This is a genomic window from Streptomyces sp. NPDC001880 (assembly GCF_053594575.1).
Genome location: NZ_JBSFET010000002.1, coordinates 1 through 112,393, shown reverse-complemented (window position 1 = coordinate 112,393; position 112,393 = coordinate 1). Strand labels below are relative to the sequence as shown.

Below are 112,393 nucleotides of genomic sequence, written 5' to 3'. Positions count from 1 at the left end.
ACCACGCCCGACGGCGGCGCGCTGCTCCGCGTCATCGCCGGTGAGCTCGACGGGCACGAGGGCCCCGGCATCACCCACACCCCGATCACGATGATCCACGCCACCGTGCGCCCCGGCGCCGAGGTGACCCTGCCGTGGCGCGAGGACTTCAACGGACTCGCGTACGTGCTGGCCGGCCGCGGTACCGCCGGTGCGGAGCGCCGCCCCGTCCACATGGGGCAGACCGCGGTCTTCGGCGCCGGTTCCGCGCTGACCGTCCGGGCGGACGAGAAGCAGGACGGCAACGCCCCGGACCTGGAGGTCGTGCTGCTCGGCGGCCGCCCGATCCGCGAGCCGATGGCGCACTACGGACCGTTCGTGATGAACAGCCAGGCCGAGCTGAAGCAGGCCTTCGAGGACTTCCAGGCCGGCCGCCTCGGCACCGTGCCCGCCGTCCACGGAATGTGACACCTCCGGCCAGAGTGTGACAGTCCGCCATTCATAAGGCCCCACAAGCGGGACATCGCACCCGCGCCGTGATTGGGTGGGAGGGTGCAGAACCAGAAGCCCCTCCTGCCCGACGGCGCACGCCGTGTCGCTGCCTGGTGCTGCGTGGTCCTCCTCGTCACCGGGGTCGCCGCAGTCGCCATCTGGCTGTGCATCATCTTCAAGACCGCGGTCACTCCCGTGCTGCTCGCGCTGCTCGGTACGGCGCTGCTCGGTCCGGTGCACCGCTGGCTGGTCGACCGCGGGCTGAAGCGCTCGCTCGCCGCGGGGCTCACCTGTGTGCTGCTCGTCGCGGTGGTCGGCGGCGCCGGGTACATCGTCGTCACCGCGCTCGTCGACACCGGTGACCAGATCATCCGGTCGCTGAAGGACACCACGCAGTGGGTCGTCGACCATTTCGGGATCGGCAAGAACACCAGTGTCGACGACCTGGTGACCAACGCCCGGGACCTCGTCGAGAAGTTCGGCGCGAGCGCCGCGGGCGGGCTGCTCTCCGGGCTCAGCCTGATCGGCTCGCTCATCGCCACCAGCGTCCTCGCCCTGCTGCTGACCTTCTTCTTCCTGCGCGACTCCGACCGGGCCGCACGGCTCGCCCATTCGATCGCCCCGCGCGGGACCGGGGAACTGGTCGAGGCGATGGGGCGGCGGGCCTTCGACGCCGTCGAGGGCTTCATGCGGGGCACCACGTTCATCGCGCTGATCGACGCCTTCTGCATCACCATCGGGCTGCTGATCCTGCGCGTCCCCGGTGCGGTCGGGCTCGGTGCGCTGGTCTTCGTCGGTGCCTACATCCCGTACCTCGGGGCCTTCCTCTCGGGCGCCGTCGCGGTCCTGGTCGCGTTCGCCGACCGGGGGTTCGTGATCGCGCTCTGGGCGCTGGGGGTCGTGCTCGCCGTTCAGGTGCTGGAGGGCCATGTCCTGCAGCCGATGATCCAGAGCCGTACGGTGCAGATGCACCCCGCCATGATCATGATCGCGCTCACCGCGGGCGCCAGTGTGGCCGGGCTGCTGGGCATGCTGCTCGCGGTCCCGGTCTGCGCGGCGGCCTTCGGTGTGCTCGGCGAACTGCGCGGTGACCGCCCGGGGCCGTCGTCCGGGGACGAACCGCCGGGTGCCGCGTCCGGGGCCTGAGGGCCCGGTTCAGCCCTCCGCCCCGGCTTCCGTCCCGGCCTCTGCTCCGGCTTCCACCCCCTGCGGCCGCTCCGGCCCCGACTCGTTCAGCTCGAACCAGATCGACTTCCCCGCTCCCCGCGGATCCACCCCCCACGCGTCGGCGAGCATCTCCATCAGCACCAGGCCCCGGCCGCTGGAGGCCATCTCCCCGGGGCTCCGCTTGTGCGGCAGCTCGTCGCTGCCGTCCGACACCTCCACGCGCAGCTGCCGCTCGCCCTGCTCCCCCGTCGCCTGCGCGAGCATCAACGCGTCCCCGTCCGTGTGGACGAGGACATTGGTGGCCATCTCGGAGAGCATCAGCACCGCCGCGTCGACCTGCTCCGGATCGGCCCAGTCGTGCAGCAGGTCCCGCAGCTGCTGCCGGGCCGCCGCGATCCGCTCCGGCTGGGCCTGCGCGATGGACAGCGCGATGCGCCGCGGCGCCGGCCGGAGCCCGGTCCTTCCGTCGCACCGGAGCAGGAGCAGCGCGATGTCGTCCTCCCGGCGGTCCGCCAGCGGCCCCGTCGTGTAGTGCGACGTGGGCCCGTGCACGGCCTGGACCAGGGCGTCGGCGAGCTTCTCCAGGTCGGTGGTGTGCTGCTCCAGGACGGGCCGCAGCCGGTACCAGCCGGAGAACAGGTCGTGGCCCCCGGTCTCGATCAGCCCGTCCGTGCAGAGCATGATCGTTTCTCCGGGTTCCAGGGTGAGCCGGCTCGTCGGATAGTCGGCGTCCTCCTCGACGCCGAGCGGCAGTCCGCCCTCGGTCTGGCGGATCATCGCGGTCCCGTCGGCGGTGGTCACCACGGGGTCGGGGTGGCCGGCCCGCGCGATGTCCAGCGTGCCGCTCTCCGGGTCGACCTCCGCGTACAGACAGGTGGCGAAGCGCGGCTCGGTCGCCTTCCCGCTCCCGTACGTGTCCGTCAGCCCGGAGAGGAAGCGCGAGGCGCGCGAGAGCACCGCGTCCGGGCGGTGCCCCTCGGAGGCGTACGCGCGCAGGGCGATCCGCAACTGCCCCATCAGCCCGGCCGCCCGCACGTCGTGGCCCTGGACGTCACCGATGACGAGGGCGATGCGGCCGTTGGGGAGCGGGATCATGTCGTACCAGTCGCCGCCGACCTGGAGGCCGCCGCCGGTCGGGATGTAGCGTGCGGCGACCGTCATCCCCGGGATGTCCGGGCCGAGCGTCGGCATCATCGAGCGCTGGAGTCCCAGTGACAGCTCCCGCTCGGTCTCGGCTACCCCGGCCCGGGTCAGCGCCTGCGCGAGCATCCGCGCCACGGTCGTCAGCACGGACCGCTCGTCCGGCGAGAACGACACCGGGTGCTTGAAGCCGGCCATCCAGGCGCCCATGGTGTGTCCCGCGACGATCAGCGGCAGGAAGGCCCAGGACCGGCGCCCGAAACGGCTGGCGAGCGGCCAGGTGACCGGGTAGCGGCGGCTGTAGTCGTCGGGCGACGGGAGATAGATCGCCCGCCCCGTCCGTACCACCTCGGCGGCCGGGTAGTCGGTCTCCAGCGGCATGTCGGCGAACGGGTCCTCGTCGCCCGCGCTGTGCCCGTGGTGCCCGATGACCGTCAGCCGCTCTCCCGCGACGCCGAAGACCGCCAGGCCGTCCGGCGAGAAACCCGGCATGGACAGCGAGGCAGCGACCCGCAGCACCTCCGCGGTCGACCTGGCCTCGGCCAGCGCCCGGCCCGCGTCCAGCAGGAAGGCCTCGCGGGAGCGGCGCCAGTCCCCGGTGATGGGGGTGTGCGCCCCGGTGGTGCCGGGCTGCGGCTCGGCGACCTCCTGAAGGGTGCCGACCAGTACGTAGTTCGTGCCGTCCGGCGTCTCGACCAGGAGTGGCCTGGCGCGGCTGCGCACGATGCGCAGCACCCGGCCGCTTCCGTCCACGACCCGCAGCCGGGCCTCGGCGAGGGTGCCCTCGGCACGTGCGACATTCACCACCCCGTAGATCTCGTTCCAGTCGACGGGGTGGAACCGGGAACGCACCGCGGACTCGCGGAAGACACCGGGCTCGGCGGGCAGCTCCAGCAGCCGGGCCGCCTCTGCATCGAGCGTGACGGTCCCGGCTGCGTTGTCCCAGCGCCACAGACCGGTCGCGGTCGCGGCCAGGACGTCCTCGGTGCGCATTGCCCCACTTTAAGAAGATCTGCTCCGTAAACGCCACCGAGGGCGGCCGCCCAGGAGCTTCGGGGGAGGGATCGGGGAGGGTCGGGGCGGGCCCGGCGGCCGTCCGCCGGGCCCGGATGATCTTGAAATGTCAATGTCAAATGATTCGGTGCGGGTGCGGGCGGTAGCCTGGGGAGGCTGAATCCACCCCGAATCGCGAAGACTGGATGAACGACGATGCATCGGTACAGGTCCCACACCTGCGGCGAGCTCCGCGCCTCTGACGTCGGCACCGACGTCCGACTGAGCGGCTGGCTGCACAATCGCCGAGACCTGGGTGGCATCCTCTTCATCGATCTGCGCGACCACTACGGTCTGGTGCAGCTCGTCGCCCGCCCCGGCACCCCCGGCAACGAGGCGCTGGCGAAGCTCACCAAGGAGACCGTCGTACGGATCGACGGCAAGGTCTCCGCGCGCGGCGCCGACAACGTCAACCCGGAGCTCCCGACCGGCGAGATCGAGATCGAGGTCACCGAGGTCGAGGTGCTGGGCGAGGCCGGCCCGCTGCCCTTCACGATCAACACCGAGGACGGGGTCAACGAGGAGCGGCGCCTGGAGTACCGCTTCCTCGACCTGCGCCGCGAGCGCATGCACCGCAACATCATGCTGCGCTCCGCGGTCATCGCCGCCATCCGCGCCAAGATGGTGGCCCTCGGCTTCAACGAGATGGCGACCCCGATCCTCACCGCGACCTCCCCCGAGGGCGCCCGTGACTTCGTCGTCCCGTCCCGTCTGAACCCGGGCAAGTTCTACGCCCTGCCGCAGGCCCCGCAGCAGTTCAAGCAGCTGCTGATGATCTCCGGCTTCGACCGCTACTTCCAGATCGCGCCGTGCTTCCGCGACGAGGACGCCCGCGCGGACCGTTCGCCCGGCGAGTTCTACCAGCTCGATGTCGAGATGTCGTTCGTGGAGCAGGAGGACGTCTTCCGGCCGATCGAGAAGCTGATGACCGAGCTCTTCGAGGAGTTCGGCAACGGCCGCCACGTCACCTCGCCGTTCCCGCGCATCCCGTTCCGCGAGTCGATGCTGAAGTACGGCAACGACAAGCCCGACCTGCGCGCCAAGCTGGAACTGGTCGACATCTCCGACATCTTCGCCGACTCGGAGTTCAAGGCGTTCGCCGGCAAGCACGTCCGCGCCCTCCCGGTCCCGGACACCGCCGGTCAGTCCCGGAAGTTCTTCGACGGCCTCGGCGACTACGCCGTCCAGCACGGCGCCAAGGGCCTGGCCTGGGTCCGGGTCGGCGAGGACGGCGCCCTGGCGGGACCGATCGCCAAGTTCCTCACCGAGACCGACGTCAAGACCCTCACCGAGCGTCTCTCCCTCGTCCCCGGCCACGCCGTCTTCTTCGGCGCGGGCGAGTTCGACGAGGTCTCCAAGATCATGTCCGCCGTCCGCGTCGAGGCCGCCAAGCGCGCCGGCCACTTCGAGGAGGGCGTCTTCCGGTTCTGCTGGGTCGTCGACTTCCCGATGTACGAGAAGGACGAGGAAACCGGCAAGATCGACTTCTCCCACAACCCCTTCTCGATGCCCCAGGGCGGCATGAAGGACCTGGAGGAGAAGGACCCGCTGGACATCCTCGCCTGGCAGTACGACATCGTCTGCAACGGCATCGAGCTGTCCTCCGGCGCCATCCGCAACCACGAGCCCGACGTGATGCTCAAGGCCTTCGAGATCGCCGGTTACGACCGCGAGACCGTCGAGCACGAGTTCGCGGGCATGCTCCGCGCCTTCCGCCTCGGTGCCCCGCCGCACGGCGGCATCGCCCCGGGCGTCGACCGCATCGTGATGCTGCTGGCCGACGAGCCCAACATCCGCGAGACGATCGCCTTCCCGCTCAACGGCAACGCCCAGGACCTGATGATGGGCGCCCCGACGGAGCTGGACGAGACCCGTCTGCGCGAGCTGAACATCCAGCTCCGCAAGCCGGTGGCGACGGCGAAGGAAAAGGCGGGCGCCAAGGATTCCGTGGCGAGGGACACCGGCGCGAAGTAGGACCGACCGGCAAGTGGGGGCGGCGTCACCGCTTCCGCTCCGGTTCCACGTGAAACATCCCCCGGCCGACCCCGGCCGGGGGATGTTTCACGTCCGGGGCCGTCTCATGCCGCGTTCAGGGCCACCGTCGGATGGAGGCGGGAGGCACGGATCGCCGGGTAGAGGCCCGCGACCACACCGATCAGGAGCGTGGCGGCCAGCCCGCCCGCCAGTGACCAGGGCGGGACCACCGCCGTCCACCCCTGGAACCGCGCGAATCCGTATGTCGTCGCCGCGCCCAGCAGTGCGCCCGTCACCCCGCCCAGCGCCGACAGCAGCAGCGACTCGGTCAGGAACTGGAGCCGGATCGCACCCCGGGTCGCGCCCAGCGAGCGGCGCAGGCCGATCTCCTGGCGGCGTTCCAGGACGGAGATGACCATGGTGTTGGCGACGCCCACACCGCCGACCAGGAGAGCCACCGCGCCCAGGCCGAGCATCAGGGTCGTCAGGCCCTTGTCGGTGGCGGCCTTGGCGGCCAGCGCGTCCGAGGGCCGGGAGACCTTGATGCCCGTCTCGTCGCCGGGGCTGATGGTGCGGGCCAGGATCGCCCGTACGTCCGTCACCGAGACGTCCGTGGAGCGCTCGAAGACGGTGGTGGGATGGCCGTCGAAGCCGAAGTAGCGCTCGGCGGCGGGGAATCCGACCATGGCCACCCGGTCCAGGTTGGGGACCAGTTCGAGCGGTTCGAGGATGCCGACGACGGCCACGCGGGTGTCGTTCATCATGATCGTCTCGCCGGTGCGGGTGACGCCGAGGCGCTGCGCGGCCACCGCGCCGAGCACCGTCGTCGGGAGGCGTTCGCCGGCCGGGGTCAGCCAGGTGCCCTTGCCCACCTCGCCGCCGAGCGCGGAGAGCAGGTCGGCGCGGACCGCTTGGGCGGTGACGCCCGCGGTGCGCTCCTCGGGGACCACGTCGCTGCGGCGGATGCGGGCGTCGATGTCGGCGCTGGCCGTGGCGTGCCGCACCGGGCCGATGCGCTCGACCATCGCGACCGCGTTCCTGGGGAGCTTGATCTCCTGCCCCATGGCGTCCTTGCCCGCCTCGGCGGTGAGCAGATTGGTCCCGAGGCGGTCGAGACGGGCCATCAGGTCCGCGCGGCTCGACTCGGACAGCCCGACGACCGCGACCACGGTCGCGATGCCGATGGCGATGCCGAGCGCCGAGAGCACCACACGCGCACGCCGCGCGCGCAGGCCGACCGCGCCGACGCGCAGGACGTCGCGGGGGGAGAGGCGGGCGGGCCTGAGATCGCTCTTCATGAACCGGCCTTCTGCATCCGTGGGTCGAGGAGAGCGCCGGAGCGCAGGTCCGAGACGATCTCGCCGTCCCTGAAGCGGACCCGGCGCGGCAGCGAGTCCGCGATCTCGTTGTCGTGGGTGATCACGCAGACGGTGGTGCCGGACGCGTTCAGCTCGTGCAGCAGCTCCATGACGATCCCGCCGGATGCGGTGTCCAGCGCCCCGGTCGGCTCGTCGGCCAGCAGCAGCCGGGGCTCCCCCACCAGGGCGCGGGCGATGGCCACGCGCTGCTTCTCGCCGCCGGACAGCTCGTTCGGTGTGTGCGAGCCGCGGTGGTCCAGCCGCACCCTGGCGAGCGCCTCCCGCGCACGGGCACGCCGTTCCTTCAACGGGACGCCCGCGTACAGCAGCCCGTCGGCGACGTTGTCCACCGCGTCGCGCCCCGCCGCCAGGTGGAAGTGCTGGAAGACGAAGCCGATGTGGCGGGCGCGCAGCGCGGAGAGCCGGGCGTCGGAGAGCTCGGACACGTCGTAGCCGGCGATCCGGACGGTGCCGGTGGTGGGCTTGTCGAGGGTGCCCATGATGTTGAGCATCGTGGACTTGCCGGAGCCGGACGGGCCGACGACGGCGACGAGTTCGCCCTCCTCGACGGTGAGGCTCACTGAGCGCAGGGCGTGGACGCCGCCGGGGTACGACTTTCCGGCGTCCCGCAGTTCGATCACCGGGGCCGTGGTCATGACGTCGGCACTCCGACCTTCAGGCCCTCGCGCACATCCGGTCCGGAGACCTCGATCTGGCCGTCGGCGGTCATGCCCGTCTCCACCCGCACCATCCTCGACGTGGCGCCCTCGACGACCTGGAGGCCGTAGCCGCCGTTCTCGCCGCGCAGCGCGACGACCGCCTCGACGGGGACCACGAGGACCCCCTTGTGCGCCTCGCTGACGAACTTCACGCTCGCCGGTGCCTTGGTGTCCTCGCCGGACGCGGCGCCCACCCCGCCGTCCAGCACGACCTCGACCGTGATGCCGTCCTCGGCGACCGTCTCGCCTGCGGGCGCCTCGGGACGCACCGTCCCGGCGACGTGACCGGCCACGGTCTTCCCGCTCGGCAGGGTGACCTCGACCTCGGTGCCCCGTGAGGTGAGCGCGCCGTCGGTCTGGTCGAGCTGAGCCCGTACGACGGGCTTGGTGGAGGCGACCGTCAGGACCGGCCCGTCCGGGCCGACCTGGTCGGCGAGCGCCGCGTCGGCGGAGACCACCCTGACCGGGCCGGGCTGGAAGACGACGTCGCCCCTGCCGACCCTGCCGGTGGGCTCGCGGTTGAGGGACTTCTGCCACCGCGCGACGGCGGCCGCGGTGTCCTCGTCGTACCGGACGTCGACGTAGAGCCCCGCCCCGTACCCCAGGTCACGCAGATTGCGCTCCAGCTGGAGCACGTCGCTGCCCCGGTCGCCGGTCTTCATCTCGCGGAACATCGGGACCGGCCCGTAGAGGAGCGTGACGGGCTTGTCGTTCAGCTCGTACAGCGCCTGCCCCATGGTCAGCGTCTTTCCTTCGGGGGCGGCGACCGTGACGGTGCCCTCGACGGCGGACTTGACGGCGCGGCGCTGCGCGAAGTCGAGCCGGCCGTCGACCGTCTTCGACCGCACGAGGTCGGTGCGTACGACGGTCGCGGTGGCGGGCGGCAGCTCGCCACCCTTCCCGGAGGCGCCCGCGTCGCCGTCGTCGCCGAGGAACAGGATGCCCCCGGCGACGACGGCGACGACGGTCACCGCACCCAGGGCGAGGAGTGCGGAGCGGCGTTTCACTGCATGCCTTCCACACTGTCGATCAGCTTCGGCCGGCAGGCCTCGCGGGCCTTCTTGTACGCCGGCGAATCGACGTCGAGGACCGGGGACGCCGGGTTCGGGTCGCCGCCCGGCTGGGCGTTGCCGCCGCTCATCGTCGGGTTGGTGAACCGGGAGACGCCGTTGTCCCGCATGCACTTGGCGTGCGCGAGCATCGACTCGTACGCCTTCTGCTCGTCGCGTTCGGGCTCGGCGTTCATGGCGGCCTGCAACTCGGGGACGCAGACCCGGTTCTTCCCGCCCTTGTACGCCTCGTTCTGACCGGGCCGGGAGGCGATCTTCCCGATCTTCGTCCAGTCGAGATATCCGCTGAGCTTGGGGTCGGGGAAGTCCTTGTAGCCGCCCTTGACGCGCATGCACTGGACGTACTTCATCTGGGCGTCGTAGAAGGCGCTCTTGCCCGCGGGCGGGGCGCTCGGCCCGCCCGCGTCCTTCGTGGTGCCGGCCGTCGGTGTCCTCGGTACGTCGGCGATCGCCTCGTCCTTCTTCGTACCGCCCGCTCCGTCCTCCCCGCCGCCGCAGCCGACGGCGAGGGCGAGTACGGGCAGGGCCACGAGGGCGGCCAGGCGCAGCCGGGCGGAGGCGCGGGGGGCCGGGCGGCCCTCGGCGCGGTGTTTCGTTCTCGGGGAGGTCATGTGCGGCACGCTCGCCGCCACAGATGATGGCCCGTCCATGGCCACATGATGGGAACGTAACAATGCCCCCGGCCTGCACATCCGCCCCCGTGCACAGCGGACGGCAACGGTCCGGGCGTGCCCATAATCGGCCCATGCCGCATGTGTTGCTCATCGAGGACGACGCGTCCGTACGGGACGGGATGGAGCTCGTGCTGCGCCGGCACGGGTACGGCGTGGACATCGCCGCCACCGGCGAGCAGGCCCTCGCCCTGCTGGACGGGGAGCGGGGCGCCCGGGTCGAACTGGCCGTGCTGGACCTGATGCTGCCCGGCATGGACGGCTTCGAGGTGTGCCGCCGCATCCGCGCCCGCTCAACGACCCTGCCGGTCATCATGCTGACCGCACGCGGCGACGACCAGGACATCGTCACGGGCCTGGAGGCGGGTGCCGACGACTACGTCGTCAAGCCGGTCACCGCCCCCGTTCTGGAGGCCCGCATCCGGGCCGCGCTGCGGCGCACGGAACCGTCCCTGCCGGCGCAGGGGGCCGGTGCCGACCTCGCCGGGCTGGTGATCGACCGCGCCGGACTGACCGTCACCAAGCACGGCACTCCCATTCCGCTGCCGCCCACCGAGCTGCGGCTGCTGCTGGAGCTCTCGGCCTCTCCCTGCCGGGTCTTCAGCCGTGAACAGCTCCTGGAATCCGTCTGGGACCACACCTTTCTGGGCGACTCCCGGCTGGTGGACGCGGCGGTCGGCCGGCTGCGCGCCAAGCTGGAGGACGTACCGTCCAAGCCCCGCTACGTCCAGACGGTGCGGGGCTTCGGCTACCGCTTCGGGCCGCTGTGAGCCGTACGGATCACGCCGGGCGCCCCGCCGCCCCGAAGAGGCGCTCGTGGCATCTCGTCGGCGGGCTGCGCACCCGGCTCGTCGTCACCTTCGTCGTGGTCGCCCTCGTCAGCGCGGTGACCGCGACCGCCCTCGCCTACCGCGACGCCCGCACCGCCGTCCTCCAGCGCACCCAGAACGCGGCCGTGAACGACCTCCGGGAGCGGGTCGGTGCGGTGGCCGCCGACTTCGACGTACCGCCCGACCAGCGGTCGCTGTCCCGGTTCGCGGCGAAGGTGTCCGAGGGCATCGGCGGGAACATCGTGGTCGCCCGCTACCAGGGCCTTTCCGCCGTCTCCGACTCGCTCGCCGACACCACGTCCCGGATCACCGTCGAGCTGCGTACCGCCGTCATGACCGGCGACGACACCAAGTTCCAGCGGGTGCGGTGGCGGGGCGAGCCCTATCTGGTCGTCGGCATGCCCGTGACGTACGCCGACGGGGACCGCAGCACCTCCGGGCTGGAGGTCTACGCGATCACCGATCTGCGGGCCGAGAGCGACGACACGGCCGCCCTGCTGGACTCCGTACGGGCGGGCATCGTGCCGGTGGTGCTGCTGGCCGCCGTCCTGGCGCTGCTGGCCGCGGGGACGGTGCTGCGCCCGGTACGGAAACTGGGCCGGGCCACCCGCGAACTGGCGGCCGGGGACCTCGGCAGCCGGGTCGCCGTCACCGGGCGCGACGAACTCGCCGACCTGGCACGGACGTTCAACGAGACCGCCGACGCGCTCCAGGCCTCCGACGCGGATCTGCGCGAGCAGGAGGCGAAGGCGCGCCGCTTCGTGGCGGACGTGTCGCACGAACTGCGCACGCCCCTCGCGGCGATGACGATGGTGGCGACGGTGCTGGAGGAGGACGCCGACCAGCTGCCGCCGGACGCGGCGCGGGCGGCCCGTACCGTCGGCGCGGAGACGGCCCGGCTGTCCCGGCTGGTCGAGGAGCTGATGGAGATCTCCCGCTTCGACGCCGGGGCGGCCCGGCTGAACGCGGCGGAGACCGACCTCGCCGACACCGTACGGGCGTCGCTGGCGCTGCGCGGCTGGACGGACCGGGTACGGACGGAGCTCGACGCGGGCGTACGGGCGGTGGTCGACCGGCGCCGGATCGACGTGATCGTCGCGAACCTGGTGGGCAACGCGCTGCGGCACGGCGCCCCGCCGGTCACCGTGACCCTCACGACGGCCCTCGCGGCGGACGGCGAGCGGGTGGTGCTGTCCGTCGCCGACCACGGTCCGGGGCTGCCGCCGGAGGCGGGGGAGCGGGTCTTCGACCGGTTCTACAAGGCGGACAGGGCCCGCACACGCGGCGCGGCCGACGACAGCGGACAGGGCAGCGGCCTGGGCATGGCGATCGCGCTGGAGAACGCCCGCCTGCACGGCGGCACGATCGACGCGGCGGACGGGCCGGGGCGAGGCGCGGTGTTCACCCTGCGGCTGCCCCTGCGACGTACGGGAGGGGACACGGAGTGAAGCTCCGACAGGGCATCGCGGTCGCCGTACTGGGGGCCGCACTCCTGGGCTGCGGCGTTCAGCCGACCGGGGTGATAGGCGCGGGCGAGCCCGCGTCCGGGCTGACGCGCGGCATGCGGCTGTACTACGCGTCGGCCGGCGGGCTGCGCGCGGTCCCGCTGATCGACCAGGAGTTCGACGACCTCAACAGCGTGCTGAAGCTGCTCGCCATGAGGACGCCGCCCGCCGAGCAGGGCGGGCTCACCTCCCTCGTCCATATCGGCGGCTACTCGGCGACCGGCTCGGGCAGCCGGGTCACGTTGTGGCTGGACGGCGTCTACGAGGAGTCGGGGCGCGACCTGGGCACGGGTCAGCTGGTGTGCACGCTGGCGCGTGCCCAGTCCGTACTGGAACCGAAGGTCAGGACCGACGACGTCGAGGTCACCCTGCGCCCGTCCGAGGGCCCCGCGCTGGGCCCCTACCGGTGCGCGGAGTTCCTCGACGGGTGAGCGGTCACCGGCACCGGCACCGGCACCGATTCCTGACCGGTACTCAGACCTTCGTGCCCCGCTGAGGTGAAGGGCCGGAACCTACACGCACGAGACGGTTCCGGGCCGCTTCGGCGCGCGTGTCCGGCGGTCGATACAGCCGTATGGCCCCGTGCGGGTTCGCGCTCGCGCGGCTCGGCGTTAACTGGGATCGGCGGCAGGAGGCGTGACGGGGAGCTCGCCTGTGCGGCCGTCACCCCACCACTGCTGAGGAGTTCCTGTGTCCGTATTCCGTCCGTCGGCCCTCCGGCGTCCCCCGTACGCCGTCCACGCCGGTGCCTGTGCCGCCGCGCTGCTGCTGCTCACCGCGTGCGGCGACGCCTCCGAGACCGTCGCCGCCAAGGACGCCGCCGTCCGGGCGGGCGCCACGGCCACCGCCGGTGTCGCGGGCCCGCAGGCCGAGCGGATGCGGAGACGGGCCGCCCCCGGGCCGTACGCGCCGGTCGTCCGGCCGCGCGAGATCCCCGCGCTCGGGCCGAAGACCCGGGCCGCGATCCCGGCGTCCGCCGAACAGGTCTTCGTCGTCACCGGCGACGGCTACGACTCCAGCCGGTCCACCGCGGTCCTCTACGCCCGCGACAACCCGGCCCTGGGCTGGCTGCCCGTCACGACCCGCTGGCCGGCCCACAACGGGCTGAACGGCTGGGCCGACGAGCACTGGGAGAACGATCTCCGCACCCCGGTGGGGGTCTACGGGCTGACGCACGCGGGCGGCCTGTTCGACCCTCCCGAAACGGCGTTCCCCTACGACCGGAACCCGGCGTTCGTGGTGAGCGGCAAGGGCTTCGACGGGGAGCCGCTCGAAGGGTCCTTCGACTACGTCGTCGCCATCGACTACAACCGGACCCCCGGCGTGACCCCCCTTGACCCCGAACGCCCGCTCGGCCAGGACCGCGGCGGCGGCATCTGGATCCACGTCGACCACGGCGGCCCGACCCAGGGCTGCATCTCGCTCCCCCTGGACCGGATGCGGGAACTCCTGAGCACCCTCGACCCGGCGAAGAACCCGGTCGTCGTGATGGGTGACGCGGAGGCACTGGAGCAGTGAACGGGATACGTCGTCGAACTGCCCGACCCGGTGGGCTTCGAACTGGACACCGAGCCGCTGAAGAACTGGGTCCGCTGACCCGGGGCGGAGCACACGCAGCAGTACGGCGAAGGGCGGGACCCGATACGCGGTCCCGCCCTTCGCCTGACGTACTGCCGCGGCAGTACGTCAAAGCCGCTTACGCGGGCTTCTCCTCCAGACGCGGGAACAGCACCGCGCCCTTCGTCACCGTCGCGCCCGCCGGGAGCCGGCCCCAGCTGCCCGCTTCCTGGACGCGCTGGTCGGCCAGGGCGCCCAGGGACTCCTCGGCGCCCAGGGACTCCCACAGCTTCTGCGAGGTCTCCGGCATCACGGCGTTCAGCAGGACCGCGACACCGCGCAGCGACTCGGCGGCCGTGTAGAGGATCGTCGCGAGGCGGGCCTGGCCCTCGGGGGTGGTGTCCTTGGCGACCTTCCAGGGCTCCTGCTCCGTGATGTAGCCGTTGACCTGCTTCACGAAGTCGAAGATCGCCAGGATGCCGGCCTGGAAGTCCAGCTCCTCGCCGATCTTCTGGTCGGCCGCGGCGACGGCCTTCGCCAGACCCTCCTGGACCGCCTGCTCGGCCTCACCCGATGCGGTGGCCTCCGGGAGCGCCCCGCCGAAGTACTTGCCGACCATGGCCGCGACGCGCGAGGCGAGGTTGCCGTAGTCGTTGGCGAGCTCGGAGGTGTAGCGGGCCGAGAAGTCCTCCCAGGAGAACGAGCCGTCGCTGCCGAACGCGATGGCGCGCAGGAAGTACCAGCGGTACGCGTCCACGCCGAAGTGCGAGGTCAGGTCCTGCGGCTTGATGCCCGTCAGGTTCGACTTCGACATCTTCTCGCCGCCGACCATCAGCCAGCCGTTGGCCGCGATCCGGCCCGGCAGCGGCAGACCCTGCGCCATCAGCATCGCGGGCCAGATCACCGCGTGGAAGCGGAGGATGTCCTTGCCCACCAGGTGCACATCGGCGGGGAACGTCCCGTCGAACTTCTCCTGGTCGGCGCCGTAGCCGACCGCCGTGGCGTAGTTCAGCAGGGCGTCGACCCACACGTAGATGACGTGCTTCTCGTCCCACGGCACCGGGACGCCCCAGTCGAAGGTCGAGCGGGAGATGGAGAGGTCCTGAAGGCCCTGCTTGACGAAGTTCACGACCTCGTTGCGGGCGGACTCGGGCTGGATGAAGCCCGGGTTGTTCGCGTAGAACTCCATCAGCTTCGGGCCGTAGGCGCTCAGCTTGAAGAAGTAGTTCTCCTCCTTGAGGATCTCCACCGGCTTCTTGTGGATCGGGCACAGCTTGACGCCGTTCTCGCCCTCCACGAGGTCGCCGGGGAGCTTGTACTCCTCGCAGCCCACGCAGTACGGGCCCTCGTAGCCGCCCTTGTAGATCTCACCCTTGTCGTACAGGTCCTGCACGAACTCCTGCACCCGGTCGGTGTGCCGCTTCTCCGTCGTACGGATGAAGTCGTCGTGTCCGATGTTCAGGTGCTCCCAGAGGGGCTTCCATGCCTCCTCGACGAGCTTGTCGCACCATTCCTGGGGCGTGACGCCGTTCGCCTCGGCAGTGCGCATGATCTTCTGACCGTGCTCGTCCGTGCCGGTGAGGTACCACACCTTCTCGCCGCGCTGGCGGTGCCAGCGCGTGAGCACGTCGCCTGCGACGGTCGTGTAGGCGTGGCCCAGGTGAGGAGCGTCGTTGACGTAGTAAATGGGGGTCGACACGTAGAAATTCTTCACGCCGTCGCCCCCTTGCTTCTCGGATCCAGTGGCCGCCATGGTCGAAATCCTAACGGCCTGCGGAAGATCGACTCACCCCGATTACGGTCGGCCTCCCCCGGACCGGGGGAGGAAGGGGTCCTCCGCGTGGACCGGGAAGACGGGACTGTCCACGTCCCCGGCCGGGCCAGGGACGAGCGGGAGCACGGTGCCGCCGACAGGGCCGGAACGGCAGTTCCGGAAGGGGCCCTCACCGGGCGAAGCAGCACGGCCACCGAAACGGATCCCGGAACGCCGGGCCCCGCGCTGCGACTCGGCCATCCGGGAGCGCGACAGCCACCCGGGAGCTCAACGGAGCGAGGGCGTCCGCCAGGCCGAGCCGGCCGGCGCCGTCTGTGGAACCGGTCACCTTGTGCCCCCGCTCACCCTGGTCGCAACACCCTGCGTACGTAACGCGGTTGAGGCCGCAGACGGTGCCGGAAGCCCGGTGACCGGGGGCCGCGGAGACCTTTGCGAAACATCCCTTCCCGTAGCAAAGACGCATCCTGGGAGGGAGTGGACACGCGTGTACGAGGCAGGGGACATCACGATGCGGGTACTGGTCGCCGAGGACGAGGAGATCCTGGCGGAGCTGGTCGCCACCGGGCTGCGGCGGGCCGGGTTCGCCGTCGACACGGTGTACAGCGGTGACGCCGCCCTCGCCTACCTGGGGTTGCACGACTACGACGTCGTCGTCCTCGACCGCGACCTGCCGCGGGTGCACGGCGACGACGTGGCGCGCGGCCTCGTCGCCTCCGGCTCCCGGACCAGGATCCTGATGCTCACCGCCGCCGGCTCCATGGAGGACCGGGTCGCCGGACTCGACCTCGGCGCCGACGACTACCTGGGCAAACCCTTCGAGTTCCCCGAGCTGGTGTCGCGAGTACGGGCGTTGCGGCGGCGCAGCGCCCGCCCCGTGCCGCCGCAGCTGGAACGGCACGGCATCCGGCTCGACACCGTACGGCGCACCGCCTCGCGGGACGGGCGGGAGCTGGATCTCTCGCCGAAGGAGTTCACCGTGCTCCAGCTGCTGCTGGAGGCCGACGGCGGGACCGTCAGCGCCGAGGAGCTGCTGGAGCGGGCCTGGGACGCCAACGCCGATCCCTTCACCGGCGCGGTCCGCGTCTGCATGAGCAAGCTCCGCGGGAAACTCGGCGAACCGGCGCTGATCCGTACGATGCAAGGCGTGGGGTACGCCCTGTGAGGCGCCTCACGCAGGTGCCGCACTCCAGGATCCGCACCCGGATCGCGCTCGTGTACGGCGGCGTGTTCCTGGTTCTCGGCACGGCGCTGCTCGTCACCGTCAATCTCGCCTCCCGCGCCGGTACGGACTCCCAGGCGCGCGACATCGCCCGCACGGCCGCGGTCGTCCAGCCCGGCTACGCGGTGAACGGTCCGCTGGTCACCCGGCACAGTCTGGGGCCGCCCACCGTCTACGACCTCACCGATAACGTCAGCGACGCGGCCGGGCACCAGCTGCTCGTGTGGTCCGCGGCCTCGCTGCTCGTCATGACCGCCTGCGCGGTCGGGGTGGGCTGGTGGACCGCGGGGCGGGTGCTGCGCCCCGTCCATGCCATGACCGCGAAGGCGCGCCGGCTCTCCGAGCACAATCTGCACGAGCGGATCGCGTCCAGCGGGCCGGACGACGAGCTGAAGGAGCTCGGTGACACGCTCGACGAGCTGCTGGCCCGGCTGGAGAAGGCCTTCGACAGCCAGCGGCGGTTCATCGCCAACGCCTCCCACGAGCTGCGGACCCCGCTCGCCACCCAGCGGGCCGCGATCCAGATCGGTCTGGACGACCCGTCCCCGAAGGATCTCGTACGGACCCGGCAGACGCTCCTGGACAACAACCGGCGCAGCGAGCGGCTCATCGAGGGTCTGCTGGTCCTGGCCCGCAGCGAGCGCGGGCTCGCCGAGGGCGAACGGGAGACGGTGGACCTCGCGCAGGTGGTGGCGGAGGAGACGGCCCGGCACCCGGGCGTGCGGGCCGACACCCACTTCTGCACGGTGCGGGGGAACCGGATGCTGCTCGCGCAACTGGTGGCGAATCTGCTGGCCAACGCCGTCACGTACAACGTGCCGGACGGGACGGTGGACGTGGCACTGGTGACGGCCGGCAGCGGGGCGCTGCTGGAGGTGCGCAACACCGGGCCCGTGGTGGACGCGGAGGACATCCCCGGGCTGTTCGAGCCGTTCCGGCGGGGTGAGGGCAAGGACCGGATGGGGCGGGGATCGGGGCTCGGCCTCTCGATCGTGCGCTCCATCGCCGTCGCGCACGGCGGTACGGTCACGGCGGTGCCGGGCCCCGGGGGCGGGCTCGCCGTGACCGTACGGCTGCCGGTGGATCAGGCGCCGGCCGCGGTGTCGCGGGCCTCGACCCACGCGGGGAGCGCGGCGAGGACCTCGCGGTAGAACGTGGTGTCCGCGACCTCCCGGGGCGCGGGGCCCGCGTGGAAGAACCCGGCGTTCGGGGCGTCCAGCTTGCGCAGGAAGTCGAAGCCCTTGGCGTCCTCGTCGCCGAACGCGACGAACTGGAAGAACAGCGGCAGCCGCGCCGCGTCGGCCAGCGCCTGCCTGGCGGCCTGCTTGGCGTCCGGCGGGCCGTCCGTCTGGAAGATCACCAGGGCGGGGCCGGTCGCCGCGGACTTCTCGTAGTGCGCGACGACCTCTTCGACGGCGCGCTGGTAGTTCGTACGGCCGAGGCGGCCGAGGCCCGCGTTCAGCTCGTCGATCCGGCCCTCGTGGTCGGCTAGGCCGACCGTGCCGGTGCCGTCGATGTCCGTCGAGAAGAAGACGACGGGGACGGTCGCGTCCTCGTCCAGGTGCGCGGCGAGTGCGACGGTGCGGTCGCCCAGGTGCTGGGCGCTGCCGTCCTTGTAGAACGGCCGCATGGAGCCGGAGCGGTCGAGGACCAGGTAGACGGTGGCCCGCAGCCCGGTCAGCCCGTGGGCCTTCAGCCCGGCCTGGGCGGCCTTGTACGCGTCGACGAGCCCGGGAGCACGCGACTTGACCCGGGCGAGGGTGACGGCGGGCTTGGGGGTGGGGGTGGATACGGGGGTGGATGCGGACGCGGGGGCCGGGGCCGGGGTCGCTTCGGGGGCGGGCTCGGGCTCCGCCTGTGCCTCGGGCTCTGCGGGGGAGGGCTGTGCCTCCGGCGCGGCGGGGGCCTCGGGCTCCGTTTCGGCCTCGGCCTTGGCGTAGGCCGGCTCGGGCTCGGGCTCGGGCGTGGGTTCTGCTTCGGCCTCGGGTTCTGCTTCGACCTTGGCCTCGGCCTCGGGCTCCGGTGCGGGCTCCGCCTCGGCCTTGGCCTCGGCCGGCTCGGGCTCGGGCGTGGGTTCTGCTTCGGCCTCGGCTTCGGCCTCGGCGTTGGCCGGTTCCGGTTCGGGCTCCGGTGTGGGCTCGACCTCGACCTCGACCTCGGCCTCGACCTCGGCCTTGGCCGACTCGGGCTCCGGCTCCGCCTCAGCGACGGACGGCTCCGCCTCGGCGGGCGCCTCCGCAGCCTCCGCGGCCTCCGCCTCCGCAGCCTCCACGACCTCTGCCTTCGGCTCCTCTGCCTTCGGCTCCTCCGGCTCCGCTGTCGCCTCCGGCTCCGTCGACTCCGGCTTCGGGGCCGAACCCTGCGCCGGGACCGTGGGGATGGACGGCTTGTCGAAGGCGGCCGCCACCAGGTCCGAGGCCAGACCGCTGCTTTCGACGGACCGGGGAGAGGCAGGGGCCGGGACCGAGGCCTTGGGGGCCGGGGCCGGCTCCGCGGCCGGCTCCGCGGCCGGCTCGTCCGCCGTCGCCGTCCTCGTCGCCTTGACCGGCTCCGACTCCGCGGGCGCGGTGCGTTCGGTCTGGGGCGGGACCGTGGCCGTCGGCGCGTCCTGCTCCGCGCGGTCACGGCCGAACACCTTGCGCAGCAAGCTCCGAATGCCCATGGGCGAGGCCTTTCGCGTGAGTTGGGTGCGAGAAATGTCCGACCTGCGGGAATTGATCCCTGGCCAGGGCGGATACGTAAGGTTAGCGGCCGGATCCGGCCCTTCGGTGGTGCGGCCCGCCCGTGTGAGAACTGAGCCGGAACCGATCCCCGAACGAGTCCTGTGCGCATGCCGTGCGGGCCTGATGTACGTCGTTCAAATGTGCGCACTCGGTCCTGAGTTGCCTTCTAGCGTGAACGAACGGTGTGCCTGACGCAAAGTCAGGCACACCGTTGTCCGTTTTCCGCGCGCGTTGTCAAGAAGGGCTCCCCATGGGAAAACCATCCCGCAGAACATGCTTTGCCGCCTGTGCCGTCGCGGCAGGGGCGATGCTTTCCGGCCTCGTTCCGGCAGCCGGCGCCGCCGCCGCTCCGGCCTCCGCCCCGCCGTCCGCGACGCGGGCCGCCGACGAACCCGTGCCGGGCAACGAGGGTATGCCGGACGACGGCTTCGACAATGAATCCGAAGGCGAGCAGGACGACTTCGCCGGTACCGGAACCGCAACGGGTGATCCGTCCCCCTCCGCCGCCCCGGGCGTCTCCGAGCTCGCCGCCCCCGTTCCCGGCCGGGCCGCCGACTTCAAGCTGGCGAAGGGCACCGACATCTCCGGGCTCGTCACCAAGCTGGACGACGCGCTGCCCAAGCAGGGCCTCACCGAGCTGATGGAACAGGCCAATCGGCCCGCCGACTGGGAGGGAGCCTGCGGAGCCGCCGGGATCTACGGCCCCGATCTGGCGGTCAACCACCGGGTCTGCTGGAAGAGCGACGACGCCACCTCCTCGGAGTGGGTACCGCAGGCCATCACCGGCGTCTCGGACGCGCAGGAGGACGAGGACTGGGGCACGTCCAACGCCGAGCCGATCGCCGTGGCCGGTTACGACGCGGAGAACCCGGGCCGCAGCGACTACGCCTCCGGCAGCGGAAACTGCCTCCTGAGCCCGGCGGCGGACGCCTGCAACGAAAAGGGCATCCGGGTCAGCTTCTTCAACCAGGCCACCAAGATGTACCGCCATGTGCTGCTGGTCTGGCCGTACATCAACTCCAAGGACCACATCTCCTTCGACGCGCTGCACGCGCGCGAGGGCAAGTGCCTCACCGAGGTGACGTCCGCCTGTGCCGCGCAGAACGGCATCCACGCCGGTGGGATGGTCTGGTACGGCAACTACCTGTACGTCGCCGACACCGCCAACGGCATGCGGGTCTTCGACCTGCGCAAGATCATGGACCTCAACCCGGACAACAACGCCGATGTCGACGACCCGACGCCGGACGGCCTGGTCAGCAACGTCGTGGACAAGAAGCGGATCGGCCGGCAGAACAACGTCTGGTACGGCTACGGCTACCGCTACGTCATGCCGCAGGTCGCCACGCTGAAGTTCACCACGGCGAAGAACGGCGGGACCACCAGCGGGAACCAGTGCTACGCCACCGGTCGCCCGAAGGCCTCGTACATCTCGCTGGACCGCACCGACACCGACCACATGGTGCTCGGTGAGTACTGCAACACCAACAACGGCGGCACGAGCCCCGGTCGCGTCGGCACCTACCCGATGACCGCGCTGACCGCCGCGGTCGAGGGTGCGACCGGCACCGCCGCCGATGCCGACCTGGCCTACGGTCTGCCGACCGGTGCCACGTTCGGCAACGAGGCCCTGTGGCACAAGATCCAGGGCGTCATGCGCTACGAGGGCAAGTGGTACTTCCACCGCAGCAACGGCTACGACAACGGCCGGCTGCTCCAGGCCACGCCCGGCATCGTCGACGGAACGTCCCAGCTCGTCGGCAACACGAAGACGCTGGAGTCGTCGTTCGGGCCCGAGGACCTGTACCTCGCGCACGGGCGCGGTGACGGCTTCGCGCCGCAGCTGTGGTCGCTCAGCGAGCACGCGCCGAGCAGGTGCGGGGCGTGCAAGCGCGAGGTGTACAGCTACAACATGTCGGAAGTGATCAGCGACTTCGGCTGATCCGCCGGACAGGCCCTACAGTCGGATGCATGGTTTCCGGTGAGGCGCCGCAGGCGGAGGGCAGCGTTCGGGTCGACGTCTGGATCTGGTCGGTCCGGCTGACGAAGACCCGTTCGCAGGCCGCTGCCGCCTGCCGCGCGGGTCATGTGAAGGTCGCCGGTGAGCGCGCCAAGCCCGCCCAGGCGTTGCGCGTCGGCGACGAGGTACGGCTCCGGCACGCCAGCCGCGACCGGATCGTGGTCGTGTCGAAGATCGTCAAGAAGAGGGTCGGCCCTCCGGTCGCGGCGGAGTGCTTCATCGACAACAGCCCGCCCCCGCCGCCGCGCGAGGCGGCGATCCAGGTTCCGGTCCGGGACCGGGGCGCGGGGCGGCCGACGAAGCGGGACCGGCGCGAGATGGACCGGCTGCGCGGGGCCGGTCCCACGGGCTGAGGCGCCGCGGGGCCGCCCCCAACGCACCGCCGCCCCCAACGCACCGCCGGCCCCAACGGACCGCCCGACGGTCCGGCGGCCCCGCTACGGCTGGGGCGAGGCGATCGCCCGTGCCGCCGCCACTTCCTGGCGCAGCGGAGCCAGTACGCCCTCCTCGTCGCCCGGAAGTTCGGCGCGCACCCCCACCAGGACCTCGCTCGCCCTGATCCCGTCGGCCAGCTCCCGCAGCTGCCGCCGTATCGCCGCGACCTCCGCCGGCGGCGGCTCGGGTGCTCCGTGGTTGACACGGACCCGGGCCGCCGTCGTCGCGTCCACGATGCGTTCGGCCGCGACGACCAGCGGCCACCAGGCGGCGGCCCGGGTGCCGACCGGGGGCGGCTCCGTCAGTGCGCGCTGGAATTCGGAACGCACGACCGACAGATCGCGGTAGAGCCGGCGCCGGGCCCGCACCCGTTCCGCCCGGTCGCCGGAGCGGCCCGGCTCGAAGGCGTACGCCACGTAGTCGGCGGTGTCCGCCACCGCGTCCGCGAGCCGGTGGCCGATCCGTACGTGCCAGCTCTCCGGCCACAGCAGATAGCCCGCCACCAGCACGATCGCGCAGCCGATCAGGCTGTCCAGGAACCGCGGCCAGATCAGCTGGAAGCCCTGATGGTTCAGCAGGTCGGACAGGAGCAGGATGACCGGGGTGATGGCCGCGGTCTGGAAGGCGTAGCCCTTCGCCGTCAGCGCCGGGATCAGCGCGGCGAGCACCACCATCACCGGCACGTCCCACCAGCCGACCGGCACCGCGGCGAGCACCGGTGCGGCGATCACGAGACCGGCCGCGGTGCCCACCGCACGCAGCACGGCCCGCGAGAACACCGAACCGAAGTCCGGCTTGAGGACGAACGTGACGGTCAGCGCGACCCAGTAGGAGCGCGGCACCGGGATCAGCGAGGTGAGCGCCTGGGCCAGGCCGATGCACAGGGCCAGGCGCAGCCCGTAGCGCCAGGAGGCCCCGGAGAACAGCACGTCGCGGGTGGCCCGCCGGATCCGTACCCCGAGCACGGCGGGGCGGCCGAGCCGGTCGTCGACGTTGTACGGGTCGGGGTCGGCCTTGTGCACGACGACCGCCGCGTGCCGCAGGGCGCTGTCCACGGCCCGGGTGGCGGGTGAGTCCGGTGCGGGCAGGGTGAGTTCGGGGCGGCCGGTGCGGCTCTCCTCCACGGCGGCGGCCAGTTCGCGCACCGCCGCGGGGATCTCGTCGGGGAGCGGGCACCGGCGCACATGGACGGCGGGGGCCGCCTCGACGAGCGGGATGACGACATTGAGCTGGGCGAGCAGCCGCACCATGGCGTTGCTGCGGCCGTGGTAGCGGGCCCGGCGGGCCAGGATCAGGTCGTAGGACGTGTTGAGTGACTGGGTGACGGCGTGCCGCTGTTTGTCGTACGCGTCGGTGCCCGCGGCGGCGAGCAGGTCGGCGACCGCGAGATAGGTGTTCGCGACCGCGACCCGCTCCGGGAGCTTCCGGCGCAGCGGCCAGGCCAGCAGGGTCAGGGTGAGGACGAACAATCCGCCGACCGTGAGCAGCAGCGGCGCCACCCACCAGGGTTCCGGCATCGGGAGTCCGGCGCCGACCACCGCGTTGAGCAGGAGCAGCAGCCCGGAGACGGAGGCGACAGCGCCGATCGTCGACATCATTCCGGAGACCAGGCCGACCAGGGTCAGTGCGGCGACGGCGACCCAGCCGGTTCCGTACACCAGCGTGCCGAGCATGATGCCGAGCGCGCCGAAGAACTGCGGTACGGCGATGTTGATGATGCGCATCCGGTACGCGTCGGCGGTGTCGCCGATGACGCCGGAGAGTGCCCCCATGGAGACGAGCGCGCCGTACGCGGGCCGATCCAGTGCGAAGCCGACGGCGAGCGGGGTGGCCAGGGAGACGGAGGCGCGCACGACCGCCGCCCAGGCGATGGGCGTGGACGACTGCGGGCGCAGCCCGCTCAGCAGCCAAGGGGGTGGCGTCACGCGTCGTCGTCCGGTTGCGGCCTCCGTATCGGTCAACGCGTCCCCTTGAATCGTGCGGGTCCCGGCACTGGTCGAGCCGTACTTCAACGGTACGCAGCCGTGTCGGCCAGTGCTGCGACGGGGCGAACGCTCCCTGCCGCAGCACTGGTCCTGGCCCGGGCCTGCCCCAGGCTCAGAGCACGATGACGGTCTTGCCGCGTGCGCCGCCCGTCCGGTTCCGGTCGAGGGCCTGCGGGGCCCTCTCCAGGGGGAGTTCGATGTCGACGGGCACCCGCAGCACACCTTCGGCGGCGCCCGCGGCCAGCACGTCCAGCAGGACCGGGGTGGGTTCGAGCCGGAAGTCGATGCCGGTCACGTTCGCGGGCAGGGCGGCACCGGCGGCGACGCCCCGGGTGGTGAGCGCGATGCCGCCGGGGCGGACCAGGGCGGCATGGGCGGCGAAGGATTCCGGGGTGGTGGAGGCCAGGTCGACCAGTGCGTCGACGCCGTCCGGACAGCTCTCCCGTACCGCCGCTTCGAGGGGGCGGCCGGTGACGTCGATCGTGACGGCGGCGCCCAGTTCCGTCATCCGCTTGTGCTCGTCGCCGCGCACGGCGGTGATCACGCGTACGTCGCGGGCCGAGGCAAGCTGGGTCAGATAGCTGCCGACGCCGCCCGCCGCACCGATGACCAGCAGGTTCTCGTGGCCGCGGAAGGCCGCGGTCTCCAGGATCTGGGCGGCAGCCATCCCGGCGGAGGGCAGCGCGGCCGCGGCCCGGAGGGGGAGGCCGGGCGGGACGACGCTGATGGCGGAGTCCTGCGGCACGGACACGTAGTCGCAGTACGTGCCGCCCCCGGCCGCGTTCGGCCGGGCGACCCGGCCGAAGACGTGGTCGCCGACCCGGAATCGGTTCTCGCCGCTGCCGATCATGTCCACCCGGCCCGCGAAGTCCACGCCGATGACCATCGGGAACACGCGCGGTGCCGGTCCGTCGTCCGGGGAGCCCTGTGCGGCCTGCCAGTCGGACGGGTTGAGTGCGGCGTACTCGACCCTGACCCGTACCTCTCCGGCCTCCGGCTCGGGCTTGGGTATCTCCACCAGTGCGGGGTCGGCCCGGAACGCGCCGACGGCTATGGCTCGCATGCGGAAGACCTCTCAGTCGCCCCCGATCCGGCAGTCACGAAATCCACTCTTCCCCGGCCCGCCCGCTGCCGCACGTCGAGCCCGGAGATCCCTTGTCCTGCGGCGCCGTACCGGGTCATCCGGTGCCCGGCGCGGACCGTCCCCGGGCCGCCCGCAGCCGTACCAGCCCCGCGCACACCGCCACCGCCAGCCCCGCCGCGAACACGATCCACACCGTCGTGCGCAGCGAGGCCGTCAGCGCGTCGTACACCGCCGCCACCCCCGCCGTCTCACTGTCCGGCACCTCGGACAGCGCCCGGCCGCGGGCGTACGCGACCACCGCGCGCAGCACGAGCGCTCCGAGTGCGAAGCCGAGCCCGGCCACGGCGGTGGCCCGGAGCGCGGCGAGCCCGGAACGCCTGTGCCCCGGACCGCCGCCCAGCGCCCAGGCCACGACCACGGCCCCGGCGGCGACCACGAGCGTGCCCACCGCCGGCCAGAGGCTGCCGGTCCGCAGCAGTCGGAAGGTCTGGCGCAGCTGGTCGGCGCGGTCGGCGGAGATGAGCGTGATGTCGGTGTGCTGGACCGGGATCCGGTCGGCGAACGGCACCCCGTTCTCCTCCAGATTCTGTTTGACCCGCTCGGTCATGGGCGCCAGGTCGATGGTCACGGCCTCGCCGGTGTTGCCGTTCAGGGCGGCGGTGACGGCCTTGTGGGCGGTGCGGTTGGCGGCGTTCCATGCTTCCTGGAAGGCGTCGGTGGTGGTGAAGGACAGCACCGCCTGGTGCAGGAAGTCCCGGACGGTGTCCTGGAGCGGCCCGGCGTCGATCTGCTTCATCGCCCCGTCGGTGATGAGGTCGGCGACGGTGCTCTGCACATCGGGGTCGGAGGCCAGCGGGGCCACCGCTTCGACGTAACGGTCCGTGTTGTCGATCTCCAGATCCACCCAGGCGGACAGGGCACCGACGGGGACGAGGACGGCGAGCAGCACCAGCAGTACCGCCGTCAGACCCGCCGAGAGATACGTCCGCACCCTCCCAGGGAATCCCGTGGACGGGCGCCGCGCCCCGGGCCGTACGCCATCCGAGTTGCCGGGTGGTGCGGCCGGGTGTGCCCTGGAAGGAAAGGAGACACGGAAGGAGAACTCCGCCATGTCCACACACGCAGCAACGCCGGCTCGCGGACGGTCCGGGCCGAGGGCACAGGCACGCGGGCACAGCGCGCTCTCCTGGGCGATACCCGTCACGCTGGGTGCGGCGTACGGCCTCTACGCCTCGTTCATCCTCCGGAACAACGGCGCGACCGGCTACCGGCAGTTCTGGTACGGCCTGATCACGGCGGTGGTGCTCGCCGCCCTGTGCTACGGACTGGGCCGGATCCAGCACACCATGCTGCCTCTGGTGCGGGCGGTGGCCTACGGCGCGCTGACATCGGCGGCGTTCGGCCTGCTGGTCGGGCTGACCGATTCGAGCGTGCTGCGGTCCTCGGCGCTCGGACTGTCGGTCGGCCTCGGCATGTTCATCACCACCTTCTACATCTTCTACACGCACGAAAAGACGTGAGCCGCGCGCCGGTGCGACGCGAGAGGGCGGGCCCGCACACGATCGGTGCGGGCCCGCCCTCATGTCCGCGGCCGGCCCGTCGGCCGGTCCGTCGTCAGCCGCGTACGACCGTCACCGGGCACGGTGCGTGCTGGGTGACATGGAGGCTGACCGAGCCGAGCAGGGTTGCCTTGAAGCCGCTGTAGCCCCGTGCTCCCACGACGAGCAGGCTGGCTCCCTCGGCGCGGTCCAGCAGGGACTGGGCAGGGTTGCCGATCACCACGACCTTGCTGACCGCCGCCGCGCCCTCGGCGCCCAGGGCCTCCTCCAGCGTCTCGTTGAGGGCCACGGTCGCCAGGGCCTGCGGGTCGAAGTCCTCCGGCATGCCGGGCATCATCGACGCCCAGCTCGTCGCGGGGTACTCCCAGCTGTTGACGGCCTCCACCGTGTCACCGGTCAGCTCCGCCTGGCGTACGGCCCAGTGCAGCGCCTTGACCGACGACTCGGAGCCGTCAACGCCCACCACGATCCTGCCCATCACTGCCTCCAGCTCGGTTCGGCTCAGTGCGCGGATGCGTCGCGCGAGACGGACTCGCACGACGCATCATTCGGTCCAACTCTAATCAAACCGGGACAAGGTTTCCGTCGGGGGGTCCTCAGTCCAGGCGGAGGTCGGCGAGCTGCTGCTCGAACGGCACGACCTCGTCGTCGAGCCCGAGCGTCCTCGGCGCCCCGGACGCGGCCCGGCCGCCCGTGATCATGGCCGCGAGCTCGCCGCCCGCCCGCCGGATGCGGGACGGCAGACCGTCGGTGTACTCGTCACCGGACGACCCCCAGTCCTCCGATGCCGCGTACACGGACGTCGGTACGACGGTGGCCCGGAGGTAGGCGAAGAGCGGACGCATCGCGTGCTCCAGGACCAGCGAGTGGCGGGCGGTGCCGCCGGTCGCCGCGATGACGACCGGCTTGCCGGTCAGCGCCGTGTTGTCGACCAGGTCGAAGAACGACTTGAACAGCCCGCTGTACGAGGCGGTGAACACGGGCGAGACGGCGATCAGTCCGTCCGCCTCCGCCACCTCCTTGATCGCCGCGTCCAGGGCGGCCGGCGGGAATCCGGTGACCAGGTGGTTGGCGATGTCGACGGCCAGGTCACGCAGTTCGATCACCTGGACCTCGACCGTGCGGTCCTGCTCGGCCAGCAGCCGCTCACGGGCGGCACCGGCCAGCCGCTCGGCCAGCAGCCGGGTCGAGGACGGGCTGCTCAGCCCCGCCGACACGGCGACGATGCGCAGGGGTTCGGTGGCGAATACGCCGGACGTGCTGGACACGATGGTCAGACCTCCTTCGTGGCGGCAGGGGCGGTGCGGGCGGCGACGGCCGGGTGGACGGGCGCGGAGGCCGGGACCCCGGCCGGGCGCAGCGCGGCGAACTCCTTGCGCAGCACCGGGACGACCTCCTCGCCGAGGATGTCGAGCTGCTCCAGGACCGTCTTCAGCGGGAGCCCCGCGTGGTCCATCAGGAACAGCTGGCGCTGGTAGTCGCCGACGGCGTCCCGGAACGACAGGGTCCGCTCGATGACCTCCTGAGGCGAGCCGACGGTCAGCGGGGTCTGCCGGGTGAAGTCCTCCATCGAGGGCCCGTGTCCGTAGACCGGCGCGTTGTCGAAGTACGGGCGGAACTCCCGTACCGCGTCCTGCGAGTTCTTCCGCATGAACACCTGGCCGCCGAGGCCGACGATGGCCTGCTCGGCGGTGCCGTGCCCGTAGTGCGCGTACCGCTGCCGGTACAGGTTCACCATCTTCCTGGTGTGCTCGATGGGCCAGAAGATGTTGTTGTGGAAGAAGCCGTCGCCGTAGTACGCGGCCTGCTCGGCGATCTCCGGAGAGCGGATCGAGCCGTGCCAGACGAACGGCGGGACGCCGTCCAGCGGGCGCGGGGTCGCGGTGAAAGACTGCAGCGGCGTACGGAACTTGCCCTCCCAGTCCACGACGTCCTCGCGCCACAGCTTGTGCAGCAGGGCGTAGTTCTCGATGGCGAGCGGGATGCCCTGACGGATGTCCTTGCCGAACCAGGGGTAGACCGGACCGGTGTTGCCGCGGCCCATCATCAGGTCGACGCGGCCGTCCGCGAGGTGCTGGAGCGTCGCGTAGTCCTCGGCGATCTTCACCGGGTCGTTGGTGGTGATCAGCGTCGTGGACGTGGAGAGGATCAGGTTCTCGGTGCGGGCGGCGATGTAGCCGAGCGTGGTTGTCGGGGAGGACGGGACGAACGGCGGGTTGTGGTGCTCGCCGGTGGCGAAGACGTCCAGGCCGACCTCCTCCGCCTTCTGCGCGATGGCGAGGGTGGCCTTGATCCGCTCGTTCTCGCTCGGCGTCCTGCCGGTCGTGGGGTCGGTGGTGACGTCCCCGACGGTGAAGATCCCGAACTCCATGGCGCCCGCCTCCGTGTGGTTGAACATTGAACTATATGAGCACACCTTACAACGGAGCACCCTCCTGACCTATTCCACGGGGGCCCCGGGCCGGCGCGTACCCGCGATGCCGCGCCTTCTGCGGGAGCTGGGGGCGAACCGGTCGGTTGTGGAGAGGGGTGCCGGTCCCGCGGTCGCAGGCACCGGGCTCCGGGGTCGGGGTCGGGGTGCATCGGCGGGAATGATAGGCGCTGGGTATCATTGCATCATGTTGTACGAGATGTCACGCCTGGATTCGGCGGACCTTCAGGTTCTGGAGCAGATCGACGGCCTGCGCGAACAGCTGCGGCATGCGGTGCAGCAGGCCCCGATGAAGTGGACCCTCGATTTGCGCAAGGCGCTGACGGCCAGCGCCATCGCGGCGTCGAACACGATCGAGGGCTACCGGGTCGATGCCGTGGACGTCGCCGACCTGATGGACGGCGAGCGCGAGGTCGAGGCCAGTGACGAGAACAAGGCGGAAACCCTCGCTTACCAGCAGACCATGACGTACATCCAGTCACTGCACGATGTGACCGATTTCTGCTACAGCAAGGAACTCCTCAACAGCCTGCACTGGATGCTCCAGGGGCATCACCACCCTCGCAGGCTCGCCGGCCAGTGGCGCAGGACCTCGATCCGCATCACCGCGCCGGGCGACGAACTCGCCACCGATTACGAAGGCCCTGACCAGCAACGGGTTCCCGGGCTCATGAGCGAGCTGGTGGACTGGCTCAACGAAGGCGACCTGGACAGCCATGTCCTGCTCCGTGCCGCCATGGCCCACCTGAACCTGGTGAAGATCCATCCCTGGTCCGACGGCAACGGTCGCATGTCCCGTTCGCTGCAGACCCTTCTCATCGCACGCGGCGGCGTTCTTGCCCCCGAGTTCTCCTCGATCGAGGAATGGCTGGGCATGCCGGGCAACACCTGGGAGTCCTACAAGGTGCTGCGAGAAGTCGGAGGACCGGTCTGGTCGCCGGAGCGCGACACCTTGCCCTGGATCAAGTTCAACCTGCTCGCCTACCACCAGCAGACGCAGCGGGTGCAACGCCGTGTCGACCGTTCCAACGACTGCTGGATGCAACTGATGGAGGAGACGGGTACACACGGCGTCACGGAGCGGCAGGTCACCGCACTGCACGAGGTGGCAATGGTCGGCCGGGTGCGACGCAGCCGCTACGAGAAGGCCGAAGCGATCAACACGCAGCAGGCCACGCGGGATCTGCAGGCGCTCACCAAGGCGCAGTTGCTGACGGCCGTGGGCCGGACGAAGGGCCGCCACTACGTCGCCGGGCCGCGGTTTCCGGAGCGGGTGCTGGCCACCGCGCGTCGGCAACACACCATCAGCAACCCGTATGCCACATGATCGCGCGGGGCTGCAGATCCTAGGGCGTGTCCGGCGGATCATGGCCGGGGTCGCGGCGTCTGGTGCGGCGCCTCGCGGCGTTGCCGAAACGTCCGAATAGCTCCGCTTTCAAGACGCTCCGGTGCCTTGCGATGCACCGCACCGGACGCCGCGCCCTGTCCGACCCTGATCCGCCGGACACGCCCTAGTCCCAGGTCTCGCCCGTGGACGGGTCCAAGCCCGCGTCCCAACGTCTTTTCTGCTCACGCCAGTTGATGAATGAATGCTCTCCCGGGAGGACGATGCTGATCGTCTCCTCCTGGAACTCTTCGTCGGTGAGCAGCCTGCGGAGGAACTCCGCCATCCCGAAGGAGTGGACCTGGAAGGCGGGATTCGTGTGCCGCCCGTACACCAGCACGGGCCAGCGGTCGGGGTCGTCGCCCGTGGTCAGCCAGCAGTAGATGTCCGCACCGGAGGTGACGCCCCAGGCCAGGATGGAGCCGGGGTCCACGTCGAGGGCGGCTCTGCCGCCGAGCATCTCCCAGGTGCCCCGGGCGTTCTCGGTCTCGTTCCGCAGACCGGACCCGTCCGAAAAGGCATCGGTCCGTGGGACCGGAAGCAGAATTCCGACTTCCTCGCTGAGCTGCCCCGCCCCGTACGTCTCCATGAAGGCGACGTAGTCGGCCGGGAACCGGGTTCCCCAGATCTGCTCGACCGCGCTCCAATCGATCCGCTCGTCCACGCCGTGCCGCGTCGGCACGATCTGTGCGAGCGCCGCTGTATGGGGGTTTGTGCCCGTTGTCATTCTTCCGCCTCGGTGCATCGGACCGCTACGTGTCGTGCCTCGGGCGCACCATCTCATTGATCCGCACCGGCGCGTACGGAGACGTGCGCCCCGGCCGGTTCGGCCATCACCTCGCCCACCGGCCGGGAAAACGCTGTCCGGCCGTCGGATCGCCGTACAGCCGGCCTTCATGTCCGTCATGCGGGCCGGGTCGGGTCGTGGATCGGACGCGCCGCCCAAGGTGCGCGAGCCGGAGCCCGGAGCGTGTGGCGGGCGGGGGCTGGTACTGGTGGATGCGCTGGCGGACCGGTGGGGGTATGGGGCACGGCGCGGGCCCGGAAAGGTCGTGTGGGCGGAGTTCGGTTCCGTTAAGCTCGCTCCATGACCTCCGTACCGTGCCGAAACTGGTGGCGCTCCTTCTAGGAGCGGCCGCTTCCCCTCTGCACGGAATCAGGGCCGTTCGATATGGACGGTCCTTTTCGTTGCCCTCGTACGGGTACGGATGCCGGTGATCACGGCGGGCCGTCCTCCACGCAACCAGCACTCGCGAGGAGAGAAACCCCATGAGCAGCACCGTCACCACCGCATCGACCGAGCAGCGCGCCGCCGAGCTGGAGGCGCGGATCCGGCAGGCCCCGGAGAAGTTCCGGGTGATGACCGGGGACCGGCCCACCGGGCCCCTGCACCTCGGGCACTACTTCGGCACCCTCCACAACCGCGTCCGGCTCCAGGAGCTCGGGGTGGACGTATTCGTGATCATCGCCGACTACCAGGTGCTCACCGACCGGGACGTCGCCGACCGGCTCGGCGAGTACATGGAGGGGATGCTGCTGGACTATCTGGCCGCCGGGATCGACCCGGAACGCTCGACGGTCTTCAACCACAGCGCCGTACCCGCGCTCAATCAGCTGATGCTGCCGTTCCTGAGCCTGGTCTCCGTCGCCGAGCTGAACCGCAACCCCACCGTCAAGGACGAGATCGCACACTCCCGGCAGTCGGCCGTCAGCGGGCTGATGTTCACGTACCCCGTGCACCAGGCCGCCGACATCCTGTTCTGCAAGGGGAACCTGGTGCCGGTCGGGCAGGACCAGCTGCCGCACCTCGAAGTGACGCGGACCGTCGCCCGGCGTTTCAACGAGCGGTACGGGGCGGTCTTCCCGGAACCGGACGCACTGCTCTCCGACGCGCCGCTCCTCCTCGGCACCGACGGCACCAAGATGAGCAAGAGCCGGGGCAACTCCATCGCGTTGGGAGCCGACGCGGACGAGACCGCCCGGCTGGTCAAGGGCGCGAAGACGGATGCCGAGCGGTACATCACGTACGACCCCGAGAACCGGCCCGGGGTGTCCTCGCTGGTGCTGCTGGCGGCGCTCTGTCTGGACCGGGAGCCGCACGCCGTGGCGGAAGAGATCGGCGGGGGTGGCGCGGCCGCCCTCAAACGGACCGTGACCGAGGCCGTCAACAGCCGGATGGCGCCGATCCGGGCCCGGCGGGCGGAGTACGCGCGTGACATGGGGTACGTACGCTCGGTGCTCCGGGCCGGCAACGCGCGCGCCAACGAGATCGCGGCGGCGACGCTGGAGCAGGTGCAGGGGGCGATGGGCGGCGTGCTTTAGCGACGGGCGGTCAGGCGCCGGTCTCCGGCCAGGCGCCCCGGGCCGCCACATCCAGGATCAGCGCCGCGATGTTCCAGGCGTCGTCCGCGCCGCTGTGGTGGCGGCCCTCCAGGGGCAGGCCCGCGATCTTCAGGGCCTGGGCCATGCCGGGCCGCTTGCGCAGGCCGTAGCTTTCGGTGAAGGGGAGCTTGGCGTTGGTGTGGCGGTGGCCGAACGGGTATCGGGTACCGGTGGCCCGGCACTGGCGGGTGAACTGGTTGCGGTCGTAGTCGCCCCAGCTGGCCCACGGGCGTGCCCCGGCCCGGTGCTCGGCAGCCAGTAGTCGGCAGGCGTCGGCGAAGGGGAGGCCCGTGCCCACCTCCGCCTGGGTCAGGCCGGTCAGCTCCGTGCAGAACGCGCTGACGGTGGACCGGGCCGGGCGGACCAGGATCCGGTGGCGCGCCATCCTCTCCGCCGACCGCAGGTCGACGACCGTCAGTCCGATCTCGATGATCTCGCTGACCGCCCCCGGCGGCGGCTGTCCGTCCCAGCAGGTCGCCTCGATGTCGATGACGTTCAGGAGTTCCGGTTCCGTTCCTCTTTCCATGGGGTGAGGGTAAGGACCGGGGATGCGGGCCGGCACCGGGATTTCGCGGGCCACACGGCCACCCGTGGTTCGGCGACAAGGCAACGAGCCTCTTCTGCCGGGCAGTTCGGCCAGGTCCGGGCGGGTTGTGACGATCACCACGCGGTCCTCGGGGCGCGGCACGGAATCGCCAGCGAGCTTGTGTGTCCGGTGGGCTTCGGCGGGCGGATATCACGCAGGCACCAGGCAACCTTCCGAGCATGCGCTCCCTCTCCCGTTCCGACGAGATCACCGGGTGAACGGCTGTACCGGTTCGGGTGGTTGTGGCCTCACCCAGCTGAAAATGAGGAAAAGCATGAGAGTGAGAACTGGCGTGACCGGGCTGGTGGCCGCTGCCTGCGCGGGCGTCCTCCTGGCACCGTCCCCGGCCGGCGCGGCCCAGGCCCCCGGAGCCTCTGGGGCCAAGGCCGGTTCCTACTGCGTCGTCAAGGTCAGTGCAGGGAAGACCACCTGCTATGACACCTTCCGCGAATACATAGACGCGATGACCGGCGGCCGGATCACCGACGCCCCGGCCCCGGAGAAGGCTGCCACGGACAAGAAGTTCCAGGCCCGGCTGAACACGCTTGCCACCGGCCCCGGCACGATGGGCGAAGTGACTGGCGCCCAGCTTTACGAGAACGGCCACTTCGGCGGCCGTGCCATCGGATTCGCGCTCGGCGAGCCGTGCAAGAACGACGGCAAGTGGGATGCCGAGATCAGCGACCTCGACGACCTGAACTTCGACGACATCACCAGTTCCGTGCAGACGTGGAACAACTGTTATATCGAGCTGTATGCGAGCGCCAATTTCAAGGGGATACACAACACCTATGACCAAGCGGACTATGTCGGCGAAGCGATGAACGACCAGGCCACCTCCTACAGGCTGAAGGCCCGGGGGGAAGCCATCAACTGAAGTTGTTCCGCGAGGTCCGAGAGCCGCGCAGCGCACTGCGGCACCGGATCCGGCGGATGGCCCGCTTCGTGTACGAGGGCGGAGCGGGCCGCTGCCGCATTGGCCGACTGGTCTTCGCGCTCGTTGACGGGGTAGTGCCGGGCGTGCCGGGCCCCTGGGTCAGGCAGTGTGGACCGGGCGGGCCGGCCGGAGGTGCGGACCCGGTCGGGAGACGTGGGCGGGCACCCGGGTTCCACGGGCCTGCCCGGCCGGGGTCCGCCCGATCGAGCCGTGGCTGTCGGCGGTGGGCGCAACCGGGCCTCCGGCCGCGCCCACCTGCGTTCGGGCGGGATGTCCGCGCGGTGAGGTCAGCGGCGGGGGTGGAAGACGAACTGCCGCCCCTGCCCCTTGCCTTCCGCGAGCTTCAGCGAGAACCCTCCGGTGTCCGGCAGCAACAGGGACGGGATCTCGGTGCCCTGGGGCAGCGGATTGACCTGCCCGGTGTCGAGTGCGACGGTGACCGGCCTTTCGGATTCCCCGTCCGGCCGGGAGTAACCGTATGCGGTGCCGTCGGCTATGGACGTCAGACGGACGTAATCCGCGTCGCCGCCCTCGTAGAAGCAGTACGCCTTGCCCTGTTCGAGGTCGAAAGCAACGCTGTCCGAAACGGCGTAGCGACCGTCGGGCGACAGGGTGGGCTTGCGGGATTCGCCGTCCGAATCCGATGCGCACAGCGTGGATGCCACCAGTTTCCCGGACTTCAGGTCGTGCATGGCCGTCACCGATTGGTTTCCGTACCCGTTCTCGGGGAACCAGGTGGACAGGACGTGCTCGCCGAGGACTTCCATCATTCGGCCGCTTTCGTACTTACTGTTATGTATTTTGCTGCCCGGGGGAACGGCGTCGCCGGAGTGCCAGGCGCCGGGGACACCGAAGCCACCGTAGACCGGGAGTTGCACGACCGGACCGTCCGGGGAGAGTGCTTCCACCGGGCCCGTGCAGGGCTGGAGGCTGTCCTCACCGCAAGGAAGTTCCAACTCTTCGTACTTCGTGACGCGGCCCTTCGACAAGTCGATCGCCGTAGTGCGGTCGTCGTTTGGTCTGCTGTCCTCCCAGAGGACCAGGAGCCCATTCCCGCCGTCGACGACCCTCGGCTTGCCATGGGAAGGCATCGGTATCGAGAAGGTGCGGGCCGGAGAGATCTCCTTCCCGGAGGAGTCCGCCGGGTAGAGGAGGAGGGAGAACGTGTCATCTTCCGTGAAGGAGGGCGCCCACGCCCAGACGGCGATGTACTCGCGGTCGTCCTGGTTCACGACGAGGAGCTGCGGGAGGTGCGACGAGTCCGGGGCCACGTTCTTGCCCGGGGCCGGAGGCTGCCACGGCTGACTGCTCCAGCGCAGCGCGCCGGTGGCGGCCTCACGGGCCTCGACGACGTATTTCTCGCCCTTCTTCTGGAGGAAGGCGACGACGCCCGCCTCGGGTGCGGCCCCCACCGGCAGTTCCGTTTCGTTGCCGTCCGGCCAACTGACGTTCTGCTGCCAGCCCTTGGACGTGTCGAACCCCTTCGGTGCCTTTACCGCCGGTTTCGGGGACTTCTTGGCGCTCGGCGCGGAGCCGTTGCCCGCGCTTTCACCGCCGCCTCCACCGCAGGCTGCCAGCATCCCGGCCGCCATCACCGCGACGACGGCCTTCTTCACAGATTTCATCTGCGCCCCTCTGGTAGGGAGGTGCCCATGATCTGGCCCCCCACAAGATCACCAAAGGTCCTTATAGCACGCCCCTGCGCAGCGCCATGTCGAGGGACTGGGGGTGGTGGCGCTGCCGCATCGCCGGCGCTCCGCGCACCACCGCGGCCGTGTGTCACCTCGGTGCCATGATCCGTCGCCTGCGCAGCAGTTCGGCCAGGCCCCGGCGGGTCGCGGCGATCACCACACGGTCCTCCGGGCGCAGCACGTATCCCGGGTCCAAGTCCCAGACCAGACCCGACGGGCGGTCCGGGGTGGCCGAGTCGGGGAAGGCCAGATCCGGGCGGCGGTCGCCGGGCGGGGTGGCGTCCAGGGCGAGGACCCGCCAGGCGCCCGCCCGGAACGCCTGCTCCACCGTGCGGCCTTCCAACTGCGGATGGCCCGCCACCTCGACCGCCGCGAAGAGCATCACCTTCCGTTCGACCGGGATCGCGCCCAGGATCTGCCGGCCCATCATGGCGACCGCGAAGGCGGGGGCGGCCAGATGGGAGACGGAACGGGAGCGGGTCACGGCGTTCGGGTGGGCGGAGCGCAGGGTGCGGTAGACGGCGGTGGCGAACTCGTCGTCGAACAGGCGCAGCGCCACCCGCAGGTCCGGCTTGACCGAGCGGGCGTAGAGGGCCGCCTCCAAGTTGGTGGTGTCGATGCTGGTCAGGGCGAGGAGGGCACGGGAGCGCTGGATCTTCGCCGCCTCCAGGACGCCCTCCTGCGTGACATCGCCGAGGACCACCGGTACGTGCAGTCGGCGGGCCACCGGGATGCCGCGCGCGTCCGGGTCGTTCTCCACGCACACCACCGGTATGCCGAGTTCGCGCAGCCGGACCAGGACCCGCGTACCGATCTTGCCGAGGCCGAGCAGCACCACATGACCGGACAGGCCGCGGGGCGGGCGGCGCAGCGAGGACGCGGTGCGCAGCGAGCCGAAGGCCTCCAGGACGCCTGCGACGAGGAGCGGAAGGAGCAGCAACCCGGCTACACCGGAGAGGAGTTGGATGATCTGGCGGGCCGTCGGTTCGCCGGTCGCCGGGTCACCCATCGCGAGCAGGTCGAGCAGGGTGAGATACGCGGCGCGCAGCGGATCGACGCCGGTGGTGAGCGTGGAGGCGACGGCGAGGGCCACGACGGCCAGGCCGACGCCCAGCGCCGACCAGCGCAGCCGCCGCGAGAAGACCTGGCCGAGCGGTGCGCCCCGGCCGCCCATCCGGGGCGGCGGGCCGGACGGGCCGGCCTGGCTGACCGCTTCCAGGACGATCGTGCCGCGCCCCGTCGCCGCCGCCACCTGCCGCTCGTCGGGCAGCAGCCGGGGGCCCTCGTCGCCGCTGCTGTCGGAGCCCTCGGTGCCCGCCGGGTCATGGGTGGTGGAGGAGAGCAGCGCGAGGGTGCACAGGCCGGGGTCGGCGATCTGACCGCCCCCGGGCGGGGTGCGTTCGGCGGCGCGCAGCAGCAGGCCCTCCGCCTGGATGACCTTGCTGGAGCCGGTGAGGGCGGTCGCCGCGAGGGCGGGAGCCGCGGTGTCGGCGTCGGAGAGCACGGTGGTGGAGGCGTCCAGCGCGGCCCGGTCCAGGCCGGGGGTGGCGACCGCGGCGGCCTGGTCGAGCAAGGTTTCCAGGTGCTGGCCCAGCTTGCGGTTGTAGAGCCGGATGACCAGCCGGAGGCGGGGGTTGATGCGGCGGGCGGTCAGTGCGGCGCGGATGTTGCTCTCGTCGTCCTCGTAGACCAGCGCCAGCGCCGCGGCCGACTCGACGCCCGCCTCCTCGAAGGCGTCGTCGGACGGCTCCGACGCCTCCATGATGCGGACCGCCTCGACGCCGGCGTTGGTGTCGTCGCCGAGCGCGTCGGCGCCGCCCCCGCCGCCTCCGCCGTTGCGGTTCATCGCCGAGGACATGCGTCCGAACAGTGCCGCCGCCAGACCGCGCCCGGTCAGCGGGAGTTCGGGGCGGCGGGCGTCACGGCCGGGCGGCAGTACGAGAGTTACCCGCTCCCCGTACACATAGCGCAGTTCGACGGCGAGCCGCCGGGCCAGTGCGTCGTCGCCGCAGACGACCATGTGGCCGCTGAACGGGGAACGTTGGGGCTGCTGGGGAAGTGAGGGCACGTGACCCAGCATGCCTTGTTCCTCTTCTCCGTGAGCGTGCGGTTCTTCTGCGAGTGTGCGGTCAGCGATCTTCTGCCGGTTCGGCGGCCGGCAGCTCGGGGAGCGGGGGTGCCGCGTGCCGGGCCTTCGGGTTGGTGAGCGGATGGCGCGGGTCCGCGACCTGTACGATCGCCGACTCCACCGCCGCGATCCGGTCCGCGAGCAGCCCCAGCGCGGCGACGGCCCGGGTCATGGGGTCGCCGTCCGGGCCGCCGAGAGCCTGCGTGCGGACGTAGGAGGCGGTGATCGCGGACCAGCGCGCGGACTGCTCGGGGGTGAGCCGGCCGCGCAGCGCGGCGAGCTTCAGCAGGTTCGACTCCGCGCCGGACGTCAGCGTCTGGGCCTCGCCCGCGTAGTGGTCGTCGACGACGGCGGACAGCTCCGTGTCGTTCATCACCGGCACGATCCGTTCGGCGATCTTGTTCATGTTGCGGTACGAGCCCTGGAGCCGGAACGGCGGCTCGGTGCGCGTCGCGTCCGTCTGCGCCGCCGAGGCGATGTACGCGGCGTTCACGGCGAGCACCGTGTCCCGGGCGGTCAGCAGATGGCGCAGGACCGCGACGATCCGGTCCACCTCGGCGGGTGTGTACGGGTGCTCCAGCCGGTCCGCGCCGGACGCCGGGGCATCGGCGGAGGCGAGCCGTACGAAGCGGACGAGGTCCTCGCGGGAGCGGCCGGCGAGCGGGGCCAGCACCGGGTTGGCGGTCAGCGCGTTCTCGACGAAGCTCAGCGCGAAGACGTCCTCGCGGCCGCTCAGCACCTCGCCGAGGTTCCAGACGTCGGCCCGGTTGGCGAGCATGTCGGGGATCCGGAACCGCTCGCCCGACTCCGTGTACGGATTGCCCGCCATGCACACCGCGAACCGCTTGCCCCGCAGGTCGTGGCTGAGCGGCTCGCCGTTGCGCACGCCCTCGATGCGGCGGGTGGCGTCGCAGAGCGGGATGAACTTCTGGAGCAGTTCGGGCGATGTGTGCTGGATGTCGTCGAGGTAGAGGAGGGTGTTGTTGCCGGACTCCAGGGCGAAGTTGATCTTCTCGATCTCCTGGCGGGCGGTCGCGGTGCGGGCCTGGGCCGGGTCGAGCGAGGTCACGTCGTGGCCGAGGTTCGGTCCGCTGACCTTGACCAGGACCATGCCGAGCCGGTCGGCGACGTATTCCATCAGTGTCGTCTTGCCGTAGCCGGGCGGCGACACGAGCAGCAGCAGGCCCTGCGAGTCGGTGCGCCGGCCGGCGTCGGCGGTGCCGATCTGCTTGGCGAGGCTGTCGCCGATCAGCGGCAGGTACACCTCGTCCAGCAGCCGGTTGCGGACGAACGCCGACATGACGCGCGGCCGGTGGTCGTCCAGCCGCAGCCGGGCCCGCTCGGCGTTCACCAGGGCCGTCCGCCGACGCTGGTAGGCGCGGAAGCCGGGGACGGCCACGACGTGGAACTCGGCGGTACGGGCGAGGAGTTCGTCGAGCCGGACGGTCAGCACGCCCCGGTCGATGCGTGGATGCGTGCCGAGCAGTCCGTCCACCCGCGCGGTCAGCGGGGCCTCGCAGTCGTACCGGTCGAGCACGGGCTCCGGGCACAGCTCCACGGCGACCGCCTCCGCGAGATCCCCCGCGTCGATCGCGGTGCCGCTCGCGGCGGCGTACGAGGCGAGCCAGCCCTCGACGAGCTGGCGGCGGGCCGGCAGGCCGTCGCCGAGTGCGGCGAGATCCTCGTCGTACGCCGAAGTGCCCGTCGCGCGGCGGAACTTGTCCAGGAAGGTGCGGGCGGCGGCGCTGGTGACGAAGCCGGCCGGGCCGCTCGTCAGCTCCTCGAAGAGATACTCGGCGACGGCGGACGGCGCCTCGCCCGGGATGACGGCCGCCCACTCCTCCTGGAGGGCCTCGACGGCCGGGGCGAGGCCGAAGGTCTCCCGGGCGCGGGCCAGCGAGAGAGCCCGCCGGGTCCATGAGGTGCGGCGGGCCTCGTCCGTGCCGTATGCCCAGAAGAGCTGGGCCGCCGCCCGCACCGCGGGCGGAAAGCGCAGCAGCCCGGCCCCGGAGTGCAGCCGCAGCAGGGCGGCGAGGATCGCGGCGGCGTCCTCGTCGTGGACGCCGCGCTGATAGCCCTCGTCGTACGCGGCGGCGGCCGACTCCCGGACCAGAGCGTCGAGTTCGGCCGGATCCAGGGCGGCGAGGGTGTCCGCGCCCCGCTCGTCGAGGAGCCGGGCGGCCAGGTGCTCGCCGCGGTAGACCCGCGGGGACTCGGAGGGGAGGGTCTGCTCCCAGTACGGGCGGGTCGCCTCGAACTCCGGGTCGGTGACCGGGGCGCGGTAGTCCGTGCCGGTGAGGGCGAACGCCAACCGGTCCCCGTGCGGGACGAGCGTCAGATCGAAGGGCTGGGTGTTCACCGCGAACCGGTGCCGGCCCAGCCGGATCGTGGCACCGCCGTCCGCGTACAGCTCACTGCGGTCGCGCAGCGCCCGCCCGGCCTCCTGGCGGGCGGCGAGCAACTGCCCGTCGAGCTCCTCGGCACGCACCGGATCGCCGAGTCCGCGCAGCTCCTCGGCGGTGTGGCGGATCTTGGCGACCATCGGGTCGGAGGAGAAGTAGGTGTGGACGGCGTCCAGGTCGGGCAGGGCGGACAGCCGCCGGGAGACGGTCTCCAGGACCCGGGCCGCCGAATCCGCCAGCCGCTCGGCGCGCCGGGCACGGGCGTCCTGCAGGGTCTGCTTGCGGGCCGAGAACGCCTCGTACACCTCCGTACGGCGCTCGGCCAGCTCGGCCAGGAAGTCGTCGAACTCCGCGAACCGCGACTCAAGGTTCTCCAACTGGAGCAGCAGGCGGGCCAGTTGCTCGTCACAGGCGTCCGGCGTGTCCGAGGCGGCGATCGCCCCCGTGACGGCCTGCCCGAGCAGGGCGAACTCGGCGGCGAACTCCGCTCGGCCCTCGTGGTCGAGGAGTTCGCGGCGGCGGGCTTCGAGCGTGGCGCGGGCTCGGTTGACTCCGCCGAGGACCTCGGCGATCCGCTCCAGGATCGACGTGCGGACCGTGGTGTCCCCGATGTCGAGGCCGGTGACGACGTCCGTGACGGTGCTCAGGCCCTCCGTCATCCCGTTCAGCCGCTCGCCGAGCGCCGCCGCGTCCGCGACGGTGGCGATGGATGACGCCTCGGCGGTGAGCCGTGCGATGTCCTCGTGGTAGCCGGTGAAGGCGTCGTCCCGGCCGAGGAAGGCGACGGCGCGCTGCGCGGCCGATTCGAGGTCGGCGGCCGTGGCGGCGGAGAGTTCGGCGATCCGCTCGGTGTCCGCGTACCGCATCTCCGCGAGCGTCGCCAAGTGGCCGTGAGCGCGGCGGAGTTCGGTGAGCCGTTCCACCCAGGCGGCGGCCGAGCGCGGGGCCTCGCCGCGGATGCGGCGGACCGTCGTGGTGATCCGTTCGGCCGCTCGGTCGAGCGCTTCGGCGGCCTGCCGGGTCAGCTCCCGTACCGTCTCGAATTCGGTCAGCACCTGCTGGGCGGTGGCCTTCAGCTCCGCCAACGGGTCTGCGAGCGCGCCGAGATCGGCGTCGGTGAGCCAGTGGTAGCGGTCAAAGGCGCGGGTGCAGTCCGTGACCAGCTGCGCGTACACGGCGGCGGTCGGGGTGGTCTCGGCGGCACTGTGCGCCAGCGCCAGGCAGTCGGAGATCCCGCGCACCAGATCGGCGTTGCCGACCCGGGCCAGCGGACCCGTCCCGGCGGGGCGTGAGGCCGCGTAGGTGTCGGAGACGTACGGGGTGTGCCAGCGCTGCACGGGGTGGACGCGGGCCGGTTCGTCGCCGGTGGCGGTGGTGCGCAGCAGGACGAGCGTGCCGTCGTCGAGCAGGGCGTGGCCGCGGCCCTGGAGCGGGGTGGCTACCTCCTGCCGGATCAGGTTGTAGGGCAGCAGCAGTTCACGGCCGTCGTCGGGGGAGCGGAAGACGTACAGGACGTCCTCGCCGTTCGGGGAGCGGACGGCGCCCTCGAAGACCGGGTCGGTGAGCGGTTCCGCGATGTCGAAGGTCTTGGCGGTGCCGGTGGTGAGGTAGTAGCCGCCGGGGAAGATGATCCCCTGGTCCTCCGGGAGCCGGTGGCAGGCCGGCCCGATGCCGTCCAGGCGCAGTACGGTGCCGAGCAGCGTGTTGAAGACCAGGTACCGCCAGGACTCCTCGTTGTACGGGCGCACGCGCAGCAGGACCAGCGGCCCGGTCGTGGCGTGCTCGACCTCTGCGTCGGCGAGCGACTGCAGGGGTTCGGCGACCGGCTCCTCGTAGATCCCGTCGGGGGTGTCGGTGTCGTTGACCGTCTTGACGGTGAGGGTGCCGCCGAGCGTGTCGACGAAGAGCGCGGCGGCATCCGGGCTCTCCCCGCCCACCGCGATGTGCGGGTGGCGGCCGAGCACGTGCGACTCGCGTCCGGCGGCGGTCCAGGAGAAGTCGTGCGAGGGCGGGAAGACATGGTCGCGGTCGCCGCGCGCGTCGAGGAACGCGCCCGGCGCACCGTCCGCGGCCGACGCCCAGCGCAGCGCCCGGATGCCGTCCGCGCTCTCGCCGGTACGGAAGACGGCGAGCAGCTTTCCGTCCACCCGGCGCAGCCGCAGCAGCCGGGCGTCGCGGTAGTAGCGGTGCAGGGCCGTGAACTCGCGCACGAAGTCCTCGTCGGCCAGCAGCCCGTCCGCTGCGGGTGAGCCCAACTCCGGCCCGTACAGCGCGAGTACGTCGGAGACCTCGGCCGGGTCCGCCGCCCCCGGACCCCGCTCGAAGCCGAACAGCAGCCGCCCGCCGACGGCCGCCAGATCGCGGGGCACGGCCGCGTGCCCGGTGCGGATCTGCTCGGTGCCGGTGAGCCGGAGCCCGGTCGAGCCGAACTCCTCGGTGCGCCGCGCGTTGAGCTCCTCGGCGCGGCGTGCGAGCTCGGCGGCGCGGTCGCCGAGCCGGCGGCGCAGCACGTCGTACGTACCCGCGTCCACGGGGCCGCCGGTGGGCGCTGCGGTCGTGGTGTCGGTGTCCATACCTACGGCTCTCCCTGCTGGTGCCGCGGCAGGCAACGTTTGCCCGCCAAGGAGCGGCGTTCCGGTGCGTGCTCCCGGCGTGCCGGCCGGAAGCCCTCGTACTGGACGTACTCGGGCTCTCGTCCGGTGCGGCGAGAGTGCGTGCCGGGCGTCGCGACGGGGTGAACGTCGTCTGCCGCGGCACTGGGTGTTACGGGCAGGTGTTGCGGGCGGGGCGGCCGGCTCGGAGCCTGTCGGGTGACCTTCGACCGGAGAACGGACGCGGTCCGGTGCGTGCGTGCCAGGGCGCGTCCGCCCGGTCAGAAGTCACCCGACGGGCTCTCAGTCCTGGGCGAGGGGCGCCGACCCGTTCCGCGATACGGGTACGGCGCAGGCGTCCGCCGTCTCCGGCACCGCGGAGGCGTCCCGCCCGGTCAGTACGGAGACCGGCTGGTCCGCGAGCCCCAGCTCCTTCGCGGCGGCCAGCAGCTGCTGGATCTGTCCCGAGGAGATCCCGGCTCCCGGCGCCTTCATCATCCGCATCAGCAGCGCGGACACCGTCAGGTTCTGCACATCGCCGGTGGACACCGAGCCGAGCACCCGGGTCAGGTCGTCGGTGAACGACGAGGTGCCGTTCAGCCACGGACCCGCGAGGGCCTTCGCCGTCCGCGAGTTCTCCACGAAGCCGTCGAAGCTCTTGCCCATCGAGATGGACGAGACCAGCCGGTCGAAGAAGACCGACTCCCCGCCGACGATGTCGATGTCGGCGTTCTCCAGGCCCGTGGCCAGCACCGTCGCCTGTGCCTCGGCCACCTGGCGCTGCACATCGAGGCCGGCCAGCCGGATTTCCTTCTCCGCGGCGAGCCGCAGCCGGTACTCCTCGTGCCCGCGTGAGGCGTCGTCCAGCGCCGCCATCGCGGCCGCCTTCTCGGTCAGGCCCGCCGCCTCGGCCTTCAGCTTCTCGCCGATCATCGCCGCGTCGGCCGTCGCCTGGGCCTGCGTGCCCTCGGCCGTGGCCAGCGCCTTGAGCCTGGCCCCCTCCGCCTCGGCCCTGAGCCGGGCGGACGCGGCCTCGGCCTCGGCGAGACCCTTCTTCTCGATGACGTCGGCCTCCGCGTCCTGCACCTGGACCTGAGCAAGACCGGGCGCCGCGGACTCCGCCTGGACGCCCTCGGCCAGCCGCAGCTTCGCCTGGGCGTCCAGGTCCGCGGTCTTGAGCCGGGCCTCGGCGAGCGTCAGCTGCTCGGCGGCCAGGTGGGTGGCGGCGGCCTCCGCGGCCTCGGCGGCCTTGATGTCCTTGACCAGCTTCTCCTGGGCCTCCGCCTCGGCGGCGATGATGACCGACCTGCGGGTGCGCTCCGACTCCTCGACGGCCCGCAGCGTCTTGATGGACTCCTCCTGCTCGGCGACCGTACGGTCCACCGCGATCCGCTCCCGGATCACATCGGCGACCTCGCGGCGCTCGGCCTCGACCTCCTTCGTGGCGGCGATGCGGTCGAGCTCGGTCTGCCGCTCGCGCCCGATGACCTCGATCAGCCGGTCCTTCTCGATGCGCTCGTTCTCCACGGCGATGACACGCTCGCGGTTCTTCTGCGCGACGGCGATCTCCCGGGCCTGGTTCTCGCGCTGGATGCCGAGCTGCTCCTCGGTGCGGATGAACGCGGCCTGGGCGCCCAGTCGTTCCTCCTCCTGGACCTTGGCGGTGGCGGCCTCCTCGCGGGCGCGCAGCGTCTCGACCTCGCGGCGCTGCTTGATCTCGGCCTCGGCCTGCCGGCGCTCCAGCTCCAGGATGGTCTCGCGGGCGTCGACGTCCTGCCGGGTGATTTCCTTCTGCTCGCTGCGCTGGAACTCGTTGGTGCGTACGTGCTCGATCGCCGTCAGCTCGGTGATCTTGCGGATGCCCTGTGCGTCGAGGATGTTGGCGCCGTCGAGCTGCGTCATCGGCGTCTGCTCGAGGAAGTCGATCGCGGCGTCGTCGAGGTGGTAGCCGTTCAGGTCCGTGCCGATGACCCGGATGATCCGGTCCCGGAACTCCTCGCGCTTGGTGTAGAGATCGACGAAGTCCAGCTGCTTGCCGACCGTCTTGAGCGCCTCGGCGAACTTCGCGCCGAAGAACTCCTGGATCGCCACCTTGTCGCTGGCCCGCTCCGTACCGATGGACTGGGCGACCTTGATGACGTCCTCGACGGTCTTGTTGACCCGCACGAAGAAGTTGATGTGGATGTCGGCGCGGATGTTGTCCTGGCAGATCAGACCCTCGCGCCCGGTGCGGCGGATCTCGATGGTCTTCACCGAGATGTCCATGGTCTCGGCCTTGTGCAGCACCGGCAGGACGACGGCACCGGTGAAGGTGACGTCGACCTTCTTGGTCTTGGAGATGATCAGCGCCTTGCCCTGCTCGACCTTGCGGAAGAGCCGGCTGATCACGAGGAGCAGGGCGACGGCGATGAGCAGGACAACGGCTACGAGCACACCGAAGCCCAGGGTGATGGCATCCATGACAGTCCTTGACGGCTGGTGAGGAAGATGGTGAAAGGGAATGTGGGGGCGCGCGGCGGTCCCGGCAGCGGGTCGGCCGGTTGTAGTCGTCCGGGCGCCGGAGCGGCGTGGGTGGTCAGCCGGTGCGGCGCGGGGCGCGGCGCGCGGCAGTGCGCGGCGCCGTGCGTGGTCGGGGCGTGGGCGGACCCGGGTCCAGCGCCTTGTCGTACGGCGAGACCCAGAAGAACTCGCCCTCGTCGTCGTATGCGTAGAGGAGTCCCGCACTGCCCGCGGCGAGGGCCGTACCGTCCGCCGGGGCGAGCAGCCTGACCTGGACGATCGCGGTGGAGCCGTCGTCCGCCGTGACCTCGGCCTGGCCGAAGTCGGAGCTGACGGAGCCGGTACGGATCGTGCAGACGCGGCCCAGGAAGTCCTGCCGCGATGGCGGAGGTCCGTCCGGGAAGCTCCGGCGGAAGCAACGCACCAGCATCCGCAGCACGGCCAGGCCGAGCAGCAGCGCCCCGGCGAGCACGGCGCAGGCGAGCGCGGCCCGGGTGAGGCCGGTGACGTGGCTGCGGTGCAGCAGGACCGTACCGGTGAGGCTCGCGAACCAGCCGACGACGACCATCACGGACACCGAGACGGTGACCGGCACCCCGCCGATCCCGGCAAGGTCGGTGTCGATGTCGCCGTCGAAGGAGTGGTGGTCGGCCGCACCGGCCAGCACGAGGAGCCAGAAGAAGACGACGACGGACAGTGCGGCGCCGAACAGAACGGCGGGAAAGGCGGTCGCCGCGCTCAGGAACTCCTGCATCCGTCCACCCCCTTGTCATGCCGGGCGGCCGACGGTGGCCCAGGTGCTGCGGCGCCGCATGGAGCGGCGCCGCAGCAGCCGGGTCGTCCCCCGTGTCCCCCGTGTTTCCCCCGGTTGGTGCTGACCGGATCGTGTCATTCGGGGGCACCGCATCGCACTGCCGGAATCCGGCAATCTTTGCCCTTCCTTGATGCCGGGCACCGGCACCAACCGGTATGCGTTGTGTGAGTGTCAAGGTCCCGTCAGGACTGGAGGAGAAAGCGTGCCGGAGCCGGAGATACCCGATGAACTTCTGGGTGACTATGCCCGCATCCTCACGGATGTGGCCGCCACCGGCCGTCGGCTCACCCGGGACGAGCTGGAGGAGCGCCGTCGGCTCGGCCGCGAGGCCGCCGAGGCCGGGTTCCAGCTGCGCGCCCTGGTCGTCCGTCATCTCGCGGCGACCCGCGCCGACTGGCCGCTCGGCACCCTTGCCGACGGCGCGGCCACGGAATCGGTGCTGGCCGCGGTCGAGCAGGCCGTCGACGCCTTCGCGGAGGGCTTCGAGCGGGCCCAGCGGATGACCGTGCGCCGCGAGGAGGCGGCGCGCCGGGAGTTCATCGACGACCTGCTGTACGGGCGCAGCGATCTGGGCCGGCTCGCCGAGCGGGCCACCCGCTTCGGGCTGCGGCTCTCCCGCGCCCACGCGGTCGCGGTGGCGACGGGCCCGGAGGCGTACACGGAGACCGACGCCGTGCCGCGCACGGTCGAGGCGGCGCTGCTCGCCCGTTTCAGCGGCCGGAAGATCCTGCTGACGACGAAGGACGGGCGGCTGGTCTGCATCGCCCCGGGCAGCCAGCCCGACGTGCTGCGGTACTTCGCCAAGCAGTCGCACGCGGCGACGGACGGCGGCCGCGTCGCGGTGGGCCGCCCGCACCAAGGGCCCGGCGGCGTGGTCCACTCCTACGACGAGGCGCTGGACGCGCTGGACCTGGCGGAGCGGATGGATCTGGACGATCCGGTGCTGTACGCCGCCGATCTGCTGGTCTATCCGGTGCTGACCCGCGACCGGCAGGCGATGGCCGATCTGGTGCGCAGCCAGCTGGGTCCGCTCCAGCAGGCCCGCGGAGGTGCCGAGCCGCTGCTGCAGACGCTCACCGTCTACTTCGACGCGGGTTGTGTGGCCGCCGAGACGGCCCGGCGGCTGTCGCTGAGCGTGCGGGCGCTGACCTACCGGCTGGAGCGGATCCACCAGCTGACCGGCGCCGATCCGTCGGATCCGATGCACCGTTACACCCTGCAGACGGCGGTCATCGGCGCCCGGCTGCTGGACTGGCCGGCCAAGGAGCTGTGACGGGGCGGGCACCACAGGACCCCGCGTCCGCCGACGGGTGCCGTGGACGCGGGGTCCGTGAAGGAGTGGCCGGGGACGCGCAGGGGGGAGTCGCGCATCCCCGGCCCGCCGGGCGCCGACCGGTGGTCAGTCGGTCCGCGCTTCTTCCGGCGGTTCGGGGCCGGACCGGGGGCGGTCCGGGGGCAGGGCGAAAGGCCCCGCGGTCTTTCGGGCTCTACAGGTCGAACTCGTGCGGCGGGAGATCGAGGGCGAAGCACGCCTCGCGCACGACGGCCTGCTCCGTCTTGTCGAAGTCGCCGTCGGCGCCGCCGATGACGATGCCGATCTGGATGACGGCACGCGCCTCCGTCGGCTTCTTCTTCGCCTTGCCAATCTCCTGGAGCACGCTGACCTTGCCGAAGGCGAAGTCGGCCGTGAGCTTGTTCACGTAGTCGTTGAAGCGGCGCTGCAGATCGTCCGCCGGGAAGTTCTGCAGGACATCGTTGGTGGCGATCAGTGAGGCGACGCGCTGGCGCTCGGACGGGTCGATGGAACCGTCGGCCGCGGCGACGAGGGCGCACATGGCCATGCTCGCGTCGCGGAACGCCCCGCTCTTCAGGTCGTTCTTCTTCGCTTCCAGCTGCGACTGCATCGACGAGGCGGATTCCTTGATCCGATCCCACAGTGCCATGACGTCTCCATACGTTGCGTTGCGGTGCGTTGCCGGATTGAGGTCCAACTCTACAGACGTGTAGAAGTTAGCAGCAGGAGCGCCCGCTGTGTCCCGGAAACGGCGGTCAGTAGGATGCTGCGACGCCGCGGCCGACGCGGCATCGCAGAAGGGCGGACCCCCGATGGACTCGGCCAGGCCCGGCCACCACCCGGACAACCACCACCTGGACAACGAACCACCGCGCGACGGAGTGCCCGCCGCCGCGGAACAGCTCTCCGGCCTCGACGCGGTCGCAGCCGGAGGCCCCGGCGCCGCACGTCCCCAAGGTGGGCGGCTGCGCAGGCGCGGGCAGGGCGAACTGGAGGCCCAGGTGCTCGCCGTGCTGCGCTCGGCGAACGGCCCCGTGACGGCCGGCTGGGTCCAGGAGCACCTCGAAGGCGACCTCGCGTACACCACCGTCATCACGATCCTCTCCCGCCTCTACGCGAAGAAGGCCGTGACCCGCTCCCGCGAGGGCCGCTCCTACACCTGGACCTCCGCCGACGAGGCCGGTCTCGCGGCCCTGCGGATGCGCCGCGTGCTGGACGGCGAACGGGACCGGGACGCCGTGCTCGCCCGCTTCATCTCGGCCCTCTCACCCGGTGACGAGGAGCGGCTGCGCGCCCTGCTGGCGCGGGCGGACGCCCCGGAGAATCCGGACGACCCCCGTGACACGGAAAGCCTGTAGCCCGCCCATGGGTGTCTTCGTCTGCCTGCCGCTCGTGCTGCCGCTGACCGCGCTGCCGATCGCGCGCCTGGCCGAACAGCATCTGCACCCCCGCAGCGCGACCCGGCTGCTCGCCGTCGTCGGCGTGCTGCTCGCCCTGTGCAGCACGCTCTGCCTGGGGCTGCTGATGGTGGTGGGCACCGCCCAGCTGCCGGGCAACCCGCTGCCGGACAGCTGGTCGGACCCTCAGGTGCGGGCGGCGGTGCCGTACGAGGTGAAGGCGGGCATCGTCGCGATCGGGGCACTGGCGGCGGTCATCGGGGCGTGCGGGTGGACGGTGTACCGCCATGTGCGGCTGCGTATCGGTGCGGGCCGTGCGCTGGCCGCCGCGCCCTCCGCCGTCTCGGGCGACGTCGCGGTGCTCCCGGACCCGGAGCCGTACGCCTACGCGCTGCCCGGGAGGCCGGGTCGGGTCGTCGTCTCGACCGCGATGACCCAGTGCCTGGACGCCCGTGAGCGGCGGGCCCTGATCGCCCATGAGCGGGCCCATCTGGCCGCCCGGCACCACCGCTATCTGCTGGCCGCCCAGCTCGCGGCACGCGCCAACCCGTTCCTGCTGCCGCTGCGTACCGCGGTGTCGTTCAGCACCGAGCGGTGGGCGGACGAGGAGGCCGCGTGCGCGGTCGGCGACCGGCGGGTGGTGGCGGTCGCGGTCGGCAAGGCGGCGTTGTACGCGCACCGCGCCCCGGACGTCTCGGCCGGCTTCGCCGCCTTCGCCGCCCCGGCGGGCCCCGTGCCGCGCCGGGTCGCCGCGCTGCTCGCCCCGGTTCCGCCGGTGCGGCTGTGGCCGCCGTCCTCCGCCCATGTCGCCCTCGCGGCGCTGATCGCGGCGGTGGGCACGGCGGCCTCGGCGCTGTCGTCGCTCAACGCGACCGTGACACTGGTGGGGATCCTGCAAGCGGCTACCCCGCTGTGAGCCGTGCGGGCTTCGGCGGACGACCGTCCGCCGGGCCCGCACGGTCGGCTTCGGCCCGGCTTCGGCCCGGTTCCGCCGGTGCGGCTGCTGCCCCCGGCCTCGGCCCGGCCTCAGTCGGTGGAGGAGGCGAACTCCTCCTGGACGGCGGATGCGGCGGGCGCCGGACGCGCCGCGGCGATCTCGCCGCCGCCCTTGCCGCTGCCGTCGCGGCCGCGCCATGCCTGGATTTTGGCCACGACCGGCTCGGTCCAGCGGGCGGTGAGCGGTCCGACGATGACGAGGATGAGGACGTAGGCGGTGGCGATGGGCCCGATCCGGGGCTCGGTCGCCACGGCCAGACCGGCGATGACGATGGAGAACTCGCCACGGGCGACGAGCGTTCCGCCGGCTCGCCACCGCCCGCGCGAACCGATTCCGGCCCGCCGGGCCGCGTACCAGCCGGTGGCGATCTTGGTGAAGACGGTGACGATCGCCAGCAGCGCCGCGGGGAGCAGCACCGGCGGGATCTCGGCCGGGTTGGTGGAGAGCCCGAAGAACACGAAGAAGACGGCGGCGAACAGGTCCCGCAGCGGTGTCAGCAGCTTGCGAGCCCCCTCGGCGACCTCGCCCGAGAGCGCGATCCCGACCAGGAACGCGCCGACGGCGGCGGAGACCTGCAGCTGCTGGGCCACACCGGCCACCAGGACGGTCAGCCCGAGGACGACCAGCAGCAGCATCTCCGGATTGTCGGAGGACACCGCCCGGCTGATCAGCCGGCCGTGCCGCAGCGCCAGATAGAGCACGAACCCGACGGTGCCGAGCGCGATGAGCAGGGCCATGCTGGCCCCGGCGAGGCCCACTCCCGCGAGCATCGCGGTGAGCAGCGGCAGATAGATGGCCATCGACAGGTCCTCGATGACGAGCACGCCGAGGATGACGGGCGTCTCCCGGTTGCCGAGCCGCCCGAGGTCGGTGAGCACCTTGGCGATGACCCCGGACGACGAGATCCAGGTGACCCCGGCCAGCGCGACCGCCCCCGTGGGCCCCCAGCCGAGCAGCAGCCCGGCCACCGCACCCGGGGTCGCGTTGAGCACGAAGTCCACGGCTCCGGACGGGTACTGCGTCTTGAGGCTGGTCACCAGCTCCGAGGCGCTGTACTCCAGGCCGAGCAGGAGCAGCAGCAGGATGACGCCGATCTCGGCGCCGACGGCGGTGAATTCCTCACTGGCGCCCAGCGGCAGCAGCCCGCCCTCGCCGAAGGCGAGTCCGGCCAGCAGGTAGAGCGGGATCGGCGAGAGCCCGATGCGGCCGGCGAACCGTCCGATGAGTCCGAGCCCCAGAATGACGGAGCCGAGCTCCACCAGCAGTGCGGTCGTGTCGTGCACGGTCAGCCCTCCGCGATGATCTCGGAGAGCGCGTCGACGCCCTCCCGTGTTCCGACGACTACGAGCGTGTCCCCGATGGCGAGCCGGAAGTCCGGCTCCGGTGACGGATGCGCACTGTGCGTCCGCAGCACCGCCACGATCGAGGCCCCCGTCCGGGTCCGGGCCTTGGTGTCCCCGAGCAGCCGTCCGCCGTACGGGGAGCGGGTCCCGAGCGGGATGTGCTCGGTGACCAGGTCGATGCCCTCGGTGCGTACGGCGTCGATGGGTGCCGCGTCGATGAGGTGCGCGAGACCGGTGGCCTCCTGCGGTGTCAGGGGTACCGAGAGTCGGCACGAATCAGGGTCGTCCTGGTCGTAGAAGCCGATGAACCGGCGTCCGTCGTGGTGGACGACGACGGAGATGTGCTGGCCCGACTCGGTCGTGTAGTCGTACTGCACACCGACTCCGGGCAGCGTGGTGCGGTGGGTTCCCATGGCTTCCTCCCGAGAGGTTCGGTGGCTCTTGACGCTCTTGGTGATCTCTTTATCCGCTTATTACCCTATCCGGAGGGTCCCGCCGCCTGCGGGGTGCGGGGCTGCCGGGCGCGGAGCGCGAATCCGATTCTCGTCACCCGGTCCATGACAAAGGCCCTGGTCGCCGACCAGGGCCTTGCTCGTTCTCCGGACCATCACCGGGCGCAAGCATGTCCGGGCCGGCCGGCCCGAAGCAGGTCACCCGAGCACGGATCAACGACTCGGCATATGGGGAATTTTCCAGCCGGAGATGTCCGTAATGAACTCTTGGTAGGAACGATTCGACCCTTTGGGCTCCGCAAGCAGTCCCTGTGTCAAAGCTGCGGATACGACCTCGGGCCCATCGCTCTCCCTGAAGCGTGGGCTGGTCAGAAGGCCTTCGAGATCCTCTTTCGGAGTCTGCCGACGCCCGCTGTCCTTCCCCTGCCATGTCGCCGGGATTTTCCACGAGGATCGGTAGAGCGTAAACGCATCCGGAAAGAGGAGGAGCCATGCTTCGGACTCTGCTGCAGCAAGCGCGTAGACGGAGGAGGAGTCACCCGTCGCTTTGGCCAGCGCAGCCGATACAGCCTTCCGTGCAGTGTCGTAGGCGGGCCCAGGGCAAGCATCCATGTCTTCGTGGACAGCGATCCCCACGAACTCGCCGGCCTTCAGCCGGGCTTTGCCACGCGCCTTGCTCACCAAGGTGCCCGCTGCCGTCGCCAGGTCGGCACCGGACTTCTTTCGCAGCCGCACCGGGTCGGTGATCTCGGTGAGAGTGACGGTAGCCGCAAGGTCGGGATGGGCGGCCCTGATGAACGCGGCCAGTATGCGGCGATCGTTCGCACTCTCGCCCGCAAGCACAACCACACCCCGCCTCAGGGGCTTGGCTATGCGCCTGCGGCTCACAGTTCGTCCTCCGTCAGATCGCCGCCCAGTACCCCGGAGAACCACAGCTCACCGAGGGGCTGATCGCCTGTCTCGGCAACGATCGTCTCGATCTCGTCCGTTGTCAGAGCGGGGATGATGGACGCACCGTCTTCGTCGCGGTCGCACACGATGAACTCGTGAGGCTCCAATCGATCGACGAGCGCCGGCGAGTGGGTCGCCACGATGAACTGCGTTCGCGCCGACGCTTCTCTCATCCGCTCCACAATGAGTTCAAGGGCTTGAGGGTGCAGACCGTGGTCGATCTCCTCGACGCACGTCAGGGCCGGAGGCTGGGGATCGTAGAGCATGGCCAGCAGACCTAGAAGACGCACCGTTCCGAACGAGGCGTCAGCGAGCGGAGTGGGACGGCGCAGGCCGTGTTCATGAAGCACCACCGCAAGTCGATCCGCATAGCCACCGACCTGCTCGAATTCGATGGCATCCAATTGGGGAAGGATACGGCGGGCATCACGTGTCAGATGCTCCCAGCGCGCCTCGTCCGTACTGAGGTGGATCAGAAACGCCGCCAGATTCTCCGCATGGGACTCCAAGCGGCCGGCCCTGATCGATTGAGTGCGTGTCGGCTGCCGAGCAGCGGCAACGTCCACGTCGAAAACCCTGAAGGATGACAAGCGGTCTGCAACTCTCGTAACCTCCTCCCCGCCGTCCGAACGCCCCAACCGGGGCAGGGTGGACAGACCACTGCTCAACCGCTGGATACCGAAACTGCCTCCGTCGGACTCGCGGCCGGCCCTCTTGTCCACGACGCGGGCTTCATCCCCGGAAATCGTGATACGGCGGCCTCTCCCCTGTGTCCGCTTGAACTGAAAACTCTCCTGGCGTGACAGGGTGTAGGAGTAGCGGCTACCCGGCATGGAACGCCTGCGAATGGTCAGCGAGTACTCGTCCGGAGCTTTGGCGCTCGCATGCGTCGTCCAATCCGCCTTGAGCCGGATCGCCATCGATGTCGGTGGTTTGTCTCCACCCCAGAAGGCCACCTCGTCGAATCCACCACGTTCGTCGAGCGCGGGCTGGAGGTCGGTCCGGATGATTGCGGCAAGAAAGTCGAACACTTTGAGTACGTTCGACTTGCCCACTCCATTGGGGCCCACCAGGACAGTGAGTGGTCCGAGTGGGATGGTCACGTCGCGAAGGCTGCGGAAGTTCTCGACGCGTAGTTCCAGAAGGCGGCCGGGCATGGGATGAACCTATCGGGTAGCAGATCGCCGGGTGACGTAAATGCCCTGAGCTGACGCGTCAAGCCTGATGCGCTCTTGGGGTGTCGCGGATCGAACAGAATTCCACGCTGCCGGCCCGCCATCCGGGGTGGCTCACCGTGCTGATCGGCGGGCGACAAGGCCGAGCAACCTTCTATTGCGACTGTCTTCACACATGGCCTCCGCAGCAGATGATGTCAGTGGCGATCCTTCAGGAAACAGCCCATGGTGCAGCGTAGGCCGTGCAGCTGACACTGCCACCCGCCTCCGTGAAGCCCCGGAGACCGACCGGTAGGCAGAGGTGCGGGAGTGACGATCCCACCAGGAGACGGCGCACCCCACCCTCGGTGCAGGCGCGAAGGACCGACAAGGAGCGTGACCGGGGAAGGCCACCAGCGGTCAGCTGCTGGTCATTCCGTCGGTCGCCATCCGGTGCCAGACCTCACTGGCCCGCTGCCGCAGCGCGGGAACGAGTTCCGAGTTGTCCCCGCGTTCGGCGCTCTGGAGCAGTTCGGTGATGACCACCAGTTCTGCGAAGCGCCCGGCGCCACTGTCGAGAACGGTGGGCAGTTCCTTGCGGACGCGTTCTGCGGTCTCCGGTACCCCGATGCTGTAGGCGTGCAGCAGGGCGGCGTCGTAGCCGGTTTGGCGCCATCGAGTTGGAGGACGAGCACGTCGTGGTCGTCCCAGTGGACACCGAAGCCCTCTTCGGGTGTCCAAGAGGCGTAGGCGTTGACCTGGGTTCCGGTGCGCAGATGTCGTTCCAGCTCCTGGGCGAGACGGCCGATACCCGGGTGCAGTTCGTCGATCGCGTCCAGGACGAGGGTGGCGCCCTCGGCGAGGCGACGGTGCAGTTCGGCGGGCTTGAGCCGGTGCCACACGGTGCTGCGACGCGTGGTGACCGGCACGGAGTAGGCGTGTTGCGGTAGCGCCTCGCCGTCCACCGAGAGGCGCAGGCGGGGCGGTTCGATCCGGTGGTGGGTGAGCAGGGCGTTCAGGTCGTCCCATCCGAGCAGGCCGCCGAAGCGGCCCGGCTCGCCGGGGAAGTGGCGGTAGGTGCGGCCGTACACCTGGGCGAGGAAGTCCTCGCCCAGGTGCGCGACCACCGTGGGTACATCGGTGGTCATCAGTTACGGCCCTTCTCAGTCGTTGCCGTCGGAACGACCGGTGGAACCGCCGTCCGAGGGCTGCTCGGCTCGCGAACGGGCGGCGCTGATTCGGCGACGGGCGACCAGCAGGCCGTGGTCCTCCTGGCTGCCGTTCGTGGTCACGTTCTGCTCGGGCATGGCTGTATCTCCTTCGGTGTTGTCGGAAGCGAGCCGGTTGCCCGCGCCCTGGTTGTGGCCTCTCCAACTGATCCGCCGGGCGGCGGCAGTTCGCTCGGAGGCGCCTGTTCCTGACTTCGGGACTCGTGCATCCGGAGCCAGGCGGTCAGTGGTCAGGTGGCGGCGACACGGCGCTGGTGGCGGACGGAACATGGAGGGACGAGACCTTCGGGGCGGGCGTTCGGAACGACATGGAGGGCGAACCTTCCTGGCTGCGTGCGTCGGAGTTCCACACAACCGCCCGCAGCCGACGGAGCCCAGAGCACAATGGACGCACCAATGCGGCATCCACGCGTCACACCGGCGCCTCACCTGGGAAGTCACGTATCCGCAAGTCCCGGGCAGGGCAGGCAAAACGGGGAGACAGCGTCATGGCGCACCGCCGCAACGGCTGAGCCAGGACGAACTCGCCGAGCTCATCACAGAGGTCCGCACGGCCATCGTGTCCAGGATGGACAACAAGCCCACAGCACAGCGCAGCCTTCACCTGCTGAGCCCGATCCTGTTCCCCGTCGAGGAACGGCCTCAGCAGAACTGAGCCCGTCCGGCCAGGGGCATCTGCGCTGTCACGGGACGGACGGGCCGCGTAGGTACGTGCCCGCGGACGTGTAGGGCCACGCGTTGGCGACGCACCCCTTCAGCCCGTCGATCTGTTGCATCATCGCGGGCGCACGGCGTCCGGGCCCCGGGCAGGTCTCATGGCCGTGGCCCAGCCAGTGGCCGACCTCGTGGTTGATGATCAGCGCTCGGTACTCGGCCAGCGGGCCGTCGAACTGCGGCGACCCCTGCATCCACCGCTTCAGGTTCACCACGACCGTGGTGCCGACACGGCAGTTGACCTCGCCGCGGGTGTTCAGCCCGTACGCCCCGCAGAGCCGGTCGACGGTGTCCGGTGTCGCGATCCGGATCACCAGACCGGCCGGGCCCGAGTCGACCTGCTGGAACGCGTCGTGCCCCGTGCGGGTCCAGCCGCGCGGGTCGGCGAACACCTCGGAGACCGCGGCCGCGGCGGGACGCGTGGCCAGACCGGTGCCCCGCTCCACCTCGACGCGGTAGCGGTGGACGGTGCCGGCGCCGTGGCTGCCGGTGTGCGCCGGGGCAGCGGTGACGAACGTACCGGAGCCGTGCACGGGCACGGACCCGGACGAGCTCCGGGACTCGTCCGCCCGCTTTTCCGGCTCGGGCTTCTTCTCTGCCGTGCGCCCCTTCCCGACGCCGGTATCGGCGTCGGCGTCGTCGGCCGAGGGGCGCGGACTGCCGGTCGTGGAACGGGATCCGGGCCCGACGCCCGGTCCCGGGGACGACGACACCGCCACCCGGTCCGACGGTCTGCCCGTCGAGGCCGACGCCCCTTCACCGCCACCCCACGGCCCCCATACCAACGCCCCGCAGAGCAGCAGCGCACCCGGCACCAGCACGGCGCCCGTCACCCGTATCCGGGTTTTCCGGCGGCGGGCCCGCCGGGCCGCACCACGACCGCTGCCACGGCCCCGCGCCCGGCGGCCCCGCTCCTCACTCACCATGGGCGGACTCCTCCTTCGGCTCCATCGGGAACGATTCGGCGTAACGCACCAGGCGCAGGAAGCGGGCGTCCCGAGCGACGTGGAGCAGCTGGTCGGCGGTGACCGGTGCGGAGACCTCGGCGGAGTCGTCGGCGTCGGCCGAGAGGACGACGGTGCTGTCCTCGAACGTGAAGTCGATGCTGACGCCGACGATGTCCTTCCCACCCTTCACCGTCCTGGTCGCGGTGACGACACGGGCCGCGATCCCGTCCCGCAGGGCAGCCTCCTCGCACCGGTACTTCGTCTTCGGGCCGTACGGGCAGGGCTTCCGTGGGCCATCGGTGGGGCGTACGGAGAAGACGACGGGGAAGACATGGCCCCCGGACCCGCCCTGGTACCGGCTCACGGCCAGGTCGACCGGGCGCACCGTACCGAACGCCGGGGGCAACAGCTCGTCCAGCACGGCCGCCGCCTGCTGCTGGAACTCCTCCTGCCGCTCGCGCTCGGGCGCGGACAGGCCGACCATGGACGACTCGCCCGGAGCGGGTTCGATGTGGACGGGCGTACGTGACGGCCCGGTGAACGAGGGGGTCGGCATCGGGATGCCGGGCGTGGGCCTGGTGGGTACGGGGGACGGGGCCCCGTGACTCATGCTCGGTACGGTCGAGGCCGCCCCGACCTGCGCGGTGTCCTCGCCCGCACCGGCGCCTGTGCCCCAGGACGGCAGCGTCGCGCCGAACACCCCGAGTGCCACCACTCCCACCACCCCGCCGCCGATCGCCGCCCGCGCCCTGGTGCGGCGTCTGCGGCCCATGGCCAGGGCGACCGGCACCAGGTCCGGCAGCGGCGGCGCCCCCTCGGCCGCCTCCGCCATGGCTTCCCTGATCAGTCGGTCCTCGGTCTCCTGTGGCGCGCTTTCCGGAAACATGTCCATGACGTTCTCCTCAGCTGCGGGTGGTGTAGAGGTACGGGTCGCCCAGCCGCGCACGCAGCGTGGCGAGCGAGCGTGAGCACTGGCTCTTGACGGTGGACTCGCTGCAGCGCAGCAGCTCGGCGACCGTCTGCACGCCCAGGTCCTCCCAGTAGCGCAGGACGACCATCGCCCGGGCGCGGGGCGGCAGTTCGGCGAGCGCGGTCAGCAGCGTCACCGTCAGCTCGGGGCCCACCGAGGGGGTCGGGGCATCGACATGGCTGTGGGCCAGGAAGTCGCGGAGCCGGCGCCGGCGCTCGGCGAGATACGTCCGGGTGAGGACGGTGCGCGCATATGCGGAGGGATGGTCGGCCGCGCTCGCCCGGTGCCAGTGCTGGAAGAGCTTGGCCAGCGTCGTCTGGGTCAGGTCGCGGGCGCTCTCCGCATCGCCGCACAGCAGATATGCGGTCCGGTACAGACGCCGTTGGTTCGCCCGGGCGAACTCCTCGAATCCGGTGGAGTCCCGATTGCCGTCTGCGGTCATCTGTCCCCCTCTCCGGGATCTCGGTGGTCTCTCACCCCTGTACTGAGCGGTGCCGCGGCCAAAAGGTTGAAGACGAGTTCGGGAATGTTCCGGCGCGGGTGCACGACACAGGCCCGGACGGGGCGCGCTTCGGTATGAAGTGCGGGCGCGAACGCCCGACCGTGGAGCGGGCACCGGCGGTGGAGTCGGCGCAGGCTGCGCCGCCGACGATGCCGGACGCTCTGCCCGTGCCGGGTCCGGCCGTTCCGTCGCCCTGGGTGCGCTTCAGAAGTGGATCTTGATGCGTCGTGATCCACTTCGTGGGAAGGCGCGATCTGACAAATGCGCAGTGGGCGAAGCTGGAGCCGCTGCTCCCGGTCGGGAAGAAGCCTGGGCGGCCGCCGGTGCACGTCCTGGTGGCCGACGAGCCACTCGGTGAACTTCTATGCGGTCACAGCACTAGATAGGACGGGGGCCACCGATCAACGACGGTCAGGCGGCACACCACGAAGCAACGTTGCTACATCTTGTTACCCCAGCTCACGGGGCTTCTGGCACAGGACTGCTGGTGATTCCCAAGCCCAGAGCGCGAGTTCGATTCTCGTCCCCCACTTCGTGGCAGAGCCCCAGGTCCCAAACCTGGGACTTCGTCGTCGTCCAGACCGATTCGGGCACTGCGCGGCACCTCCGCACCACCCGCCACCACATCACGCCATTCTGCGCCCGAGGTGCCGCGTCAGGAGGTCAGCGAAGCCAGGTAGGCCGACCTTCGCGAGTCGGGCGATGGCGTCGGCGATCGTGACTGATGGGTTGCGCTTCTCTCCGACAAGCCTGACCACTGTCTCCGCCACCTCGTGCGGCAATTCGCGATGCAGTCCGCACAGGTACGAATCCGGGTCGACCACCCTCACTCCGCGCGCAGCCAGCTCACCGGCGGGGAAGTCGGCGAGATTCCAAGTGATCAACGTGTTGGCCCCGGCAGCCACCACTGCTGCCGCATGGTGCCGGTCGTCGGGGTCATCACCAGGCATTTCGTCCACGAGGTGCCGTAGCCCACTGCCTTGATCTCCGGCCTTGGTGCTGGTGGGCTCGCGTATTCAACTGTCGCCAATTCACCATGGAATCCAACCCATTGATGACTGTGTGTGGTCGCCGGAGGCATGCTGGTTCCGGACTCCACCGAACTCGGGTGCGAAGCGGGATGTGAGGACGCGGTGCGGTGGCAGACAGGGGTAGCGACGGAGGCGGATGTCCCAGGGCCGGCGTTCGGTTAGTGCGGTGGGGCTAGCAGGCTTGGGGGGACACCGAGACCGTCGATCATCTTGGAGAGCACGAAGGGATGCAGCGGCTGATCGGCCCGCCGGCCGGGAAACAGCCAGGGCTCAAAAAGGCCCAGACCGAAGGGTCTCCGGTCTGGGCCTTCCGTGCTTGCTGGAGGGTAGATGGCCCTCCCGAGAGTTACTTCACGTCGACGTAGTCTGCCGTGGAGGCGACCGCCGGGGTGGTGGATGTGCCTGCGAAGGAGTAACGGAAGTAGCCGTCCGCCGTGGCGTTCGTCGTCGTCCTCAGGTTGCCCTTGCTGTCCGTCGTGACGGTCTTGAGCGTCTTGTAAGTGCTGGCGCCCTTCTTCTTGAACTGGAGCTTAACCGGCTGCTTGGTGTAGCCCCCGTACTTGTAGGTCTCCCAGTTGGCGCGGGTCAGGGCGCCCGTGACGGTGATCGTCTTGTTCTTCTTTACCGGTTCCGGCGAGGCGTTGACCGTCAGCCTGGAGTTGCGCAGGACCTTCGCCTTGGCTGCGGAATCCTTGGTGATGTAGTCACCGTCGTTGGCCAGGGCGTGGGCTCTCACGGTCCAGGTCCCGGCTGTGGTGTTGTCGTGGGGGTGGATGCGCGGGTTCATTTTCAGCGTGTAGGTGCAGGTGGTCGTGGTGGAGCTCTGGCGCACGCACTTGCCTGCGATGTTGTCGGGCATCACGAGGCCGTAGTAGTCGCCGTTCGGGAGAGGCGTGTGCCACATGACCGGGAAGGTGTTTCCGGTCTCGATGCCCGAGTCGTCCGTGGCGGTCACCGCGATGGTGAACGTCTTCACGTCCGTGGTCCCCAGGACGATGTCCTTCCCTCCGTTGACGACCACCTTTGTGATCTTGATGTCGCCAGAAAAGTCATCCGCCTGGGCGGTTGCCGGAATCGTGAGCGCGGACAGGGCGAGTGCCCCGGCGAAGCCTGCCACGGTGGTGCGGTGATGCATGAAGGCGTATCCCCCATGTTCCAGCGCCTCAGGAACTTCCCAAGGCGGAGCTGACAATGGCCACCCGGTACGCGGGTGACACGGACACGACCGTCAGGTCACAGGAATGGTTGCCCACCGCAACGCCACTGCTTGGGATGGGCCGTTCCACCGGATACCTGCACGGCCCGCCACCAACGGCTCCTACGCTGGATCACCTGCACCACCGACACGGAGGACACCTGATGGACACCCCAAGCCCGTCCCAGGCAATCACCGGCCCAGAGATGGTCGTGCTCGGCACCGTTGTGGGGCTCACCGTTGCAGCGTTCTCGGCCGCGCTGTGGGGGAACGCCGAGCAGAGCGAGCGCGGATTCCGTCTGCTGAACTGGCTGCACAAGCGCAGCGAGACCGAACTCCCGCCCGCAGAGTCGGACCTGTATCCCTCAGCTGGCTGTGACTGGTGAGGGGTGAGCGGCTGGCGAGGTTCCGCCGGGAGCGGCATATTTTGGCGCGAGTGCGGCGGGCCGCGTGGGGGCTGGAGCAGGCCGAGAAGGAACAACACTGGGCGCTCGACTCGGCGCGGGAACTTGCCCGCGCGCAGTGTCCAGGACCGTGATAGGGCGCGTACCCGGCAGAAGCCGCAGGCAGAGCGGCGCTGGCGCCTGGCCGAACTGGACTCGACGTTCGCCGAGGTCTACACCCGCACCGAGGCGCCCTCCCACTCCATCCGCCAGAGCGCTTGACCCCGGGAGTGCCCGGCCTCCTCCCTTTCCCCCCGACATCAGAGACACCATGGAACCGCGCGTCATGAGCACACCCCCGCCCCCGATACCAGGGGCGCCTTCCTGGCCGTACTGCGCACACCGCGCAGACCCTGCTGCCGACCCCCTCGGCTGCCGCGGCATCCACGTCCCCGGCCACACCGCATGCCTGGCCCACCTGGCCGACACCGACCGCGACGCTTACCTGGCCGGCCTGACCCCAGGCGCGGCCATCGACCATCGTGGCACCCCCTTCACCGAGTCCCTTCTCAATGCCCTCCTCAACGCCCTCCGCGACCCTGGAACCGGACAGCCCCGCCTTGGCCACGCTGAGTTCGAGTCGGCGACCTTCGAGGACGACGCCGGGTTCCTCATGGCGACCTTCAAGGACATTGCCAATTTCGGCTCGGCGATCTTCAAGAGCGACCTCTGGTTCGAGCAGGCGGCTTTCGAACGAGCGGCCAACCTTGGGCCGTTGGTATGCGACGGGACGGTAGTGTTGTCCGGGGTAGTGTTCAGCAGCCCAGTGACCCTGGAGTTCGCCGCGCGCCGCTTGGAGAGTCGGCGGACCCGGTGGGAATCGACGGCGACTCTGCGCCTGCGCTACGCCACAGTGGACCTCAGCCACGCGGTCCTGTCCTCTCCCGTGGCTGTCACCGCACACCCCACCCCGTTCGCCGACGCAGACGAGCCGGGTGAGAGCCTGCTAGATGGCCGCCCGTGCCGCGTGCGAATAGCCTCGCTGCAAGGCGTGGATGCCGCGCACCTCGTTCTCACCGACACGGACCTCACCGACTGTCTGTTCTCCGGGGCCTTCCACCTCGACCAGCTCCGGCTGGAAGGCCGCTGCATCTTCGCCCCCACCCCAACCGGCCTCCACCGCCGTCGAATATGGCCATACAGGTGGACCCGTCGGCGCACTCTGGCCGAGGAACACCACTGGCGTGCCCAGACTGCTGGCCAGCCCGCTCCGGCTCCGGACCACACGCCTTCACCCCGTCTATGGCGTACCGGGCCGCACCACCCCGACCCCGACCTCACCCCCGACCCGGAAGACGTGGCGGCGGTCTACCGGCAGTTGCGCAAGGCGTTCGAGGACGGCAAAAACGAGCCCGGCGCCGCGGACTTCTACTACGGCGAAATGGAGATGCGCCGCCACGACCGCACCGGCACCCCGCCCGGCGAACGTGGCCTGCTGTGGAGCTACTGGCTGCTCTCCGGCTATGGTCTGCGCTCGTCCCGCGCCTTCGCCTGGCTGCTTGCCGCCATGTCCCTGACCGTGCTGCTCCTCATGGGCTTCGGCCTGCCCACTCGCGACCCCGATCCCGCCACCACCGGAAGTCTCACTCACGGCAGGATCGCCCTCAAAACCAAAGCCCCCGACCCTGCCCTGACCGGCGGCTGGCGCCAACGTATGACGCGGAAGCGCGCCGAGAAGGCGACCCGCGTCGCCGTGAATTCGGTGGTGTTCCGATCCTCGGGACAGAACCTCACCACTGCTGGCACCTACATCGAGATGGCCTCCCGCCTCCTGGAACCCACCCTCCTCGCCCTCGCCGTCCGCGGACGCATCAAACGCTGACCACCCACCTGTTGGGTGGTCAGCGAACTGAACACCTAACAGCTACCCACCACGCTGTGCTCCCCGAGGCCCGCACAGGCGCTGGTGTTCATTCCAATGTTCCTCGTGCGCCTGGTCGTGCGCGGAGATTGCCGGCTCGCTCGTCGACGCTCGGTTGGCCTTCCGCCTGCGCCCATCACGCCGCGGTGCCCGACCACCCGTAGCGGGAGAAGAAGGGGCCTCCGTCCCGGTACGCGGCCAGGGCAGATAGCCCCCGCCTTGCCCTGTGCAGGAGCGGCTTGTCCTCGCTTGCCATTCGCAAGGTCGGCCAGTGCACTCGGCCCGGCTCCACGGCGACGTTTCCGCCTCGCGTGGCCCCACGGCATCGCGCCGCCTCGCTCGCTCCCGTGGCTCGCGGTCGGCATTCCGGGGTTGGTCAAGGCGCCCCGAGAAGTGCTGTTTCAGGCAGGCCAGGCGGGTTGGGTCGGGGATTTCCGGTTGTGGCGCAAGCGGGTGATTTCATGCGGTACCGTGATCGCGTCATCACGCTCCGTGCGCTCCCGCGCGTATGGGGCGGCCCCCGGGGGTGTTACAGCACCGCACCGAGGGCCTTCACCACGAGTGGAAGAGGTCCACCGGGATGCTGTGGCATGCTATCGCGCCCTCTCGGCGCTACACGAAGGCTTCGCACGATGTCGTGCGCCATCCGCGTCTGGACAGTGACGCGAAGATTCTTCTCCTGTACGTACAGGGGCTTCCCGAACAGCACGCCGACAAGGCGCTCAGTGAGCACGCGAAGAAGGTCGGGATCACCGGCAGGGCCTACCAGAGGGCCAAGGGGCAGCTGATCGCGAACGGGTTCATGTACGAGTGGAAGCGGCAGGGGGATCGCGGGTTCTGGGTGACCGACCAGCTGTTCGCCAATGTGCCGCTGACGGTTGAACAGGCTGCCGCGGTGCGGAACGACAGGGTTGGTGTCCCGTCGGCTCCTTCGGCCCCGTTGGCTCCTACGGCGGCGTCGGATCCTGTGGCCCTGTCGGTTCCTGCGGCGGCGTCGGCGCCTGTGGCCTCAGCCGCCCGCCCGGGTGCGCGGAATCCGGCCGTCGGTGAGCCGGGGAGCCGGGCGGTCGGTGGCTATGAACCGGTAGATGAAGAACTTGGGGAGAACTACTCCCACCCACCCTCCGAAGAGTTCGAAGAGTTCGAAGAGTCCGATGCGTCCGAAGGGCTCGGAGAGTTCGAGGCGTCCGAAGTCGCCGAAGGCGAGCGGGTGTTGCTCTCGCTTCGGCACGCGAATCCGCAACTGCACCTCGGGGTCCGTGAGGCGCGGGGGCTGGCCGAGGTCGCTGCCGAGTGGATTCGGCGCGGTGTGAGTGCTGCGGATCTGCGGCGGGCGTTGATCGGCGGGTTGCCCGAGGGCGGCGTGCGGTCCGCTGTTGGGTTCCTGCGCCACCGGCTCGTCCAGAAGCTTCCGGCGCCGGTGGCTGCCCCGGCCCCGGCCCCGCCCGTCGCGTCGCCGCCCGCAAGGGAGTTCGTCGTCTGTGAGGGGGAGGGCCAGGAGCATGTGTTCCGTCCGGTCGGGGACGAGACCCTGTGCGGGCCGTGTGCCCGCGAGGCGAACCGGGCCTACTGGGCTGCCCGGCGGGCCGAGATGGAGAACGAACCCCAGCCACTGCCGTGGCGGGAGCGGGTCGCGGCGATCATCGAGAGCGAGCAGGGGCGGGAGCGAGGGCGAGGGACGGAAGCGGGTCCGTCCGGAGTTCTCGCCGCCACGCGTGCCTCCGGAGGCGTCCACGATGCGGGGGCGAGGCCGTAAGCTCACGGTCATCGGCGGAAGGGGCGCGCGATGGCGGGCTTTCGGGATCTGAAGTTCCGGGCGGTCACGTCGCTCCAGCGGCACGTGGTGAACCCGCTGGCCAGGCGGTCGAGGTCGCAGACTCTGCTGGAGACGACCGGCCGTACGTCCGGGCTGCCGCGTCGCACCCCGGTCGGTGGCCGGCGCACCGATCAGGAGTTCTGGCTGGTCTCGGAGTTCGGCGAGAAGTCCCAGTACATCCGCAACATCCGGGCCGATCCCCGGGTCCGGGTCCGCATCGCGGGCCGCTGGCACGACGGGATCGCGCACCCGCTCCCCGAGGACGACGCCCGCGCCCGGCTCCGGACCCTGCCGCGCTACAACAGCGCCGTCGTGCGGGCGGTGGGCGCGGACCTGATGACCGTGCGGGTGGACCTGAGGGACTGAGTCCGGACATGGGTGTGCCCGGGTGGTGTGCAACCACCCGGGCACATAGCGGCGTCGGTGTTCCGGATCGGCCGGATCGGCCGGATCGGCCGGATCGGCCGGATCAGTCGGTGATCTCGATCTTTCCGTCGGGTGCGGGGGCCTCCGGCTGGGCCGGGACCTGCGCCCTGGGGCCCGAGCCCTTGAGGTTCTTCAGCAGGGCGGCGAGGTCGACTCCCGTGGTGGCGTTGAGGAGTTCCATGCCCTGGGCGACGTTGTCGGTGACCGTACGCGACAGTTGGCTCGCGCCGTCCGTCGAAATCACGGTCATCTTGTCGACGGCGCTCAGCGGCTCGGACGCCTTGGCGACGACCTGCGGCAGCACCTCGACCAGCATCTGGAGCACGGCCGCGTCGCCGTACTGCGCGAAGGCGTCCGCCTTCTTCTGCATGGCCTCGGCCTCGGCCGCACCCTTCGCCGCGATGGCCGCGGCCTCCGCCTCGCCCTCGATGCGGACGGCATCGGCGAGCGCCGAGCGGTGCAGCTTCTCGCCCTGACCGGTCAGCCGGGAGCGTTCGGCGTCCGCCTCGGCCTCCTTGACCTGGGCGATCCGGCGGGCCTCGGCCTCCTGCTCGGCCCGGTAGCGGGCGGCGTCGGCGGGCTTGCGGACCTTGGTGTCGAGTTCGCGGTCGGTCAGTGCGGCCTGGCGCTCGGCGACCTTCTCCTGCTCGGCGAGGACTTCCTGCTGACGGGCCGCCTCGGCGAGCGGGCCCGCCGCGTTGGCCTTGGCCGCTGCCGCCTCCGTCTCGGCCTTGATCTCGGCCTGCTTGAGGTAGAAGGTCCGCTCGGCGATGGCGATCTCCTCGGCGGCCTTCAGCCGGGCCTGCTCGGAGGCCCGCTTGGCGATCGCCTCGGCGATGTCCGCCTCCTGCTTGGCGCGGGCGGCCTCGGGGCGGCCGAGGTCCTCCAGGTAGGAGCCCTCGGTGGTGATGTCCTGGATCTGGAAGGCGTCCAGGATCAGGCCCTGGCCGGAGAGGCTGGCCTCGGCCTCCTCCGCGACCTGGCCGGCGAACGCGGCCCGGTCCCGGATGATGTCCTCGACCGACATCCGGCCGACGATGGCGCGCAGCGCACCGGAGAGCACTTCCTGGGTGAAGCCGACGATGCCGTCCTGCTGCTGGAGGAAGCGCTGGGCCGCCGCCCGGATCGCGTCCTCGCTGCCGCCGACCTTGACGATCGCGACGCCCTCCAGGTTGGACTTCACGCCGCGCAGAGTGACGGCGCCGCGCACCGCGATCGGGATGTGCCGGCTGGAGAGGTCCAGGGTGAACTTCTGCTGGACGAACGGGACGACGAAGACGCCGCCGCCGACGACGACCTTCTGGCCGCTGTTGTCGATGCTGGTGCGACCGGTCACCGGGTCGGTCGACTTCTTGCCGCGGCGGCCGGTGATGATGAACGCCTCGCTGGGCCCGGCGACCTTGTAGCGGGTGATGACGACGAGTGCGAGCAGCACCAGGAGTACGACGACTCCGACGACTGCGGTCACGACTGGGCTCATAAGGGTGTCCCCCCTGCCTCCCTGCGGGGACGGCAGCTCGGTTTCGGGCGGTGCGGTGCGGTGCGGTGCGCCGCGGTGCGGTGTATCGGTTCGCGCGGTGGTCGGTGCCCGACGGGTCGGGCTCGGTGTCCGACGGATCGGACTCGGCTCTCGACGGGCCGGGCTCGGTGCCCGACGGGTCGAACTCAGCTCTCTCGACGGGTGGAATTCAGCGCTCCACGGGGCGGGCTCAGCGCTCGACGGGGCGTACCGCGACCGAGGTGGCCGACAGCGCGGCCTCCACCCAGATCTCGGCGCCGCGCTCGACCGGCACCGCGCTCTTCGCCGCCAGCTTCACGGGCTGGCCCGCGAGCCGCAGCAGGACCTCGCCGTAACCGTCGGCCGGGATGGCCGTGACGACCGACCCGGACGTGCCGACCAGGTCCTCGCCGCGCGGTGTGGCGCTGGTCTGGTCCCGCATCAGGGCCTTGCTGAACTTCCAGGTCAGCCAGGCCGCGACGAGCCCGGCCAGCACTCCGGCGGCGGTCGCGGCGACCGTACCGGCGCCGGTGGTGCCGAGCACGATCGCGCCGCCGAAGCCGAGCATCGAGAGGAATCCGGCGATGACCGGGAGGGACAGCAGGCCGTCGAAAAGGCCGTCCAGCACGCCCCCGAAGAGGCCTTCGAGGATTCCGTCGAAGATCAGGGACAGTGCGAGCAGAACGATTCCCGCAATGCCGAGACCCAGAAACAAGGTCACGTGATCACCCTCCCCGAGATCGCCGAAATCCCCACGAATTTCCGTCGAACTGGCTGGATGGTCCCATAAGTGCCCGGCAACCTGTACTGCCGGGTTCCGGCAATCTTTTACGCGCTCTTGATTCCGGAGAGCTGCTCGGTCAGCTTGTCGAGCGACTGGTACGTGGCACCGAGCAGCGCGACGTGCTTCCAGCGCAGCACCCCGTCGGGGCCGATGAGGAAGACCGCGCGGCGCACCCCGATCCCGGGCGCCGTGACGCCGTACGCCCGTGCGGTCTCCCGTCCGGTGTCCGCGAGCAGGGGCATCCGCAGACCGTGGGCGCGGGCGAAGGACTCATGGCTGTCCACACCCTGTGGACTGATTCCCCAGACCTCCGCGTCGAGCTCGCCGAAAGCCTCCATGCCCGAGGAGTACGAGCAGAGCTGCTTGGTGCACACGGCCGTGTTGTCGCCCGGGTAGAACGCCAGGACCACGGCACGGCCACGTGCCCCGGCGAGCGTGTAGTCGCGGCGTTCGAAATCCTCGCCGGACATCACACCGCCCGGCAGTGTGAAGTCCGGGGCGGGCAGGCCGAGTTGCGGTGACGATCCCATGTCGGTTCCTCCGTGGTCCGGTGCGGCCGGGTTTCTTTCCCGCGCCGTGCGTACAGCATGCTCGGTACGGGTCCGGTTCCCGCGCCAGGAGGCATGCTCGGTACGGGTCCGGTTCCCGCACCAGGAGGTACGCATGGCACAGCCGCCGTCCGCCCGCCGCCCGTCCGCCGCCGTGCTCCTGCTGCACGGCGGCGCCGAGACGGGCCTGGCCGCGCCGCTGCCCGGTCCGCTGAACCTGCCCGCCGTGCGGATGCGCCCCTTCGCCCGGTCCGTCGCCGGGGCGACCGGCGGAGCGGGAGGAGATGTTCTCGTACGCACCGCCCGGTACGCCCACCGCGGCTGGAACGGCCCCCGCGAGGACCCGCTGCACGATGCCGTTCGCGCCCTGGACGCCCTCGGCCGCGAGGCCGGGGAGATCCCGGTGGTCCTGGTCGGCCACTCGATGGGGGCCCGTGCCGCCCTGCGTGCCGCCGGTCACCCGCTGGTGCGCGGGGTGGTCGGCCTCGCCGCCTGGTGCCCGGCCGACGACCCGGTCGACCAGCTCGCGGGCCGCGAGGTCGTGCTGCTGCACAGCACCCGGGACCGCATCACGAGCCCCCGCGCGTCCCAGCGGCTCACGGCCCGTGCCCGGCTCGCCGGTGCCCGCTCCTGTCTGGTCGCGATCCGGGGCAGCGACCATGCGATGGTCCGGCGCGCCGGGGAGTGGCACGCGCTGACGTCCCGGATCGTCGCCGGGCTGCTGGAGCGGGGCCCGCTCCCCGGGCCGGTGGCGGCCGCTCTCGGCCTCCCGCCGGACGCCTCGGCGGTCGACGGCACCCTCGACCTGGACCTGCTGGAGGCGTGACGGGGCGGGGTGCGGTGCGGTGCCGTCGTGCGGGCGCGCGGGAACGGGCGCACTCTGGTAAGGAGGTGATCGTCATGGTGATGACAACTGTCGGGTGGCACATCGAGCTCGAATTCGACGAGGACACCCACCGCACCCGCGCGGCCGCCCTGGTCCGGCTTCCGGACGGGGCCGAGGTGCGGTCCCACGGATACGCGAGCCGCCATCCTTCCGACAAGAACCAGCCGAGGGTGGGCGAGGAGATCGCGGGAGCCAGAGCGCTCAACGAACTGGCGATGAAGATGCTGACGAAGGCGCACGACGAGATCGACGAGGCCTCCGGCCGGACCTCGCGCCCGCTCGTCTGACATGAGAGGCCGGCCCCTCGAACCCGCTCAGGGGCCGGCCCGGCCGGCGGCCGCGGTCTGCGGATGCGCGGCGGGGGCGGGCGGCCGACTATTGAGGACCGGGCAGCGGGTGGTCCGCGTCCGCCCCAGGAGGTTGACGTGTCGGCCGATGCGTACGCGGAGAGCCCCGTCCCGTTCGACCCCCGTACCCTGGCGGCCCTGGTCGACGGGACCATGGCAGGGGTGGGCGTGTTCGACACCGGGCTGCGCTATGTCTACGTCAACCCGGCCCTGGAACGGATCAACGGCATCCCGGCCGCCGAACACCTCGGACGCACCATCACCGAGGTCCTTCCCTGGCTCGACGCGCGCGAGGACATGATGCGGGCGGTGCTCACCGACGGGAAGCCCCGCGAGATCACCGTCAGCGGCTTCACCGCCCAGGACGCCACGGTCCGGCGGTACTGGCACGGGACGTTCCACCGGCTGGAGGCCGACGGGCGGATCATGGGACTGGCCGGGATCGTGCTGGAGATCATGGCCGCGGACAAGGAGCAGCGCGAGCTGGAGCAGGCCCGGCGCCATCTCACCCTGCTCGACACCGCGGCCGCCCGGATCGGCACCACGCTCGACATGGACACCACCTGCGACGAACTCGTCGACCTCGTCGTGCCGGGGCTGGCGGACATCGCGATGGTCGAGGTGTTCCCGTCCGATGTCGCCCCACCGGTCCGCCCCGCACCTCCCGGGGTGCTGCGGCTGCGGCGGGCGGCGCTGCGGGCCGTGCCGGGGCTGAGGAAGGAGTTGGACGGGTTCGGGCTGACCGGCGAGTACATCGACTACCAGGAAGGCGCGGCCGTACAGCGCTGTCTGCTGGCCAACCAGCCGGTGGTGGAGAACCGCACCACCGATGAACAGCTGCTGCGCTCCGCCCCCGGCCCCGAACGGGTCGCCGCCTACCGCGCTCTCGGGATGCACTCGGCGGTCATCGTGCCCGTCACCGTGCGCAGCGGCCCGCTCGGCATCCTCGGCCTGATCCGGGCAGGCGACTCACCGGACTTCACGGACGAGGACGTGGTGATCGCACGGGAGCTCGCCGGCCGGGCCGCCGTCGATCTCGACCATGCCCGCCGGTACGCCCATGAGCACACCATCGCCCTGGAGCTCCAGCGTTCCCTGCTGTCCGAACCGCACCCGCCGCACCCGCACATCGAGGTCGCCACCCGCTATCTGCCGGCCGGCCGGAGCGTGATGGTCGGCGGCGACTGGTTCGACGTCATCCCACTGCGGGACGGACGTCACCTCAAGGCGATGGGCGATGTGATGGGGCACGGGGTGGAGGCGGCGGTCGCCATGAGCCACTACCGCTCCATGCTGCGGATGCTCGCCGACGACGACCTGCCGCCGCACAGCATCCTGGAACGGCTCGACCGGCTGGTCGAGCGGTCCGGACTGGACCGGGCGGCGACCTGTCTGCTGGCCGTCGTCGACCGGATCGGCGGGGCGTGCGAGGTGGCGAGCGCCGGGCATCTGCCACCGGTGCTGATCGATCCCCGGGTGGGGGCCAGGGTGTGCGACGAGATGACGGTGGGGCCGCCGCTGGGCACCGGGTTCGGCGGGTACCGGACGACGCTGCTGGAGTTCGAGCCGGACACGGTGCTGTTCCTGTACACCGACGGTCTGGTGGAGCGGCGCGACGAGGACATCGACATCTCGGTCGGCCGCCTCAGGGAACTGACCCTGCCGGCCGGCGGCAGCCTCGACGAGCTGCTGGACGAGGTCCTCGAACGGTTCGGTCCGGGTGCCGAGGACGACATAGCGGTGCTGGCCTCCCGCACCCGGAACCCGCAGAAACTGACGCCCGACGCCACCTGACCCCGCCCGGGGTCAGCCCAGCTCCAGGCTGGTGATGCCGAAGAGCCCGGTGCGGTCGATGTCCGGTGCCGGTCCCGTGTACATCCGGGCCGTCTCGAACGACGGGGTGAGGCCCAGCTGTTCGGCGAGCCGCACCGCCGCCGGGTTGACGTCGGGCACGTCGATCGCGACCGGCACACCGGGATCGGCCGCGGCCAGCGCACTGACCAGGGCACCGGCCACCTCGGGCGATTCCGCGTACACCGGACCGATGCGGGACGACGTGCGGCAGGGGCGCATCACGGCCAGACCGCACAGCTCCCCGTCGCGGACGGCGGCCAGCGAGATGCGCGTGGGGTGGGCGATCCACGGGGCGAGGAAGCTGTCCCGGTCGGCCGGGAAGAAGCGGCGGTCGTAGGCGGCCAGCCGGTCGAACGGGACGCTGCGGCCGTCGACGAGCTCCGTACCGGCCGGGACGGGCGGAACGGCGGGCACCAGCCCCTCGTAACGCATGTTCGTCCATGCCGAACGGAAGCCGGACTTACGGTAGTTGGGCTGCTGCGCCACGACCCCGTCGAGCCCGACGTTGCGCCCCTCCAGCCGCGCCATGCCGGCCCGCCAGAGCTGGATGCCGTACCCCTGGCCGCGCAGGTGCGGGCGGGTGAGGTAGAAGCCGAGGAACCCGAAGCCGGAGCCGTAGCGGACGACGGAGACGCTGGAGACCGGCTCGCCGTCGAGGCGGCCGATCAGGAAGCCGCGCGGATCGGTGGCGAAGAAGGCGTGACGGTCGGTCAGCCCGGGGTTCCAGCTCTCCTCGTGGGCCCATTCGGCCAGCATCGTGAGGTCGTCGGCGCTTGCGGTGGTGATCTCGAAGTTCGGCACGGGGCACCTGTACCCGCCCGGGTGGCCGTTTCAACGGCTGTTTCCCGTCACCACCCGCTCCACAGCGGGTGGTTGACGAGCGGCGCCGCCTCGGCGAGCCGGGCCGCCCGGACGGGGGCGGGGGCAGCCGTACTGTCAGGTCCCGCACCCGCCTTCGCCGCTGGGACGGACATGCGCGGTCGCGAGGCCCTCCGTGCCCTTCCAGGCGTACGGATCGCTTCCGGCCACCAGCACGACGTCCCGGTAATCGTGCCTGGCCACCCACTCCCCCTCGGGGAGAGCGCCCCAAGGCAGCAGGGACGAGGCGGACATGTAGTGGTTGACCAGGGCTCGGCGGAAGCCGCGCTCCGCCGAGTTGGGCAGCGAGCGGTGGAGCAGATAGCCGTTGAAGAGGACGACGGTGCCGGCGGCGACTTCCACCGGCACCGCATCCTCGTCCCGGTAAGGGAAGTCGTACGCCTCGTCGGAGCAGTCGAAGCGGGCGTCCTGCTGTGCGCGGGCCGGGTAGATGACACCGCGCCGGTGGGAGCCGGGCAGCACCCAGAGGCAGCCGTTGCGGACGGTGGCGTCGTCCAGGGCGATCCAGGCGGCGGTGAGCGAGCGGTCTCGGGTGGGGATGAAGTACTCGTCCTGGTGCCAGGCCTGCCCGGGCTTCCCTTCGGACTTGATGAACAGCATCGACTGCATGGCCTTGACGTCCGGCCCGATCACCTCGGTGAGGGCGGGCACCAGGGCCGGGATGGAGAGGGCGGAGCGCAGGACGGGCGAGACCTTGTGCGGCTGGTGGATGCAGAGGTAATTCCGCATGGTGTCCGCGTCGCGCTCCTCCGGGGTCCGGGGGTCGGCAGCGTCGGACTGCTGCGCTTCATTCGTATGTTCGAGAGCTCCGGGCAGTGGCCCGCGCTCGCCACGGCAGACGGCCGCGGCCTCGGCACGCAGCTCGCGGATGCCGTCCTCGTCCAGGACGCCGGGGAGCACGGCGAAGCCGTTCTCGGCGTAGTGCGCCAGGTCGTAGCGGGCCGGGTCGGCGTGGGAGTCGGTGTGGAGGTGGGGCTCGGCGGGCGCCATGCGTCCGGCGCGGGAAGCTGTGGTCATATGCAGCAGCATCCGGTGGACGGGTGGCGGAGGTCCATGCCCGGTAGCGCCTCGGGGATGACCGATCCGGACATGGACGCGGGGCGCGTACGCGACGCAGCTGTGCCTGGCACACTCGTGGAATGCCACCTGCACCGACTGCCCCCCTCGACCGCCACCGGGCCGATTCCCGCGTCGCCGCGCTCTTCGGTGGACTGGCCGACTACCCGCCCGGTGCCGCATTCGGGCCGCGAAGGCTGGCCGATTGGGAGCTGGTGTGGGTGCTGAGCGGCGGCGCGGAGTGGCAGCGCGGCCCCGTCCGGGTCGAGCTGGTCCCGGGGCGCCTGCTGCTGCTCCCGCCCGGTCCGCCGGATGTCTTCGACTGGTCCCGGCACGGCCCCACCCGCCACGGCTATCTGCACTTCCGGATAACCGATCCGGACCTCGCCGCCCGGATCGGACCCCGGCCGCTGCTGCGGGAGTTGACCGACCGCGACCCACAGCGCGCCCTCGCCCAGTACCTGCTGGCGCTGATCCCCGGATCGGGCCCTCCGGAATGGCCGGAGCAGGCGACCCGGGCGCTGGAGCTGCTGCTGGAGATCATGCTGGACGGGCCGCTGCCCGGTGGCGCGGAGGACCTCCGGTTGCCTGCCCCGGTGCTGGACGCGGCAGAGGCGGTGGCCGCCCAATGGTGCCGGGACGGCAGGCCGGGGGTCGTGCGGCTCGAACAGATCGCCGCGGCGGCCGGACTGTCGGAACGCCAGCTGGGCCGGGTGTTCCGGCAACGGCTCGGGGAAGGGCCGGTGAAGGCATTCGAGGTGGTCCGGCTGTCGCGGGTCGCGGAGCTGCTGGCCCGCTCCAATCTGACACTGGCCGCGGTGGCCCGCAGCTGCGGCTACGCCAGCCCGTACCACCTCTCCCGGCGTTTCAGCGCCGAGTACGGGGTCTCGCCCCGGGAGTACCGGGTCGGGGCAGGCGGGCAGGACGTCGACGGGGGCAGCGGATCCTTCCTCCGCCCGGACCCGGTCGCCCGCCGCGGGCTCACCGCCCTGGCCAGGGTCGTCGCCCAGGCCGAGGACCGGCGGCGCGACGGCACGGCCGGACCTGGGGACCTCTGAGCGGCCCCGGTTCGGGCCGGGCCGGGTCACCGGGGTCCGCGCGGCGGACCGGAGAGGATCAGACGAACAGGAACACGCCCGCCGTCGCGGCGCCCAGCGAGCCCCCGGCGACCGTCTGCGCCACCGAGTGGTATCCGAGCGCGACGCGGGACCAGCACACGGCGACGGTCATCACACAGGCGAGCAGCCACCACGGCGAGTGGACCGCGGCGAGCAGGGCGACCACGGCCGACGCGACCGCGGCGTCCACCGAGATCTTCCAGGCCGTGTTGACGGCCAGCAGGACCACGGTCATCGCCCAGAGGGCGAGCATCGCCGCGAGGATGCCGGTGGGGGCGTGGCCCAGGACCATCACCAGCGAACCGGCGCCGATGGAGCCGAGGATGACGAAGAAGATCGGGGCCCGCTTGGTGCGGTCGACGACATGGCGGTCGCCCCAGGTGCCGCGCCCGCGTTCCCACTCGATGTACCCGGCGGGTATCAGGCCCGCGCACAGGGCGCCGAGGAATCCCCAGAGCAGGCCGGTCCAGTGACCGGCGGCGGCCACGCCGATGCCGAGCATGCCGGCGAGCAGGAGGTTGCGGGGCTGAAAGACATCGGTGACGGTGCGCGCGATGGCACGGTCCGGCGATGCGGTGGTGTCGGTGGTGTCGGTGGAGGTCATGCTGTCTCCTCGGTGGAGGCCGTGCGGGGGGCTGCGGTTGCGGTGGACGGGCCGGGTGCGGCGTCCGCCAGCACCTGTGCCACCCGGTCCTGCGGGACCGTCCGGTACGCGGTGGACACCCTGACCAGCCAGGCCACCTCACCGTCCTGGTCGGTGGCGTGCTGGGTCTCCACCGCGGCGGCGGCGGAAGCGGGCGCGCCGCCGTTCTTCGCGGTGAGCGCCGCCTTGATCCAGTAGGCCTCGGCGAGCGGGCCCGCCCGGTCCGGGTCCGTGCCGCCGTCCGCCGCGGCGGCGGCCTTCGCGGCCGGGAGCAGGGTGTCGGGCACGTAGTGGCGCAGCTTCTCCACCGCGTCCGCGATGTCGGTGGCCCAGCGGTCGATCCGCAGGTCCGCGGGGGTGTCGAAGCGGGTGGATGACGTGCTGGGTCTGGTACGCGGTCGGCCGGCGGCGGTAGAGCACGAAACTGGTCCCGCCGGTCTTCAGACGAAGTCCACAGGCGGCGTTGACACGGGCCAGCCGGTCGGGCATCTCGTGCAGCACGATGGTGCGGCCGCGGGCCGCTTCCATGTTCGCCACCAGTGCGTCGATGGAGAAGGGCGCGGGGATGGGCAGGTCGGCCAGCCCGGCCTCGCACTCCTTCCGTAGTTCACGCAAGGACATGGCGGGCTACTTCTCCGGCTCGCCATGGGCGGCGCCGCCGTCGGCCGCGCCCTGCCGGTCCCTGGCGTCCTCCAGCAGGGAGATCGCGAACTGCAGCAGCTCCGGCGGGAGACCGTCCTCGTCGAGGCCGCGCCCGGCCACTCCGCTGATCTCTCCCGTACGCCGCATCGCGAGGAACTGCAGACCGGCGACGACGTCGTCGACGACCTCGGACTCCTCCTTGAAGAACCGCCAGTCCACGCCGAAGCCCAGACCGAGCGCCTTGAGGATGTCCTCGGAGGGCTGGGTGACCTTTCCGGCAAGGATGTTGGAGAAGTAGCTGTGCGAGAGCGACCCGCCGCGCTCCTTGACCAGATCAGCGAAGACGCGCCCCGAGATCTTCTGGCCGGGGAATGTCTTCTCCACCATGTACTCGACCTTCTGCTGCAACGTCCGCAGCTCCGGCGCGCGTTCCTTGACGCTGTCCATCCGGCCCCCCACGTATCCGCTCCCGTCCGGTCGGTGTTCACCGCCGTCGATTCGGTCAACGGGCTCGTACTGTAACGAACCCTGATGTGGCGTCCTGGGCGCGGTTGGCGGTACGGGAACGGGCTTGCGTAAACACGCAACGTCACTGTTAACTCGAAAAAACACGGGCAGGGGACCACGAGGGGAGTCCCCTGCCCGTGAAATCGACGCGTTCCGCGCGAATTCGCCACGGACAAAAGGTGCATGGCGCACGGACATGTTGTGCGGGCATACGTGTAGCCCTTCACGACGGGGGATGCGTGAAGGGCTACCCCTGCATTATGACTGCTGGTCAGGTCGTCATCAACCGGCCTCGGGTCCGACGGGCGCGCGTGTCGGGTCGCGGGGTGCGACGGCGACGGGCTGGTGGGAGGGCGTGTGCCGGCGGCGCCGTGGGCAGGTGGGCGGGCTTGCCGGTGGATATTCGTCGCGGCGGAACAAAATTTCCTGCAATTCCTGACGGTGTGCCCAGCGGAAAGGGATGGCGGGAAATTCGAAGGGAATTCTCCGGGTATGTGGTGAAGTGAAATTACTTGCCGCATCCGGTCGGTTCCTCCGTGCTATTCTGGGCGCAGTCGCGGTTGTGTCCCCCGAAGTCTTCGCCCACTGCCCGGACATCGTCGGCACCGGATTTCCGGGAGCTTGCAGGGCGGTCGGCGGGTGAACTCCGGCGTCACACAGGGCCGGAGTTCCCCGCAGGCGGGGAACAGCACCTCCGCCCCATCCCGTCGCCCCGGTCTTTTCGCAGCCGGGCTTTGTCCAGGCTTGTCAACGGCCCGTTCCTGCGATTCCTGCGCCGCCCGCCGGTGCAGCGAATTCCTCGATACGCGCCCCATCGAGGAAGGGTTCCGTATGGACCGAGACCGTAGCCGCGACCAAGGCCGCGACCAAGGCCACGACCGCAGTCACGACGGCGATCGCACCGCACGTTCGGACCATCGGAATTCCGGTGCGCCCGCACGGCGTTACGGTGGCCCCGGCCGCAGGACCGCCGCCGCGCGGGGCGAGTTCGCGCTGCCGGAGACCATCACCCCGGCGCTGCCCGCCGTTTCGTCCTTCGCGGAGCTGGAGCTGCCCGGACCGCTGCTCTCGGCGCTCACCGCCGAGGGCGTCACCACGCCGTTCCCGATCCAGGCGGCCACCCTGCCGAACGCCCTCGCGGGGCGCGACGTGCTGGGCCGCGGCCGCACCGGCTCCGGCAAGACGCTCGCCTTCGGCCTGGCCGTGCTGGCCCGGACCGCGGGCAGGCGGGCCGACGCCCGCCGGCCGTCGGCCCTGGTCCTCGTCCCGACCCGGGAACTGGCCCAGCAGGTCACCGACGCGCTCACCCCGTACGCCCGTGCGCTGGGGCTGCACCTTGCGACCGTCGTCGGCGGCATGTCGATCGGCCGGCAGGCCGCCGCGCTGCGCTCCGGCGCCGAGATCGTCGTCGCCACACCGGGCCGGCTGAAGGACCTCGTCGAGCGCCGCGACTGCCACCTGGACCGGGTCGCCGTCACCGTCCTCGACGAGGCCGACCAGATGTGCGACATGGGGTTCATGCCACAGGTCACCGAACTGCTCGACCAGGTGCGGCCGCAGGGCCAGCGGATGCTGTTCTCGGCGACCCTGGACCGTGACGTGGACCTGCTGGTCCGCCGCTATCTGCACGATCCGGTGGTCCACTCGGTCGACCCGGCGGCCGGCGCGGTGACGACGATGGAGCACCACGTGCTCTACGTGCAGGGCGCGGACAAGTACGCCACCACGACGGAGATCGCGGCCCGCGAGGGCCGGGTGATCATGTTCCTGGACACCAAGCACGCCGTGGACAAGCTCACCGGCCATCTGCTCGGCAGCGGGGTGCGGGCCGCCGCGCTGCACGGCGGGAAGTCCCAGCCGCAGCGCACCCGCACCCTGGACCGGTTCCGCAGCGGGCAGGTCACGGTGCTGGTCGCCACCAACGTCGCGGCGCGCGGCATCCACATCGACAACCTGGACCTGGTCGTCAACGTCGATCCGCCGACCGACCACAAGGACTATCTGCACCGGGGCGGGCGTACCGCCCGGGCCGGCGAGTCCGGCAGCGTCGTCACGCTGGTGCTGCCGGGGCAGCGCCGGGAGATGGCCCGGCTGATGGCCGACGCCGGGATCACCCCGAAGATCGCCCAGGTCCGTTCCGGCGAGGCCGAACTGAGCCGGATCACCGGCGCGCGCAAGCCCTCGGGGGTGCCGGTCGGCGGCGCCGCACCGGTGCCGGAGCGCGCCGGGAGCGGCGGCCAGTCCTTCCGGGGCCTGGGCAGCCGCCCCACGAAGGCGGGCCGCTCACGCCGTACCGACCTGCCCACCGCGGAGGCACGCGCCGCCGCGAAGCAGCGCCGCGCCAACCGGGGCGGGTAGCGCCCGTCCGCCCGTGAGTCCTGCCCGCCCGGCGGCGCGGTTCACCGGCCGTGCTGTGGTCCGGCGCGGGAGGTGCTCTCACTCCGCTCGCGGATGACGACGATGATGAAGATCACGGAGATCGTGCTGATCAGTCAGCGATCCACCGCGGACACCGGTGGATCAAGGCCCGCCCACCCGGTGGCCGTCGGCGCCTGCCGTTGGAGTGGCGCCGGGCCGGGAACCGGCGTGGTGCCGGGCGCGGGGCGCGGACGGTCGCCTAGCGTCGGCGCTTGACGGACCGCTGTCGGCGCGGAACGGGTTTGATCGCCCGGCGCTCGGTGACGGCTCCTCCCCAACGGCGTTCCCCTGCCACCGTCTCGCATTGCGGTGGCAGGGGACGCCGACCGCAGGCCCTACGGCCAGGGCCTCTCGTTTGGATCAGGCCGGCCTGATCCAAACGAAAGACCCTAGAGCGCCCTCGCCAGCGCGACCCCGGCGAACGCCGCGCCCAGCCCCGCCGCCACACTCCCCACGACATTGGCCACCGCGTAGGACTTGGCCCCGCCCTCGGCCAGCCGCAGCGTCTCGTAACCGAACGTCGAGTACGTGGTGAGCGCCCCGCACAGTCCCGTGCCGATCAGCAGGTGCAGATGCGAGGAGGCGGCGCCGGCCGCCACCGCGCCGGTCAGCAGGCCCAGGATCAGCGAGCCCGACACGTTGACCGTGAAGGTCCCCCACGGGAAGACGCTGTCGTGCCGGGACTGCACCGCCCGGTCGGTCAGGTAGCGCAGCACCGCCCCGACCGCCGCCCCGACGATCACCAGCAGCCAGTTCACCGGCCCCGCTCCCGCTCGCCGCCGAAGCGGACGATCTCGCACTCGTCCAGGACGACCAGACCGCCGTCCGCGACCAGCTCCTCGATCAGTGGCAGGAACCCGCGGATCCGCTCCTCGGTGTCCACGATCACGACCGCCACCGGCAGGTCCTCGCTCAGCGACAGCAGCCGCTGGGTGTGGATCATCGACGAGGCGCCGAAGCCCTCGATCCCGCGGAACACACTGGCCCCCGAGAGCCCCGCCCGGTGTGCCCGGTGCACGATCTCGGTGAAGACCGGTCGGTGGTGCCATCCGTCGGACTCGCCGACGAGGACCGTCAGGCGCAGGGCCCGTTCCGTCTCCGGGGTCGTCATGGCTGCCTCCAGGCCAGCACGCGGCGGGTCGCCCACACCGCACTCCACACCGCCGCGAGCGCCGCGAACAGCGTCAGTCCCAGGTATCCCAGACCGGCACGGACCCGGCCGGCGTCGACCAGACGCTGGATGTCCACCGCATACGTCGAGAACGTGGTGAACCCGCCGAGCACCCCCGTACCGAAGAACGGGCGCACCAGCCGGTGTACCGGCCGCACCTCGCTGATCACCACCATGAATACGCCGATCACCGCGCATCCGACGACGTTCACGATCAGCGTCGTCCACGGAAAGCCACCCGGGGCGGTGGGCCAGATCAGCGTGGCCCCGTAGCGGGCAGACGCTCCGATCGCACCACCGAGCGCCACCACCGCGACGACGGATCCCTGCGGATTGGGGGCTCCCATGGGCACATGTCTCCTGCCTGCTCCACGCATCAGGCTATCGCCGCCGCCCGCGCCGGGCGCCCCGGGCCGCTCACCGGAGACCGCCCGGAAGCCGTCGGGCGGGTGCTCCCGTCCGACGGCGGTCCCGGCTCGATCCGTGCCTGCACGAGGTCCGCCGGACGAGGCCGACAACAGCACGAGGGCCTCGTCACGCCAGAGCGTGACGAGGCCCCCTCCCCCGGTGTGCCGCCGCTCGTCAGCCGTAGGTGACGTAGCAGCTGTCGGTCACCAGCCTGCGTCGATCAGGCCTGTCACCGCGACGTTTCGTGCCACGATTCGAGCAGGTTCGAAGGGACGGCCGCGAGACCGACGCGACCGGACAGCGGGAGGGTCATGATCGAGCTCACTGTGGACGCCTCCGGGCTCGCGCGCTCCCGCTTCGCTGTCTCGCCGTTGAACGAGGTCGTCGCGACGCTGCTGCCCTGGGGCCTGCAACCGGCCCCTGACGCCGATCCGTGGGTCGCTCGCGCACGACGCGTCCTGCGCCGGGCCCGGCTGCCGCTGCTGTCCGAACTGGCCCTGGACGGGGCCGGATACGTGCCCGACTTCCTCAGCCCGCATCCCTGCGGGCCCTCCCCGACCGTCGAGGAGGAGCTGGAACAGGTCCGGCGCACCCCGCCCGAACGCGTCCTGAGTGAGCTGGCGGCATTGCGCGACGGGCGGCCGCGGAACGGTCTCGCCGGTTCCGAGCTGCCGGAGGGAGTGCGGCGGGCCATGTCGCGGGGCGGTGCGCACGTGGCCCGGCAGGCGGCTGACGAGATGCAGCGCTACTGGGAGCTGGCCTTCGCCCCGCACTGGGAGGCCGCCAAGGCCGCTCTCGATGCGGAGGTCGACCGGTGCGCCGGCGTGCTGGCCCGGCAGGGAGCGGCCAGGCTTTTCAACTCCCTGCATCCCGGCATCCGGTGGGATGAGGGCACCCTGCGCGTCGAAAGTTACTTACGGATCGCGCTGCCGGCGCCCCTGGTGGTCGTCGTGCCGTCACTCGTCGCACCTGGGCTGGGCGTGAGCGTGGACCCCACGCGCGAGGAAAGCCGGTCCCCGATGCTCGTCTATCCCGTGCGTGCCAAGGCCATCACCGGCACCATCGCTCCAACGGTTCCCTCCGCCGAGATGGCCCAGCTGCTCGGCCCCACCCGTGCCGGGCTGCTCGCCGCGCTGACGCAACCGGCCTCCACCGCGCAGCTGGCGGCACGTCACTTCCTCAGCCCCGCGACGGTCTCGTACCACCTGGGCGTACTGCACCGGGCCGGCCTCGTCGCCCGCGCCCGGTCCGGCCGATCGGTGCTCTACCGCCGTACGCCCGAAGGGTCCCGGCTGGCGTGATGGAGCAGCGATCTTTAGATGGCCGATACGAGTTGCGAGGGCGCGCGGCAGTCGGGGCGACGTCCATTTCAGCGCCGCTTTTTCACTCGATGGGTGACCCGCGCGATGTGCGCAGCTGGGCAGGATTCCCGGGCTCGGATCAGCAGCCGAGCAGCGTTCTGCCTCGTGAGAGAGACAAGGAGCACCTCTTGAAGCGCATGGGACCTCTGTCCGGCCGTACCGTTCTCGCCGCGACCGCCTCGATCCTGCTGCTGGCCGGCACCGCGCAGGCCGCGCCGGCGAAGTACGCGCGGCACGCGGATGCCGCCGCCGAGTTGAAGAAGGCGGGCATCACCTGGACGTCCAGCGGCAACTGTTCCGACTGGAACAAGAAGACGTGTACGTCATTCACCCAGATCAACAAGGCGTCCGTCGCCGGCCTGATCGCATTCAAGAAGGCCAGCGGCTGCAACGTGATCGTCACCGGCGGCACCGAGAAGGGCCACGCCTCCGGTACGTACAGCCACCGCAACGGTTACAAGACGGACATCTCCACCAAGGTCGCGTGCGTGAACAACTACATCACGCAGAAGTTCGCGAAGGCGGGGAAGCGCAGTGACGGCGCCGCCCTGTACAAGTCCCCCGCCAAGAACGTGTACGCGAACGAAGGCAGTCACTGGGACATCACGCACTACAACAGCAAGGCCTAGCAGCCTCCCCCGACCCTGAGTTGAGGCCATGCCCGTCCGCCCTCGGCGGGGGACGGGCATGGCCTCACTCTTGTCATCCGTTCATCTCAGCCGGCGACCCGGCTACCGGTCACCCCGTCAGCAGTTCGGGATCACCGCACCGTTGTTGTCCCGCGCCTCGTCGTTGCCCCAGCGGGACAGGTAGTACGCCGAGACATACGCGCCACGCCCGTTCTTGCCCGCGTACACCGTGTCCAGGTCCGTCTTCAGCCACCAGTGGTTGTAGCTGGAGCCGGAGCCGACCTGGGCGCCCCACACCTTGCAGTAGACGTAGTTCGTTCCGGCGTTCAGGACGCCCTGCGCGTCGCCCGTGTTGGGAGCCGCGTACCCGGTGGCGTTGGCGTAGGTGTCGACCCAGTACTTGCCGCCTCCACCGCCGCCTCCGCAGCCGTTGTCGCTGGTCAGGTACTTGCTGTGGTACGAACCGGGGTACGGGGCGAGGGACTGGCCGTTGATCGTGATGGTCTGGCCGACACCGTTGTACAGCTGCTCGTAGTGGATGTGGGCACCACTGCTGTTGCCGGTGGAGCCGGTCACGCCGATCTGCTGTCCCTGGGAGACGGAGGCGCCGTCGGCTACGGAGTACGAGGAGAGGTGGAAGTAGTACGTCTTCCAGCCGCCGCCGTGGTCGATGACGATGTAGTTACCCGCACCGCTCGGCTGGGAGTAGCGGTACGCGGTCCCACCGGACGAGGCGAGGACGGGGCTGCCGGCCGTGGTTCCGCCGTCGGTACGGATGAAGTCGAGGGCGGATCTGACCTCCGCCGAGTGGTGGCCGTAGGTCCAGGTCTGGCCGCAGGGGAACGGTGCCTTGAAATTCGGCGCCGCGGCAGCGGGGGTCGCGGTGAGCAGGCCCGCGACGAGGGCCACCAGGCCCAGCAGGGCGATACGTATCGAGCGCATGCGTGGTCAATCCTCCGAGTCGAATCCGGGTGAGGTACCGAGGGAATGGGAAGACAGCAATCCGGTTGAACGGACCCAAGAGTGCCGTAAGTTGGGCTGCCCCAATAGACCCATGAGCCCCCGAGTCCCCATACCGTCCGCGCCAAAGAGGTGCGATCGGTGCGATCCGGCTAAGACCGACCGGCAAAGGGGGTGCGGACGGGCATGGCGGGCGAACCGATCGGCTGAAGTGGATCACTGGTACCCCGCAGCCTGCCCCGCCCGTCACCGCCCCAGCCCCCCGCAATGACCGGTCCAAGAGGCCACTTGGACGGGGAAAACGCAACTTCGACACGGCCCGCAGAGGCAGCTACCTTCACCTGGTCTTCGGCGGTTGCCCGCGGTCGCAAAGGGGTTCCTTCAGGCTGAGCCGCCCGCGACGGGATGAGTTGGTCACGCCCCACGATTCCTCGCCCCCATGCGTAGGCCGCCGAACCGGGTCCACACCAGGCACCCCCAACCAAGGAGAGAAGCATGCCCCATCTTGCTCTGTACACATTCGGCGTCCTGAAGTCACCTCTCGCCGATCCTGCGCCTCTCACGCGCGAGTTGTACGACAGTGGTGAGGCCGTCTACCCGGAGATCAGTCGGCACCCCGGGTACCTCGCGCATGCTGAAGCGGCAGACGGCGACCGGGGCATGCTCTTCGAGGCGGACTGGGGTGCATGGGGAGAGTTCGCCGTACCGACCTGGTACGGCAAGGGCCGTACGGTGGAAACCACCGCCCTGGCCGCGACTCTCTCGCTCTGGACCGGCCTGCGCCCCGCCTTCGACGCCATCTACACCGGTCTGCACCGTGAGGCGCTGAACAGGCGTTACGACTGGTTCGAGAGGACAGGACACCCGAGTTACGTGTTCTGGTGGGTCTCCGACGACGTGATACCCACCTGGCAGGACGGGGTTTCCAGGCTGGAGTACCTCCACGACCACGGCTCCGCGCCGCACGCCTTCACCTTCCATCACTCGTTCGCCCCGGACGGAACTCCGACCAGGATCAAAGACATCGGGCCGAAGAGCGACCAGGTTCGCTGACAAGGAAGCCTGAACGACTGGGGTCGCTGTCAAACGCCTCGATTGAATGACGGTGAACAGATGCGTCTGCGCTACGGCGGATCCGCCAGTACCTGGGCTTTGCTTTCTACCTCGCGAGCACCAATGAGTACCAGGACGCCATCCTGCCCACCAGCGGCTTCGCCGGCACCGCCGAAGACGCCCTCGACTGCGCCCGCGGCCTCTACCTGACCGAGCCCAGCATCTGACCCCGCACCACACACAACACAGGCTCCACAGCCAACCCCCGAAGGATTTACGGAGCCGGCCGCTGAGCCGGGGGCCTCACCGCGTCCGCCGGTGGGAGCGGCGCAGCCCGTTCTCCTCGGCGACCCTGGCCCGGAGCTGCTGTATCGACGTGGAGTCCGTGGCTTCGTCGTCCCCGCCGGAGCGGCACCGCGCGCACTCGCAGGGGGGCCAGCGCAGCGGGTTGAACTCGGGGAACTCCGGCTCGGGCGCGGGCTCCTGCTCCCTCATGCCGATCCCCGTTCCGTGCAGTCCGCCGTGCCCCGGTGGCGCCGGAGCAGCACCCGGCAGTCGGTCGCCCCGCTGTAGTCGTGCTGATCGTTGGCGAGGGCCTCGGCCAGCCGGAGCTCCTGGCACCCGGGACAACAGCCTTCTGTTTCACGCCTGTTCTCGGCGAGCACGGATAACTCCTCTCCGTAGTCATTCCACTACTAAGAGGGCTCAGGTTGGCCTAGAGTCGAGAGTGCTTCAACTTGTTGGGTGCGAGCGAAAAGTCAGGTGACAGCCGTTGAACCGCAAGGAGTTGGACCCCGAGAGCAGCCCGGAGGCCGCCTTTGGCGCACGCATCCGCAGCTTGCGAGAAGAGCGCGGATGGAAACAGGAGGAGTTAGCCGAGCGGATGGGCTACTCCGGCACGCACATCTCCGCCGTCGAAACTGGTCGCAAGATGCCGACTCTTCGGTTCTCGCGCAATGCGGACCAGGTTTTCGGCACCGGGGAAACAGCCGACACGTTCGAACGGCAGTACCGCGAGATCCGGCACGGTTCGCTGCTGGAGGGCTTCCCGCAGTACGTGGGCTACGAAGGACGCGCCGCGGAGATCCGGCTGTACGAAGTCGGAATCATTCCCGGGCTGTTGCAGACGCAGGGGTACGCGAGGGCGTTGGCGGAAGGCGACGTGTGGCGCGGTTCCATCACGCCCGAGCAGGCAAGCGATCGCGTCTCGTTCCTGGCGGAGCGCCAAGCTGCGCTGGTACGGCCCCGTCCGCCCACAACGCTGGTGGTGATGGACGAGAGCTGCGTCCGCAGGCGGGTCGGCGGTGACGAGATCATGGCTGCCCAGCTCGACCGGCTGCTGGAGTTCGCCGAGCTGCCGAACACCGTGCTTCAGATCGCTCCTTTCGACATGGCGGAGCGCCGCCCGTTCAACCTTCCGATGAACCTGCTGACGCTGTCGGACCTGTCCGCCGTCGCGTACGCGGAGTCCCAGATGCGGGGCCACCTTGAGCGTGACACGACCTTGGTCCTCCCCCTGCTGGCGGCCTACCATCAACTACAGGCCGAAGCGCTGTCCCAGGCGGCATCGGTGGCCATGATCCGTGAGGCACGAAAGGGCACCCCGTGACGACCACGACCGAGTCTCCCCGCTGGTTCAAGTCTTCGTACAGCTCCAACGGCGGCAACTGCATCGAGGTCGCCGCCAACCTCGTCGGCTCGCTCGGCGTGGTCCCCGTTCGTGACTCCAAGAACCCGTGCGGCCCGGTGCTGAACACCTCCGCCGCCTCGTTCGCCTCCTTCGTGGCGGGCGTCAAGTCCGGGCAGTTCGGCGCCGTCTGAGCTCACCAGGGCGGGCGTATGCGATCCCGAAGTCCCCATCGTGCAGCGCGCGGTGGGGCTTCTCGTTGTCCGCATTGCGCAGCCGGGGGCTAACCCCACCGCTATCCGGCATGCCTCCCGGATGGGTTGAGCGATGGTGCTCAACAAGGCTTGTGGCATGAGGACCTACGGAAAATCTGCCGCCTTCGTCGCCCTGTCCGTCACCGCCGTAGCCACCGCTCTCACCGGGGCCGCGCCCTCGCAAGCCGCCGCGTCGGCCAACTCCGCCCCCGCGCTCTCCTGGCGGTCCTGTGCCCAGGACGGCGGCCCGGCCACCCAGGAGTGCGCCGAACTTCCCGTACCGCTCGACTACCGCGACCCGGGCGGCCCGCAGATCTCCCTCGCGGTGACCCGGGTGCGCAGCGACCGTCCGGCCGCCCGGCGCGGGACGCTGATCGTGATCCCGGGCGGGCCGGGCACCTCCGGGGTGCAGCGGGTGACGCAGAAGGCGGAGCGGTTGCAGCGGGAGACGGAGGGACGGTACGACATCGTGAGCCTCGACCCGCGCGGGGTCGGCGGCAGCCCGAAGGCGAGCTGCGGGCTCGACCCGGAGGACCGGGAGATGGTGAACCTGCGGTCCTGGCCCGGCGCCGACGGCTCGATCACCGAGAACGTGACACGCTCCCGGCGCGTCGCCGAGGCCTGCGCCCGCAACGGCGGAGCGATGCTGCGGAGCCTCACCTCGGCCAACGAGGTACGGGACATCGAGCGGTTCCGGCAGGCGCTCGGCGAGGAGAAGCTGTCGGCCTGGGGGAGCTCGTACGGCACCTATGTGGGAGCCGTGTACGCGCAGAAGTACCCGCAGCACACGGACCGTTGGGTGCTGGACAGCAGCGGGGACCCGAATCCGTCGCGAGTCGCCAAGGGCTGGCTGGCGAACATGGCCGTGGGGGCGGCCGACCGGTTCCCCGACTTCGCGCGCTGGGCCTCGGACCCGGCCAGGGATGCGGAGGGGCTGCGACTGGCGCAGCGGGCCGAGGACGTGCAGCCGCTGGTGCTGGACCTGGCGGCGCGGCTGGACCGTGAACCGAGGGAGTCCACCACGCCGGGCGTCCCGCTGACCGGCAACCGGCTGCGCCAGGCGATCCAGCTGGCGCTGTACGAGGACGAGGCGTTCGCCGGGCTGGCCGGGCTCGTCCGGGCGGCCGGGGACACCTCGTCGAAGCCGGTCCTGCCCGCCGCGCTGAGCGGGCCGATACCGGACGCGGACGCGGCGGTCACGGTCGGCGTGATCTGCAACGACGTGCGCTGGCAGGGCACGGTCGCCTCGTACGCGCGGGCCGTCGCTGCCGACCGCGTGAAGTACCCGCTGACCGCCGGGATGACGGCGAACATCACCCCGTGCACCTTCTGGAAGGACGAGCCCGCCGACCGGCCGACCAGGATCACGGACCAGGGGCCGTCCAACGTCCTGATGATCCAGGGCCTGCGCGACCCGTCGACCCCGTACTCCGGCGCCCTGAAGATGCGCGCCGCTTTCGGTGACCGGGCCCGCCTGGTGGCCGTCGACCACGGCGGGCACGCCATGTACCTGGGCCACGGGAACGCCTGCGGTGACCGCGCGGTCACCACGTTCCTGAACACGGGGAAACGGCCGGCGCGGGACGCGTACTGCGCGGACTGAGCGTGACCTGGGCTGCGGCTGGGCTACGACGACCGGGCTGCGGCTGGGCTACGACGACCGGGCTGCGACTTGGGCAGGCGCTCCGCTCAGTCGCAGCCCGGCGTGTTCAGTCGCAGCCCGGCGTCACATGTCCGCTGTTCCGGGCCTGTGCCAGCAGGGAGACGACCTCCTCGTCGGACGTCTGGCCGAAGTCCCGGTACCACTCGCCGACCGCGAAGAACAGGCGCGGCACCGACAGGCACACCACCTCGTCCGCGCTCCGGCGCAGCCGCACGACCGCGTCCGGCGGCGCCACCGGCACGGCCACCACCAGCCGCGCCGGCTGCTGCGCCCGTACCACCAGGCAGGCCGCCTCGGCCGTGGCGCCGGTCGCGAAGCCGTCGTCCACGACGATCACCGTCCGGTCGGCGAGCGGGGTCCGTGCCCGGCCGGCGCGGTACACCTGCGCCCGGCGTACGAGCTCTGCCGCCTCGACCCGTTCGACCGCCGCGAGATCCTGCTTACCGGCCAGCATCCGGCCGACGACGTCGTCGTTGACGACCCGCACCCCGCCCTCGCCGATGGCGCCGAACGCCACCTCCTCGTGGTGCGGAACGCCGAGCTTGCGGACGACGATCACATCGAGTTCGGCACCGAGCATCTGGGCGACCTGGAAGGCCACCGGGACTCCGCCGCGGGGCAGTCCCAGCACGACGGGTTTCTCCCGTTCGAGGTGGCGCAGCGCCTCGGCCAGCTGCTGTCCCGCGTCCACGCGGTCGGCGAACAGCACGGTGGTTTCACCCCCAGCCGGGGGAGCCGGGGACCGCATGCATACGTGCCCCACCGGCATCCCTACTACCGAAACAACCCCATGTGCGGCGACCTCGCAACTCGGGCAAGGTCGGTTGTATGGGACGAATCGGAGCGGTCCTGATCGATATCGACGGAGTGCTCACGGTGGCGTGGAAACCGCTGCCCGGCACCGTCGCGGCGATGCGGCGCCTGCGCGAGGCAGGTGTCCCGCTGGTCCTGGTCACCAACACCACCTCCCGCACCCGCGCCTCGATCGCCACGAAACTGTCGGGCCAGGGCTTTCCCGTCACGGCCGAGGACATCCTCACCGCCCCGGCCGCCACCGCGGCGCACCTGCGCGAGCACCACCCCGGCGCACGCTGTCTGCTGATCAACTCCGGGGACATCCGGGACGATCTGACGGGCGTGACCCTGGTCGGCGAGGGCGAGGACGAGGAGTCCGGCCACGGCGAGGCGCCGGACGTCGTCGTCATCGGCGGGGCCGGGGACGCCTTCGGCTACGCGGAGCTGAACCGCGCCTTCCGCCATCTGCAGCGTGGCGCCCGGCTCGTCGCCATGCACCGGAACCTGTACTGGCGCACGGCCACCGGGCTCGACCTCGACACCGGGGCCTTCCTCCTGGGGCTGGAGCGGGCGGCCCGGGTCGAGGCGGAGATCACCGGTAAACCCGCCGGATCGTTCTTCGCCGCCGCCCTGGCCCACCTCGGAGTCACCGCCTCCGAGGCCCTGATGGTGGGCGACGACATCGAGTCCGACGTGCTGGCGGCCCAGGCCGCGGGGCTCACCGGCGTACTCGTCAGAACCGGCAAGTACCTCCCCGAGACGCACCGGGCGGCCGAGGGCACCCCGGACCATGTGATCGACTCCTTCGCCGACCTTCCCGGACTGCTGGAGCGCCTGTAGCGGCAGACGCATGCAGGTCGCCCCAGGTCGTCTCAGGACACCGGCGCCGTCTTGGGGATCTCGCCCTCGGTCGTGTTGACGTCGATGACGGAGAACGCCGCACCCTGCGGGTCGGTCAGCGCGGCGAACCGGCCGAACGGCATGGTCATCGGGCCGAACCGCAGGATTCCGCCGCGCTCGGTGGCCTTCGCGACCGCCGCGTCGCAGTCGGCGACGGTGAAGTACACGTTCACGTGCGGCGGGACCTCGGGCGGGAAATCCTCACCCATTTTCATCCGCCCCATGACCGTCTGGTCACCGAGGTTGAACATCCTGAAGTCGACGTGCTCGTCCTCCATCTTCATCATCGTGTAGGGGAAGACGGCGGGGAAGAAGGCGTCGGACTTCTCGGGCTCCCGGGTGAAGACCTCGGCCCAGCAGAACGCACCGGGCACTCTCTGCGCCTCGAAGCCCTCGTGGCTGCCCGCCTGCCACACGCCGAAGACGACACCGCTGGGGTCGCGTGCCAGCAGCATCGTGCCGAATTCGCCGACCTGCATGGGGTCCATCAGTGTCTCGCCGCCGTTGTCCCGGATCTTCGCGGCGGTTGCCTCCGCGTCCGGCGAGGCCAGGTACAGACACCAGGCCGAGTGGCCCTCCTGGCCGGGCATCGGGGGCACCACCGCGGCGACCGCCTTGCCGTCGGCGTACGCCTGCGTGTAGTTGCCGAACTCCGACGAGGACTCGCCGAACGTCCAGCCCAGCACGTCACCGTAGAAGCTCTTCGCTCCCTCCAGGTCGGCGAACATCGCGTCGGCCCAGCACGGAGTGCCCTCCGGTTGTACAGCCATGGCCCTGACTCCTTCGCGCTCGGGTGGGTGGTCCGGCTTTTCACGCTAGCCAGCCGACCGCCTCCCCGCGCGCCGGGAGCGGCGTGCCCCGAGGGCGCCCGGGGCTACCCGGCCGTGCCCCGGCCTGACGTGCATCCGGGCCGCGATCTCGTCGTTTCGGCAGGCCCTCGGCGGTCTGCGCCATGACCTCGCCGGGCGGCGCCCGCGACCGCCCGGAGGCGAGGAACGCCATGCCGGGGCGAGGGGGCCGGTGTGATCGCGGGAAGTTCCGTTCGCGTGGCGCGAGATGGGAGACGTGCGCTACGGTGACCAGGTCATCACGCTCTGTGTGTATTCATGCGCACAGAGCGGCCCCCGGCGGTGCGACAACACCGATCCGAGGGCCTACACCACCAGTGGAGAATGGACCCACCGGAAATGTTGCGTCATGCTATCGCGCCGTCCGCGCGCTATACGAAGGCATCGAACGATGTCGTACGCCATCCGCGTCTGAACAGTGAGCGAAGATCCTGATCCTCCACGTCCAGGGCCTCCCGGGCGATGCCCTGTGCAAGCCGTTGAGCGAGCTCGCCCGCAAACTGGGCATCAAGGGCCGCGCGTACCAGAAGGCGAAGAGGCAGCTCGTCGAGCACGGCTATATGCACGAGCGGCGGAGCCAGGGCGAGGGAGGCCGCTGGCTGACCGAGCAGCTCGTCGCGAACAATCCTTTGACGAGCGAGCAGGCGGGACTCCTCTTACGAGGCACTGCCCCCACAGCCACGGCCACAGCCGCAGCCACAGCCGTAGCCACGGTGCCGCCGCCGAGTACGCAGTTGCCGACGGTCGGCGAACCGGCCCCTCGGGCGGTCGGTGGCTATGAACCGGTAGAAGACCACAGTGATAAGACAACTCCCCACCCACCCTCCGAACCTGAGCCCGCGACCGTTCCCACGCCCGGACCGACCCCGCAGACCACCACGGCGGACCCGGCCCAACTGGCACGTGCGGAACGGGTCCTGCTCTCCCTGCGTCACACCCGCCGTGAACTGTTCCTGGGCGTACGCGAGGCCCGCGCACTCGCCGTGGAGGCCGTCAAGTGGCTCGAACGCGGCCTGAGCGAATCCGACCTCCGCCACGCCCTGCTTGCCGAACGCCCGAGAGAAGGCGTCCGCTCGGCCGTCGGCTTCCTGCGCCACCGCCTGATCCAAAAACTCCCCGAACCTCCGGCCCGGCACCAGCCCTACGAACGCCCGCCCCTGCCCGAACTCGTCGAATGCACGGGCCCCGGCGAGCCACATGTCTTCCGCCCGCTGTTCGGCGAATCCGAATGCCCTTCCTGCTACCGCGCCGCTGCCCGCACCGAACCCGAACCCGTCCCCTGGCGCGAACGCATCGCCAGAATCAACGGCACCCCGACGGCCCTGCCGGCCGAGGTCTGACCGCCGCCCCTACCGCCGCCGGGTCGCCGCCGCGACGGTGGCCATGAGTTCCGCGTCCAGTACGGACGGGTCGGCCAGCCGGGTCGGGGCGGCGAAGGAGTTGAGCAGTGCCTTCGTGACGCGCAGGGCGGCCTCGGGGCGGCGCACGATGGGCTTGGCCCAGGCGGTGACCGCCGCGTCCAGGTCGCTCTCGGGCACGATGCGCTGGAGGACCGACAGCTCGTGCGCCTCGGCGGCGTCGAAGGCGCGTCCGGTGAGGATGAGCTCGCGGGCGCGGGCGGCGCCGACCTCGTGGATGAGCCGGGGCAGTACGCCGCCCCAGGCGGTGGGCAGCCCGAGTGCCAGCTCCGGCAGCCGGAAACCGGCGGTGTCGGCGCCCACGCGCAGATCGCAGGCGAGGGCCAGCGCGAGACCGGCGCCGATCGCCTTGCCCTGGATCCGGGCGATGGTGACGGCCTGGTTGGCGGAGATCGCCTCGCACACCCGGCGGGCCTTGTCACCGGCGATCCGGATGCCCCGCCCGGTGGGGTCCTCGTCGAGCCAGTCGGCGAACTCGTTCCGGTCGCCGCCCAGGCAGAAGTCGTCACCGGCCCCGCTGAGCACCAGCACCCGGACATCGGGGTCCGGAACGGTCAGGACCGCCAGCAGATCGTCCAGCATCGCCTCGGTGACCGCGTTGCCGGTGCCGGGGGAGTCCAGCTCCACGCGGAGGACGGCGCCCTCGCGCTCGGTGCGCACCGTGCTCGGTTGCCGGTGCGGGGTCAGGTACTGCGACAGCGAGAGCTTCATATCGCCACGCTCAGCGAGGTGACCCGCCTGAAGACCAGCCGGGAGGCGTATTCGGCGGGTGCGACGGTGTGCAGGGTGGGGAAGCGTTTCAGCAGCTGCGTCAGGAGCGTGCGCGCCTCCAGGCGGGCGAGGGCCGCGCCCAGGCAGTAGTGCACCCCGCCCCCGAAGGTCAGATGCGTTCCGGAGCGCCGTACGTCGAAGGTGTCCGGGTCCTCGTTGCGCCGCGGGTCGTGGTTGGCGGCACCGTACATGACGTGGACCATGCTGTCCTTGGCGATCGGCACGCCCGCCAGCACGGTGTCGTCCGCCGCGACCCTGGTGTTGATGTGGATCGGCGGGTCGTAGCGCAGGACCTCGTCGACGGCGGCGTCGATGTATCCGGGGTTCTCGCCGAGCCAGGCCCACCGGCCGGGTTCCTTCAGCAGCAGCTCCACCATGGCCGACAGCAGGGTGGCGGTGGTCTCCAGCGAGGCGATGGTGACGAACATGGTGAGCCGGTAGAGGATCTCGTCCGCCGCCTCGCGGTCGGGTTCTCTGGCGTCCCAGTGGTGGATCCAGCCGGTCAGGACGTCGTTGCCGGGGTTGGCCCGGCGCTGCTTCAACAGCTCGGTGAAGTAGCTGCGCAGCTGGAGGGTGGCCTCGGCGGACACGGCGAGCTGCTTCTTGGTCGGCAGCAGCTCCTGGGCGTGCACCTGGTTGTGGGTGATCTCCAGGATGTGCGGGTAGTCCTCGGGCGGTATCCCCAGCCAGGAGCCGATGGTGCTGATCGGCAACTGCTCACTGACCGTACTGACGAAGTCGGCCTCGCCCCAGCGCAGCTTGTCGGCCAGCTCGTCGAGGAGCCGGGTGACGTGCCCCTCGACCTGCGGGGTCAGCCGCGTGATGGTCGACCGGTCGAAGAGGTTGCCGAGGCTGCGGCGCTGGCAGGTGTGCTCGGGTGCGTTCAGCCGGGAGAGGGTCTTGGTCATCTCCTGCGTGGCGACGGCCTCCCAGCGCTCGGTGTCCGCCTGGCGTTCCTGCCACGCGAAGTCGGGCGCCAGCCAGTTGCGTCCGCGCAGCACCTCGCTGCACGTGTCGTAACCCGTGACGAAGTACGCGTCCCAGGGAGCGCGTACGACATCGCCCATCGATCTCAGATCGGCCAGCAAAGGGTAGGGATCAGCCTGCCCTTCGGGTGATTTGAGGCGTTTCAGGAGGGAGATGAGGGCACGGCGGTCGACAGAGGGCCTGTCTGTGCCACATATAGGGCTCACGCAGAGTTCCTTGACCTGGGCTCATGGTTACCGGCAGAACCTACCCCTCCGCATGTGTTGCACATGCGTGGTTCCATGTTGCCCGTGTCACAGAGAAACTCTGCTTCAACCCCTTGTCATTTGTCGCTCGCGCCTCAACTCCCCCTGATTTCAAGGCTGTTGAACGGGCGAAAGTCCGCCCTATGCGCACAAGCCGTACGCCACGGCCTGGTAGATGTTCCTCACACCCTGGAACGCATCCGGGTAGATGTTCATCACACCCGGAACACGTCCAGGAAGGAACTCCACCAGCCCTTCGTCTTCTTCTGCGGCTCCGCGTGGTCGTAGTGCGCCCCCGGCGTCTCGTCCGGGGCGACGTTCCGGGACGGAACGGGCGGCTGCGCCGCCGGTGCCGTGCTCCGGCGCGCCGGGGCGGCACTGAAGATCACGGGCAGTGACACCAGGGCCCGGTGGAAGGGGCCCGGACGCCACTCGACGGCGGAGGGCGGCACCGCGAGGGCGAGGTCGGGCACCGTGTTGAGGATCTTCTCGATCGCGGTGAGCGCGATGAGCTGCGCGGGGGACTTCGCCGGGCAGACGTGCGGGCCGGCGCCCCAGGCCAGATGGGCGCCCTTGCTCAGGGTCTGGCGGGCGTCGGTGAGCGCGGGGTCGCTGTTGGCAGCGGCGAAGCTGATCAGTACCGGGGTGTCCGCCTTCAGCGTCACTCCGCCCAGGTCGATGTCCTGGACCGGGTAGTGCGTCGCGTAGTTGGCGATCGGCGGGTTGTTCCACAGCACGTCGTCGAGGGCGTCCTCGACCAGCATCCCGGTGCCCCGCCGCTGCGTGACCCCGGTGTCGCTGGACAGCATGAGCAGCAGCGCGTTGGCGATCAGATTGCGCTCCGGCTCGACGCCCGCGCCCATCAGCATGACGAGCTGGTCCTTGAGCTCCTCGTCCCGCAGCCCCGCCGGGTGCTGGATCAGCCAGGAGGTGATGTCCTCGCCGGGCTGGCGCCGCTTGAGCGCGACGAGCTCCATCAGACACTCGGTCAGCTCGGTGTTGGCCCGGAGCACGTCCTCGCCGTCGAAGATCGCGGACATGCTGCGGGTCAGCCGGTCACCGATGTCGCCGGGGCAGCCGAAGAGCTGGTTGAAGAGCAGGAGCGGCAGCAGCTTGGCGTAGTCGCCGAGCAGGTCCGCGCTGCCGCGTTCGATGAACTGGTCGATGAGGTAGTCGGCTATCCGCTCCACATCCCGGCTGAGCCGAGTGTGGTTGAGCCGGCCGAGGCTCTCGGTGACCGCCTTGCGCAGCCGAAGATGCTCGGTGCCGTCCGTGAACAGGCAGTTGGGCCGGTACGCCATCATCGGCAGCACCGGGCTGTCCAGCGGTACGCGGCCCTCCCGCAGTGCGGCCCAGCGCCTCGCGTCACGGGCGAAGAAGGACGGATTCTGCAGCACCCGGAGCGCGGCCTCGTGCTGCACGACCAGGGTGGCCTCCACGCCGGGGGCCAGCTCGATCGGGGCGGCGAGTCCGTGCGCCCGGAATTCGTCGTACACGCGCTGCGGATCGGACGCGAACTCCGGCCCGTAGAGCGACGTCTGGCGCTCACCGCGCATCGGGCAACCGGTGGGGGCGCTGTACGGGGTGGATCCCGGCGACGAGTCCATGTGTGATTCCTCGATGTGATCGCGGGCCTCGAAGGGCCCGGACGGTGGACGGAGAACGGGCCCGAGAGCCATCGCCCGAACCGGGCCGTCCGAACGGGCGGCCGGGCGACAGCTTCTCAGAGGCTGTCGGGTGATCTCTGACCGGGCGGCCACGGCCTGGCACGCACGCTTCCCGCGTTGTCGTCGGTCGTCAACGCTCCGCGTCGACTCCCTCCTCCGCCTGGGAATCGCACGCACCGGACGGCGTCCGCTTTCCGGTCCGAGGTCACCCGACAGCCCCTCAGGCCACGTGTGCCAGAAGGTGCTGGACCAGAGTGATCAGGGCCTGCGCGGACGACTTCTCGTCCCGGGCGTCGCAGTACACGACCGGGGTGTCCGGCAGCAGATCGAGAGCCTCGCGCAGCTCCTCCTCGGCATGCCGGGAGTACGGATCGAAGCTGTTGACCGCGACTGCGTACTCCAGCCCGTACGTCTCGACCAGGTCGATCACCGGGAAGGTGTCGGCGAGACGGGCCGGGTCGACGAGGAGCAGCGCGCCGAGCGAGCCGCGCGCCATGTCCTCCCACAGCTCGACGAAGCGCTGCTGGCCCGGCGTGCCGAACAGGTACAGCACCAGTTCGTCGCTGAGCGTCAGACGGCCGAAGTCCAGCGCGACCGTCGTGGTCACCTTGTCGGGTGCCCCGCGCAGATCGTCGATGTGCGCCCCGGCCTGGGTCATCCGCTCCTCGGTGCGCAGCGGAGTGATCTCGGAGAGGGTGCCGATGAGCGTCGTCTTGCCCACGGCGAAGTGCCCGACGACGAGAATCTTCGCCGCACGCCGCACCGCGTCCGGCACATAGATGCTGTCAGCCGAACCGGACGTGGAGTCCATGCAACACCTCTTCGAGGATCTTCCTGTCAACGAGCTGAGCCGCCGGCGGCGCCTTGCGGCGCATCAGGTGACCTTGTTCCGCCAAATCGTTCAGCAGCAGGCGCGCCACACCGACCGGCTGGCCGAGGTGGCCCGCCACCTCGGCCACCGACAGATAGCCGCCGGAGCACAGCTCCCAGATGGCCCGGACCTCCGGGCTCGGGTTCGGGGGCGGCTGCCGGTCGGGTGCGATCGTGACCAGGGTGACGAGGGAGAGGTCCTCCGCATCGGGCAGGCCGCGCCCTCCGGTGATCACGTAGGACCGGACGAACCCGCTGTTGACCGCCTGCTCCTCGCCCGGCGTCGTCATAGGCCGATTCCCGCGTCCTGGCGGGGAGGTGTGGTCATCGCCTTCCCCAGCGCGGTGACCTGTTGCTGCATGCGGAAGGACATGGCCTCCATGTCCACATCGGCCGCCGCGGCCGCCGCCAGGTAGGCGCCGGTGCCCGCCGCGATCAGGAAGATCCAGCCGTGGTCGTACTCCAGCAGCGTCTGGCGCCAGCGGCCCGGGGCCTGGGCCCCGATGAAGGGTGCGACGGCCCGGCTCAGCGACTGCATGGAACTCATCGCGGCCGCCACGGTCTCCGCGTCGTCCCGGCCGATCTCACTGGAGCTGGCCAGCAGCAGACCGTCGGCGGAGACAAGGATCGCGTGCCGTGCGCCGGGTACCTGGAGCACATCGTTGAGCACCCAGGACAGATCGGGGTTCACTGGAACTCGGGTCCTTCCATCGTCGTCATGTCACGCCCGGACCGGGTACCGCGCTGGAACGCGCCCAGGCGGGAAGCGGTCTCCTCGTTGCTGCGCACCGGCCCTGGCTCGGCCGGCGGCACCACCGACACCGGGCTCTTGCGACGACGCTTGGGCAGGCCACCGGCGGTGGTGGCGGACCCGGTGGGCAGTGGAGCGGCGAGTGGCTGCGCGGCCGACGGGAACAGCGGGGTCGGAGACGGCGCGGGCGCCTGACGCCGGGGGAGCGACGCGATTTCCGCGTCGTAGCGCTCGGCGACCGGGGGCGGCGGCGCGGGCACATCGCCGGTCAGCAACTCGTCGGGCAGGAGAACCACGGCGCGTACGCCTCCATAGGGGGACACGGAATCCACCGAGACCTTGAACCCGTAGCGGGCGGCCAGCACCCCGGAGACGGCGAACCCGAACTGCGGGGGAATGCCCAGACTGGAAACGCTGATCGAGGCCTGCGGCGCGAGGAGGGCCGCCGCGCGGTCCTTCTCCTCCTGGCCCATGCCGAGACCGGCGTCGTCGATGATGAGGCAGACGCCCGTCGGGACGGCCTGGATGTTGATCTCCACCGGGGCGCCGGGCGCGGAGTAGTTGGTGGCGTTGGCCAGCAGCTCGGCGAGGACGACCGCCACGGGCTCCACGGCCTTGCTGACGACCGAGAAGTTCACCTGTCCGTTGATCCGCACCCGGTCGAACTGCCGGATACGGCCCTGGGCGCTGCGCGCCACGTCGAAGACGGAGGCGACGGTCTCCCGGCGCCCGAGCCAGCCGCCGCACAGTACCGCGATGCCCTGGGCCCGGCGTCCGAACTGGCTGTTGGCGTGGTCGATGGCCATCAGGTCGGCGAGGATGCCGGGGTCGTCGCCGTACTTCTGCTGGGCGTTCTCGATGACCACCTGCTGCTCGTCCGCGAGCCCCTGGAGGGTGCGCACGGCGGCCTTGAGGACCGCCTTGGTCTCCTCCTCGGCGTCCCTGCGGACCTCGGCCAGCTCGGCGGAGTGCTGATGCGTCACGCCGGTGTACGCGACGTGGAGTTCGTCACGCTGGCGCTGCAACGTGTCTCGTTGCTGGTGGAGTTCCGAGTTCTGTCTGCGTAGTCCGATGTTGGTTCTGCGAGCCCGCAGAACGGCTCCCACGGCGACCAGCGCGACGACAACCAGTGCCCACAGGAGAGGGCCCTGTGCAAATGTCATGAGACTCACTTCAAGTGCCATGGCTATGGATACGGCTTGACGCTCCCTCACGTACCACAGTCCCGGGCTGGTCGAGCCGCGGTGTGCGCCACTCAGGGAGGGCCCCTCCGGGTGTGGGGCCGAGGAACTCATCCCTCCCGGAATGCCCCCATTTGCCATCAGCCCACTGGAAGTAAGATGATCTTAACATCGGCCAGGCGGGCAATTGTCAAGACCGACACGCCAGTTGCACTCCCGACGCGGAATGTTCACAAATGAGCCGGTGGAGCGGCGGTCCACGACAGAGCGTTACGGATCCGGCGCACCGTCCTCGCGCTCCGTGACGGGGCATTACGGCACAGGTTCGCCGCCTTCGCGCTCCATGGCAGAGCATTACGGGGCCGAGGCATCGCCCTCGCGCTCCGTGACCGCCCCGGCGTACCGGCGCAGGTCCGCAGGCAGCAGATCCACGATACGGGCCCGCTCCTCCGCGTCCGGCTCCGGCCCCGCGGCCAGCCGCAACAGCCCCAGGTGGGCCTCGGCCACCTCCGATACGGCGATCAGCTGCCGCCCCGCATCGACACGTACGGCGACGGGCGCCGCGCCGTCCCCCAGCAATCCCTTCAGCGCCCGCACGGCCCGCCCGCGCGACGACCGCCACCGGGTGAGCTTCGTGGCAGCGGCGAGGCGGTGGCGGGCGGCGCACTCTCCGTCGTCCAGCACCCGGAGACAGGCCGCCACCGCCTCCCGCCCGACGTCCAGTTCCTCCCAGGCCGCCGCCGCGGCGAGGTGCGCCTCGGGATCGGTGGTGTGTGCCCCGGACAGCTCCCACAGGGCGCGCCGGCCCTCCTCGCCGAGATCATCGGCGAGGAGAGCGGCAGCCTGCGCCCGCGCGGTCACGGGGGTGGCGGGGTCCGCGACGAGGGCGCGGGCGATGGGGATGCGGTTGTGCGCGCCGCTCGTGGGGAGCCACTGGCAGACGGCGACACGGAGCTCGGGCGGCGTTTCCGGAGTGCGGGCGAGGGCGTGCCAGGGGGCGATGACCGGCCAGAAGCCGCTCTCGGTCGCTGAGATCCGCTCCGCCAGCGAGGCTTCGGGGTCTGCGGCCCAGGCGTGGAGCAGTTTGTTCGCCCGTTCCGCGTCGCGGTCCTCCGAGGAGAATCCGCGAAGATGGCGCATGCTGGTGATCGCCTCCGGCCGGCGCTGTTCCAGAAGGCGGAACCAGTGCGCGAGGGCCGCATGGGGATCCAGTCCGTGGAAGGCCCCCGCCGGGGCCGACGCGACTTCGGTGTCCCGGTAGAGGCGCTGGTACCCCTCGACCCCGCTGTCGATTCCGTGTGGGTGGGGGATCGCGTGGGCGGTGTACAGGCTGAGGCCGGCCATCGGGTCCGGGCCGAGCCCGGCAACGAGAGCCTTCCACCTCGGGTAGGGGATCCATCCGAAGGAACGGGCCACGGCGTGGGCCCTGGTCTGCGGATCGACAAAGGGGTTTTCCGCTGTCCTGCAGATGCCCTTCCTGAGCAGGGGAACGATGTCCGCCCTGTACTGCTCGCATGCTCTCTCGATCGCCAGCAGGGATTCCGGGGGAACGGCCGGGTCCTCCAGCAGAAGCTGCAGACGCTCCCGGAGCGTTGTGTCAGGGCTGAAGGCATCGGCGAGGTCGAGGAGCTGCCACAGACGCTCGTCCAGCAGGCCGGATTCGTCGAGCATCCGGTGCAACGCGTCCGAAGCCGCGCGGAGGTCGATCTTGGCCAGCGTGGTGAGCGCGGCGATGCGGTCGCCCGTCCCGACAAGCCGGTCCTCCGCCGTGCGGCGCAGCAGTTCCGATGCGCTGTCCCGTTCCCCGTTGCTCAGCAGCTCTGTTGCCGCGCTGTGGCGGACACCGCCGGGGAGCGTGGCATCGGCCGCGACTGCGGCGAGCGAGGCGTTCGTGGCGGCCGGATCCATGAAGTCGAGCCGGCTGATCGCCTGCAGCCGGTCCCAGGCCGCCGTGCCGGGGTCTGCGGCCAGACGAGTCAGAACATCCGCGACTTCTTCCTGCGCGCCCATGCTGAGCAGCTCCGCAACGCAGCGGGCGCGGTCGTCGGTGGGCAGCTCGCCATTGTTCAGGATGCCGGAGAGGACCTGTCTGCTCCGGTCCTGCTGTCCGGCTTTGCGCAGAGCCTGGGTCACGAAGGGGACGAGCCACAATTCCGCGTAGTCGGACAGGAGCTCTTCCGCGCACTGCACCGCGACGGTGTGTCTGCCGAGCTCGATGAGTCTCAGTGCCGCACGGAGGCGGGTGTACCGGTCCAGCCGCGGGTCCTGTGCGACACGCTCGACCAGTTCCTCCTCGAAGGAGCCGAGAACGGCCGAACGGACGGCTGAGCTGGAGGACTCCGGGTCACGGAGGATGCCGGAGAAGAAGACATCTTCCTCGGACCCGGCGGGGTGCGACTCGTCTCCCGCCTGGTCCAGTGTGGCCATGTGCCTCAGGCGCACGGGGACCGCGGGGTCCCTGCGCAGGTCCGTCGTGAGCTCCGGCCGGTCGGGGAGGAGCAGGCGACACGTGAGATAGCGCAGGAGGTGCGGGTCGTCCTTGACCAGCCCGGGATTGGTGGCCAGCGCCTCGGCCAGCGCGGCACGCGCGGCGGGGTCCGTCACGGCGTGAATCCTCGACAGGTGCGTCTCGACGTGCTGCCTGGGGAATTCGGCGGTCGCGAGGAGTTCGCCGAGCACGGGTATGCCGGCCGCGCGGTCCATGGACAGAAGCGCGACCGCCGCCTCGAACCGGGCTTCGGGCAGATGGCCGGGATTCCGCGCCAGCTCGGTGAGGCGCAGCCGGGCCCCCACGGGCTCACCCGCTTCGGCGAGCAGCCCGGCCGCCGATACGCGCAGGCCGACGGGGAGGTCCGGCTCGTCGGCCAGCTCGGCAGCGAGGGCCGCCGCCAGTTCGCTGCCGCGCCGCACGCAGTGCTCCAGCGCGTCGACTCGTGCCAGGTGGGGGGCGGCCGGGTTACGGACGACGGCTGCCACACCCGTCGGGTCGAGCACCGTGTACAGCCGGGCCAGCACCTCAGGCGCTTCGAGGTCGCCGACGGAGACGGAGCGGCCGTGCAATTTGAGTACCGCTCGGGTGAACTGCCGCGCCATGTCCTCGTTGATCACCAGCCCGTCGCTGAGGACGGTGGCGCACAGGAGCAGGTCCCGCCAGCCGCCCCCGTCCACGACCGTGCGCAGGAACTCTTCGAGGGGCATGCCCCGTTCGTGCCAGCGCGCGGAGATGAACAGCACGATGTTGGGCTGCTCGGCGGCGATCGCCTGACGTACGGTCCTGAGCGCTTCCGGGTCCTTCGGGGTCAGCCGGTCGGCGATCGCGCATCCGGCGAGGTACTCCTGGATGGTCTGGTGCGGGAACCTGAGGTCACCGCCGATCTGCGTGACCAGGCCGGTGAACAGGAGCGCACGCGAGACCAGTGCCTTCGGGGGAGCGGCATCGGGTGCGTGCCCGCCGAGCAGCTCGACGGCCAGGTCGAGCAGCGGGCGCGTGTCCCCGCCCTGCCGCTGTTCGGCCACCGGGCGCAGCACGTCGTGCACGCTGTTCAGCAGGTCTTCGGTGATGCCGTGGGCACCGGCCTCGGTTCGGGCGAGCCGTTGCGAACCCTTCTCGCGCAGAATCCGGACGAACCGTGCGTACAGTTCGGCCGGGTTGCGGGGCAGCTCGGTGAGAGCGGCGACCACACAGATCATGGTGATGTAGAGCGGGATGCGGGCCACCTCGCCGAGCCGCCCGTGCCGGAGCCCGGACGTCAGCTCCTGGGCCTGCCGTTCGGGCTCCGGGACCTTCAGCGCCTCGAACCAGGCCTGCGCCACCTCCGCGATCTGACGGTCGGCGAGGCTGAGGAGGGTGTACCGCTTCAGCCCCCGCAGCCGGTCCATGTCCGAGGTGATCAGCGACCGGGTGGCCACCGCGAACCGCAGATGGGGCTCCTGGGACCAGCGCTGGATCATCCGGATCACCTTGGCGCGGCCGTCCGGATCGAGCACCTCGTCGAGGCCGTCCACGCAGACCAGCCAGTCCACGGCCGGCATCGGTGCCGTTTCGAAGAACTCGGGCAGCGGCGAACGCCGCAGACCGGGCAGGTCCCGGCCGACCGCGTGCGCCAGAGCCTCCGGGAAGGGATGGTTCAGCAGCTGTTCGGCGGTGATCCGCACCGGTATGTAACGAGGCGCCTGCTTCGGGTCCGTGAGCCAGTCGTCGGCGGCGGTGAACGTCAGACGGCGCAGCAGGCTCGACTTCCCCGACCCCGCGCCGCCGGTGAACAGCACATGGCGGTCGGAGTCGAGCACGGTCTCGGCCTTCGGGCGCTTCGCGTCCGGCTGCCGGTCCCGGTCCTCGTCGGCGTCGCCGGTGGTGTACGAGGCGTCCTGCCGTACGTACACCGAGGAGAGCGGGATCTCCCGCACATCGGTGAGCAGTGCCGCGTAGGGGTGTTCGTCGGCGGCGTCCCGCGCCGCTGCCAGGTAGTCGCGCAGCTGCGGGCCGGGATGGCGGAACTCCCCGGCCCGCAACTGCTCGTCGGTGAGCGTGTCCAGCCAGGCCGCTGGCGCTTCGGGGAGCGGATGGCGGGCCAGGATCTCGGAGAGCGGGATCATGTGGGTGCTGCCGGCCTTGTTGGACCGTACGAGCATTCCGCACACCGCGCCCGTACGCCGATTGACCACCGGGCTGCCGCTGAAGCCCTCGCCCACCGGTGTCCCGTAACCGCGGGGCATCGCCATGGGGTCGTCGAAGGAGAGCCGCGAATCGCCCAGGTATTCCAGGGCGGCCCACTGCCCGGCCCGGAAGTCCCCGCGCGGATGCCCGTAGACCGACATGCGGTCGCCGAACGCGGTGTGGGGCGAGGTCAGTACGGGGCCGGGGGCGGGAAGCTCATCCAACTCGTAGTGGAGGAAGGCGAGATCGAGACCGTTCGGCGCGCGGTAGCAGTCGTCGGCGGAGACGGTCAGGGCCAGATCGTGCCCCGTGGCGACGATCCGTCCCCGCACCCGAGTCGCCTCCGACACGACGTGGGCGCAGGTGACGACCGTGCCCGGAGCGAGCACGAACCCGGTCCCGCAACCGCGGTCGTCCGGGAGATCGAGGGCGACGGTGGCCGACTCCAGCAGCCTCTTCCAGCCGTCCATGCCTACGCTCCGGGAGTCTCCGGAGCGGGCGGCGTCCCCGGAGCGGGGGCGCCGGTGCCGGGGGCGCCCGGCGGTGTCTCGGGCGCGGTCCATTCGAGCGTCACCTTCCACGCCGACTTGGACGTGGCCTTGCCGAAGACAGCGAGCAACTGACCGGTGTCGATGGAGACATCGCACCCGAACTCGACTGTCGCCCTTGATGCCCCGGTCTGCTGGAGACGCGTACCCATGGCCCTGGCCACGCTGGTGAGCCCGTCCAGTACCGGCGCGAGAGTCGGCCGGCGCCAGCTGATCTCCTGCTCCTCGCCGAGATCGGGCTGTGTCCGCCCTCCGCCGGGGGCGATCGAGAAATGCACGGTCCGGCCGTCCACATCGACCGGGACCGTGATGTCCCCCGACTCCTCAACACCCGTTTTGTCGTTCATCGTTCAGCCCTCTCCGCCTTGGATGAGGGTCAATCGTAGTGCCGGGGCGGAGGAGGCGGGGGGTGCGTCGCAACGCGGGCGGGCCACCCGCGATGCGACGCGGAAACCCGGCCGGACCTTGCCGCGTCGCGGATGCCACCGCCGCGCTCCTCGCCTTGTCCGTCACCGCCACCGTCGCCGGAGGCCCGCCGAAGTCCGACCGTCATGGCCCGTCGCATCCCCGCTCCTGCGGGGCTCCGGCGTTTGTCGCCGGTCCCCTGCGGATTTGTCTGCGATCGGTAACAGAGGGATCCCGTACGGGCGTTTGTATGTCTTCATGGGGGCAGGGCATCGGCGGACACAGCAAAGGGGCGGGCGGACATGGCGAAGCACAAGGGAAGGGGATGGCACAGCAAGCTTCTCGGGGCGGCGCTCGGGGTGACAGCGGTGGCCGCTGCCGCCTCGGTGTGGACCGCGCAGGCCGACACCGCCGGAGCGCGGCAGCCGCAAGCAAGTGTCTCGACGCCGGACGCCCGGCATCAGGACAAGAACGTGACCAAGGTGGCGGCGGACATCGCGCACGCCTCGGACCGCGGCGCCCGGGGCGTCAACATCACCATCGACGACGGACCGGACCCGGCCTGGACGCCGCAGGTGCTGCAACTGCTCAAGGACAACGGCGTGAAGGCCACGTTCTGCATGGTGGGCACGCAGGCCCAGGCATACCCGGACCTGGTCAAGCGGGTCGTGGCGGACGGGCACCGGCTGTGCAACCACACGGTCTCGCACGACACCACCATGGACAAGAAGTCCGAGGCGTACCAGTCCCAGCAGATCCTGGATGCCGAACGCATGATCACCAAGGCGTCCGGGGGCGTCCGGCCGCAGTACTACCGGGCCCCGGGCGGTGCCTTCACCCCGTACAGCAGGCAGCTCGCCGCGTCCCGGGGGATGCGACCGCTGGGCTGGAACGTCGACTCCAGGGACTTCGAGCGTCCCGGTGCGGACACCATGGTCGCCACCGTCAAGCGCGAGATCTCCAACGGTCCGACCGTCCTCTTCCACGACGCGGGAGGAGACCGCTCCCAGACCCTGGCCGCTCTGCGCGAGGTCCTGCCCTGGCTGAGGCAGCAGGGATACTCCTACGGCTTCCCCGTGCGGTGAGCGAGGCTTGCCCGCACCGGCATCAAGACCCGCCTCCCCGACACCGGCGGCTCCTTGTCACCCGGCCCGCCGACGTACAGGGTGGTCCGTCCGCCGACGCGTAGCGCCTTCGGGGAGGGCATGACGGGAGCCGAACTCGTTGTCCAGGCGCTGGAGTTGCGGCGCGCGCACTGCTGGAACGCGCACCCGGGAACCTCATGGGCCGAGCCGTACCCTGGCCGGCGCGCGGGGTGGGGTGCCCCTTCGGCACCCCACCCCCCCCATGCGTCAGGCGTGGGAGTCGGCCTTGCGACGGCGTACGAGGAACACCGCACCCCCGCCGATCGCCACGGCCGCGCCGCTCGCGAGCGCAAGCTGCGACATCGCGGAGGACGAGCCCGTGGCAGCGAGGCTGCCATTCGCCGGACGGTTCGACGCACCGCTCTGCGCCTTGACGTCCGAGGTGTTCGGCTTGGTCTTGCTGCGCTTGGCGTCGCCGACCTTGCCGGGCTTGCTGCCCGCGGCGGCGATCAGGAACTCGTAGCCTTCGAGGTCCGGGTTCCCGCCGCAGCTGCCGTCCTCGTTGAAGTAGTCACCGGCGACGAAGGTGACGCCGTTGCCCGCGGGGGCCGTGGCGTCGATCGTGAGGCGCATCTTGATGTCGGCATGGGCACCGGCCTTCAGCGGGCTGATGGCGTCCATGTAGTGCTTGTTGTCGACGGTCTTCCACTTCGAGGACGAGGCGGAGGACCACTGCAGGTGCACCAGGTCGTCGATGCTCTTGAGCCCGCTCCGGTCGGTCGCGTGGACGTAGGCGAACGGAAGCACTTCGTCCATCGTCTTGTCGGTGCCGTTGGTCACCCGGAGCTTGAAGTCGACCTTCGTGCCGGCGACGACGGTGGACGGCAGACCCGTGACGACCGTGGTGAGTTCGGCCTCGGGGACGCAGTCCTCACCGTCCTCGCCGTCCTCCTCCTTCGCCTTGGCCAGCGCCTCGTCGGCGGCGGTCTTCTCGGCGAGCGCCTCCTTGGTGGCCTTCTGCGCCTGGTTCAGCTTCCGGAGCGCGGCGACCCGTTCGTCGTCCCGCGCGTCCAGGGCTTTCACGACCTCGGCGTCGGCGGCGGCCTTGTCCTTGCCGGCGGTCTCGGCGTCGGCCTTCGCCTCGGTGAGCTTGGTCGTGGCGGCGGTCCTCTCCTCCTCGGTGGCCGTCTCCGGGAGGGCGTCGACCGCGGCCTGGGCGTCGAGGACCGCCTGGTCGGCGACCGTCTTCGCGGTGGCGGCCTCGGCGGCCACGGCCTTGGCGGCCTTGACGGCCAAGGCCAGAGGACTGGTGTCGGACATGGCTGCTTCCACAGCCGCCTTGGCGGCCTTCTCGGCCTCCACGGCGTCGTCGTACGCCGCCTTCGCGGCGGCAGCGGCCTTTTCCAGCTCCGCGATGGACGGCTTGCCCTGCGTTTTGTCCTGTGTCTGTGCTGTCGGCTTGTCGTCGGCGAACGCGGGGGTGACCGACAGCAGGAGGGCTGGCATGGTCACTGCGGCGGCAACAGCTGTGGCGAGAATCGGGCGAATCTTCACAAGAGCCCTTCGGTGTCCGAAAGAAGAGAAGACGGGGTCGCAGCGGAATGGGACACGCAGATGCGACTTGAGGTGATCGTATGGCCAGGGCAACGGCCGGCCATCACGATTTCTTCACCTGCTCCGGCCAATACCACAGCACCGCGACCGACAGAAAAGGCAAAAGGGTGCAGTTGTATTCACTGCTCGCACTTTCGCTGTGATCAATGCCACGGGGCCCTGGACGTGGTGTTCTGCGCGCCCCCGGCTGACGGACGCTTCGACCGGCCGCGAGGTTTCGACCTGGGCACGTACTGGGCTCCGACCGCGACGACTTCCGATCTCGCCGCCACCCGGCACAGCCGCCGTCCGCCTGTCTCCCCGGGGACGTCGGCGCCCCCACCCCTACCGGCATGCCGTGGCACGCAGCACATCGCCCGTGATACCGGTCGTGTTCACCAGCCATCACGGGCGCGGGTGCGGGGCAGGGAGAGACCCTCGTACGGTCCGCAATGCACCGGTGCCGGCGGTCCGCCGGCCGCTGCTCAAGAGACGCCAAGCCCCACGGCCGCTTGCGTCGAGAGACCGGTGTCCGCGTCCTCGACGAGTAACTCGCGGCTGCAGTCCCGCACAAGGTTGTGGAAGGAGAACCTGGTCGGTGTGTTCTGTCTGATGAGGTTGTTGTCGAGCAGCGCGTCGCAGCAGCGCTCCACGTCGTCGAGAGTCAGCCCGGTGATGGCGGCCGCGTGATCGATGTCGAAGGTGACCGACGGGTCCAGGCTGATGAGCCGGCTGAACCGCCGCTGGGACGGGCTGAGGCGCTCGTAGGACACGCTCAGCAGGGACATGAGGTCGCGGTCGGACGTCTGGAGGCACCGCACCCGTCGCGTGGGGCTCGCCAAACGGTCGACCAGGTCTGCGAACGCCCATGCGGGGCGATCCCGCATTCGGGCCGCCGCGATCCGAATCGCCAGGGGAAGGTGACCACACAACTCGACCGCCTTCGCGGCCTGAGTGGGTTCGTGGGCGGTGCGCTGTCTTCCGACGATCCGGCTGAACAACGCCATGGCGTCGTCATGCGGCATCACATCGAGCCACACCGGCAGCGCACCGTCCAGTGCCGAGAGCTTGCGGCGGCTGGTCACCAGAACCATCGCGCCTCCAGCGCCGGGGAGCAAGGGCTTGATCTGAGCGGTGTCCGCCGCATCGTCCAGAACCACCAGGCAGCGTCGGCCCGCCAGCCTCGACCGCCACAGAGCACCGCGCTCTTCCAGGCCGCTCGGGATCGCGTCCGGGCCGAGTCCGCTCGCCTGGAGGAGTGTGCCGAGAGCCTGCTCGGGAAGCACCGGCCCTCGCATCGGGCTGAAGCCGTGCAAGTCCACGAAGTACTGCCCATCCGGGTAGCTGGGCGTGACGTGGTGGGCGACATGCACCGCCAGAGTGGTCTTGCCCACGCCGCCCATGCCGTCGATCGAGACCACCAGGGGTGAACCACCCCCCTGCTCCTGCCCGGCGACGCCCAGCAAGGTGTCCACCTCGGTGGACCGGCCGGTGAAGTCCGTCAGGCCATGAGGCAGACAGTTGCGGTAGGTTCCGAGCGACGGCCCTCCGGACGAGGGCGAGGGGTGGTCGTCCGGCACCGATGAGGGCTGCGGCGCCGCGCGGATCACCGTGCTGTCGGTACCTGCGTATCCGTGGACGGTGGGGGAGTTGGCGAGGACCTCCGCGTGCAGTGCCCGCAGGTGGGGGCTCGGTTCGAGGCCTAGCTCCTCCACCAGATACCGCCTGCCTTCGTTGTAGACCGCGAGTGCCTCGGCCTGGCGCCCGCTGCGGCACAGGGCGGTCATCAGACTGCCGCGCAGGGAGTCCCGCAGGGGATATTCGGCGATCAGCTCGTGCAGTTCCCCGACGAGTGAGTTGGATTCGCCGACTTTCAGTCTCAGAGCCATGAGGTCCTCGATCGCGGTCAGACGCTGCTCGTTCAGCTTCGCCGTGGCACCGATGACCGCCGGACACCCGATACCGGCGAAGGCGTCGCCGCGCCAGAGATCCACCGCCGACTGCAACAACCGGATGGCCTCCGCGAACCGGCCGTCCCGCTCCGCCGCCTTGGCGGCGCGGGCCCGGTCGATGAAGCGGTTCGCATCGACGGAGTCATGAGACACGGCGAGACGGTACCCGGCGTCCTCCGTGACGAGACTGCTGTCGCCGCCGGTGGGCAGCACGCGCCGCAAGTCGCGTATCGCGTTGTGGACTTGGGGGCGTGCCGACGGCGGGGGAGCCTCCCACAGTTCATCCGCGAGGAAGTCGACCGGGGTGATCCGGTTGGCGTTGAGGAGCAGCAACGCCAGCAGCCTCCGCTGCCGCATGCCCCGTACGTGGACCGGCTCGCCTGACTGACGCATCTCCAAAGAGCCCAGAACCAAGAATTCCGTCATGTGCGTCACCACTGTCAAGACCGACCGGCAAATGAGGGGTGGGGAGAAGAAGCCCCGAGCCGCCGCCTCCCCTGTGCCGGTCGGTCCAAGTCGACTCGGTCGGTGCCCTGTTCCTGGAGGCGCTTGTCCCCGTGAAATAGGGACGGAGGACGGCCGGAGGTCCGAGCGCGCTGCCCGGACCACTGTGTGCGACACCACGATCCGCCGCGAGAGGTCAGTCCCAGCCGGTGGTGTCCGTGTTCAGCGCGCCGAGGGGCAGTTCACCGCCCGGCTTGATCTCCGTCGCGGTGGACGTGACAACACCTGCGGGTGACGAGACGGCAAGGCAGAAGGCCGACAGCGCTGTCGGCGAAGCGAGCCCGGGTCTGTGGACGTCACGGAGGGTCGACTGAAGCATCATGAAGCTCTCCTACAGGAAGCAGCGAGTGGGGTCAGCTGCACCCGGTGCCGGGGTCCGCTCGCTGACGTCCCCGAGTCTTACCGTTGCAAGGGCCATCGACTAGTTCTCCGGGGCTTCCGCATTCGTCCATAGCATATTCCGTCCAGGTTCCTGCGGCTCTCGGAGCATCTGGTTGAACACCGCGGGTACGAGGGTGCTCGAGTAGCTGGTGACGCGGGCCTGACTGAGCGCCGTTTCCGCATGCAATGTCCGTTGTGTGACGGCATAGGCCACTTGCTCGGAGGCGAGGGCCGATGGGGCGCTGATCCAGAAGCCCACGGTGAGCGCCCCACCGTCGCCCGGGTGGATGCTGATGTGCTGGACCGCCTCTTCGGGCGCGGCATGGGAACGGAATGTCCGCTTCAGCCAGTCGTACTGGTCTAAGAGGCCGGCAAGTTGGATCCGTACGTGCACCAGGTTCATGGTTCCCACCCTCACGCGGCAGGAGAACGGGCAACAGCGCATCGCCGATCCTGTTTATGCCGCGGCCTGAAGAGGCCAGGTCGGAGACTTTGGTGTGCGGCCCCGGGACGGCGATCGCACCAGCGAGGTCTCGGAGCTGTTCCAGGCCATGCTTAGATTGGCCTGATTGTCTTTGTGTGAGGGGAGAAGCTCCTTGCTGGAGATACTGGGGCTGGACGAGATCAGCGAGACCGTCTATCGAACAGTCCTGGAATACCCGCGGGTTGAGCTGGCAGAGCTGGGTAGAAGGCTCCGGCTGCCTTGCGTGCGGTTGCGTCAGGCATTGGACCAGCTCAGCGAGCTGGCGCTGATACGGCCAGTCGTCGATCAACCCTCGCGCTTCCGCGCCGTGGACCCGGAAGTCGGTATCCAGGCAGTGATCGCGCGTCAGCAGGAGCGTCTGGCGGCCGAGCAGCAGCGCATCGAGCAGATCCGAGTCGCAGCCGCTCAGTTGTCGGTCGACTTCAGTGCTGCTCGGATCAATCGGCAGATCGAGGGGATAGAGCGCCTCGATGGCATCGAGGAGATCAGGGACCGCATCGCTCTGCTGGTACGTGCTGTCTCGACCGAAGTCATGACGTTCGCGGCGGGCGGCGCCCAGAGCGAAGCATGCATGGAGGCAGCCAGGCCGCAGGACCAGCGGCTGCTGGAACGCGGTATCCGCATGAGAACGCTGTATCTGGACAGCGTCCGGCACCACCCTGAGACGATGGCGTACGCAAAGTGGCTGACGGGCCTCAAGGGGGAGGTGCGGACGACTCCGTCGCTGCCCATCAGGCTGATGATCATGGACCACCGGGTGGCGATCGTTCCCGCGGACGACGGCGACAGCGCGGCCGGCGCCCTGGTTCTCAGCGGAAACGGAACCGTCACCGCGCTGTGCGCCCTCTTCGAGACCATCTGGGAGAAATCGGTTCCTCTGGGGGATCCCACCAGCCGTGAGCGTGACGAACGCGGCCTGACACCGCAGGAGTCCGTGGTGCTGCGCCTGCTGGGCCAGGGCCTCACCGATGAGGCCGTCGAGGCCGAGCCGTCGGCCACGACCGTGCCGCGGTCGATCATCACCACGCGGTCGGCGAACTGGTCGGCCTCTTCCATGTAATGCGTGGCGAACATGACCGTCATGCCGCGCTCGGCGTCCTCACGGACGGCGGCCCAGAACTCCCGGCGGGCCGCCACGTCCATGCCGGCGGTGGGCTCGTCCAGCACCAGGAATTCGGGCTTCGACAGGAGCGCGAGAGCGAACCGCAGCCGCTGCTGCTCGCCGCCCGAGCACTCGGAGACCTTCCGGTGCCGCAACTCACTGACTCCGGCCCGGCGCATGCACTGTTCGGGGTCGGCGCCGGGGTGGAGCGAAGCCAGCATGTGAACCGTGGTTTCGACGGTCACGTCGGGAAGCAGCCCTCCCGTCTGCAGAACCGCGGCGACCAGGCCGGCGCGCACCGCTTGCCGGGGCGGCTGCCCGAACAGCTTCACCTCTCCCGAGTCCGGTCGGGTCAGTCCCAGGAGCATGTCGATGGTCGTCGACTTGCCCGCTCCGTTGGGGCCGAGGAACGCCGCTACCTCACCGCGCCGGATCCGCAGGTCCAGCCCGTTCACTGCGGTGAACTTCTCGCCCTTGGCATTGGTGAAGCGCTTGACGACTGTGCTCAGCACAGCGGCATCCGGCGAGATCCCTCCCCTCGGTGCCGGGCGGACCTGGGTTCTGGTCATTCTTCGAAGTCCTCACGATTCAGCGGGCGTTGGCGTGGGAACGACTTTCCCACGCGCCACTATCCGCTCGAACCGGAGGCGCTATTCCCGCCCTATCCGCGCCCTATCCGGGCGTGCGAGCTGTCCTCCCGTGTCTCAGCGTGCCCATGAAACAGAGATGGCGCCGTTCTGATCCACGCGGCATTCCAGGGGACGGACGGATCGTCAGTAACGGTGCGTGTACGGCCACTTACGGGACTGCGCGTACGGTTACGGCCAACCGTCAGTGACCGCTGTTTGCCACGCTGAAGGGCACGGGCGGGGGCCCGACGACCGTGGATCGCACTGCCCGCCGTACTCCGTGGGGGCGCCTCACCGTTCCCGTTCCACCAACTCCTTGAAGTGCTCGAGATCGTCCCGTACGAGCCGTTCGATCGCGGTCGCCTGGGCGAATCCCTTCGGCCCGCCGAACGCCTCCTTGACGGTGGCCGGGTCGTACTCGATCCGGGCCTGGACCCGGGTGTGCTCCTGGTCGATGGGCAGCAGTGAGAAGGCTCCCGCCAGGTCGGGACCGCTCGTGGTGTGCCACTCCATCCTGTTTTCCTTGCCACGGTCGGTGATCTCGGCCTCGAACTCCTGAACCCGGCCGCCGACATCGACGTCCAGGTGCGTCCGGTGCCCGTCCTCCGAACGGGCCTCACGCACTCCTTCGACGAACCGTGGATAGGTCTCCGCACGGTGGAGGCGTTCCCACGCCGCAGCGATCGGAATATCGACATCGATCTGTTCTTCGAGAGTGCTCATCGGCCACCTCGCAACTTGGTTCACGTTTCACTCACGCTTCACGCTTCACGCTTCACGGGGCCCTCTCTCCATTGTCACCTCCAGACGGGCGACGGAGGTCGGAGTCCGTTCGGAGTCCGTGGGCCGGCGGGCCGGTGCCGGCCGTCCTCGGCGTTCCGCGGCACGGGCGCAAGGCCCGCGGGGCTTCAGGCGTGCCCGACCCCGAGTTCACGGCCGCGGTAGAAGCCTTCCTGCTCCTCGACGACGTAAGGGGCCATGGCCGCACGCCGCTGCGTCTCCGCTGCGGAGGCCCGCCAGGAGTCGCACGCTTCCTGGGTATCCCAGAAGGACACCCCGGTGATCTCCTGCCCGTCCTCGGACCAGTACGCGTAGGCGCGGCGCAGTTCCCGCGGGTACGGGGCGGGGCGCCAGGCCCTCTCGAACTCCTCCAACGCGCCTGGCTTGATCCGGCGTGTTGTCACCCAGACAAAGTGCTCCACCATGGCGGCCTCCTCTGGAACGCCGGTTCGACGTGATGGCGCCTTCTCAAGCCATCGTAGATTTGTGGCACCGCTTCCGCCCCTGCTGGGGCCTGTCCGGCGGATCATGGCCGGGGTCGCGGCGTCCGGCACGGCACCTCGCGGCGTTGCCGAAACGTCCGAACAGCTCCGCTATCAAGACGCTCCGGCGCCTTGCGATGCACCGCACCGGACGCCGCGCCCTGTCCGACC

99 protein-coding genes and 4 pseudogenes (1 of these 103 cut by a window edge) are annotated in these 112,393 nt (G+C 70.5%); 37 read left to right on the top strand and 66 right to left on the bottom strand.

Annotated elements, in window-relative coordinates; translation table 11 throughout:
• Window positions 1-447, top strand: the 3' end of a protein-coding gene (locus ACWCQ6_RS02020; RefSeq protein WP_451084833.1) for a pirin family protein. Its footprint begins 510 nt before the window's first position; only the last 447 of its 957 coding nucleotides appear in the window; its start codon lies beyond the left edge, outside the window; the stop codon is at window positions 445-447.
• A gap of 84 nt (window positions 448-531) precedes the next feature.
• Window positions 532-1,617 carry an AI-2E family transporter gene (locus ACWCQ6_RS02015; protein WP_451084832.1) on the top strand — a complete coding sequence of 362 codons (1,086 nt, stop codon included), beginning with the start codon at window positions 532-534 and terminating at the stop codon, window positions 1,615-1,617.
• Between the two features lie 9 nt (window positions 1,618-1,626).
• Here ACWCQ6_RS02015 and ACWCQ6_RS02010 read toward each other — a convergent pair whose 3' ends face one another.
• The gene (locus ACWCQ6_RS02010) at window positions 1,627-3,771 is read right to left on the bottom strand and encodes an ATP-binding SpoIIE family protein phosphatase (protein WP_451084831.1); all 2,145 of its coding nucleotides are present in this window, start codon (window positions 3,769-3,771) and stop codon (window positions 1,627-1,629) included.
• A gap of 216 nt (window positions 3,772-3,987) precedes the next feature.
• On the opposite strand from ACWCQ6_RS02010, the gene aspS reads away from it, so the two are divergent.
• Window positions 3,988-5,805: an aspartate--tRNA ligase gene (gene aspS, locus ACWCQ6_RS02005; RefSeq protein ID WP_451084830.1), complete on the top strand. Its 1,818-nt coding sequence runs from the start codon at window positions 3,988-3,990 to the stop codon at window positions 5,803-5,805.
• Window positions 5,806-5,909: 104 nt separating this feature from the next.
• On the opposite strand, the gene ACWCQ6_RS02000 is transcribed toward aspS, so the two are convergent.
• The 4 genes from ACWCQ6_RS02000 to ACWCQ6_RS01985 are packed head-to-tail and all read right to left on the bottom strand — an operon-like array spanning window position 5,910 to window position 9,563.
• Window positions 5,910-7,103 carry an ABC transporter permease gene (locus ACWCQ6_RS02000; RefSeq protein WP_451084829.1) on the bottom strand — a complete coding sequence of 398 codons (1,194 nt, stop codon included), beginning with the start codon at window positions 7,101-7,103 and terminating at the stop codon, window positions 5,910-5,912.
• Window positions 7,100-7,819 carry an ABC transporter ATP-binding protein gene (locus ACWCQ6_RS01995; RefSeq protein WP_451084828.1) on the bottom strand — a complete coding sequence of 240 codons (720 nt, stop codon included), beginning with the start codon at window positions 7,817-7,819 and terminating at the stop codon, window positions 7,100-7,102. The genes ACWCQ6_RS02000 and ACWCQ6_RS01995 overlap by 4 nt, the downstream gene beginning before the upstream one ends.
• On the bottom strand, window positions 7,816-8,889 hold the full coding sequence (locus tag ACWCQ6_RS01990) for a peptidoglycan-binding domain-containing protein (RefSeq protein ID WP_451084827.1): 1,074 nt from the start codon (window positions 8,887-8,889) through the stop codon (window positions 7,816-7,818). Before ACWCQ6_RS01990 ends, ACWCQ6_RS01995 begins: the two co-directional genes overlap by 4 nt.
• Window positions 8,886-9,563 (bottom strand): hypothetical protein, encoded by a 678-nt coding sequence (locus ACWCQ6_RS01985; protein WP_451084826.1) that lies wholly within the window; start codon window positions 9,561-9,563, stop codon window positions 8,886-8,888. The genes ACWCQ6_RS01990 and ACWCQ6_RS01985 overlap by 4 nt, the downstream gene beginning before the upstream one ends.
• A gap of 134 nt (window positions 9,564-9,697) precedes the next feature.
• Between ACWCQ6_RS01985 and ACWCQ6_RS01980 the strand changes: the two genes are divergently transcribed.
• The 4 genes from ACWCQ6_RS01980 (at window position 9,698) to ACWCQ6_RS01965 (ending at window position 13,476) form a co-directional block, all read left to right on the top strand.
• Window positions 9,698-10,393: a response regulator gene (locus ACWCQ6_RS01980; protein WP_451084825.1), complete on the top strand. Its 696-nt coding sequence runs from the start codon at window positions 9,698-9,700 to the stop codon at window positions 10,391-10,393.
• Entirely contained in the window at window positions 10,390-11,901 is a 1,512-nt protein-coding gene (locus tag ACWCQ6_RS01975) for an ATP-binding protein (protein WP_451084824.1), read from the top strand. The genes ACWCQ6_RS01980 and ACWCQ6_RS01975 overlap by 4 nt, the downstream gene beginning before the upstream one ends.
• Window positions 11,898-12,389 (top strand): GerMN domain-containing protein, encoded by a 492-nt coding sequence (locus ACWCQ6_RS01970; protein WP_451084823.1) that lies wholly within the window; start codon window positions 11,898-11,900, stop codon window positions 12,387-12,389. The genes ACWCQ6_RS01975 and ACWCQ6_RS01970 overlap by 4 nt, the downstream gene beginning before the upstream one ends.
• A gap of 259 nt (window positions 12,390-12,648) precedes the next feature.
• On the top strand, window positions 12,649-13,476 hold the full coding sequence (locus tag ACWCQ6_RS01965; protein ID WP_451084822.1) for a L,D-transpeptidase family protein: 828 nt from the start codon (window positions 12,649-12,651) through the stop codon (window positions 13,474-13,476).
• Between the two features lie 178 nt (window positions 13,477-13,654).
• Here ACWCQ6_RS01965 and metG read toward each other — a convergent pair whose 3' ends face one another.
• A complete protein-coding gene (gene metG, locus ACWCQ6_RS01960; protein WP_451084821.1) occupies window positions 13,655-15,268 on the bottom strand; it encodes a methionine--tRNA ligase in 1,614 nt (537 codons plus the stop codon).
• A gap of 529 nt (window positions 15,269-15,797) precedes the next feature.
• Between metG and ACWCQ6_RS01955 the strand changes: the two genes are divergently transcribed.
• Window positions 15,798-16,451, top strand: coding sequence for a response regulator transcription factor (locus ACWCQ6_RS01955; protein ID WP_451084944.1), 654 nt, complete (start codon window positions 15,798-15,800; stop codon window positions 16,449-16,451).
• Window positions 16,448-17,659: a sensor histidine kinase gene (locus ACWCQ6_RS01950; RefSeq protein ID WP_451084820.1), complete on the top strand. Its 1,212-nt coding sequence runs from the start codon at window positions 16,448-16,450 to the stop codon at window positions 17,657-17,659. The genes ACWCQ6_RS01955 and ACWCQ6_RS01950 overlap by 4 nt, the downstream gene beginning before the upstream one ends.
• Here the strand turns inward: ACWCQ6_RS01950 and ACWCQ6_RS01945 are convergent.
• A complete protein-coding gene (locus ACWCQ6_RS01945) occupies window positions 17,593-19,170 on the bottom strand; it encodes a VWA domain-containing protein (protein WP_451084819.1) in 1,578 nt (525 codons plus the stop codon). The genes ACWCQ6_RS01950 and ACWCQ6_RS01945 overlap by 67 nt on opposite strands.
• A gap of 311 nt (window positions 19,171-19,481) precedes the next feature.
• On the opposite strand from ACWCQ6_RS01945, the gene ACWCQ6_RS01940 reads away from it, so the two are divergent.
• Window positions 19,482-21,173 (top strand): hypothetical protein, encoded by a 1,692-nt coding sequence (locus ACWCQ6_RS01940; protein WP_451084818.1) that lies wholly within the window; start codon window positions 19,482-19,484, stop codon window positions 21,171-21,173.
• A gap of 29 nt (window positions 21,174-21,202) precedes the next feature.
• A complete protein-coding gene (locus ACWCQ6_RS01935) occupies window positions 21,203-21,604 on the top strand; it encodes an RNA-binding S4 domain-containing protein (RefSeq protein WP_451084817.1) in 402 nt (133 codons plus the stop codon).
• Window positions 21,605-21,688: 84 nt separating this feature from the next.
• Here ACWCQ6_RS01935 and ACWCQ6_RS01930 read toward each other — a convergent pair whose 3' ends face one another.
• From ACWCQ6_RS01930 to ACWCQ6_RS01920, 3 genes are all read right to left on the bottom strand, one after another.
• Window positions 21,689-23,611 (bottom strand): FUSC family protein, encoded by a 1,923-nt coding sequence (locus ACWCQ6_RS01930; protein ID WP_451084816.1) that lies wholly within the window; start codon window positions 23,609-23,611, stop codon window positions 21,689-21,691.
• Between the two features lie 172 nt (window positions 23,612-23,783).
• Window positions 23,784-24,734, bottom strand: a complete 951-nt coding sequence (locus ACWCQ6_RS01925; protein ID WP_451084815.1) for an NADP-dependent oxidoreductase — start codon at window positions 24,732-24,734, stop codon at window positions 23,784-23,786.
• 115 nt (window positions 24,735-24,849) lie between these two features.
• Window positions 24,850-25,746, bottom strand: coding sequence for a hypothetical protein (locus ACWCQ6_RS01920; RefSeq protein WP_451084814.1), 897 nt, complete (start codon window positions 25,744-25,746; stop codon window positions 24,850-24,852).
• Window positions 25,747-25,864: 118 nt separating this feature from the next.
• On the opposite strand from ACWCQ6_RS01920, the gene ACWCQ6_RS01915 reads away from it, so the two are divergent.
• Window positions 25,865-26,275, top strand: coding sequence for a hypothetical protein (locus ACWCQ6_RS01915; RefSeq protein WP_451084813.1), 411 nt, complete (start codon window positions 25,865-25,867; stop codon window positions 26,273-26,275).
• A 94-nt stretch (window positions 26,276-26,369) separates the two neighbouring features.
• Here the strand turns inward: ACWCQ6_RS01915 and ACWCQ6_RS01910 are convergent, their stop codons facing one another.
• From ACWCQ6_RS01910 to ACWCQ6_RS01900, 3 genes are all read right to left on the bottom strand, one after another.
• Window positions 26,370-26,792 (bottom strand): universal stress protein, encoded by a 423-nt coding sequence (locus ACWCQ6_RS01910; RefSeq protein WP_451084943.1) that lies wholly within the window; start codon window positions 26,790-26,792, stop codon window positions 26,370-26,372.
• Window positions 26,793-26,910: 118 nt separating this feature from the next.
• Window positions 26,911-27,582 carry an FMN reductase gene (locus ACWCQ6_RS01905; protein ID WP_451084812.1) on the bottom strand — a complete coding sequence of 224 codons (672 nt, stop codon included), beginning with the start codon at window positions 27,580-27,582 and terminating at the stop codon, window positions 26,911-26,913.
• 5 nt (window positions 27,583-27,587) lie between these two features.
• The gene (locus ACWCQ6_RS01900; RefSeq protein ID WP_451084942.1) at window positions 27,588-28,685 is read right to left on the bottom strand and encodes an LLM class flavin-dependent oxidoreductase; all 1,098 of its coding nucleotides are present in this window, start codon (window positions 28,683-28,685) and stop codon (window positions 27,588-27,590) included.
• 247 nt (window positions 28,686-28,932) lie between these two features.
• Here ACWCQ6_RS01900 and ACWCQ6_RS01895 point away from each other — a divergent pair, with 247 nt between their 5' ends.
• Window positions 28,933-30,072: a Fic family protein gene (locus ACWCQ6_RS01895; RefSeq protein WP_451084811.1), complete on the top strand. Its 1,140-nt coding sequence runs from the start codon at window positions 28,933-28,935 to the stop codon at window positions 30,070-30,072.
• 184 nt (window positions 30,073-30,256) lie between these two features.
• On the opposite strand, the gene ACWCQ6_RS01890 is transcribed toward ACWCQ6_RS01895, so the two are convergent.
• Window positions 30,257-30,856 (bottom strand): SMI1/KNR4 family protein, encoded by a 600-nt coding sequence (locus ACWCQ6_RS01890; RefSeq protein WP_451084810.1) that lies wholly within the window; start codon window positions 30,854-30,856, stop codon window positions 30,257-30,259.
• 542 nt (window positions 30,857-31,398) lie between these two features.
• Here ACWCQ6_RS01890 and trpS point away from each other — a divergent pair.
• The gene (trpS, locus tag ACWCQ6_RS01885) at window positions 31,399-32,451 is read left to right on the top strand and encodes a tryptophan--tRNA ligase (protein ID WP_451084809.1); all 1,053 of its coding nucleotides are present in this window, start codon (window positions 31,399-31,401) and stop codon (window positions 32,449-32,451) included.
• A 10-nt stretch (window positions 32,452-32,461) separates the two neighbouring features.
• Here trpS and ACWCQ6_RS01880 read toward each other — a convergent pair whose 3' ends face one another.
• Window positions 32,462-33,037, bottom strand: coding sequence for an exonuclease domain-containing protein (locus ACWCQ6_RS01880; RefSeq protein ID WP_451084808.1), 576 nt, complete (start codon window positions 33,035-33,037; stop codon window positions 32,462-32,464).
• 352 nt (window positions 33,038-33,389) lie between these two features.
• On the opposite strand from ACWCQ6_RS01880, the gene ACWCQ6_RS01875 reads away from it, so the two are divergent.
• A complete protein-coding gene (locus tag ACWCQ6_RS01875; RefSeq protein ID WP_451084807.1) occupies window positions 33,390-33,974 on the top strand; it encodes a hypothetical protein in 585 nt (194 codons plus the stop codon).
• A 347-nt stretch (window positions 33,975-34,321) separates the two neighbouring features.
• On the opposite strand, the gene ACWCQ6_RS01870 is transcribed toward ACWCQ6_RS01875, so the two are convergent.
• The 5 genes from ACWCQ6_RS01870 to ACWCQ6_RS01850 all read right to left on the bottom strand — a co-directional run bounded on the left by ACWCQ6_RS01870 (window position 34,322) and on the right by ACWCQ6_RS01850 (window position 46,099).
• Window positions 34,322-35,659 (bottom strand): hypothetical protein, encoded by a 1,338-nt coding sequence (locus ACWCQ6_RS01870; protein WP_451084806.1) that lies wholly within the window; start codon window positions 35,657-35,659, stop codon window positions 34,322-34,324.
• A gap of 154 nt (window positions 35,660-35,813) precedes the next feature.
• Entirely contained in the window at window positions 35,814-37,805 is a 1,992-nt protein-coding gene (locus tag ACWCQ6_RS01865) for an NAD-binding protein (RefSeq protein WP_451084805.1), read from the bottom strand.
• 49 nt (window positions 37,806-37,854) lie between these two features.
• Window positions 37,855-42,828, bottom strand: a complete 4,974-nt coding sequence (locus ACWCQ6_RS01860; protein WP_451084804.1) for a DNA repair ATPase — start codon at window positions 42,826-42,828, stop codon at window positions 37,855-37,857.
• 321 nt (window positions 42,829-43,149) lie between these two features.
• On the bottom strand, window positions 43,150-45,306 hold the full coding sequence (locus ACWCQ6_RS01855) for a flotillin family protein (protein WP_451084803.1): 2,157 nt from the start codon (window positions 45,304-45,306) through the stop codon (window positions 43,150-43,152).
• 115 nt (window positions 45,307-45,421) lie between these two features.
• Window positions 45,422-46,099 (bottom strand): hypothetical protein, encoded by a 678-nt coding sequence (locus ACWCQ6_RS01850; protein WP_451084802.1) that lies wholly within the window; start codon window positions 46,097-46,099, stop codon window positions 45,422-45,424.
• Between the two features lie 262 nt (window positions 46,100-46,361).
• Here ACWCQ6_RS01850 and ACWCQ6_RS01845 point away from each other — a divergent pair, with 262 nt between their 5' ends.
• Window positions 46,362-47,432 (top strand): PucR family transcriptional regulator, encoded by a 1,071-nt coding sequence (locus ACWCQ6_RS01845; protein ID WP_451084801.1) that lies wholly within the window; start codon window positions 46,362-46,364, stop codon window positions 47,430-47,432.
• Between the two features lie 214 nt (window positions 47,433-47,646).
• Here ACWCQ6_RS01845 and ACWCQ6_RS01840 read toward each other — a convergent pair whose 3' ends face one another.
• Window positions 47,647-48,102 carry a tellurite resistance TerB family protein gene (locus ACWCQ6_RS01840; protein WP_451084800.1) on the bottom strand — a complete coding sequence of 152 codons (456 nt, stop codon included), beginning with the start codon at window positions 48,100-48,102 and terminating at the stop codon, window positions 47,647-47,649.
• Between the two features lie 163 nt (window positions 48,103-48,265).
• On the opposite strand from ACWCQ6_RS01840, the gene ACWCQ6_RS01835 reads away from it, so the two are divergent.
• A complete protein-coding gene (locus ACWCQ6_RS01835) occupies window positions 48,266-48,811 on the top strand; it encodes a BlaI/MecI/CopY family transcriptional regulator (protein ID WP_451084799.1) in 546 nt (181 codons plus the stop codon).
• 7 nt (window positions 48,812-48,818) lie between these two features.
• The gene (locus ACWCQ6_RS01830; RefSeq protein WP_451084798.1) at window positions 48,819-49,766 is read left to right on the top strand and encodes a M56 family metallopeptidase; all 948 of its coding nucleotides are present in this window, start codon (window positions 48,819-48,821) and stop codon (window positions 49,764-49,766) included.
• Between the two features lie 110 nt (window positions 49,767-49,876).
• Here ACWCQ6_RS01830 and ACWCQ6_RS01825 read toward each other — a convergent pair whose 3' ends face one another.
• The 11 genes from ACWCQ6_RS01825 to ACWCQ6_RS01775 form a co-directional block, all read right to left on the bottom strand.
• Complete coding sequence (locus ACWCQ6_RS01825) at window positions 49,877-51,130, bottom strand: cation:proton antiporter (RefSeq protein ID WP_451084797.1); 1,254 nt, start codon at window positions 51,128-51,130, stop codon at window positions 49,877-49,879.
• A gap of 2 nt (window positions 51,131-51,132) precedes the next feature.
• Complete coding sequence (locus ACWCQ6_RS01820) at window positions 51,133-51,603, bottom strand: cation:proton antiporter regulatory subunit (protein ID WP_451084796.1); 471 nt, start codon at window positions 51,601-51,603, stop codon at window positions 51,133-51,135.
• 252 nt (window positions 51,604-51,855) lie between these two features.
• Window positions 51,856-52,485 carry a hypothetical protein gene (locus ACWCQ6_RS01815; protein WP_451084795.1) on the bottom strand — a complete coding sequence of 210 codons (630 nt, stop codon included), beginning with the start codon at window positions 52,483-52,485 and terminating at the stop codon, window positions 51,856-51,858.
• 41 nt (window positions 52,486-52,526) lie between these two features.
• Window positions 52,527-53,750 carry an AAA family ATPase gene (locus ACWCQ6_RS01810; RefSeq protein WP_451084794.1) on the bottom strand — a complete coding sequence of 408 codons (1,224 nt, stop codon included), beginning with the start codon at window positions 53,748-53,750 and terminating at the stop codon, window positions 52,527-52,529.
• Window positions 53,751-54,178: 428 nt separating this feature from the next.
• Window positions 54,179-54,895 (bottom strand): JmjC domain-containing protein, encoded by a 717-nt coding sequence (locus tag ACWCQ6_RS01805; RefSeq protein ID WP_451084793.1) that lies wholly within the window; start codon window positions 54,893-54,895, stop codon window positions 54,179-54,181.
• A 15-nt stretch (window positions 54,896-54,910) separates the two neighbouring features.
• Entirely contained in the window at window positions 54,911-55,054 is a 144-nt protein-coding gene (locus tag ACWCQ6_RS01800; protein WP_451084792.1) for a hypothetical protein, read from the bottom strand.
• Between the two features lie 605 nt (window positions 55,055-55,659).
• Window positions 55,660-56,616, bottom strand: a complete 957-nt coding sequence (locus tag ACWCQ6_RS01795; protein ID WP_451084791.1) for a DUF3152 domain-containing protein — start codon at window positions 56,614-56,616, stop codon at window positions 55,660-55,662.
• On the bottom strand, window positions 56,606-57,529 hold the full coding sequence (locus tag ACWCQ6_RS01790; RefSeq protein ID WP_451084790.1) for a hypothetical protein: 924 nt from the start codon (window positions 57,527-57,529) through the stop codon (window positions 56,606-56,608). The genes ACWCQ6_RS01795 and ACWCQ6_RS01790 overlap by 11 nt, the downstream gene beginning before the upstream one ends.
• 10 nt (window positions 57,530-57,539) lie before the next feature.
• Window positions 57,540-58,049, bottom strand: a complete 510-nt coding sequence (locus tag ACWCQ6_RS01785) for a SigE family RNA polymerase sigma factor (protein ID WP_451084789.1) — start codon at window positions 58,047-58,049, stop codon at window positions 57,540-57,542.
• 686 nt (window positions 58,050-58,735) lie between these two features.
• Window positions 58,736-59,068, bottom strand: a complete 333-nt coding sequence (locus ACWCQ6_RS01780; RefSeq protein ID WP_451084788.1) for a hypothetical protein — start codon at window positions 59,066-59,068, stop codon at window positions 58,736-58,738.
• Window positions 59,069-59,486: 418 nt separating this feature from the next.
• Window positions 59,487-60,275, bottom strand: a complete 789-nt coding sequence (locus tag ACWCQ6_RS01775; protein ID WP_451084787.1) for a DUF5707 domain-containing protein — start codon at window positions 60,273-60,275, stop codon at window positions 59,487-59,489.
• A gap of 224 nt (window positions 60,276-60,499) precedes the next feature.
• Between ACWCQ6_RS01775 and ACWCQ6_RS01770 the strand changes: the two genes are divergently transcribed.
• The 3 genes from ACWCQ6_RS01770 to ACWCQ6_RS01760 all read left to right on the top strand — a co-directional run bounded on the left by ACWCQ6_RS01770 (window position 60,500) and on the right by ACWCQ6_RS01760 (window position 62,600).
• Complete coding sequence (locus tag ACWCQ6_RS01770) at window positions 60,500-60,721, top strand: hypothetical protein (RefSeq protein WP_451084786.1); 222 nt, start codon at window positions 60,500-60,502, stop codon at window positions 60,719-60,721.
• A gap of 123 nt (window positions 60,722-60,844) precedes the next feature.
• Entirely contained in the window at window positions 60,845-61,000 is a 156-nt protein-coding gene (locus tag ACWCQ6_RS01765; protein ID WP_451084785.1) for a hypothetical protein, read from the top strand.
• Window positions 61,001-61,064: 64 nt separating this feature from the next.
• Entirely contained in the window at window positions 61,065-62,600 is a 1,536-nt protein-coding gene (locus ACWCQ6_RS01760) for a pentapeptide repeat-containing protein (RefSeq protein ID WP_451084784.1), read from the top strand.
• Between the two features lie 1,048 nt (window positions 62,601-63,648).
• On the opposite strand, the gene ACWCQ6_RS01755 is transcribed toward ACWCQ6_RS01760, so the two are convergent.
• Window positions 63,649-64,407, bottom strand: a complete 759-nt coding sequence (locus tag ACWCQ6_RS01755) for a hypothetical protein (protein ID WP_451084783.1) — start codon at window positions 64,405-64,407, stop codon at window positions 63,649-63,651.
• Between the two features lie 18 nt (window positions 64,408-64,425).
• Here ACWCQ6_RS01755 and ACWCQ6_RS01750 point away from each other — a divergent pair, with 18 nt between their 5' ends.
• Complete coding sequence (locus ACWCQ6_RS01750) at window positions 64,426-64,821, top strand: nitroreductase/quinone reductase family protein (RefSeq protein WP_451084782.1); 396 nt, start codon at window positions 64,426-64,428, stop codon at window positions 64,819-64,821.
• Between the two features lie 103 nt (window positions 64,822-64,924).
• Here the strand turns inward: ACWCQ6_RS01750 and ACWCQ6_RS01745 are convergent, their stop codons facing one another.
• From ACWCQ6_RS01745 to ACWCQ6_RS01735, 3 genes are all read right to left on the bottom strand, one after another.
• Entirely contained in the window at window positions 64,925-66,361 is a 1,437-nt protein-coding gene (locus ACWCQ6_RS01745; protein WP_451084781.1) for a flotillin family protein, read from the bottom strand.
• A gap of 229 nt (window positions 66,362-66,590) precedes the next feature.
• The gene (locus tag ACWCQ6_RS01740) at window positions 66,591-67,100 is read right to left on the bottom strand and encodes a hypothetical protein (protein ID WP_451084780.1); all 510 of its coding nucleotides are present in this window, start codon (window positions 67,098-67,100) and stop codon (window positions 66,591-66,593) included.
• Between the two features lie 107 nt (window positions 67,101-67,207).
• Window positions 67,208-67,693 (bottom strand): peroxiredoxin, encoded by a 486-nt coding sequence (locus ACWCQ6_RS01735; protein WP_451084779.1) that lies wholly within the window; start codon window positions 67,691-67,693, stop codon window positions 67,208-67,210.
• Between the two features lie 133 nt (window positions 67,694-67,826).
• Here ACWCQ6_RS01735 and ACWCQ6_RS01730 point away from each other — a divergent pair, with 133 nt between their 5' ends.
• The 3 genes from ACWCQ6_RS01730 (at window position 67,827) to ACWCQ6_RS01720 (ending at window position 70,738) form a co-directional block, all read left to right on the top strand.
• Window positions 67,827-68,537, top strand: coding sequence for an alpha/beta hydrolase (locus ACWCQ6_RS01730; RefSeq protein WP_451084778.1), 711 nt, complete (start codon window positions 67,827-67,829; stop codon window positions 68,535-68,537).
• 74 nt (window positions 68,538-68,611) lie between these two features.
• On the top strand, window positions 68,612-68,884 hold the full coding sequence (locus tag ACWCQ6_RS01725; protein ID WP_451084777.1) for a DUF1876 domain-containing protein: 273 nt from the start codon (window positions 68,612-68,614) through the stop codon (window positions 68,882-68,884).
• A 213-nt stretch (window positions 68,885-69,097) separates the two neighbouring features.
• Window positions 69,098-70,738, top strand: a complete 1,641-nt coding sequence (locus ACWCQ6_RS01720; RefSeq protein ID WP_451084941.1) for a SpoIIE family protein phosphatase — start codon at window positions 69,098-69,100, stop codon at window positions 70,736-70,738.
• Window positions 70,739-70,750: 12 nt separating this feature from the next.
• On the opposite strand, the gene ACWCQ6_RS01715 is transcribed toward ACWCQ6_RS01720, so the two are convergent.
• Both ACWCQ6_RS01715 and ACWCQ6_RS01710 read right to left on the bottom strand, forming a co-directional pair.
• Window positions 70,751-71,599 carry a GNAT family N-acetyltransferase gene (locus ACWCQ6_RS01715; protein ID WP_451084776.1) on the bottom strand — a complete coding sequence of 283 codons (849 nt, stop codon included), beginning with the start codon at window positions 71,597-71,599 and terminating at the stop codon, window positions 70,751-70,753.
• 135 nt (window positions 71,600-71,734) lie between these two features.
• Window positions 71,735-72,694, bottom strand: coding sequence for a phytanoyl-CoA dioxygenase family protein (locus ACWCQ6_RS01710; RefSeq protein WP_451084775.1), 960 nt, complete (start codon window positions 72,692-72,694; stop codon window positions 71,735-71,737).
• Window positions 72,695-72,816: 122 nt separating this feature from the next.
• Here ACWCQ6_RS01710 and ACWCQ6_RS01705 point away from each other — a divergent pair, with 122 nt between their 5' ends.
• Entirely contained in the window at window positions 72,817-73,791 is a 975-nt protein-coding gene (locus ACWCQ6_RS01705) for a helix-turn-helix transcriptional regulator (RefSeq protein WP_451084774.1), read from the top strand.
• A 58-nt stretch (window positions 73,792-73,849) separates the two neighbouring features.
• Here ACWCQ6_RS01705 and ACWCQ6_RS01700 read toward each other — a convergent pair whose 3' ends face one another.
• The 4 genes and pseudogenes from ACWCQ6_RS01700 to ACWCQ6_RS01685 form a co-directional block, all read right to left on the bottom strand.
• Window positions 73,850-74,455 carry a hypothetical protein gene (locus tag ACWCQ6_RS01700; RefSeq protein ID WP_451084773.1) on the bottom strand — a complete coding sequence of 202 codons (606 nt, stop codon included), beginning with the start codon at window positions 74,453-74,455 and terminating at the stop codon, window positions 73,850-73,852.
• Window positions 74,452-74,865: pseudogene (locus tag ACWCQ6_RS01695) on the bottom strand (DUF6545 domain-containing protein); the annotation flags it as partial. The pseudogene ACWCQ6_RS01695 and the gene ACWCQ6_RS01700, both read right to left, overlap by 4 nt.
• Window positions 74,852-75,115 (bottom strand): annotated as a pseudogene (locus tag ACWCQ6_RS01690) (toxin); the annotation flags it as partial. The pseudogenes ACWCQ6_RS01695 and ACWCQ6_RS01690, both read right to left, overlap by 14 nt.
• A gap of 6 nt (window positions 75,116-75,121) precedes the next feature.
• Window positions 75,122-75,583, bottom strand: a complete 462-nt coding sequence (locus tag ACWCQ6_RS01685; protein WP_451084772.1) for a hypothetical protein — start codon at window positions 75,581-75,583, stop codon at window positions 75,122-75,124.
• 891 nt (window positions 75,584-76,474) lie between these two features.
• Here ACWCQ6_RS01685 and ACWCQ6_RS01680 point away from each other — a divergent pair.
• Window positions 76,475-78,001 carry a DEAD/DEAH box helicase gene (locus ACWCQ6_RS01680; protein ID WP_451084771.1) on the top strand — a complete coding sequence of 509 codons (1,527 nt, stop codon included), beginning with the start codon at window positions 76,475-76,477 and terminating at the stop codon, window positions 77,999-78,001.
• A 449-nt stretch (window positions 78,002-78,450) separates the two neighbouring features.
• On the opposite strand, the gene crcB (ACWCQ6_RS01675) is transcribed toward ACWCQ6_RS01680, so the two are convergent.
• The 3 genes from crcB (ACWCQ6_RS01675) to crcB (ACWCQ6_RS01665) are packed head-to-tail and all read right to left on the bottom strand — an operon-like array spanning window position 78,451 to window position 79,609.
• Window positions 78,451-78,819, bottom strand: a complete 369-nt coding sequence (crcB, locus tag ACWCQ6_RS01675; RefSeq protein ID WP_451084770.1) for a fluoride efflux transporter CrcB — start codon at window positions 78,817-78,819, stop codon at window positions 78,451-78,453.
• Entirely contained in the window at window positions 78,816-79,172 is a 357-nt protein-coding gene (locus tag ACWCQ6_RS01670; RefSeq protein WP_451084769.1) for a DUF190 domain-containing protein, read from the bottom strand. Before ACWCQ6_RS01670 ends, crcB (ACWCQ6_RS01675) begins: the two co-directional genes overlap by 4 nt.
• Complete coding sequence (gene crcB, locus ACWCQ6_RS01665) at window positions 79,169-79,609, bottom strand: fluoride efflux transporter CrcB (RefSeq protein ID WP_451084768.1); 441 nt, start codon at window positions 79,607-79,609, stop codon at window positions 79,169-79,171. Before crcB (ACWCQ6_RS01665) ends, ACWCQ6_RS01670 begins: the two co-directional genes overlap by 4 nt.
• Window positions 79,610-79,951: 342 nt before the next feature.
• On the opposite strand from crcB (ACWCQ6_RS01665), the gene ACWCQ6_RS01660 reads away from it, so the two are divergent.
• Complete coding sequence (locus tag ACWCQ6_RS01660) at window positions 79,952-80,941, top strand: helix-turn-helix domain-containing protein (RefSeq protein WP_451084767.1); 990 nt, start codon at window positions 79,952-79,954, stop codon at window positions 80,939-80,941.
• Between the two features lie 197 nt (window positions 80,942-81,138).
• Window positions 81,139-81,630, top strand: coding sequence for a hypothetical protein (locus ACWCQ6_RS01655; RefSeq protein WP_451084940.1), 492 nt, complete (start codon window positions 81,139-81,141; stop codon window positions 81,628-81,630).
• 117 nt (window positions 81,631-81,747) lie between these two features.
• On the opposite strand, the gene ACWCQ6_RS01650 is transcribed toward ACWCQ6_RS01655, so the two are convergent.
• Window positions 81,748-82,572: a M23 family metallopeptidase gene (locus ACWCQ6_RS01650; RefSeq protein WP_451084766.1), complete on the bottom strand. Its 825-nt coding sequence runs from the start codon at window positions 82,570-82,572 to the stop codon at window positions 81,748-81,750.
• Window positions 82,573-83,085: 513 nt separating this feature from the next.
• Here ACWCQ6_RS01650 and ACWCQ6_RS01645 point away from each other — a divergent pair.
• A complete protein-coding gene (locus ACWCQ6_RS01645) occupies window positions 83,086-83,643 on the top strand; it encodes a DUF3291 domain-containing protein (protein WP_451084765.1) in 558 nt (185 codons plus the stop codon).
• Between the two features lie 303 nt (window positions 83,644-83,946).
• Here the strand turns inward: ACWCQ6_RS01645 and ACWCQ6_RS01640 are convergent, their stop codons facing one another.
• Both ACWCQ6_RS01640 and ACWCQ6_RS01635 read right to left on the bottom strand, forming a co-directional pair.
• Entirely contained in the window at window positions 83,947-84,138 is a 192-nt protein-coding gene (locus tag ACWCQ6_RS01640; RefSeq protein WP_451084764.1) for a hypothetical protein, read from the bottom strand.
• The gene (locus ACWCQ6_RS01635; RefSeq protein WP_451084763.1) at window positions 84,135-84,308 is read right to left on the bottom strand and encodes a hypothetical protein; all 174 of its coding nucleotides are present in this window, start codon (window positions 84,306-84,308) and stop codon (window positions 84,135-84,137) included. Before ACWCQ6_RS01635 ends, ACWCQ6_RS01640 begins: the two co-directional genes overlap by 4 nt.
• 107 nt (window positions 84,309-84,415) lie before the next feature.
• Between ACWCQ6_RS01635 and ACWCQ6_RS01630 the strand changes: the two genes are divergently transcribed.
• From ACWCQ6_RS01630 to ACWCQ6_RS01620, 3 genes are all read left to right on the top strand, one after another.
• The gene (locus ACWCQ6_RS01630) at window positions 84,416-85,252 is read left to right on the top strand and encodes a helix-turn-helix domain-containing protein (protein ID WP_451084762.1); all 837 of its coding nucleotides are present in this window, start codon (window positions 84,416-84,418) and stop codon (window positions 85,250-85,252) included.
• Window positions 85,249-85,464 carry a DUF397 domain-containing protein gene (locus tag ACWCQ6_RS01625; protein WP_451084761.1) on the top strand — a complete coding sequence of 72 codons (216 nt, stop codon included), beginning with the start codon at window positions 85,249-85,251 and terminating at the stop codon, window positions 85,462-85,464. Before ACWCQ6_RS01630 ends, ACWCQ6_RS01625 begins: the two co-directional genes overlap by 4 nt.
• A 157-nt stretch (window positions 85,465-85,621) precedes the next feature.
• Window positions 85,622-87,127, top strand: coding sequence for an alpha/beta hydrolase (locus tag ACWCQ6_RS01620; protein ID WP_451084760.1), 1,506 nt, complete (start codon window positions 85,622-85,624; stop codon window positions 87,125-87,127).
• Between the two features lie 142 nt (window positions 87,128-87,269).
• Here the strand turns inward: ACWCQ6_RS01620 and ACWCQ6_RS01615 are convergent.
• Window positions 87,270-87,896, bottom strand: a pseudogene (locus ACWCQ6_RS01615) (phosphoribosyltransferase); the annotation flags it as partial.
• 119 nt (window positions 87,897-88,015) lie between these two features.
• Here ACWCQ6_RS01615 and ACWCQ6_RS01610 point away from each other — a divergent pair.
• The gene (locus tag ACWCQ6_RS01610; RefSeq protein ID WP_451084759.1) at window positions 88,016-88,822 is read left to right on the top strand and encodes an HAD-IIA family hydrolase; all 807 of its coding nucleotides are present in this window, start codon (window positions 88,016-88,018) and stop codon (window positions 88,820-88,822) included.
• 32 nt (window positions 88,823-88,854) lie between these two features.
• Here the strand turns inward: ACWCQ6_RS01610 and ACWCQ6_RS01605 are convergent, their stop codons facing one another.
• On the bottom strand, window positions 88,855-89,652 hold the full coding sequence (locus tag ACWCQ6_RS01605) for a VOC family protein (protein WP_451084758.1): 798 nt from the start codon (window positions 89,650-89,652) through the stop codon (window positions 88,855-88,857).
• 557 nt (window positions 89,653-90,209) lie between these two features.
• Between ACWCQ6_RS01605 and ACWCQ6_RS01600 the strand changes: the two genes are divergently transcribed.
• Window positions 90,210-91,070 (top strand): hypothetical protein, encoded by an 861-nt coding sequence (locus tag ACWCQ6_RS01600; RefSeq protein ID WP_451084757.1) that lies wholly within the window; start codon window positions 90,210-90,212, stop codon window positions 91,068-91,070.
• Window positions 91,071-91,079: 9 nt separating this feature from the next.
• Here ACWCQ6_RS01600 and ACWCQ6_RS01595 read toward each other — a convergent pair whose 3' ends face one another.
• From ACWCQ6_RS01595 to ACWCQ6_RS01555, 9 genes are all read right to left on the bottom strand, one after another.
• Window positions 91,080-91,859, bottom strand: coding sequence for an enoyl-CoA hydratase/isomerase family protein (locus ACWCQ6_RS01595; RefSeq protein ID WP_451084756.1), 780 nt, complete (start codon window positions 91,857-91,859; stop codon window positions 91,080-91,082).
• The gene (locus tag ACWCQ6_RS01590) at window positions 91,856-92,986 is read right to left on the bottom strand and encodes a cytochrome P450 (RefSeq protein ID WP_451084939.1); all 1,131 of its coding nucleotides are present in this window, start codon (window positions 92,984-92,986) and stop codon (window positions 91,856-91,858) included. Before ACWCQ6_RS01590 ends, ACWCQ6_RS01595 begins: the two co-directional genes overlap by 4 nt.
• 380 nt (window positions 92,987-93,366) lie before the next feature.
• On the bottom strand, window positions 93,367-94,758 hold the full coding sequence (locus ACWCQ6_RS01585) for a cytochrome P450 (protein WP_451084755.1): 1,392 nt from the start codon (window positions 94,756-94,758) through the stop codon (window positions 93,367-93,369).
• A gap of 280 nt (window positions 94,759-95,038) precedes the next feature.
• Window positions 95,039-95,629 (bottom strand): GTP-binding protein, encoded by a 591-nt coding sequence (locus ACWCQ6_RS01580; protein WP_072487819.1) that lies wholly within the window; start codon window positions 95,627-95,629, stop codon window positions 95,039-95,041.
• Window positions 95,604-95,978, bottom strand: a complete 375-nt coding sequence (locus ACWCQ6_RS01575) for a DUF742 domain-containing protein (RefSeq protein WP_451084754.1) — start codon at window positions 95,976-95,978, stop codon at window positions 95,604-95,606. The genes ACWCQ6_RS01580 and ACWCQ6_RS01575 overlap by 26 nt, the downstream gene beginning before the upstream one ends.
• A complete protein-coding gene (locus ACWCQ6_RS01570; protein ID WP_451084753.1) occupies window positions 95,975-96,379 on the bottom strand; it encodes a roadblock/LC7 domain-containing protein in 405 nt (134 codons plus the stop codon). The genes ACWCQ6_RS01575 and ACWCQ6_RS01570 overlap by 4 nt, the downstream gene beginning before the upstream one ends.
• Window positions 96,376-97,602, bottom strand: a complete 1,227-nt coding sequence (locus ACWCQ6_RS01565) for an ATP-binding protein (RefSeq protein WP_451084752.1) — start codon at window positions 97,600-97,602, stop codon at window positions 96,376-96,378. The genes ACWCQ6_RS01570 and ACWCQ6_RS01565 overlap by 4 nt, the downstream gene beginning before the upstream one ends.
• Before the next feature lie 372 nt (window positions 97,603-97,974).
• Window positions 97,975-102,747 (bottom strand): trypsin-like peptidase domain-containing protein, encoded by a 4,773-nt coding sequence (locus tag ACWCQ6_RS01560; protein ID WP_451084751.1) that lies wholly within the window; start codon window positions 102,745-102,747, stop codon window positions 97,975-97,977.
• Between the two features lie 2 nt (window positions 102,748-102,749).
• Window positions 102,750-103,172: a CU044_2847 family protein gene (locus tag ACWCQ6_RS01555; protein WP_451084750.1), complete on the bottom strand. Its 423-nt coding sequence runs from the start codon at window positions 103,170-103,172 to the stop codon at window positions 102,750-102,752.
• Between the two features lie 360 nt (window positions 103,173-103,532).
• Between ACWCQ6_RS01555 and ACWCQ6_RS01550 the strand changes: the two genes are divergently transcribed.
• Window positions 103,533-104,315 (top strand): polysaccharide deacetylase family protein, encoded by a 783-nt coding sequence (locus tag ACWCQ6_RS01550; RefSeq protein WP_451084749.1) that lies wholly within the window; start codon window positions 103,533-103,535, stop codon window positions 104,313-104,315.
• 267 nt (window positions 104,316-104,582) lie between these two features.
• Here ACWCQ6_RS01550 and ACWCQ6_RS01545 read toward each other — a convergent pair whose 3' ends face one another.
• The 4 genes from ACWCQ6_RS01545 to ACWCQ6_RS01530 form a co-directional block, all read right to left on the bottom strand.
• The gene (locus ACWCQ6_RS01545; protein ID WP_451084748.1) at window positions 104,583-105,869 is read right to left on the bottom strand and encodes an LPXTG cell wall anchor domain-containing protein; all 1,287 of its coding nucleotides are present in this window, start codon (window positions 105,867-105,869) and stop codon (window positions 104,583-104,585) included.
• A 524-nt stretch (window positions 105,870-106,393) separates the two neighbouring features.
• A complete protein-coding gene (locus ACWCQ6_RS01540; protein ID WP_451084747.1) occupies window positions 106,394-108,286 on the bottom strand; it encodes an AfsR/SARP family transcriptional regulator in 1,893 nt (630 codons plus the stop codon).
• 214 nt (window positions 108,287-108,500) lie between these two features.
• A complete protein-coding gene (locus tag ACWCQ6_RS01535; RefSeq protein ID WP_451084746.1) occupies window positions 108,501-108,686 on the bottom strand; it encodes a hypothetical protein in 186 nt (61 codons plus the stop codon).
• Between the two features lie 99 nt (window positions 108,687-108,785).
• Complete coding sequence (locus ACWCQ6_RS01530; protein ID WP_451084745.1) at window positions 108,786-109,148, bottom strand: hypothetical protein; 363 nt, start codon at window positions 109,146-109,148, stop codon at window positions 108,786-108,788.
• A gap of 193 nt (window positions 109,149-109,341) precedes the next feature.
• On the opposite strand from ACWCQ6_RS01530, the gene ACWCQ6_RS01525 reads away from it, so the two are divergent.
• Entirely contained in the window at window positions 109,342-110,289 is a 948-nt protein-coding gene (locus ACWCQ6_RS01525; protein WP_451084744.1) for a TrmB family transcriptional regulator, read from the top strand.
• Window positions 110,290-110,387: 98 nt separating this feature from the next.
• On the opposite strand, the pseudogene ACWCQ6_RS01520 reads toward ACWCQ6_RS01525, so the two are convergent.
• The 3 genes and pseudogenes from ACWCQ6_RS01520 to ACWCQ6_RS01510 all read right to left on the bottom strand — a co-directional run.
• Window positions 110,388-110,900, bottom strand: a pseudogene (locus tag ACWCQ6_RS01520) (ATP-binding cassette domain-containing protein); the annotation flags it as partial.
• Window positions 110,901-111,251: 351 nt separating this feature from the next.
• Entirely contained in the window at window positions 111,252-111,683 is a 432-nt protein-coding gene (locus ACWCQ6_RS01515; protein ID WP_451084743.1) for an SRPBCC family protein, read from the bottom strand.
• Window positions 111,684-111,868: 185 nt separating this feature from the next.
• Window positions 111,869-112,165, bottom strand: a complete 297-nt coding sequence (locus tag ACWCQ6_RS01510; RefSeq protein ID WP_451084742.1) for a hypothetical protein — start codon at window positions 112,163-112,165, stop codon at window positions 111,869-111,871.
• Window positions 112,166-112,393 lie beyond the last annotated feature (228 nt).

Excerpts from the sequence above, each read along its gene's own strand:
- ACWCQ6_RS01755 (WP_451084783.1), bottom strand. The coding sequence starts at position 64,407 with ATGACCGTGAGCTTACGGCCTCGCCCCCGCATCGTGGACGCCTCCGGA.
- ACWCQ6_RS01550 (WP_451084749.1), top strand. The coding sequence starts at position 103,533 with ATGGCGAAGCACAAGGGAAGGGGATGGCACAGCAAGCTTCTCGGGGCG.
- ACWCQ6_RS01540 (WP_451084747.1), bottom strand. The coding sequence starts at position 108,286 with ATGACGGAATTCTTGGTTCTGGGCTCTTTGGAGATGCGTCAGTCAGGC.
- ACWCQ6_RS01735 (WP_451084779.1), bottom strand. The coding sequence starts at position 67,693 with ATGGGATCGTCACCGCAACTCGGCCTGCCCGCCCCGGACTTCACACTG.
- ACWCQ6_RS01645 (WP_451084765.1), top strand. The coding sequence starts at position 83,086 with ATGCCCCATCTTGCTCTGTACACATTCGGCGTCCTGAAGTCACCTCTC.
- ACWCQ6_RS01980 (WP_451084825.1), top strand. The coding sequence starts at position 9,698 with ATGCCGCATGTGTTGCTCATCGAGGACGACGCGTCCGTACGGGACGGG.
- ACWCQ6_RS01830 (WP_451084798.1), top strand. The coding sequence starts at position 48,819 with ATGGGTGTCTTCGTCTGCCTGCCGCTCGTGCTGCCGCTGACCGCGCTG.
- ACWCQ6_RS01925 (WP_451084815.1), bottom strand. The coding sequence starts at position 24,734 with ATGCGAGCCATAGCCGTCGGCGCGTTCCGGGCCGACCCCGCACTGGTG.
- ACWCQ6_RS01710 (WP_451084775.1), bottom strand. The coding sequence starts at position 72,694 with ATGACCACAGCTTCCCGCGCCGGACGCATGGCGCCCGCCGAGCCCCAC.
- aspS (WP_451084830.1), top strand. The coding sequence starts at position 3,988 with ATGCATCGGTACAGGTCCCACACCTGCGGCGAGCTCCGCGCCTCTGAC.
- ACWCQ6_RS01610 (WP_451084759.1), top strand. The coding sequence starts at position 88,016 with ATGGGACGAATCGGAGCGGTCCTGATCGATATCGACGGAGTGCTCACG.
- ACWCQ6_RS01915 (WP_451084813.1), top strand. The coding sequence starts at position 25,865 with ATGTCCACACACGCAGCAACGCCGGCTCGCGGACGGTCCGGGCCGAGG.
- ACWCQ6_RS01700 (WP_451084773.1), bottom strand. The coding sequence starts at position 74,455 with ATGACCTCCACCGACACCACCGACACCACCGCATCGCCGGACCGTGCC.
- ACWCQ6_RS01725 (WP_451084777.1), top strand. The coding sequence starts at position 68,612 with ATGGTGATGACAACTGTCGGGTGGCACATCGAGCTCGAATTCGACGAG.
- ACWCQ6_RS01640 (WP_451084764.1), bottom strand. The coding sequence starts at position 84,138 with ATGAGGGAGCAGGAGCCCGCGCCCGAGCCGGAGTTCCCCGAGTTCAAC.
- ACWCQ6_RS01855 (WP_451084803.1), bottom strand. The coding sequence starts at position 45,306 with ATGGATGCCATCACCCTGGGCTTCGGTGTGCTCGTAGCCGTTGTCCTG.
- ACWCQ6_RS01510 (WP_451084742.1), bottom strand. The coding sequence starts at position 112,165 with ATGGTGGAGCACTTTGTCTGGGTGACAACACGCCGGATCAAGCCAGGC.
- ACWCQ6_RS01835 (WP_451084799.1), top strand. The coding sequence starts at position 48,266 with ATGGACTCGGCCAGGCCCGGCCACCACCCGGACAACCACCACCTGGAC.
- ACWCQ6_RS01910 (WP_451084943.1), bottom strand. The coding sequence starts at position 26,792 with ATGGGCAGGATCGTGGTGGGCGTTGACGGCTCCGAGTCGTCGGTCAAG.
- ACWCQ6_RS01940 (WP_451084818.1), top strand. The coding sequence starts at position 19,482 with ATGGGAAAACCATCCCGCAGAACATGCTTTGCCGCCTGTGCCGTCGCG.
- ACWCQ6_RS01685 (WP_451084772.1), bottom strand. The coding sequence starts at position 75,583 with ATGGACAGCGTCAAGGAACGCGCGCCGGAGCTGCGGACGTTGCAGCAG.
- ACWCQ6_RS01535 (WP_451084746.1), bottom strand. The coding sequence starts at position 108,686 with ATGATGCTTCAGTCGACCCTCCGTGACGTCCACAGACCCGGGCTCGCT.
- ACWCQ6_RS01775 (WP_451084787.1), bottom strand. The coding sequence starts at position 60,275 with ATGCATCACCGCACCACCGTGGCAGGCTTCGCCGGGGCACTCGCCCTG.
- ACWCQ6_RS01995 (WP_451084828.1), bottom strand. The coding sequence starts at position 7,819 with ATGACCACGGCCCCGGTGATCGAACTGCGGGACGCCGGAAAGTCGTAC.
- metG (WP_451084821.1), bottom strand. The coding sequence starts at position 15,268 with ATGGCGGCCACTGGATCCGAGAAGCAAGGGGGCGACGGCGTGAAGAAT.
- ACWCQ6_RS01680 (WP_451084771.1), top strand. The coding sequence starts at position 76,475 with ATGGACCGAGACCGTAGCCGCGACCAAGGCCGCGACCAAGGCCACGAC.
- ACWCQ6_RS01555 (WP_451084750.1), bottom strand. The coding sequence starts at position 103,172 with ATGAACGACAAAACGGGTGTTGAGGAGTCGGGGGACATCACGGTCCCG.
- ACWCQ6_RS01760 (WP_451084784.1), top strand. The coding sequence starts at position 61,065 with ATGAGCACACCCCCGCCCCCGATACCAGGGGCGCCTTCCTGGCCGTAC.
- ACWCQ6_RS01880 (WP_451084808.1), bottom strand. The coding sequence starts at position 33,037 with ATGGAAAGAGGAACGGAACCGGAACTCCTGAACGTCATCGACATCGAG.
- ACWCQ6_RS01530 (WP_451084745.1), bottom strand. The coding sequence starts at position 109,148 with ATGAACCTGGTGCACGTACGGATCCAACTTGCCGGCCTCTTAGACCAG.
- ACWCQ6_RS01670 (WP_451084769.1), bottom strand. The coding sequence starts at position 79,172 with ATGACGACCCCGGAGACGGAACGGGCCCTGCGCCTGACGGTCCTCGTC.
- ACWCQ6_RS01580 (WP_072487819.1), bottom strand. The coding sequence starts at position 95,629 with ATGGACTCCACGTCCGGTTCGGCTGACAGCATCTATGTGCCGGACGCG.
- ACWCQ6_RS01655 (WP_451084940.1), top strand. The coding sequence starts at position 81,139 with ATGGGACCTCTGTCCGGCCGTACCGTTCTCGCCGCGACCGCCTCGATC.
- ACWCQ6_RS01575 (WP_451084754.1), bottom strand. The coding sequence starts at position 95,978 with ATGACGACGCCGGGCGAGGAGCAGGCGGTCAACAGCGGGTTCGTCCGG.
- ACWCQ6_RS01790 (WP_451084790.1), bottom strand. The coding sequence starts at position 57,529 with ATGGACATGTTTCCGGAAAGCGCGCCACAGGAGACCGAGGACCGACTG.
- ACWCQ6_RS01870 (WP_451084806.1), bottom strand. The coding sequence starts at position 35,659 with ATGAAATCTGTGAAGAAGGCCGTCGTCGCGGTGATGGCGGCCGGGATG.
- ACWCQ6_RS01605 (WP_451084758.1), bottom strand. The coding sequence starts at position 89,652 with ATGGCTGTACAACCGGAGGGCACTCCGTGCTGGGCCGACGCGATGTTC.
- ACWCQ6_RS01620 (WP_451084760.1), top strand. The coding sequence starts at position 85,622 with ATGAGGACCTACGGAAAATCTGCCGCCTTCGTCGCCCTGTCCGTCACC.
- ACWCQ6_RS01865 (WP_451084805.1), bottom strand. The coding sequence starts at position 37,805 with ATGCTGGGTCACGTGCCCTCACTTCCCCAGCAGCCCCAACGTTCCCCG.
- ACWCQ6_RS01750 (WP_451084782.1), top strand. The coding sequence starts at position 64,426 with ATGGCGGGCTTTCGGGATCTGAAGTTCCGGGCGGTCACGTCGCTCCAG.
- ACWCQ6_RS01785 (WP_451084789.1), bottom strand. The coding sequence starts at position 58,049 with ATGACCGCAGACGGCAATCGGGACTCCACCGGATTCGAGGAGTTCGCC.
- ACWCQ6_RS02010 (WP_451084831.1), bottom strand. The coding sequence starts at position 3,771 with ATGCGCACCGAGGACGTCCTGGCCGCGACCGCGACCGGTCTGTGGCGC.
- ACWCQ6_RS01895 (WP_451084811.1), top strand. The coding sequence starts at position 28,933 with ATGTTGTACGAGATGTCACGCCTGGATTCGGCGGACCTTCAGGTTCTG.
- ACWCQ6_RS01800 (WP_451084792.1), bottom strand. The coding sequence starts at position 55,054 with ATGCCCGAGCAGAACGTGACCACGAACGGCAGCCAGGAGGACCACGGC.
- ACWCQ6_RS01985 (WP_451084826.1), bottom strand. The coding sequence starts at position 9,563 with ATGACCTCCCCGAGAACGAAACACCGCGCCGAGGGCCGCCCGGCCCCC.
- ACWCQ6_RS01820 (WP_451084796.1), bottom strand. The coding sequence starts at position 51,603 with ATGGGAACCCACCGCACCACGCTGCCCGGAGTCGGTGTGCAGTACGAC.
- ACWCQ6_RS01945 (WP_451084819.1), bottom strand. The coding sequence starts at position 19,170 with ATGGGCATTCGGAGCTTGCTGCGCAAGGTGTTCGGCCGTGACCGCGCG.
- ACWCQ6_RS01720 (WP_451084941.1), top strand. The coding sequence starts at position 69,098 with ATGGCAGGGGTGGGCGTGTTCGACACCGGGCTGCGCTATGTCTACGTC.
- ACWCQ6_RS01850 (WP_451084802.1), bottom strand. The coding sequence starts at position 46,099 with ATGCAGGAGTTCCTGAGCGCGGCGACCGCCTTTCCCGCCGTTCTGTTC.
- ACWCQ6_RS01650 (WP_451084766.1), bottom strand. The coding sequence starts at position 82,572 with ATGCGCTCGATACGTATCGCCCTGCTGGGCCTGGTGGCCCTCGTCGCG.
- ACWCQ6_RS01795 (WP_451084791.1), bottom strand. The coding sequence starts at position 56,616 with ATGGTGAGTGAGGAGCGGGGCCGCCGGGCGCGGGGCCGTGGCAGCGGT.
- ACWCQ6_RS01840 (WP_451084800.1), bottom strand. The coding sequence starts at position 48,102 with ATGGCACTGTGGGATCGGATCAAGGAATCCGCCTCGTCGATGCAGTCG.
- ACWCQ6_RS02000 (WP_451084829.1), bottom strand. The coding sequence starts at position 7,103 with ATGAAGAGCGATCTCAGGCCCGCCCGCCTCTCCCCCCGCGACGTCCTG.
- ACWCQ6_RS01890 (WP_451084810.1), bottom strand. The coding sequence starts at position 30,856 with ATGACAACGGGCACAAACCCCCATACAGCGGCGCTCGCACAGATCGTG.
- ACWCQ6_RS01705 (WP_451084774.1), top strand. The coding sequence starts at position 72,817 with ATGCCACCTGCACCGACTGCCCCCCTCGACCGCCACCGGGCCGATTCC.
- crcB (WP_451084768.1), bottom strand. The coding sequence starts at position 79,609 with ATGCGTGGAGCAGGCAGGAGACATGTGCCCATGGGAGCCCCCAATCCG.
- ACWCQ6_RS01810 (WP_451084794.1), bottom strand. The coding sequence starts at position 53,750 with ATGCCCGGCCGCCTTCTGGAACTACGCGTCGAGAACTTCCGCAGCCTT.
- ACWCQ6_RS01745 (WP_451084781.1), bottom strand. The coding sequence starts at position 66,361 with ATGAGCCCAGTCGTGACCGCAGTCGTCGGAGTCGTCGTACTCCTGGTG.
- ACWCQ6_RS01515 (WP_451084743.1), bottom strand. The coding sequence starts at position 111,683 with ATGAGCACTCTCGAAGAACAGATCGATGTCGATATTCCGATCGCTGCG.
- trpS (WP_451084809.1), top strand. The coding sequence starts at position 31,399 with ATGAGCAGCACCGTCACCACCGCATCGACCGAGCAGCGCGCCGCCGAG.
- ACWCQ6_RS01955 (WP_451084944.1), top strand. The coding sequence starts at position 15,798 with ATGCGGGTACTGGTCGCCGAGGACGAGGAGATCCTGGCGGAGCTGGTC.
- ACWCQ6_RS01805 (WP_451084793.1), bottom strand. The coding sequence starts at position 54,895 with ATGACCACCGATGTACCCACGGTGGTCGCGCACCTGGGCGAGGACTTC.
- ACWCQ6_RS01590 (WP_451084939.1), bottom strand. The coding sequence starts at position 92,986 with ATGGGCGATGTCGTACGCGCTCCCTGGGACGCGTACTTCGTCACGGGT.
- ACWCQ6_RS01585 (WP_451084755.1), bottom strand. The coding sequence starts at position 94,758 with ATGGACTCGTCGCCGGGATCCACCCCGTACAGCGCCCCCACCGGTTGC.
- ACWCQ6_RS01900 (WP_451084942.1), bottom strand. The coding sequence starts at position 28,685 with ATGGAGTTCGGGATCTTCACCGTCGGGGACGTCACCACCGACCCCACG.
- ACWCQ6_RS01770 (WP_451084786.1), top strand. The coding sequence starts at position 60,500 with ATGGACACCCCAAGCCCGTCCCAGGCAATCACCGGCCCAGAGATGGTC.
- ACWCQ6_RS01660 (WP_451084767.1), top strand. The coding sequence starts at position 79,952 with ATGATCGAGCTCACTGTGGACGCCTCCGGGCTCGCGCGCTCCCGCTTC.
- ACWCQ6_RS01730 (WP_451084778.1), top strand. The coding sequence starts at position 67,827 with ATGGCACAGCCGCCGTCCGCCCGCCGCCCGTCCGCCGCCGTGCTCCTG.
- ACWCQ6_RS01565 (WP_451084752.1), bottom strand. The coding sequence starts at position 97,602 with ATGACATTTGCACAGGGCCCTCTCCTGTGGGCACTGGTTGTCGTCGCG.
- ACWCQ6_RS01560 (WP_451084751.1), bottom strand. The coding sequence starts at position 102,747 with ATGGACGGCTGGAAGAGGCTGCTGGAGTCGGCCACCGTCGCCCTCGAT.
- ACWCQ6_RS01860 (WP_451084804.1), bottom strand. The coding sequence starts at position 42,828 with ATGGACACCGACACCACGACCGCAGCGCCCACCGGCGGCCCCGTGGAC.
- ACWCQ6_RS01595 (WP_451084756.1), bottom strand. The coding sequence starts at position 91,859 with ATGAAGCTCTCGCTGTCGCAGTACCTGACCCCGCACCGGCAACCGAGC.
- ACWCQ6_RS01935 (WP_451084817.1), top strand. The coding sequence starts at position 21,203 with ATGGTTTCCGGTGAGGCGCCGCAGGCGGAGGGCAGCGTTCGGGTCGAC.